Source organism: Rhodococcus sp. NPDC056743 (assembly GCF_042790355.1).
GTDB lineage: Bacteria > Actinomycetota > Actinomycetes > Mycobacteriales > Mycobacteriaceae > Rhodococcus_F.
This window is the reverse complement of the sequence record NZ_JBHTZI010000008.1, coordinates 341,482-433,834: the sequence shown is the minus strand read 5'-3', so window position 1 is coordinate 433,834 and position 92,353 is coordinate 341,482. Positions and strand designations below refer to the sequence as shown.

At 62.1% G+C, this 92,353-nt stretch carries 91 protein-coding genes, 2 pseudogenes and 1 riboswitch (1 of these 94 cut by a window edge); of the genes and pseudogenes, 64 read left to right on the top strand and 29 right to left on the bottom strand.

Translation table 11 applies throughout. From position 1 onward, the window contains the following. The coding region (locus ACFRFQ_RS20770) for a thioesterase domain-containing protein (protein ID WP_378661567.1) at positions 1 to 1,680 on the top strand (1,680 nt) is incomplete at its 5' end. Here the strand turns inward: ACFRFQ_RS20770 and ACFRFQ_RS20765 are convergent. Both ACFRFQ_RS20765 and ACFRFQ_RS20760 read right to left on the bottom strand, forming a co-directional pair. Beyond that, a complete protein-coding gene (locus ACFRFQ_RS20765; protein ID WP_378661566.1) occupies positions 1,564 to 1,890 on the bottom strand; it encodes a DMT family transporter in 327 nt (108 codons plus the stop codon). The genes ACFRFQ_RS20770 and ACFRFQ_RS20765 overlap by 117 nt on opposite strands. Then, positions 1,887 to 2,237 (bottom strand): DMT family transporter, encoded by a 351-nt coding sequence (locus ACFRFQ_RS20760; RefSeq protein WP_378661564.1) that lies wholly within the window; start codon positions 2,235 to 2,237, stop codon positions 1,887 to 1,889. The genes ACFRFQ_RS20765 and ACFRFQ_RS20760 overlap by 4 nt, the downstream gene beginning before the upstream one ends. Positions 2,238 to 2,331: 94 nt before the next feature. Between ACFRFQ_RS20760 and ACFRFQ_RS20755 the strand changes: the two genes are divergently transcribed. Genes ACFRFQ_RS20755 through ACFRFQ_RS20740 form a run of 4 tightly spaced genes read left to right on the top strand, consistent with a single transcriptional unit; the run spans position 2,332 to position 5,272 of the window. Continuing rightward, positions 2,332 to 2,487, top strand: coding sequence for a transglutaminase domain-containing protein (locus ACFRFQ_RS20755; protein WP_378661561.1), 156 nt, complete (start codon positions 2,332 to 2,334; stop codon positions 2,485 to 2,487). A gap of 45 nt (positions 2,488 to 2,532) precedes the next feature. Continuing rightward, positions 2,533 to 2,859: a hypothetical protein gene (locus ACFRFQ_RS20750; protein WP_378661558.1), complete on the top strand. Its 327-nt coding sequence runs from the start codon at positions 2,533 to 2,535 to the stop codon at positions 2,857 to 2,859. 29 nt (positions 2,860 to 2,888) lie between these two features. Beyond that, entirely contained in the window at positions 2,889 to 3,746 is an 858-nt protein-coding gene (map, locus tag ACFRFQ_RS20745; RefSeq protein ID WP_033234952.1) for a type I methionyl aminopeptidase, read from the top strand. Positions 3,747 to 3,748: 2 nt separating this feature from the next. Further along, positions 3,749 to 5,272, top strand: coding sequence for a cobyric acid synthase (locus ACFRFQ_RS20740; RefSeq protein ID WP_378661620.1), 1,524 nt, complete (start codon positions 3,749 to 3,751; stop codon positions 5,270 to 5,272). 4 nt (positions 5,273 to 5,276) lie between these two features. Here ACFRFQ_RS20740 and ACFRFQ_RS20735 read toward each other — a convergent pair whose 3' ends face one another. The 4 genes from ACFRFQ_RS20735 to ACFRFQ_RS20720 all read right to left on the bottom strand — a co-directional run bounded on the left by ACFRFQ_RS20735 (position 5,277) and on the right by ACFRFQ_RS20720 (position 8,134). Then, positions 5,277 to 6,137, bottom strand: coding sequence for a PhzF family phenazine biosynthesis protein (locus ACFRFQ_RS20735; protein WP_378661555.1), 861 nt, complete (start codon positions 6,135 to 6,137; stop codon positions 5,277 to 5,279). Between the two features lie 71 nt (positions 6,138 to 6,208). Further along, on the bottom strand, positions 6,209 to 6,589 hold the full coding sequence (locus tag ACFRFQ_RS20730; RefSeq protein ID WP_378661552.1) for a hypothetical protein: 381 nt from the start codon (positions 6,587 to 6,589) through the stop codon (positions 6,209 to 6,211). A 123-nt stretch (positions 6,590 to 6,712) separates the two neighbouring features. After that, positions 6,713 to 7,132, bottom strand: a complete 420-nt coding sequence (locus ACFRFQ_RS20725) for a hypothetical protein (protein ID WP_378661549.1) — start codon at positions 7,130 to 7,132, stop codon at positions 6,713 to 6,715. Positions 7,133 to 7,330: 198 nt separating this feature from the next. Further along, entirely contained in the window at positions 7,331 to 8,134 is an 804-nt protein-coding gene (locus ACFRFQ_RS20720; RefSeq protein ID WP_378661546.1) for a hypothetical protein, read from the bottom strand. Positions 8,135 to 8,244: 110 nt separating this feature from the next. On the opposite strand from ACFRFQ_RS20720, the gene ACFRFQ_RS20715 reads away from it, so the two are divergent. After that, complete coding sequence (locus tag ACFRFQ_RS20715; RefSeq protein WP_378661543.1) at positions 8,245 to 9,000, top strand: tryptophan-rich sensory protein; 756 nt, start codon at positions 8,245 to 8,247, stop codon at positions 8,998 to 9,000. Positions 9,001 to 9,117: 117 nt separating this feature from the next. Beyond that, a complete protein-coding gene (locus ACFRFQ_RS20710) occupies positions 9,118 to 10,038 on the top strand; it encodes an NAD-dependent epimerase/dehydratase family protein (RefSeq protein ID WP_378661540.1) in 921 nt (306 codons plus the stop codon). 156 nt (positions 10,039 to 10,194) lie between these two features. On the opposite strand, the gene ACFRFQ_RS20705 is transcribed toward ACFRFQ_RS20710, so the two are convergent. Genes ACFRFQ_RS20705 through ACFRFQ_RS20695 form a run of 3 tightly spaced genes read right to left on the bottom strand, consistent with a single transcriptional unit; the run spans position 10,195 to position 12,874 of the window. Then, positions 10,195 to 10,752 (bottom strand): hypothetical protein, encoded by a 558-nt coding sequence (locus ACFRFQ_RS20705; RefSeq protein WP_378661537.1) that lies wholly within the window; start codon positions 10,750 to 10,752, stop codon positions 10,195 to 10,197. After that, positions 10,749 to 11,090: a hypothetical protein gene (locus tag ACFRFQ_RS20700; protein ID WP_378661534.1), complete on the bottom strand. Its 342-nt coding sequence runs from the start codon at positions 11,088 to 11,090 to the stop codon at positions 10,749 to 10,751. Before ACFRFQ_RS20700 ends, ACFRFQ_RS20705 begins: the two co-directional genes overlap by 4 nt. Beyond that, positions 11,087 to 12,874: a TIGR03767 family metallophosphoesterase gene (locus ACFRFQ_RS20695; protein ID WP_378661531.1), complete on the bottom strand. Its 1,788-nt coding sequence runs from the start codon at positions 12,872 to 12,874 to the stop codon at positions 11,087 to 11,089. The genes ACFRFQ_RS20700 and ACFRFQ_RS20695 overlap by 4 nt, the downstream gene beginning before the upstream one ends. 404 nt (positions 12,875 to 13,278) lie before the next feature. Here ACFRFQ_RS20695 and ACFRFQ_RS20690 point away from each other — a divergent pair, with 404 nt between their 5' ends. The 5 genes and pseudogenes from ACFRFQ_RS20690 to ACFRFQ_RS20670 form a co-directional block, all read left to right on the top strand. After that, entirely contained in the window at positions 13,279 to 13,626 is a 348-nt protein-coding gene (locus tag ACFRFQ_RS20690) for a hypothetical protein (protein WP_378661528.1), read from the top strand. A 14-nt stretch (positions 13,627 to 13,640) separates the two neighbouring features. Further along, entirely contained in the window at positions 13,641 to 14,411 is a 771-nt protein-coding gene (locus ACFRFQ_RS20685; protein ID WP_378661525.1) for a glucose 1-dehydrogenase, read from the top strand. A 56-nt stretch (positions 14,412 to 14,467) separates the two neighbouring features. Then, positions 14,468 to 15,475 (top strand): NAD(P)-dependent alcohol dehydrogenase, encoded by a 1,008-nt coding sequence (locus ACFRFQ_RS20680; protein ID WP_378661522.1) that lies wholly within the window; start codon positions 14,468 to 14,470, stop codon positions 15,473 to 15,475. A 1,185-nt stretch (positions 15,476 to 16,660) separates the two neighbouring features. Continuing rightward, positions 16,661 to 17,035 (top strand): hypothetical protein, encoded by a 375-nt coding sequence (locus tag ACFRFQ_RS20675; RefSeq protein ID WP_378661520.1) that lies wholly within the window; start codon positions 16,661 to 16,663, stop codon positions 17,033 to 17,035. A gap of 85 nt (positions 17,036 to 17,120) precedes the next feature. Next, positions 17,121 to 17,291 (top strand): annotated as a pseudogene (locus ACFRFQ_RS20670) (manganese transporter); the annotation flags it as partial. A gap of 12 nt (positions 17,292 to 17,303) precedes the next feature. Here the strand turns inward: ACFRFQ_RS20670 and ACFRFQ_RS20665 are convergent. Next, positions 17,304 to 17,474, bottom strand: a complete 171-nt coding sequence (locus ACFRFQ_RS20665) for a zinc transporter permease (RefSeq protein ID WP_138873741.1) — start codon at positions 17,472 to 17,474, stop codon at positions 17,304 to 17,306. 582 nt (positions 17,475 to 18,056) lie between these two features. Next, complete coding sequence (gene ctaD, locus ACFRFQ_RS20660; protein WP_378661518.1) at positions 18,057 to 19,742, bottom strand: cytochrome c oxidase subunit I; 1,686 nt, start codon at positions 19,740 to 19,742, stop codon at positions 18,057 to 18,059. Positions 19,743 to 19,985: 243 nt separating this feature from the next. Between ctaD and ACFRFQ_RS20655 the strand changes: the two genes are divergently transcribed. From ACFRFQ_RS20655 to katG, 4 genes are all read left to right on the top strand, one after another. Then, entirely contained in the window at positions 19,986 to 20,435 is a 450-nt protein-coding gene (locus tag ACFRFQ_RS20655; RefSeq protein ID WP_378661516.1) for a PPOX class F420-dependent oxidoreductase, read from the top strand. A gap of 20 nt (positions 20,436 to 20,455) precedes the next feature. Further along, positions 20,456 to 21,052: a TetR/AcrR family transcriptional regulator gene (locus tag ACFRFQ_RS20650; protein WP_378661513.1), complete on the top strand. Its 597-nt coding sequence runs from the start codon at positions 20,456 to 20,458 to the stop codon at positions 21,050 to 21,052. A 326-nt stretch (positions 21,053 to 21,378) separates the two neighbouring features. Then, the gene (locus ACFRFQ_RS20645; protein ID WP_378661510.1) at positions 21,379 to 21,822 is read left to right on the top strand and encodes a Fur family transcriptional regulator; all 444 of its coding nucleotides are present in this window, start codon (positions 21,379 to 21,381) and stop codon (positions 21,820 to 21,822) included. Between the two features lie 36 nt (positions 21,823 to 21,858). Next, positions 21,859 to 24,084 carry a catalase/peroxidase HPI gene (gene katG, locus ACFRFQ_RS20640; protein ID WP_378661507.1) on the top strand — a complete coding sequence of 742 codons (2,226 nt, stop codon included), beginning with the start codon at positions 21,859 to 21,861 and terminating at the stop codon, positions 24,082 to 24,084. 73 nt (positions 24,085 to 24,157) lie between these two features. On the opposite strand, the gene ACFRFQ_RS20635 is transcribed toward katG, so the two are convergent. The 7 genes and pseudogenes from ACFRFQ_RS20635 to ACFRFQ_RS20605 form a co-directional block, all read right to left on the bottom strand. Continuing rightward, complete coding sequence (locus tag ACFRFQ_RS20635) at positions 24,158 to 24,841, bottom strand: GAP family protein (RefSeq protein ID WP_378661504.1); 684 nt, start codon at positions 24,839 to 24,841, stop codon at positions 24,158 to 24,160. 164 nt (positions 24,842 to 25,005) lie between these two features. After that, positions 25,006 to 25,191, bottom strand: a complete 186-nt coding sequence (locus tag ACFRFQ_RS20630) for a hypothetical protein (RefSeq protein WP_378661502.1) — start codon at positions 25,189 to 25,191, stop codon at positions 25,006 to 25,008. 55 nt (positions 25,192 to 25,246) lie between these two features. Continuing rightward, a complete protein-coding gene (locus tag ACFRFQ_RS20625) occupies positions 25,247 to 25,867 on the bottom strand; it encodes an LppP/LprE family lipoprotein (protein ID WP_378661617.1) in 621 nt (206 codons plus the stop codon). Between the two features lie 45 nt (positions 25,868 to 25,912). Continuing rightward, positions 25,913 to 26,026 (bottom strand): annotated as a pseudogene (locus ACFRFQ_RS20620) (DUF2510 domain-containing protein); the annotation flags it as partial. 223 nt (positions 26,027 to 26,249) lie between these two features. Next, entirely contained in the window at positions 26,250 to 26,726 is a 477-nt protein-coding gene (locus tag ACFRFQ_RS20615) for a polyketide cyclase (RefSeq protein ID WP_378661499.1), read from the bottom strand. Positions 26,727 to 26,918: 192 nt separating this feature from the next. After that, entirely contained in the window at positions 26,919 to 28,724 is a 1,806-nt protein-coding gene (locus ACFRFQ_RS20610) for an alkyl/aryl-sulfatase (protein WP_378661496.1), read from the bottom strand. Between the two features lie 140 nt (positions 28,725 to 28,864). Further along, positions 28,865 to 29,452 carry a helix-turn-helix domain-containing protein gene (locus ACFRFQ_RS20605; RefSeq protein WP_378661614.1) on the bottom strand — a complete coding sequence of 196 codons (588 nt, stop codon included), beginning with the start codon at positions 29,450 to 29,452 and terminating at the stop codon, positions 28,865 to 28,867. 112 nt (positions 29,453 to 29,564) lie between these two features. On the opposite strand from ACFRFQ_RS20605, the gene ACFRFQ_RS20600 reads away from it, so the two are divergent. From ACFRFQ_RS20600 to ACFRFQ_RS20585, 4 genes are all read left to right on the top strand, one after another. Continuing rightward, complete coding sequence (locus tag ACFRFQ_RS20600) at positions 29,565 to 30,971, top strand: MFS transporter (RefSeq protein ID WP_378661494.1); 1,407 nt, start codon at positions 29,565 to 29,567, stop codon at positions 30,969 to 30,971. Between the two features lie 109 nt (positions 30,972 to 31,080). Continuing rightward, positions 31,081 to 32,988 (top strand): alkyl/aryl-sulfatase, encoded by a 1,908-nt coding sequence (locus ACFRFQ_RS20595; protein WP_378661491.1) that lies wholly within the window; start codon positions 31,081 to 31,083, stop codon positions 32,986 to 32,988. Positions 32,989 to 33,014: 26 nt separating this feature from the next. Then, complete coding sequence (locus ACFRFQ_RS20590; RefSeq protein ID WP_378661488.1) at positions 33,015 to 33,995, top strand: linear amide C-N hydrolase; 981 nt, start codon at positions 33,015 to 33,017, stop codon at positions 33,993 to 33,995. 92 nt (positions 33,996 to 34,087) lie between these two features. After that, a complete protein-coding gene (locus ACFRFQ_RS20585) occupies positions 34,088 to 34,633 on the top strand; it encodes an alpha/beta fold hydrolase (RefSeq protein ID WP_045067266.1) in 546 nt (181 codons plus the stop codon). An 86-nt stretch (positions 34,634 to 34,719) separates the two neighbouring features. Here ACFRFQ_RS20585 and mtr read toward each other — a convergent pair whose 3' ends face one another. Together mtr and ACFRFQ_RS20575 are read right to left on the bottom strand one after the other, a co-directional pair. After that, on the bottom strand, positions 34,720 to 36,096 hold the full coding sequence (gene mtr / locus ACFRFQ_RS20580) for a mycothione reductase (protein WP_378661485.1): 1,377 nt from the start codon (positions 36,094 to 36,096) through the stop codon (positions 34,720 to 34,722). Beyond that, entirely contained in the window at positions 36,093 to 37,124 is a 1,032-nt protein-coding gene (locus tag ACFRFQ_RS20575) for an alpha/beta hydrolase (protein ID WP_378661482.1), read from the bottom strand. Before ACFRFQ_RS20575 ends, mtr begins: the two co-directional genes overlap by 4 nt. 146 nt (positions 37,125 to 37,270) lie before the next feature. Between ACFRFQ_RS20575 and mqo the strand changes: the two genes are divergently transcribed. The 10 genes from mqo to ACFRFQ_RS20525 all read left to right on the top strand — a co-directional run bounded on the left by mqo (position 37,271) and on the right by ACFRFQ_RS20525 (position 48,659). Next, positions 37,271 to 38,809 carry a malate dehydrogenase (quinone) gene (gene mqo, locus ACFRFQ_RS20570; protein ID WP_138873096.1) on the top strand — a complete coding sequence of 513 codons (1,539 nt, stop codon included), beginning with the start codon at positions 37,271 to 37,273 and terminating at the stop codon, positions 38,807 to 38,809. Between the two features lie 11 nt (positions 38,810 to 38,820). Next, positions 38,821 to 39,297 (top strand): GNAT family N-acetyltransferase, encoded by a 477-nt coding sequence (locus tag ACFRFQ_RS20565; RefSeq protein ID WP_138873097.1) that lies wholly within the window; start codon positions 38,821 to 38,823, stop codon positions 39,295 to 39,297. Between the two features lie 49 nt (positions 39,298 to 39,346). Then, a riboswitch (adenosylcobalamin (AdoCbl) riboswitch) is annotated at positions 39,347 to 39,493 on the top strand. A gap of 36 nt (positions 39,494 to 39,529) precedes the next feature. Then, entirely contained in the window at positions 39,530 to 41,458 is a 1,929-nt protein-coding gene (locus tag ACFRFQ_RS20560; protein WP_378661611.1) for a magnesium chelatase subunit D family protein, read from the top strand. A 23-nt stretch (positions 41,459 to 41,481) separates the two neighbouring features. Next, a complete protein-coding gene (gene cobO / locus ACFRFQ_RS20555) occupies positions 41,482 to 42,096 on the top strand; it encodes a cob(I)yrinic acid a,c-diamide adenosyltransferase (protein WP_033234930.1) in 615 nt (204 codons plus the stop codon). Then, complete coding sequence (locus tag ACFRFQ_RS20550) at positions 42,090 to 43,466, top strand: cobyrinate a,c-diamide synthase (protein ID WP_378661478.1); 1,377 nt, start codon at positions 42,090 to 42,092, stop codon at positions 43,464 to 43,466. The genes cobO and ACFRFQ_RS20550 overlap by 7 nt, the downstream gene beginning before the upstream one ends. Next, on the top strand, positions 43,459 to 43,863 hold the full coding sequence (locus ACFRFQ_RS20545) for a cobalamin biosynthesis protein (RefSeq protein WP_378661475.1): 405 nt from the start codon (positions 43,459 to 43,461) through the stop codon (positions 43,861 to 43,863). Before ACFRFQ_RS20550 ends, ACFRFQ_RS20545 begins: the two co-directional genes overlap by 8 nt. After that, positions 43,860 to 45,086 (top strand): uroporphyrinogen-III C-methyltransferase, encoded by a 1,227-nt coding sequence (gene cobA, locus ACFRFQ_RS20540; RefSeq protein ID WP_378661472.1) that lies wholly within the window; start codon positions 43,860 to 43,862, stop codon positions 45,084 to 45,086. Before ACFRFQ_RS20545 ends, cobA begins: the two co-directional genes overlap by 4 nt. Positions 45,087 to 45,097: 11 nt before the next feature. Then, positions 45,098 to 46,609 carry an MFS transporter gene (locus tag ACFRFQ_RS20535; RefSeq protein ID WP_138873101.1) on the top strand — a complete coding sequence of 504 codons (1,512 nt, stop codon included), beginning with the start codon at positions 45,098 to 45,100 and terminating at the stop codon, positions 46,607 to 46,609. A 77-nt stretch (positions 46,610 to 46,686) separates the two neighbouring features. Then, a complete protein-coding gene (locus ACFRFQ_RS20530) occupies positions 46,687 to 47,115 on the top strand; it encodes a CBS domain-containing protein (protein ID WP_138873102.1) in 429 nt (142 codons plus the stop codon). A gap of 35 nt (positions 47,116 to 47,150) precedes the next feature. After that, the gene (locus ACFRFQ_RS20525; RefSeq protein ID WP_378661468.1) at positions 47,151 to 48,659 is read left to right on the top strand and encodes a YdiU family protein; all 1,509 of its coding nucleotides are present in this window, start codon (positions 47,151 to 47,153) and stop codon (positions 48,657 to 48,659) included. 12 nt (positions 48,660 to 48,671) lie between these two features. Here ACFRFQ_RS20525 and yaaA read toward each other — a convergent pair whose 3' ends face one another. After that, complete coding sequence (gene yaaA / locus ACFRFQ_RS20520) at positions 48,672 to 49,415, bottom strand: peroxide stress protein YaaA (protein ID WP_033234924.1); 744 nt, start codon at positions 49,413 to 49,415, stop codon at positions 48,672 to 48,674. 55 nt (positions 49,416 to 49,470) lie between these two features. Between yaaA and ACFRFQ_RS20515 the strand changes: the two genes are divergently transcribed. The 5 genes from ACFRFQ_RS20515 (at position 49,471) to ACFRFQ_RS20495 (ending at position 55,213) form a co-directional block, all read left to right on the top strand. Next, positions 49,471 to 51,216, top strand: a complete 1,746-nt coding sequence (locus ACFRFQ_RS20515) for a proline--tRNA ligase (RefSeq protein WP_378661465.1) — start codon at positions 49,471 to 49,473, stop codon at positions 51,214 to 51,216. A 78-nt stretch (positions 51,217 to 51,294) separates the two neighbouring features. Then, a complete protein-coding gene (locus ACFRFQ_RS20510) occupies positions 51,295 to 51,966 on the top strand; it encodes an O-methyltransferase (RefSeq protein ID WP_138873105.1) in 672 nt (223 codons plus the stop codon). Positions 51,967 to 51,988: 22 nt separating this feature from the next. Beyond that, a complete protein-coding gene (locus ACFRFQ_RS20505) occupies positions 51,989 to 52,648 on the top strand; it encodes a rhomboid-like protein (protein ID WP_378661608.1) in 660 nt (219 codons plus the stop codon). Between the two features lie 58 nt (positions 52,649 to 52,706). Next, complete coding sequence (locus tag ACFRFQ_RS20500) at positions 52,707 to 54,437, top strand: acyl-CoA dehydrogenase family protein (protein WP_378661461.1); 1,731 nt, start codon at positions 52,707 to 52,709, stop codon at positions 54,435 to 54,437. Next, positions 54,434 to 55,213, top strand: a complete 780-nt coding sequence (locus ACFRFQ_RS20495; protein WP_378661458.1) for a nuclear transport factor 2 family protein — start codon at positions 54,434 to 54,436, stop codon at positions 55,211 to 55,213. Before ACFRFQ_RS20500 ends, ACFRFQ_RS20495 begins: the two co-directional genes overlap by 4 nt. A 52-nt stretch (positions 55,214 to 55,265) precedes the next feature. On the opposite strand, the gene ACFRFQ_RS20490 is transcribed toward ACFRFQ_RS20495, so the two are convergent. Together ACFRFQ_RS20490 and ACFRFQ_RS20485 are read right to left on the bottom strand one after the other, a co-directional pair. Then, positions 55,266 to 55,691 carry a pyridoxamine 5'-phosphate oxidase family protein gene (locus ACFRFQ_RS20490; RefSeq protein WP_138873109.1) on the bottom strand — a complete coding sequence of 142 codons (426 nt, stop codon included), beginning with the start codon at positions 55,689 to 55,691 and terminating at the stop codon, positions 55,266 to 55,268. Between the two features lie 50 nt (positions 55,692 to 55,741). Then, positions 55,742 to 57,142 (bottom strand): PLP-dependent aminotransferase family protein, encoded by a 1,401-nt coding sequence (locus ACFRFQ_RS20485; protein WP_378661455.1) that lies wholly within the window; start codon positions 57,140 to 57,142, stop codon positions 55,742 to 55,744. Here ACFRFQ_RS20485 and ACFRFQ_RS20480 point away from each other — a divergent pair. Then, a complete protein-coding gene (locus ACFRFQ_RS20480) occupies positions 57,141 to 58,154 on the top strand; it encodes a DMT family transporter (RefSeq protein ID WP_378661452.1) in 1,014 nt (337 codons plus the stop codon). The genes ACFRFQ_RS20485 and ACFRFQ_RS20480 overlap by 2 nt on opposite strands. On the opposite strand, the gene ACFRFQ_RS20475 is transcribed toward ACFRFQ_RS20480, so the two are convergent. The 3 genes from ACFRFQ_RS20475 to ACFRFQ_RS20465 all read right to left on the bottom strand — a co-directional run bounded on the left by ACFRFQ_RS20475 (position 58,116) and on the right by ACFRFQ_RS20465 (position 60,178). Beyond that, a complete protein-coding gene (locus ACFRFQ_RS20475; RefSeq protein WP_378661449.1) occupies positions 58,116 to 58,946 on the bottom strand; it encodes an SDR family NAD(P)-dependent oxidoreductase in 831 nt (276 codons plus the stop codon). The genes ACFRFQ_RS20480 and ACFRFQ_RS20475 overlap by 39 nt on opposite strands. Then, positions 58,943 to 59,455: a nuclear transport factor 2 family protein gene (locus ACFRFQ_RS20470; protein WP_378661446.1), complete on the bottom strand. Its 513-nt coding sequence runs from the start codon at positions 59,453 to 59,455 to the stop codon at positions 58,943 to 58,945. Before ACFRFQ_RS20470 ends, ACFRFQ_RS20475 begins: the two co-directional genes overlap by 4 nt. Positions 59,456 to 59,548: 93 nt before the next feature. Continuing rightward, positions 59,549 to 60,178, bottom strand: a complete 630-nt coding sequence (locus ACFRFQ_RS20465; RefSeq protein WP_378661443.1) for a TetR/AcrR family transcriptional regulator — start codon at positions 60,176 to 60,178, stop codon at positions 59,549 to 59,551. 70 nt (positions 60,179 to 60,248) lie between these two features. On the opposite strand from ACFRFQ_RS20465, the gene ACFRFQ_RS20460 reads away from it, so the two are divergent. Further along, positions 60,249 to 61,661 (top strand): DHA2 family efflux MFS transporter permease subunit, encoded by a 1,413-nt coding sequence (locus ACFRFQ_RS20460; protein WP_378661440.1) that lies wholly within the window; start codon positions 60,249 to 60,251, stop codon positions 61,659 to 61,661. 51 nt (positions 61,662 to 61,712) lie between these two features. Here the strand turns inward: ACFRFQ_RS20460 and ACFRFQ_RS20455 are convergent, their stop codons facing one another. Both ACFRFQ_RS20455 and ACFRFQ_RS20450 read right to left on the bottom strand, forming a co-directional pair. Next, entirely contained in the window at positions 61,713 to 62,150 is a 438-nt protein-coding gene (locus tag ACFRFQ_RS20455) for a ferritin-like domain-containing protein (protein ID WP_378661605.1), read from the bottom strand. A gap of 5 nt (positions 62,151 to 62,155) precedes the next feature. Next, positions 62,156 to 62,659 carry a hypothetical protein gene (locus tag ACFRFQ_RS20450; RefSeq protein ID WP_378661437.1) on the bottom strand — a complete coding sequence of 168 codons (504 nt, stop codon included), beginning with the start codon at positions 62,657 to 62,659 and terminating at the stop codon, positions 62,156 to 62,158. Positions 62,660 to 62,942: 283 nt separating this feature from the next. Between ACFRFQ_RS20450 and rimP the strand changes: the two genes are divergently transcribed. From rimP to truB, 11 genes are all read left to right on the top strand, one after another. Beyond that, positions 62,943 to 63,548, top strand: a complete 606-nt coding sequence (gene rimP / locus ACFRFQ_RS20445; RefSeq protein WP_378661434.1) for a ribosome maturation factor RimP — start codon at positions 62,943 to 62,945, stop codon at positions 63,546 to 63,548. Beyond that, on the top strand, positions 63,545 to 64,576 hold the full coding sequence (nusA, locus tag ACFRFQ_RS20440) for a transcription termination factor NusA (RefSeq protein WP_033234910.1): 1,032 nt from the start codon (positions 63,545 to 63,547) through the stop codon (positions 64,574 to 64,576). The genes rimP and nusA overlap by 4 nt, the downstream gene beginning before the upstream one ends. Positions 64,577 to 64,620: 44 nt before the next feature. After that, positions 64,621 to 64,971 (top strand): YlxR family protein, encoded by a 351-nt coding sequence (locus tag ACFRFQ_RS20435; RefSeq protein ID WP_045067292.1) that lies wholly within the window; start codon positions 64,621 to 64,623, stop codon positions 64,969 to 64,971. Between the two features lie 108 nt (positions 64,972 to 65,079). Beyond that, positions 65,080 to 68,085: a translation initiation factor IF-2 gene (gene infB, locus ACFRFQ_RS20430; RefSeq protein WP_378661429.1), complete on the top strand. Its 3,006-nt coding sequence runs from the start codon at positions 65,080 to 65,082 to the stop codon at positions 68,083 to 68,085. Positions 68,086 to 68,225: 140 nt separating this feature from the next. Continuing rightward, positions 68,226 to 68,516, top strand: a complete 291-nt coding sequence (locus ACFRFQ_RS20425) for a DUF503 domain-containing protein (RefSeq protein WP_138873119.1) — start codon at positions 68,226 to 68,228, stop codon at positions 68,514 to 68,516. A gap of 149 nt (positions 68,517 to 68,665) precedes the next feature. Next, a complete protein-coding gene (gene rbfA, locus ACFRFQ_RS20420) occupies positions 68,666 to 69,151 on the top strand; it encodes a 30S ribosome-binding factor RbfA (RefSeq protein ID WP_378661426.1) in 486 nt (161 codons plus the stop codon). Positions 69,152 to 69,163: 12 nt separating this feature from the next. After that, positions 69,164 to 70,168 (top strand): bifunctional oligoribonuclease/PAP phosphatase NrnA, encoded by a 1,005-nt coding sequence (locus ACFRFQ_RS20415; protein ID WP_378661424.1) that lies wholly within the window; start codon positions 69,164 to 69,166, stop codon positions 70,166 to 70,168. 10 nt (positions 70,169 to 70,178) lie between these two features. After that, positions 70,179 to 71,597, top strand: a complete 1,419-nt coding sequence (locus ACFRFQ_RS20410) for an MATE family efflux transporter (protein ID WP_378661421.1) — start codon at positions 70,179 to 70,181, stop codon at positions 71,595 to 71,597. Continuing rightward, positions 71,582 to 72,505, top strand: coding sequence for a metallophosphoesterase family protein (locus tag ACFRFQ_RS20405; RefSeq protein ID WP_378661419.1), 924 nt, complete (start codon positions 71,582 to 71,584; stop codon positions 72,503 to 72,505). Before ACFRFQ_RS20410 ends, ACFRFQ_RS20405 begins: the two co-directional genes overlap by 16 nt. 13 nt (positions 72,506 to 72,518) lie before the next feature. Further along, positions 72,519 to 73,178, top strand: a complete 660-nt coding sequence (locus ACFRFQ_RS20400) for a 4'-phosphopantetheinyl transferase (RefSeq protein WP_378661416.1) — start codon at positions 72,519 to 72,521, stop codon at positions 73,176 to 73,178. Between the two features lie 24 nt (positions 73,179 to 73,202). Then, a complete protein-coding gene (gene truB, locus ACFRFQ_RS20395) occupies positions 73,203 to 74,129 on the top strand; it encodes a tRNA pseudouridine(55) synthase TruB (protein WP_378661413.1) in 927 nt (308 codons plus the stop codon). A gap of 35 nt (positions 74,130 to 74,164) precedes the next feature. On the opposite strand, the gene ACFRFQ_RS20390 is transcribed toward truB, so the two are convergent. Further along, positions 74,165 to 74,926: a metal-dependent transcriptional regulator gene (locus ACFRFQ_RS20390; protein ID WP_138873126.1), complete on the bottom strand. Its 762-nt coding sequence runs from the start codon at positions 74,924 to 74,926 to the stop codon at positions 74,165 to 74,167. Between the two features lie 140 nt (positions 74,927 to 75,066). On the opposite strand from ACFRFQ_RS20390, the gene ACFRFQ_RS20385 reads away from it, so the two are divergent. From ACFRFQ_RS20385 to ACFRFQ_RS20310, 16 genes are all read left to right on the top strand, one after another. Continuing rightward, a complete protein-coding gene (locus tag ACFRFQ_RS20385) occupies positions 75,067 to 76,047 on the top strand; it encodes a bifunctional riboflavin kinase/FAD synthetase (RefSeq protein ID WP_378661411.1) in 981 nt (326 codons plus the stop codon). Between the two features lie 158 nt (positions 76,048 to 76,205). Further along, entirely contained in the window at positions 76,206 to 76,475 is a 270-nt protein-coding gene (gene rpsO, locus ACFRFQ_RS20380; protein WP_033234901.1) for a 30S ribosomal protein S15, read from the top strand. 454 nt (positions 76,476 to 76,929) lie between these two features. Further along, positions 76,930 to 79,200: a polyribonucleotide nucleotidyltransferase gene (locus ACFRFQ_RS20375; RefSeq protein WP_033234900.1), complete on the top strand. Its 2,271-nt coding sequence runs from the start codon at positions 76,930 to 76,932 to the stop codon at positions 79,198 to 79,200. Positions 79,201 to 79,327: 127 nt separating this feature from the next. Next, on the top strand, positions 79,328 to 80,731 hold the full coding sequence (locus tag ACFRFQ_RS20370) for a pitrilysin family protein (RefSeq protein WP_260684022.1): 1,404 nt from the start codon (positions 79,328 to 79,330) through the stop codon (positions 80,729 to 80,731). 29 nt (positions 80,732 to 80,760) lie between these two features. Further along, the gene (locus ACFRFQ_RS20365) at positions 80,761 to 81,867 is read left to right on the top strand and encodes an alcohol dehydrogenase catalytic domain-containing protein (protein WP_378661407.1); all 1,107 of its coding nucleotides are present in this window, start codon (positions 80,761 to 80,763) and stop codon (positions 81,865 to 81,867) included. 187 nt (positions 81,868 to 82,054) lie between these two features. Continuing rightward, entirely contained in the window at positions 82,055 to 83,755 is a 1,701-nt protein-coding gene (locus ACFRFQ_RS20360; RefSeq protein ID WP_378661405.1) for a cutinase family protein, read from the top strand. 183 nt (positions 83,756 to 83,938) lie between these two features. After that, positions 83,939 to 84,268, top strand: coding sequence for a hydrogenase maturation nickel metallochaperone HypA (gene hypA, locus ACFRFQ_RS20355; protein WP_378661402.1), 330 nt, complete (start codon positions 83,939 to 83,941; stop codon positions 84,266 to 84,268). Positions 84,269 to 84,270: 2 nt separating this feature from the next. After that, positions 84,271 to 85,062, top strand: a complete 792-nt coding sequence (gene hypB / locus ACFRFQ_RS20350) for a hydrogenase nickel incorporation protein HypB (protein ID WP_378661400.1) — start codon at positions 84,271 to 84,273, stop codon at positions 85,060 to 85,062. A gap of 164 nt (positions 85,063 to 85,226) precedes the next feature. Next, complete coding sequence (locus ACFRFQ_RS20345; protein ID WP_138873132.1) at positions 85,227 to 86,300, top strand: hydrogenase expression protein HypE; 1,074 nt, start codon at positions 85,227 to 85,229, stop codon at positions 86,298 to 86,300. 52 nt (positions 86,301 to 86,352) lie between these two features. Continuing rightward, positions 86,353 to 88,146: a nickel-dependent hydrogenase large subunit gene (locus ACFRFQ_RS20340; protein WP_378661396.1), complete on the top strand. Its 1,794-nt coding sequence runs from the start codon at positions 86,353 to 86,355 to the stop codon at positions 88,144 to 88,146. Positions 88,147 to 88,149: 3 nt separating this feature from the next. Then, positions 88,150 to 89,106, top strand: a complete 957-nt coding sequence (locus ACFRFQ_RS20335; protein ID WP_378661394.1) for a NifU family protein — start codon at positions 88,150 to 88,152, stop codon at positions 89,104 to 89,106. Between the two features lie 14 nt (positions 89,107 to 89,120). Then, positions 89,121 to 89,726 carry a DUF5947 family protein gene (locus ACFRFQ_RS20330; protein WP_378661602.1) on the top strand — a complete coding sequence of 202 codons (606 nt, stop codon included), beginning with the start codon at positions 89,121 to 89,123 and terminating at the stop codon, positions 89,724 to 89,726. After that, the gene (locus ACFRFQ_RS20325; RefSeq protein ID WP_378661391.1) at positions 89,723 to 90,361 is read left to right on the top strand and encodes a DUF6084 family protein; all 639 of its coding nucleotides are present in this window, start codon (positions 89,723 to 89,725) and stop codon (positions 90,359 to 90,361) included. The genes ACFRFQ_RS20330 and ACFRFQ_RS20325 overlap by 4 nt, the downstream gene beginning before the upstream one ends. Beyond that, positions 90,358 to 91,776, top strand: coding sequence for a hypothetical protein (locus tag ACFRFQ_RS20320; RefSeq protein WP_378661388.1), 1,419 nt, complete (start codon positions 90,358 to 90,360; stop codon positions 91,774 to 91,776). Before ACFRFQ_RS20325 ends, ACFRFQ_RS20320 begins: the two co-directional genes overlap by 4 nt. Continuing rightward, the gene (locus ACFRFQ_RS20315; protein WP_378661385.1) at positions 91,773 to 91,892 is read left to right on the top strand and encodes a DUF6893 family small protein; all 120 of its coding nucleotides are present in this window, start codon (positions 91,773 to 91,775) and stop codon (positions 91,890 to 91,892) included. Before ACFRFQ_RS20320 ends, ACFRFQ_RS20315 begins: the two co-directional genes overlap by 4 nt. A 6-nt stretch (positions 91,893 to 91,898) precedes the next feature. Continuing rightward, positions 91,899 to 92,353, top strand: the 5' portion of a protein-coding gene (locus ACFRFQ_RS20310; protein WP_378661382.1) for a hydrogenase maturation protease. 64 nt of this gene lie beyond the right edge of the window; the window shows 455 of its 519 coding nt (coding positions 1-455); the start codon lies at positions 91,899 to 91,901; its stop codon lies beyond the right edge, outside the window.

The following is a 92,353-nucleotide window of genomic DNA, read 5'->3' as shown; positions in this document are numbered from 1 at the left end:
GTGGTGGGGGAGTTGTATCTCTCGGGTGGGGGTTTGGCGTGGGGGTATGTGAATCGGGTGGGGTTGACGGCGTCGCGGTTTGTGGCTGATCCGTTCGGGGGTTCTGGGCGGCGGATGTATCGGACGGGGGATGTGGTTCGGTGGCGGCGGCTTGCGGATGAAAGTTTGTCGTTGGAGTTTGTGGGTCGTGGGGATTTGCAGGTGAAGGTGCGTGGGGTTCGGGTGGAGTTGGGGGAGGTGGAGTCGGCGTTGTCGGGGTGTGTGGGGGTGGCTCGGGCTGCGGTTGTGGTGCGGGGGGATCGGTTGGTGGGGTTTGTGGTGGCGGAGTCTGGTGTGGTTCTGGATGTTTCGGTGGTTGTTGCTTCGGTGGCAGAGCGGGTGCCGTCGCAGATGGTGCCGGCTGTGGTGGTGGTGGTTGACGGGTTGCCGGTGACGCCGAATGGGAAGTTGGACCGCGACGCCTTACCCACCCCCAACTTCGATACCCAGCGCGCAGAATATCGGCCCCCTCAGGAGGGCGCGGAATCCGCCGTCGCCGCGGCGTTTGAAGGTGCACTCGGTGTATCGCGAGTGGGTGCCGACGACAATTTCTTTGCGCTCGGGGGTGATTCGTTGACTGCCACCACAGTGGCCGCGAGATTGCACGAATCGATTGAGACCGAAGTGCCGGTTCACTGGATTTTCACCGACTCGACTCCCGCGACTTTGGCGCACAGAATTTCGACGTGCCCAGCGGAGACGAACGACGCGGTGGGGGTTCTGCTTCCCCTGCGGGCCACGGGAAATCGTGATCCACTGTTCTGTGTCCACCCAGCGATCGGGCTGGCGTGGTGTTTCAGCGGCTTGGTGCAGTACGTGGACAGTGACCGCCCGATCTACGGAATCCAATCGCCCGCCCTGACAGATTCATCCGTACATTTCGATTCGCTTGACGATCTTGCGGCCCGCTACGTTCGAGAGATTCGATCGGTACAGCCACACGGGCCTTACCATCTGCTCGGATACTCGGTGGGAGGCCAGATTGCACATGCAATGGCGGCCCAGCTTCGTCGTGACGGTGACGACGTTGCAACGCTCGCGATGATGGACAGTCGTCTGATGTCCGAGCGTCTGATGTCCGAGGCCGATGCCCCGATGCCGTCCGTCTCACGACTCGTCACCGAGTTCGCCGAGGTGGATCTATCCGACGAGCCCACGGAGGAACCCACGTTCGATCAGGTTGCGGAGTTGTTGCGCCGCAAGGGCGGATTCTTTGCGATGCTGACGGCAGACCATCTCGAGACTTTGTATCGGCAGTACAACAATCTTGTCGATGATGCTGTGGCGCACCATCCGTCAAACCTCGATGTGTCGGATCTTCTCTACTTCAGCACCACGCTGGAATCCAGCGAAGCCGATAGAAACGGAAAACCCGAAAACTCGACGGGAGCTGCGGACTGGACGGACTACATCAGGGGCGACATTCACGAGTACATGATCCCCACGACGCATGAGCAGATGACGGGCCCTCCCGGTCTGGCGGTCATCGGTCCGATCCTGAATCGCTACCTGGCCTGGGGTGAACTAGTGACCGGCGCCGAGTTCGATGAGGACAACACCGCCGGCAATCAGCGCAATACCCAGCATCATGAGCTTCGTCAGGGCCTCGCGAAACAGGATTCGAGACGCGAGGGCAGTTAACGCCACCCCACAGGCCGTCCAGATTCCGTACGCCACTCCGAGGGCAAGGCCGGCGTCGAGTGCGAGTGTCAGGAGCGCGAAAGAAGCCAAATAGCCCGCACCCACCACGACAAACCACTTCTTGTTGCTTCCATTTTGCGATGCCATACGCAGCGCTAGGGTGGCGGAGACTTCGGAAAGGATCGCCGAGATCAGAAATATCCAGGTCACGCGGGGTCACCCGATTCGCTGGTGGCTGCTGCTTGCGAGCCGAGTTCGACACACAAAACTCCACCGATGACCAAGGCAATGCCCAGTCCCATCGTCGCGGTCAGGGGATCGCCGAAGAGAATCGTCGCGAGTATTGCCGTCAGGACAACTCCAGTTGCTCCCCAGATCCCGTATGCAACACCAAGTCCCATACCTTCGCGGAGAACGAAGGACAGCGCGGTGAAGGCCGCTAGGTATCCCACGACGACTACGACGTACCAGGCAGGGTGATCGAGAGCGGCGCGCAAAGAGAGTGTGGCGGAGACCTCGGTTACGATTGCGGCAATCAGTAGTAGCCATTTCTTCACGAGCGATGATTCTGTCAGAGCTGGTCGGTGGCATTCGCGAGGGCGGTGCACTACACAGGGGCGGTAGCCGCTGCTCCGACGGTGAGGCTGTGCTGTGTACGGACTCGACGACACGCAACCGGCTTCAACTACTCTCCGGCGCGGACGCGGATCGTGCAGCCAACGACTTGCGGTGCTGGAGGCGCTGGCCCGCAGACGCGGGATTGCGACGCGGGTGGAGGGGTTGATTTTGCGCGGCGAGTTCTGGTAGCCGCGTTTCCCGCGGTTGCGTGCACTGATTCCCGTACAGGTTCTGTTGGCATGGCCGGAGTTCCTTGTCGACGGCCGATGGTCCACGCTGTCTGAGGCTCTGGTCGGGCCGTCTACTACTGCTACTACTGCGCAGATCGCGCCGTTCACCAACTCTGGAACCGAGACGCTCTTCGACGCCGTCGCTCGGGCACCGATCACGTGGACAGGGGCGATGACGTGCGATTGTCTGGACTTGTCCGAGTTCGTCGAGCTGAGTCTGGGAACTTTCGATTCTCGCGACGCGCTTTTCGAGGATTTCGGCCAGACGATGTGTTGGCCGACCAGAACGGTCGTCGATCCGCTGTTCCGGAACTGGAGTGCGTCAGGCTAGCGCCACGATCGGGGGCTAGGCTGTTCGGCATGTCTGTGCGTACACCGTTGGTCCCCGGAACCGTCTCACCCGTCCTTGCCGTGCCCTCGAAGATCGAGCGGCCCGAGTACGCGTGGAAGCCGACAGCCAAGGAAGGCAACGAGCCTTGGGTCCAGACGCCGGAGACCATTGAAGCGATGCGCGTCGCAAGCAAGATCGCCGCTCGGGCGTTGCAGGAAGCGGGCAAGGCTGTTGCTCCCGGTGTCACGACTGACGAGCTGGATCGCATTGCTCACGAGTACATGATCGATCACGGCGCATACCCGTCGACGTTGGGTTACAAGAGCTTTCCCAAGTCCTGCTGCACCTCCCTCAACGAGGTGATCTGCCATGGAATCCCCGATTCCACGGTCATCCAGGACGGTGACATCGTCAATATCGACGTCACCGCCTACATCGGTGGGGTGCACGGCGACACCAACGCCACCTTCCTCGCCGGTGATGTCTCCGAGGAGCATCGGCTTCTCGTCGAGCGCACCCACGAAGCCACGATGCGGGCGATCAAGGCCGTCAAGCCGGGCCGCGCGCTCAACGTGATCGGTCGTGTCATCGAGTCTTATGCCCACCGATTCGGCTACGGCGTCGTGCGTGATTTCACGGGCCACGGCATCGGCGAGACGTTCCACAACGGCCTCGTGATCCTGCACTACGACGAGCCCGGTGTCGAAACGATCATCGAACCCGGAATGGTCTTCACTATCGAACCGATGATCAACCTCGGTGGCATCGATTACGAAATCTGGGAAGACGACTGGACCGTTGTCACCAAGGACCGTAAGTGGACCGCTCAGTTCGAGCACACCTTGGTTGTCACCGACACCGGTGCCGAGATCCTGACTCTGCCTTGACCCTGCGTGGTGCCCTGCTCGTAGCGGGTACGACCTCCGACGCGGGCAAAAGTGTCCTCGTCGCCGGGTTGTGCCGGATGCTGGCACGTCGCGGTGTACGCGTCGCGCCCTTCAAGGCGCAGAACATGTCCAACAACTCCGTCGTCACCCTTGACGGTGGGGAGATCGGCCGCGCTCAGGCACTTCAAGCCCGCGCCTGCGGGTTGGAACCGAGTGTGCGTTTCAACCCGGTCCTGCTCAAGCCGGGAAGTGATCGGACCTCGCAACTGGTCGTTCGCGGCAAGGCGATGACAACAGTCGGTGCGCGGGACTACATGCAGCACCGTGCGTGGTTGCGCGGCGTCGTCGCCGAGGATCTGGCGTCGCTGCGAGACGATTTCGATGTCGTGATTTGTGAGGGTGCCGGTTCGCCGGCCGAAATCAATTTGCGGGCAACGGATCTCGCAAACATGGGGTTGGCGGAAGCCGCTTCTATTCCGGTGATCGTGGTCGGTGACATCGACCGTGGTGGCGTGCTGGCTCATCTGTTCGGAACGGTCGCGGTTCTCTCGCCGAGTGATCAGGCCTTGATCGCCGGCTTTGTGATCAACAAATTCCGTGGTGACGTCGGATTGCTCGAGCCAGGCCTCGAGCAACTCCGCGAACTGACCGGACGCCGGACTTTGGGGGTCATCCCGTTTGCCGACGATCTGTGGCTCGACGCCGAGGACTCGCTGGGAGTCACCGGTAACGCACCGGTGGGTCGCCCCGGACAGCCCGTCGGTTCGGCGTGGTTGACGGTGGCGGCAGTTCGGCTACCGCGCATTTCGAACTCGACGGACGTCGAAGCCCTCGCTTGCGAACCGGGTGTTGCGGTTTCGTGGGTCTCCGACCCGGCACGGATTCGCGACGCGGACCTCGTGGTGATTCCGGGCAGCAAGTCCACGGTGAGTGATCTCGAGTGGTTGCGCAGCACTGGCCTGGCTGACGAGATCATCGCCCGGGCGGGTCGTGGGCAGGCCGTCCTGGGAATCTGCGGTGGCTATCAGATGCTGGGTAAGTCCATCGTCGACGATGTCGAATCAGGATCGGGCACTGTTCCGGGACTCGGATTGCTCGATCTCGACATCGAATTCGCGTCGGACAAGGTTCTGGCTCAGGTCGACGGTCACTGCGACGGTATTCCTGTGTCCGGGTACGAGATTCATCACGGCCGGGTGGCGCGCAACAATGATCTCCCGTTGCTGAGAGCTGCGGACGGTTCGCCGGAGGGAAGTGTTCGAGGTTCCGTTCGCGGCACCCATTGGCATGGACTTCTGGAGAGTGACGCGTATCGACGCACCTTGCTGACGGACATTGCCGGTGCTGGATTTGTGGTGGCGCCCGATACATCCGTGGCTGCTGTCCGTGAACAGCAACTCGACCTCCTGGCAGACCTCGTCGAGAAATTCCTCGATCAGGATGCGCTCGAGGAACTGATCGGTGGGGGAGTCCCGACTGGATTGCCCGTCATCACCTCGCTCGTGGGTGGGGCCGGCACTCCCTGAATTCCTACGCGGTGATGGGGACAGCCGTTCCCGTCACGGCGATGCCTCCGTGCGTCGGAATATCGACGAGTAGAAGGCTCGGACGGCCGACATGTCTGCCCTGGTGGATCGTTATGCGCCGGGGAGTGTTGGCGGGATCAAGTGCCCGGAGGTATCCGCCGGTGGAAGCCGCCGCCGATCCTGTTGCCGGATCTTCGGTGATGGTGCCCGCGGGAAAGAGGTTTCGGGCTTCGAAAGTGTTGGCGTCCACTTGATGTAGGAAGGTCACCGTCCCTGCCCAGCCTTGTGCGTCCATGAGTGCGCGCATTGCCGCGGGTTCGAAGGTGAACTGGTTGAAGGTCGACTTGTCTCCGAGTACCACAATGGGGTGGGTGTTGCCGGCATAAGCCAGTTGCGGCGGAAAGTTGGTATCGATTGCCGAGGAGTCGACGCCCACGAGTCCGAGTAGCGCCGTGAGCACAGCGTGGTCGATGGGTGAGATTGAAGGTTCCACACTGGTGAAGGTTGCGAGAATGCCGGATCTGTCGGTTCGGGTCGTGATCGATACCGGTCCGACTGATGTTTCGAACGTGAAGGTTCCGGCGCCGTCACGTTCGGTGAGCGCCACCGCAGTGGCAATGGTGGCGTGGCCGCAGAACGGAATCTCCGCAATGGGGGAGAAATATCGAATAACGTTGCGCTGCTTGTTGTCCGCTGATCCTGGCTCGGTGACAAAAGCTGTCTCCGCGTATCCGATGTCGGTGGCGATGGCTTGCAACTCCGCGTCGCTGATACCGCGGGCATCGAGCAACACTCCTGCGGGGTTGCCGCCGGTGGGATCGGAACTGAATGCGGTGTAGCGACGGATATCGGGTGTGATGGCCATGGATCCATCGTCCCTGGTGGACGTGACAGTACAAAAGGGCCGGAAGGTCGGAACTGGACTTCGCGGTTCGCTCAGCCCGCATAGCGGCCGCTGTAGGCGCACAGCACACCCCAGGCGGCAGCGAATCCAGCGACCTTGAGCCTCGTTGCGGCGCCCGGAAGCGTCAAGCCGAAGACAGTGGCATCGCCGAAATCGGCTGCTGCTCGAAGCGCGACAGCGCCACGACGCGCCGGCCCGTACGGTGCCGTGGCCAGCAGAAGTCCACTGGCGACATCGCGTGCTCCGACTGCCCGAATCACGGTCGCGACTTCCGGTGCGACGCTGCCGTCAGCCCGGGTGAGTTTGCACGGTTTCGCAAGAATTCGGGGTGAGAGGACGACGGCAGAGCTGTACACGGCGGTCAGGACACCCAGGGCTTGAGGGAGTAGGCGCGCAGTGGGGATTGTCGTCATGATGTGCGGGTACCCCAGAATCTGTTGCCCGACACCCGACGTGCCGGCCGCCTGACAGACAGGTGTGCTGGTTGATGCGCAGCATTTGTAGCCAGAAGTGAACTCCCGCAGCCGTTCCCGACGCTAACGGTGCGTGGCATCGAGTGTCATGTCCAGCGTAACGGTGACAGTCCAGATCTCGGTGGGGCCTGTCACTGCGGACGGACACTGCTCGAGAGCAACACCGTCGACCAGATTCTGCAGAACGAACCAGCTGAAGGACGTGATGCTGGTATCGACCATTGCCGACGTGGTCCCCGTGAGGATCACCGACAGATTTCTCGTATCGACTCCGACGGTGCACGTGAGAGTGCTGCAGGCGACGGTGAGGTGCAGGAGTGTGCTCGCTGCTTCATCGACGGCAAGAACGAGATCCGCCGCGGCATCGGGAGCTAGATCGTGGTGCGCGCACCGCGACTGTACAAGTGCTCGCAGTGTATGGAGCTGATCAGCGGTGGCGGTCACGGACAGTGACGGGGAAGAGAAAGACTCGTCGACAACCATGCGTGCTCCTAGGATGCGGTTGTGAGTGTCAGGTCAGGAAGCAACGGCGGCGGACCGTCCTGATGACTACCAGTGCGCGCATCAAAGGTGCTCGTTCGAGTGGCCTCCAGCCGAAACGATTCGGCAGGTGCAGGCCAGATGCCGTCTGAAATGCATTCGTAGCCGGATCGACCGCGGATGGGTGGGATTGGAAAAATGTCAGGTATCGAATTCGGTAGCGAGATCCCTGGCGTGCTCCAGCTCAGCCGCCGCGATCCGGGCGGCTTCCTCGGCAGTGCGTCGAGCGGACTCGGCAAACCGGCACTCCTGTTCGGCTCTTGACAGTGCCTCGCGGAGTTCGGACACTTTCTGCGTCGCCTGGCTCGCCATCTCCGTCGCCGCTTCCAGTTCCGAAATAGCGTGATGTGCAGCGGTTTCGGCGTCACTGATGCGAGTCTCTGCCTCTGTTCGTGCGGCCGTAGTCGGCTGTACTTTCGGCTCGGTGTCGGAAGGTGGGGGTGCTGCGGGCTCGGCTACCGACGCGAGCGTTGCGGGACCGAAGCCGCTGTACGAGACTGAACCGAGCATCCGGCCGCGTCGTAGATCGGCGCCGATGTCGGGTTCGGCCAGCGCCGCCGATAGTGACTGACCGATCTCGCGCAACACGGTCTCCGGTAGTGGGCGACCGCGGTCTTGTGCCGCGGACGCGACGCGGTCGGTCAGCGCCGAAAGTGCGGCCGCTCGCCGGGTTGCGAGAGACCGCAACTCGTCGCCGTGCAGCGCCTGCTGCGCCGCACGCAGCGCGGCCCCGAGTTCGAGCAGACGATTGACGCTGTCGGGTTCGACGCGAACAAGCAGGTTGAGTGCCCATCCCGTTGTAGTCGGCTTACGCAACGCGCCGAGATTCTTCGCCAGCGTCGTATCGCCCAACTCTTTGGCGCGCGCGACTGCGGCGCGTCGCGCGGCGATGAATTCGGACGGGCCGACCGCGTACAGTTCGTCTGCTGTGCGCTCGAAGTCCACACATCATTGTGGCACCGAGATCGCCATGGCACCGAGTTGCCGTGGCACCGAGATCGCCGACGCGAATCGTGTACGGACTTACGGGGCATACATCAGGTATGGGTCGGGGTATGAAGTTCGTCGTCGTTGTCAGCGCCGTGGTCGCGATCGTCGGATCGTTCATCGGTTCGGGAGCCTGGATTGGCACGCCCATCGCGGAGGCAGCGGGAGGCGCACTGAGTGCTACGTCAACACTGGTCGCGCCTGCCAGGACTGCATTCTCGATCTGGTCAGTCGTCTACGGCGGATTTCTCGCGTACGCGATCTGGCAGTTCCTACCAGGCAGGACCGTGCGTCATGAGCCCTTGCGTCCTGCTATAGCCGTGTCGATGCTCCTCAATGCAGCGTGGATTCTGTCTGTGCAAGTCGGATTGTTGTGGTTGAGCGTCGTGATTATCGCGTGTTTGCTGGCCGTCCTTGCGAGAGTGTTCGTTCTACTTCAGCGACAGCGCCCGGAGAATTGGATCGACGCGGTAATCACGGACGGCACGATGGGGCTGTATCTCGGCTGGGTATGCGTCGCGACCATCGCCAACATCACTGCCTGGCTCGTCGACCTGGGTATCACTAGCGCTGCAACGGCGTGGGCGGTCGTCGTTCTCGCCGTCGCTGCCGCGGTCGGAGTCGGCCTGGCCACCGGTTCGCGCGGCGCGATTGCGCCGTCGATCGGCATTGTGTGGGGACTGGCGTGGGTGGCGCAGGGCCGACTAGGCGGCGAAGTGCCGAACACGGTGGTCGGCGTTTCGGCAGTGGTCGCAGCCATGATGGTCGGTGTCTTTACCGCAGGCGTCAGGCTCGACCTGACGGGCGCGCACCGGGCGAACTGAATTTTTGATCCCGGTCGGTGAGAGAAGTGATTCTCAAATGGTCCGGTTTACCTAGATTGATGAATCGAAGTAATTCTCTACCTAGAAGTAATTCTCTACATAAAGAAGAGGCATTCTGTGAAGATCCTGATCGTTGGCGGAACTGGCATGATCGGTGCCCACACGGCACTTCACCTTCGTGAGATGGGAAACGACGTAACCGTCGCGGCACGCAATCCGCTCGCCGATGACTCACCTGTGCGAGATTTCCCCGTCCTGCTCGGTGACTACACGGAACAAACATTCACGGCAGATCAACTGGCCCCGTTCGACGCCATCGTCTTTGCTGCCGGGCAGGATGTCCGACACATGGGTCGCGGCGTCGACGAGGCCGAGTTCTGGGAGAAGACGCAGTCCGGTGGGGTGCCCCGGTTCGCGGCGCTGGCAAAGGAGGCCGGTGTCGCCCGGTTCGTCCAGGTGGGAAGCTACTACCACCATCTGCGTCCCGAGATGGCAGAGACGATGCCGTACATCGCTGCGCGTAAGGCCGCAGACGAGGGAGCGCGGGCGCTGGCCGACGAGACCTTCAATGTCTCGACGCTGAACCCGCCTTCCATTCTCGGTGTCATCAGCGGAGGCTCTGCCAAGCGTTACCGCAAGATGTTCTCGTGGGCCGGCGGTAACGAGGCGCAGATTCCTGACTTCGCTCCGGCTGGTGGCACGAACTTCATGTCGGTGCGGTCGCTTGCAGAAGCGATCTGGGGCGCGCTGCAACACGCGGAATCCGGCAAGGCATATCTGATCGGCGACCAGAATCTCACGTACCAGCAGTACTTTCAGTTGCTTGTCGCTGCTGCCGGCGGCGATCGGGTCATCGACGAGCGTAACGAGGAGCACCCGATCCTTCCGGACAGTTTCATCGTCCAGGGACGCGGCAACGTCATCGCCTACGAGCCCGCTGTCGAGGACACTGCACTGCTCGGATACACCCAGAACGACTGTGCACGTGCACTGACGGAGATGTACCAGACGGTGAAGGAATCTGTTGCCACACACTGACGCTCCGATGCCCCGGTAATCGAGCATCATGAGGCTCCGGCCCACTGTCCTTCGCTGATCGTGTTCTGGTGTGTCCGGAGATGATCGGGGCAGTGGGCCGGTTGGTCGTCTCGCCTGCTTCTGTTTGTAATGGTCGAGTGGTGACGGTCGAATGGGTCAGGACAGGTGCGCACGTCGGTGAAGGGACGCCCAGTACGTCGCCAGAATCGCTGCACTGGTTCCGAAGACGAGCCACGTGACTCCAGCGGCGACAACTCCCGTGACGAAGAACCCGAGAACCAATCCCACGACCACATTCACGATGATCAACACAGTAGCCCCGGCCAATCCGAGGAAGGTCCGAATCGGAGCGAACGTGACAGTTCGGGTGACTGCCCTCAACGGTCCGGCGGCGACCGCCGACAACACCGGCAGGGAAATCAAGGCAACGAGTAGCGGCAGAATCGGATTCAGTATGCCCGCGACGATTCCACAGAGCACGGCGACAGTCACCGCTAGCAACAACCGCGGAGAGAACCGGGCGTCCGTGTGCGCAGCGAAGTCCATAGTCAGCCAGAGCACGAGGATCAACGCCGACGCCGAAGCCAGTACTCGGACTGAGAACCACCACGACATTGTCGGGATCGGATCGCCGAGAACCAACAGAGCTTGAATCACCGCGCCCACCACGATGATCGGCGCGTAGGTGAGAAGACCACGGGTCAGGCTCTTCACGATGCACCGACCGTTCCGTTGCGATCGAGGACGGTTTGCACGTCTCCCGAGTAGAGGGTGTCGGTGCCGACAACCAACTCGAACGTGCTCTCGTCCTCGGATGTCGATGTAGCCGTAATGGTCTCGCTGGTCATGGTTTCACCGGTGCATCGCAGGTCGAGACCTTCGCCGGAACATACCGGTGCCACGAGGATATCGATGTCTTTCTCGAGGAGCACTTCGTTGGTCGCGTAGCGCAGGTCGGCGATTCCAGCCCCACCCACCGGAGCGAGGGCGTCGATCTGGGAGCATCCGCCGAGTGCCGACATCAGAGCGAGTCCCGCGACGAGCCGCCTCACCGTGGTGACCGTTGCTGGTAGGAGAGCAGGCGGGCATGCTCGTCGAGGTGCTGTTGTTCGAGTGATGCGTCGGTGATGATTTCCATGTCGAATGGTGTGGGCAGGAGGAGTTCGGTGTTGCGGTCCAAGGCAGATCCTCTTCTCATCAAAGGGTTCTCAGCCCAGTCGTTGGCTGCCAGTTCGCGGCTCTGCGACGCAAGATCGAGGTAGCCCCCGGAGGTGCCGGGAGTGATCGGAGACGCGTGGTCGAGAACGGTGGTGAACAGCGACAACGTTCCGTCGCGATTGTCGACGATCTCGACGGTTTGCTGTTGCTGCGGGAAATCGATGCACGACGCGGTGGTGATCTCCCAGAATCCATGGTTGTCGCCTCGGTGCGCCAGGATCTGGTTTTGATGGGTGTGCCCGTTCAACCAGCCGATCACTACCGGATACTTCAACAGTAGATCAACGAATTCCTCAGCCCCGTAAAGCTTCTTGTTCATCCCGGGACGCTGAGCGCGATTCTCCAGGGTCAGGCTGTTGTGGTGCGTGAGGATCAGGACGAGCTTCTTCTGTGCCTGAGCCAGTTCCAATTGTTCTCGGAGCCAGTCGAACTGATCCTCGGGAACTGCGCCGTCGGCACCGGCGACCGCATTGCAGGTGTCGAGTCCGAATGCCCGAACATGTGGCGTCATATCCGTAGACCACCAGGTTTCGCCAGAATCCAGATTGTGCTGGGTGAATCCGTGTCCGATCGGGCCTGGCGCGTCGGTCGTATTGAAGTGTTCGGCCATGAACTCACGCTGCTCGAAGAGGTAGCGCTGCGGATCCGCGGTGACACGTCGGAAGCCTGGCCGATTTCCGGCTTGAACGCCTAGCGCATCAATCATCCGTTGCAGTGGACTCGCCGTCGCGGCATAACCGGCGAGCGCGGACGTCGCGGTCGCTTGTAGCGTGTACGACTTCTCGGATCCGACAGCAAGCGACCGTAGTTGTGAGGACACGTCGAACGTGCCGAGGAGAAGCGTGTCGTGGTTGCCGTACACCGCGTACCAGGGAACCGGCAGACCTACTGATTCGACGGGCTCGGCGATCGAGTCGCTCAACAGTCGGGGCAGCGTCGGAAATCCGTACTCTCCGAACGAGCCTCCCGACGGGTCATCCGGTCGATATGCCCAGTGCGCGTCCGGCCAGGCCTGGACGCCTTCGAATGTTGTCGGTGATCCGCTGTTGGGCGTCACCGGAACACCGTCGAGAACATCGATGTACCAACGTAGTTCGAGGTGTGAATGCATGTCTGCACTGTCGCCGGTAACCGTTGCCGCACCGAGTGGCGCACCGGTGACCGGGCTGATGGTGTTGTCGGCGAACGACTTGACCATCGCAGCGGTCACGTGGACGGTCAGCGGATCCTGCGGGTGGAATGCAGAACCCCACGCCGCATGATCTTGGATGATCATCGGTTCGATGCGCGCCGGTGACTGCGCGTCGATGACGTGCATATCCGACAGGTGGCCGAGGTACAGAATCGACCGCCGGGCTTGCGCCCTGGCCGCGGCCGGCGCTCTGCGCAGAATGTCCAAGCGCGGCAGATGCTCCTCACCGGGGCCTGCTCTCAACGTCCGATACGAATGCGCGTCTCCCGCAGCGCGAAGAATCGTTCCGGTCAGCGTCGAAGGCACAGCTTCGGTCGGGGTCTGTGCAAACGCCACGCGGCTCCCCAGTAGAGCAGGAGCGACTCCCCACAGAGCGGCCAACGCGGCCGTCCGACTCACGAACTGACGACGAGACAATCCGGGCATTGCGCTCCTCGATCTTGGCTAGCGGAAGAATATAACCACGTGTCGACGACAGGCCGGACATGATCCGTATCGACGGGTTGGAATTGTACGGACTCCGGACAAATCCGACAGACCGTCGGAGGGTTCGCCGCGGGATCGGTGTTCGGTGTCCCAGCGCCCTGTGCTCATGGATGTATTTGGCGGCGGTTGCAACCTTTGTGCTGAGCGGACAAATGTCCGGCCTAACTCTGACCTCAGGGCATATGGCGTGGGTCACAATTGCTCTCTAATGTTGTCGCTCGAGCGGTGATCCGATCGCAGCCTGGGGTGTATCAGCCTTCTAACGAGTGCTCGGTACATGTCGCCGGTGAATGCACTTGTTGCCCAAGCAGTCCGAAATCTAGTTGAACAGGAAACCTCACACCATGAGCACAGCGATTCTCGTCGCGCACGTACATCCCGCTGATCTTTCTTCCGAGGCAGAGTTCAATCGCTGGTACGACGAAGTGCATATTCCGCAGGTCGTCGAACGGGTGCCGGGGGTTGTCTCCGCCTCCCGGTTTGTCCTCGCGGATACGCAGTTGCTGCCCGAGGATGCATTGCCCGCCCGCCGCTACCTGAGCATTTATCAACTCGACACGGAGGACCTCGCGGGCACCGCTCAGACGTTGGGGAGTGCCTTGGGTGACGGAACTCTCGACATGTCCGAGGCTATCGCGACCACCGGAGACACTGGGCCTGAATTGCTCTTCTACGTCCCGACCGAGAACTGAAGGAATCTGTCTACATGTCCGATCTACTCGAGAACAAAGTTGCGATAGTCACCGGAGCCGGCGCTGGAATCGGCGCGGCCATCGCCCGAGCCTTCGGGGCGGAAGGTGCTCGCGTCGTAGTCTCCGACGTCAACGGTGACGCAGCACAGGCCGTGGCCGACTCGATCGAGGGCGCCATCGCGGTTACCGCGGACGTCACCGACGAACAGCAGGTGAAGGATCTTGTCGCTCAAGCGGTGGACGAGTTCGGCGGACTGAACGTCGTAGTACCCAACGCCGGCATCGCCACCACGACTCCACTGATCGAGACCTCGTTCGAGGACTGGCGGAAAGTCATGTCGGTCAACCTCGACGGAGTATTTTTGACCATTCGTCATTCGTTGCCCGCGCTCGTTGCGTCAGGTGGCGGCTCGATCGTCAACATCTCTTCGATCTCGTCGACGACCGGTTCGCCGCTGATCGGCAGTTATGCAGCGGCCAAGGCTGCGGTCCGCAACCTCACCGAAACCCTGTCGGCTGAACTTCGCTTCCACGGTGTGAGGGCAAACGCTCTGCTCCCCGGATTCATCGACACCGACCTGGTCAAGAGTCACCAGCTGGATTTCGAGAATGCGCTCGGCCTCGAATCCGGAGGCTTCGACGACCTGATGGTCACGAAGCAGACGCGTTACGGGCGCACCGAGGAAGTGGCCGCCGCAGCAGTGTTCTTCGCGAGTGATCAGTCGTCGTGGTGCAACGGCAGCAGCCTGGTTCTCGACGGAGGGTTTACCGCGTCGCTCCTGTGAACTGCCGTAATTCCTGTTCGTCACCAGACCTCACTATCCATGCGAGGATCCACACCATGACCAACCGTGCCGTGTACGTGCTGCCACCTGGTGGACTGGGCAACCTCGAATCGAGGGTGGTCGACACCCCAGTGCCGGGTGTGGGTGAGGTGACGATCGCGATCCACGCGAATTCTCTCAATCATCACGACTACCTCGTGGCGACCGGCGAAATACCGACCGACGGCCCTCGTATCCTGTTGTCCGATGCGGCTGGTGAGGTTGTCACAGTCGGAGACGGCGTAACGCAGTTCGGTGTCGGGGATCGAATCATGAGTACCTATTTGCCGCATTGGCACGGTGGCGCACCGGATTTCGACGGTTTCGGAAACTCGCCCGGTGACGGCGTCGACGGGTTCGCCCGCGCCGCCGCAACGGTGTCGGCGTCGGCAGTAACAGCGATGCCGCGAAACTACACCTATGCGGAGGCGGCTACGTTGCCTACCGCCGGCCTGTCCGCGTGGCGTGCGCTATTCGGCGCTGTTCCGATCACTCCGGGTTCGTCGGTGCTGATCCCCGGAACCAGCACGGTCGCGTTGTTCGCAGTCCAGTTGGCGAAAGCCGTTGGAGCTCAAGTGATCGCAACATCGTCGTCCCCCGACAAGATGGCCCGATTGCGCGATCTCGGTGTCGATCACGTCATCAACTACCGTGAGCACCCAAGTTGGGGCGAGGAGGTGATGCGGCTCAGCGGTGGGATCGATCTCGTCCTCGACGTCGGCGGGCCGTCGACGCTCGGTCAATCTCTGGCCGCTGCCCGGCCGGGTGGGCGGATTTGCGCGCTGGGCATCATGAACGGCGCCTCGGCGTCGACAGACCTGACTTCGCTACTGACCAAACAGGTCACAATCGAAGGCGTCCTGGTGGGTAGTCGTGCCCATCAGGAGGACATGGTTGCCGGCTTGGAGAACCTCACGTTGCGTCCCGTCATCGATTCGACCTTCAGCCTCGATCGTCTCGCCGACGCATTCGAGCAACAGAAGTCTGGGCAGGCTTACGGGAAAATCGTCATCACCAACCGATGACGCTTGCCGGCAAGGGTCCGTGGTCTTCGTCTCTGCCCTGGCGTGCAATGACGTTGACCCGCGGCGACCTTTGCTTGAATCGCCACGGCCTCAAAGACAGTCGCGGTGAGGCCTCGATGACCTTGTCGGATTGGCGGTTCGTCGACTGTCGTCAACCGGCGCGCACACCTCCACTACGCGGTGAACGAGGTTGGTGAGGAAAAGTGTTGGTAGGTAACGTGTTTTACGAGTATTACTGTTGTCATTGCCGAGATCGACCGAGGTCTGGCTACTCTGGCTTATCGCGGGTCCGTGGCTTACCGCGACTGCTTCGGGTTGGTGTATCGATGCGACTCGATGAAGCCGAGCGAGTTGTGGCGGGAACGGTTCGATCTGCTCTCGATGTTGGAACTCTGTCGGCTTCATCTTGAGAGTTGTTGTTGTGGATGCGGATCGTCCGTTCGTCGAGCACTCCTCGGAGCCACAGGTCGAGGCTGTCTGCGGCACTGTTTTCCCCGCCGAGTGAAGTGGCCAACTTCGAAGTCAGGTGAAGACTCGGCATCTGAGGTCCGGTAAGTGCTCTGTATACGGCCTGGTGCGAGTATCCGATCCGATCGGCCAACCGAGTAGTCGGGAGGTCTCCGTTCGCCTTCACCAGATCCTGCATGTATGTGAAAAAGTCGTGACGAGGACCGGGTGGCACGTCGGGTTGCTTCAAGGATCTCTTCGACATGTCTCTCCTATCCGAGTGCGGCGTCCGGTCGCGCGTCATCGACGTCGAATGGGCTGTGGTTCGCGATCGCACCGCCTAGAGGAACCTGTCCCTGCCACCGGCATCTTGTGCTGGTTGACGGGATGCGGGGGTGTCCCGGTGATGATTCCGCCGACGAGTCGACTAGCGAGAGGTTTTCCATGGCCGGTATTCGGAGCAGAGACCGCTGTGGCTTGGTTAGATTGGAAGGTCGTGACGAAAAGCACTGACTGCTGCGCGGTCGGCAGTGATAACAGTTCGGCGAGGGTCTTGTGCGCGTTCGTTCCAGGCCAAGCGTGGTCTGTCCGACAGAGCCTGAAGTACACGGGTATCAGGCGAGTGACGGGAAGGCGATATCGAACTTTAGATCATCGAACTATCTGTTACGGAAAGTTTTCGTGATATCTACCTTTGGTGGCTGAATCGGAATCCCCTGCGCCCCAAGCTAAAGTGAAATGACTGAGCTTGGGAAGAAGATCGCCGTCAGTGTGGCTTCGCTCGTTGTCATCATCGTGTCGAGCGCAACATGTGGGGAGCCTCCGGGTCGGATAACTGCGACGACACCCACCGCCACAGTTGTCGAGCCGGAGATTCAAGCGGCACTTGACAATCTCCATCCTGGCTGCCGAGAGGTCGATGCCGAGCTGCAATCGGCAACAGCCCATGCGCTGAAACTGCTACAGCGAAATGGAATTGATGATGAAACTCAATTGACGTTGTTGCAACACCTCAGGCAGTCGACGCCTGCGGACTTCGGATCTCTCGACGTGAGTTGTGCTCAGCAACTTGGCACCCTTGTAGCGCTTCGGATGCTGCGGGAAGGCAAATAGCGGTGGCCGCTAATTTCATCCAGGCAGAACAGTCGGGCCGTAGTGGGCGATTCTGGGCGTGTTTCCCCGACCCACCATGCCCCGCGCAATGATTGTCGCCGCTGCAGCCATCACGCTGATTCCCGGTGCGCCGAGTGGCTTGATCACGACCGCCGTGCAAGCGCTTGCGGGACTGCTTCTTCCGAGTGCGAGGGTGTTCCTGCTGTTGCACTGCAACGACAGGCATGTGCTCCGACCGTGGGTCAATCCTCGATGGGGTGGGTCTGACTTAGCTGTCGTCGTGTTCGTCGTAGTGACCCTCGTGCTCGGCATGTCGGTGTCCGTCGTGGAGGTAGTCCACATGATCACCGTGCTGGACGGCCTCATGACCACAGTCGGGGCCGTGCACGTGCGGGTGATCGGCCGAATCATGTTGGCGGTGTTCTTCGGAAGTTGTCATTTCGCGCCTTTCTTCTTCGGTGCCTCGCTATGGATGGCGACGCCGGTGGATTGGGCGGGCCGTACTCGACGTCGATCGAGATTGCCGTTCATCTCAACCGTAGTAGCGATTCCGGTACTGAGCCAGGGCTGGGCGGTGCGCACGTGTAAGTGCGAAGGTAAGGAGGCGATGCGGATCCGCGGTGGCAGATCCTGGCTAGCGCAATTGACACTCTAGGATCGGACCGAGCGGGCTAGGAGTTTCCCCTATTCAGCGTCCTCGAGGCTCTGATCGGTAGCGATCAACGGAACCTGCAACGAATGGAGTCGCAATGTTCGGACGAGGGCGGAAAGAACGGGAGAACGCCGAAGCGACCACCGTGCTCGTCAGGATCAAGAAGGTCTCGAGTGCAAGAAGGTCTCGAGTGACAGACTCACGCCGACAAGGGAATGGGCAGCCGATGTCCGCCGTGCGGACGCGCTTCGATGTGAAGAACGACCCGCAACTGAGTGTGAAAGGCCAAGAGAAGCTCAAATCCGATGCCTTCGAGGCCACGCTGAGACAACCGCCGACGCCGTAGCTCCCGATTAGCAGATGAAATCCTTACTCGCGGTTGATGTGGGCCTCGGTGCGCATGCGCTCGACCATGTGGGGGTAGTGCAGTTCGAAGGCGGGGCGTTCGGATCGAATTCGGGGTAACTCGGTGAAATTGTGCCTCGGTGGGGGACACGTTGTGGCCCACTCGAGAGAGTTTCCGAACCCCCACGGATCGTCAACGGTGACGACTTCGCCGTATCGGTAGCTCTTGAAGACGTTCCACACGAACGGCAACGTTGATGCACCCAAGACGAACGCGAAAATCGTGGATATGGAATTCAGCATTGTGAACCCGTCGGACGGTAAGTAGTCGGCGTATCGGCGAGGCATACCTTCGGCGCCGAGCCAGTGCTGAACAAGGAATGTGCCGTGGAATCCGACGAACGTGGTCCAGAAATGCCACACCCCGAGGCGTTCGTCCAGCATCCTGCCGGTCATCTTCGGGAACCAGAAATAGATGCCCGCAAATGTCGCGAACACGATCGTGCCGAACAGAACGTAATGGAAGTGCGCAACGACGAAGTAGCTGTCCGTGACGTGGAAGTCGAGTGGGGGGCTCGCGAGGATGATGCCCGTCAATCCGCCGAACAGAAACGTCACCAGGAAGCCGATGGAGAACAGCATGGGTGACTCGAAGGTCAACTGTCCCTTCCACATTGTGCCGATCCAGTTGAAGAATTTGACTCCGGTGGGCACCGCGATCAAGAAGGTCATGAAGGAGAAGAAGGGCAACAATACGACGCCGGTAGCGAACATGTGGTGCGCCCACACTGCAATGGAGAGTGCCGCAATGGCGAGTGTGGCGTAGACCAGTCCGTTGTAACCGAAGATCGGTTTGCGGCTGAAGACCGGCAATATCTCCGTAATGATGCCGAAGAAGGGGAGCGCCACGATATAGACCTCAGGGTGCCCGAAGAACCAGAACAGATGCTGCCACAGGATTGCGCCGCCGTGGCTCGGGTCGTAGATGTGCGCGCCGAGATTTCGATCGGCAAGGAGCGCCATCAAGGCCGCTGTGAGGATCGGGAAGGCGATCAGGATCAGAATCGACGTGATGAAGATGTTCCAGGTAAAGATCGGCATGCGAAACATCGTCATTCCCGGCGCGCGCAGGCAGATCACGGTGGTGATCATGTTGACGGCTCCGAGAATGGTTCCGACTCCGGCCAAAGCCAGTCCGGTAATCCAGAGGTTGGCTCCGGCGCCGGGTGAGAACGTGTCGGTGGACAACGGCGCGTACCCGGTCCACCCGAAATCGGCCGCGCCTCCGGGGGTGACGAACCCACTGATCGTGATGAGCGCACCGAACAGATAGAGCCAGTAACTGAGAGCGTTCAAACGGGGAAACGCAACGTCAGGCGCTCCGATCTGCAGCGGCAGGATGTAGTTCGCGAAGCCGAAGACGATTGGTGTCGCATACAGCAGAAGCATGATGGTGCCGTGCAGAGTGAACAGTTGGTTGTATTGCTCGTTGGACAAGAACTGCATTCCTGGAACAGCTAGCTCCGCACGCATCATCAACGCCATCACGCCGCCGATCATGAAGTAGGCGAACGACGTGAACAGATACATCAATCCGAGTTTCTTCGGATCTGTGGTTGTCAGCGTGTCGAGAAGTGCCTGGCCCTTCCGGAGCCGGCGTGGGGGATACGGTCGTCGGCCTACCAGGGGGCGGACAGGTGTTGCAGTCATCAGGGTTCTCCCATCGCACGTATGTAAGCGCGACTGCATGAGTTGTTACCCGTACTTGTAACCAGCGAAACAGCGCCGGTTGAAGGGGTGGGCTCATTCTGATGGCGGGGAACTGCCCCTGGACGACGCCTTGTTTGATTCGGATTTCGAAAGCCGTTGGACCGCAGCGACGTCCGAAGCAATGGAAATGGCACGAGATCCGAATGGCGGAACAATATTCATTCCTGTGTCGTTAACCGGGCTATGAGCGACGATACGAAAGTCCGGGACACACTCTTCGAGCTTGTTGCCAATGGGAAACAGGGTGTTTTGGTAACCATCAAACGCGACGGCAGGCCGCAGCTGTCCAACATCATCTACCGCTGGGACTCCGAGTCGCGAACGGCATCGATCTCGATTACGGCGGACCGGGTCAAGAGTAAGAATGCCGCGCGGGACCCCCGGGTGTCGTTGCACGTGAGTGCTCCCGATTTCTGGAGTTATGCAGTGATTGAAGGTAGCGCGGAGTTGACTCCACCCGCCGCAGACCCGCATGACGAGGTAGTCGATGCGCTGGTGGATCTCTATCGAGACATCAGCGGCAAGGAGCATCCAGACTGGGAAGACTATCGGCAAGCAATGGTGGCTGAGCGGCGCCAAATTCTGAGCGTGCAAGCGGATCACGTGTACGGCATGTCGGGGATTGTCGAATAGTTACGAACTATCATGTAATAGTGAATTCGGAAACTCCCGCACGTGCCGGCCGGCCCCGTGACCTGGGTAAGGACCAAGCTGTGCTCGTTGCAGCACGCCGTCTCCTCGCGGAAGTTGGCTACCAGCAGACGACGATTGCTGCTATCGCCCGGTTGGCCGAAGTGAATTCGCCGGCTATCTACCGCCGGTGGCCGACCCGTGAAGCGTTGATCGAAGAAGCTGTGCACGGGACGGGAGGTCATCCGCTGCCCGAGGCGTCCGGCGACCTCCGAACCGACCTTGCGACGTGGGTGCGAATCTTCCTGGTTCGAGCCGCGCGGCCTGCAGCCAGGGCCGGTGTCCCCGGGTTGCTCGCGGACTCTCAGAGTGAAGAAGCCCGGCAGCGGTTGCTCGCCATCGGCGCTCCGGTTCGCAAGGCCTTTCAAGAGATGTTGGACGACGCTGCGGCTCGGGGTGAAATCCCGGTCGAGGTGGACGCGATGTTCTTGTTCGACCTACTTTCCGGCACCACCACGATGCGTGGTCTCACGCGCGGAACCGAGGACGAGGATCACTTCGTCGAATCGCTTGCAGGTTCTCTGTACGTGCTTGCTGTCCATGCAGGTGGCGCTGCCTGAAAGCCGCCTGAAAACGGTGTCGACCTCCCTCCGACATGTCGGTACCGGTCGGAACATCCATCCGCAGTGAGGGGTTCACCGCGGGAGGCACCGGGAGTTCGGCCAGGTGCCAAATCTCCCTACGGCCAACGAGTGAAACGGGATCCGCTCTCGCGTCTGCGAATCGTCGAGGTGTCCGAGATCGGTAGTGCACGATAACGGTCACCGAGACATTTGTGGCAACAATTCGGGATCATTTTGCGCTCGAATCGCTTCATTTCGCGTCAATTCCAACTATTTTCGCGAAAGTCTTGGATCAGTCCAGTTATCCGCGTCATAGTAGTGGGGTGTCCTCGACGCCGGACTTTCCAGCACAACTGCGTGACGCAGCGCTCCGTGTGACCCGACCACGGGTTGCGGTGCTCGAAGTTCTGCATGCGCGTCCCCACGCCGGTACGGACGTAATTTTTGATGCTGTTCGGACGGTTCTACCGGGAGTGTCTCGGCAAGCTGTGTACGACGTACTGCATGCGCTGACAGCAGTGGGGATCGTGCGGCGGATTCAGCCTTCCGGTTCAGTTGCTCTCTACGAGTTGAGGGTTGGTGACAACCATCATCACGTCGTGTGTCGATCGTGCCGGACGGTATCGGACGTCGACTGCGCAGTCGGCGAGGCGCCTTGTCTGACGCCGCCGGATTACGACGGCTTCGAGTTCGTCGAAGTCGAAGTTGTCTTCTGGGGGATGTGCCCCGATTGTGCGACACAACAGAGTTCGCGATCACGCCCGTGATCGGAGTCGGATCTATTTGCTCATGGAGGGATTAACGTGTCCGATAGTTGCCCGATGGCCCCTGAAGGAAAGTCACAGGGGGGAAGCGAAAGTGAAAATCCCGCAATCTCGTCTCCGACGCCCACGGCGCATCGCCCGATGACGAACCAGGACTGGTGGCCGAACCAGCCGAATCTTTCGGTGTTGCGCGTTCACTCGCCTAAATCCAACCCGCTGGGCACGGACTTCGACTACGCGGCAGAGTTCGCAAAACTCGACGTCGACGCGCTCAAGCGAGATGTCATCGACTTGATGACGACCTCACAGGATTGGTGGCCCGCCGACTACGGGCATTACGGCGGCTTGTTCATCCGGATGAGCTGGCACGCCGCTGGTACCTACCGCATCGCAGACGGTCGCGGTGGCGGAGGCCAAGGCGCACAACGATTTGCGCCGCTGAACAGTTGGCCCGACAATGCGAGCCTGGACAAGGCGCGCCGCTTGTTGTGGCCGGTCAAACAGAAGTACGGCAAGCAGATCTCGTGGGCGGATCTCTTGGTATTCGCGGGCAACTGCGCCCTGGATTCCATGGGGTTCAAGACCTTCGGCTTCGGCTTCGGTCGCGAGGACATCTGGGAGCCGGAGGAGATGTACTGGGGTCCGGAGGACACGTGGCTCGGCGACGAGCGCTACAGCGGTGATCGCCAGCTGTCCGGTCCACTTGGTGCCGTGCAGATGGGCCTGATCTACGTGAACCCGGAGGGACCGAACGGCCAACCCGATCCGGTGGCTGCTGCCCACGACATCCGCGAGACGTTTGCTCGTATGGCGATGAACGACGTCGAGACCGCGGCGCTGATCGCGGGTGGCCACACCTTCGGAAAGACTCACGGAGCCGGCCCGGCCGACTTGGTCGGTCCCGAGCCGGAAGGTGCTCCGATCGAGCAGCAGGGCTTGGGCTGGAAGAGTTCCTTCGGAACGGGGGTGGGAAAGGACGCGATCACCAGCGGTCTCGAAGTCGTGTGGACGAATACGCCGACGGAGTGGGACAACTCGTTCTTGGAAATTCTCTACGGCTACGAATGGGAACTGACCAAGAGTCCCGCCGATGCGTGGCAGTGGACGCCCAAGGACGGCGCCGGCGCCGGCACGATTCCCGACCCGTTCGACGATTCGGTGAAACGCTCCCCGACCATGCTGACCACGGACCTTTCGCTGCGGCTCGACCCCGCATACGAGAAGATCACCCGTCGTTGGCTCGATCACCCGGATGAATTTGCCGAGGAGTTCGCCAAGGCCTGGTACAAGCTGCTGCACCGCGACATGGGACCGGTGACCCGCTATCTGGGCCCGTGGATTCCGGAACCGCAGTTGTGGCAGGATCCTGTTCCCGAGGCCGCCACCCCGTTGATCGGTGAAGCCGAGATCGCAGCGCTCAAGGGCAAGGTTCTCGATTCCGGACTGTCGATCTCGCAGCTGGTGTCCACAGCCTGGGCGTCTGCGGCGAGCTTCCGTGGTACCGATATGCGAGGCGGCGCCAATGGAGCCCGAATTCGTCTTGCACCGCAAAAGGATTGGGAGGTGAACAACCCAGCTGATTTGTCGACGGTTCTGAACACTCTCGAGCAGATCCAGCAGGACTTCAATTCTCAGTCCGGCGGAGCGAAGGTCTCGCTTGCCGATCTGATCGTTCTGGCCGGAACTGCGGCGATCGAAAAGGCTGCCAAGGACGCTGGACACGACGTGTCGGTCTCGTTCACACCCGGACGAGCGGACGCATCGCAGGACCAGACCGATGTGGAATCGTTTGCCGTACTCGAACCCCGGGCAGACGGCTTCCGGAATTACCTCCGGCCGGGCGAGAAGGTTCCTGCCGAGACACTCCTGGTCGACCGGGCGTACATGTTGACCCTGACTCCGCCGGAAATGACGGTTCTCGTCGGCGGTCTCCGCGGGCTCAATGCGAACTTCGGGCAGACGGCCCACGGCGTGTTCACCGACCGGCCACAGACGTTGACCAACGATTTCTTCGTCAACCTTCTCGACATGGGCACGGAGTGGAAGCCCTCCACATCGTCCGAGAACGTCTACGAAGGTCGAGATCGCGGCACCGGTGCGGTCAAGTACACCGCCACAGCGGTCGATCTTGTCTTCGGATCGAACTCGGAATTGCGGGCTCTTGCAGAGGTATACGCGAGCGCGGACGCGCAACAGAAGTTCGCGGATGACTTCGCGAGAGCCTGGACCAAGGTGATGGAGCTCGATCGGTTCGATCTCGACTGATCCCTGCGTAGTCGACCACGTCGCGTGGCCCGCCCGGCAGATTGTTGCCGAGCGGGCCATCGGCGTCTCCGGGCTACCAAAGATCGTTGTAGTGGATCAGCGCGTCAACGACCAGTATCAAACCTATGGTCACAAAGAGGACCCGCACAGAAGCGGGACCGTAGCGGGCGAGCACTCGAACGATCCGCCGGTATGCGCGCCGGGCTCTGACTGTTCGCCTCAGAGACAGGCCCAGGATGAGAAGCGGCGGTAGAAGCGCGAGCACGCAATAGATCACGACAATCAACGGCCACGCTGTCAGCGGGGGATCGTGAGCCGAGAGCATCGCCAATGCGGCAAGGTAAGGAATCGCCGTCGGTGCTTGGACAAGGCCTATTGCCAGTCCGATGAAGCCGAGTATCCACGGGCGGCGACGGATCGGTTCTGCCCATCGCGTCGAGGTCGTCGACGTGGTTGCGGGCATACATGCGAGGGCAATCAGCACCAAGCCGAGCACCATCCCGCCCCAATATCGAACGGCGGGTGTCAGTTCGAAGTCGACAAGTTCGGCTATGAAGTTGATTCCGATGACGGTGCAGATGCCGAAAGCTGTTGTTGCTGCGAAAACACCGCCGAGGAAACTCAACCCACCGGGTAATGGGGAACGTCTTTTCAGTCGGCTGTCATAGATCACTGCGGTTGTGATTCCGACTAGCAGGACGTCGAGTGAATCGAGGAATGCCAGACCTGCGAGTGCTGAAAGAAGTAGTGGCTGCATGACGCGGTCAGCCTACCGATGAAGCAGGTTTCGATGGAGCCAGTACCGACCCCAACATAGCCCGATATACCTGTGCTAGTGGAAGGCTGCGGCAAGGCCTCGTTTGCTCGAGAGGAATTCGGTGTACCGATGGATCCACGCGATGCCTTGTCGTAGTCGCAGATTCAGTCTCGACGCCTCACCGCGTACCACATTCCACCTGCAAGTGTCGCCAGACCTGCGACGGCGACGAGGAGGCCGATTACGGTCGAAATCTGCGCCCACACCAGCGATAGACCGCCGACGACGCAAAGTGCGCCGGCTCCGATCCAGACGCCTGGGCCGGGTGTGGGCTCATGTTCGTAATTCATGATGACTGCCTAATTCGGGGTGACGATGAATGAGTAGTGGCGACGCTTCACCAACTTACGGCGGCGGCGAGTCCAGCATCTGGACTGCTTGGCCGTCCCATTGGAATCGGACGGATGTTGTCACTCCGTCATCGCAGGCTGTGCAGCTTTGCCCGGTCCGATACGTGAGCACCACCATGTCTTCTGTGGATGCTGGGTAGTCGATGCTGGTGAAGCCGCGAGCATCCAATGTTCCTGTCCCCAAATACTCTCCGCGATGGAACATCAATGCTTGCATGGGTGAGCTCCCGGTTGCTCCCTCGATCGTCACGAGGATGGTGGAGAGGTCTGCGCAGGGATCGAAGTTGCTGCCGATGGAGCGCGGTGACCAGCTTCGGTTGGTGGTCGACTCGTCAGGAAGTTGAGACAGAGCCTCTGTCAATGCTTCCGATTCAGTAGGACCGCACGCGTTATCGACAGGTTCGGTTGAGCTGGATGCAATCGAACTCGGGGTAGCTGTGCTGCGTGGGGCAAGCGGAACCACCGCTGTCGACGATGTCGGCACGCTGGTTGCGGCCGAAGTCGACGTGGTTGCCATCCATTGGTCTTCATCACTCGTCGAACGATTGACGTAGATCGCGGCTCCTGCGACTGCGAGCACCGCCACACCAGTGGCTGCGGCGGCGATCGCCTTCACCGGAGCCTTCCGTTTCCTCGGACTTGGTGGATCTGAGGCGGGTGAAATGGGTTGTGTTGCGTCAGTCCATTTCTGCCCGTCCCAGTAGCGCAACACGCCAGCGGCTTCGTCTGCATACCAACCAGCTGGGGTACTGTGTGGGCCGCCTGGATTTGTCATGAAGGAAGAGTAACCGGGCGATCATCGGGTCCGTGGAGGGTTTGAATTCGCCGATATCGGAAAGGCCGGCGTGTCTCCTCGCTCCATCACTGCGAGATCTTTGACGGACAGCTGAATTGCCCAATCGCAGTACTGTCCGTGCCGTTCTGCGCATCAGGGCGATCACGATAATGGAAGCCGGAACGTAACATTCACTCTTGGCCGCCACGATGAACGTGGTCAGTCAGCGGGGATATCCTCGGCGTACGGTGCGAGCGAGGATGCCGAGGGTCGATTTCAACGATCCCTCGGCGATGACCGGAAAGATCCCGGACTCACGCCAGGCTGGGGCGATCTCAGACCAGTCGTAATACGAGGTGACGAGGGATCCGCTGTCGGTGGGTTCTATCCGATAGCCGTAGACGTGCCCGATCGGCGGTCGAATTGTTCCCAAGATGGTCCAGGCGATTTCGCGTTCAGGCACCAACGTCTTGATTGTCACTGTCACGTCGTACTCGCCCATCGGAAGGTCACCGAGAGCTTCACGATCCATGTGTACGACAAAACTGTCACCCGCAGCTGTTACGACATCTCCGTCCGCATCCATCAACATTCCTGAACCATCGATGGCGACGTGTCCCTGTGGGTCGCAGAGCACCGCGAAAATCGATGCTGGGTCGGCGCGGATGGTGCGTTGAACTTCAATTCGCTCAGCAGTCATGTATGCGATGCTCCCAGATATCCCGCAATTAAGTGACGACCCGCTGATCTAGGCGGCCGCACGGCCGGCTAGATCAGCGTTGGTGGACGCGACGAAGTCGCAGCAATTGCGTTGTGTGCGAGACCAGTAAGCATTCTTCTCGCACGGCGCAACGAAGGCGGCTTTTACGGGCGAACTCCCTCGAATGCTCGGTCAGGGAGTCACAATTGCAAAGGCTGGATCAGGTTTGTCGAGGAGTCCGAGGAGGCGCTCAAGCGTCGCAGGATCACCGGAATGTTCGACTCCGTCCAGCCCACTCCCGGCAAGTAACCCGAGTAGTTGCGCTTTGGTGAGTGTGAGGGTCAGATCGGCGGTTGCCTTGGTGCGGGGGTTGGGTGTTTGGATCAGTGCTCCGTTGGACAGGGTCATCCGGACCTTCGTGTCGAGGTCGGTGAAAACCCATTCGATGCATAGCTTTTCACCCCCGGCCCGGGGTCCGTTGACGCGAATGGCAAGGGTGTCGAAGAGCTGTTCCACTGTCAGTGCCGCGGCCATACCGGTACCGAGATCGATAGGCGGCGGGGTGATTTCGCCGCGGAGTTCCTTGGCGCCGGTGAGATAGAAGCCGCGCCAGGTCGGATTCTCTGCACCGTAGGCGAGAGTGGTGTAGAGATCCGCGAGAGCGTTTCTTGCTTCGGTGTTGTCGGGTTCGGCAAATACCGCGTGCTTGAGCAGTTCGGCCGCGAACCGGGTGTCACCTGCGTCGCTGTAGCCGCGTGCCTTGTCGAGAACTGCAGGAACACCGCCGATTACGTCGACGTAGCGAGCGGCCAATTGCTCCGGCGGGTGCTGCCAGAGTGAACTGGGATGACCGTCGAACCAGCCCATGTAGCGCTGGTAGATCGCCTTGACGTTATGGCTGACCGATCCGTAGTACCCGCGGATATGCCAGGCATCGTCGAGCGATGGGGGGAGCGTGAACTCCTCGGCGATCTCACCTCCGGTGAGTCCGATGTTGACCATTCGCAAAGTCTGATCGTGCAGATACGCGTACATGTCCCGTTGCTCGGTCAGGAACTGCACGATGTTCTCCGAACCCCACGTGGGCCAATGGTGTGACGCGAACACCACATCGGAATCCGGTGCGAACAATTCGACAGCCTCGTCGAGGTAGTGGGACCAGATGCGTGGATCTCTGACCAATGCGCCTCGAAGCGTGAGGATGTTGTGCAGGTTGTGCGTGGCGTTCTCGGCGACACACAATGCGCGGCTGTCGGGAAAGTGGAAGTTCATCTCGGACGGTGCCTCGGTACCTGGAGTGATCTGGAAGACGATCCGCACTCCGTCGACGGTTTCTTCCTGCCCGGTATGCGTGACGTCGACGGTCGGGGGGATCAGGCCTACCGATCCGCCGGATGTCTGGATACCCAGCCCGAGACTGGCCTGGCCCTCAGGCCCGACACCCAATGTGTTGCCGTATTGGTAGTTCGCGCGACGGTTCATTGCGGTTCCCGCATAGACGTTCTCGGATACCGCATGTTCGAGGAATCCCTCGGGCGCGATGATCGGCACATCGCCGGCACCATCGGGGAGAACTCCCATCACGCCGCCGAAATGATCTGCGTGCGAATGGGTATAGATCAAACCGGTGACCGGCCGATCGCCACGATGTTCGCGGTAGAGTGCAAGACCGGCGGCGGCGCACTCGGCGGAGATCATCGGGTCGATCACGATGACACCGTTGTCGCTCTCGACGAGGGTCATGTTGGAAATATCGAATCCGCGGATCTGATAGATCCCGTCCGTGACCTCGAAGAGTCCGTTCTTGACACAGAGCTGAGCCTGACGGAACAGGCTCGGATGAACCGTTTCCGGGCACGGCTCGTCGAGATAGCTGTAGCCGGACAGGTCGAAAATGATCCGTCCGTCGGCGTTCTTGATGGTGAGCGGTTCGAGCGTGGCGATGAAGCCCCGCTCGGCATTGTCGAAATCCGTGCGATCGGAATAATCCAGCGCCATATCGGTTTCAGCTCCCTCGGAAAAGTCAACGACTCGGTCGTCCCATCGTGGAAGCCCGCACGGCTCGGCGCATCATCCGTGTCGGGTGAACTCGGTGGCTTCTCGGGGAGATCGGCCCGCACTCACCTCCGTCCGACGTGCTAGTTCTGCGCCGCAATCGGTTTCGCATGGGTGCGCACATGCGCCTTTTCGCCTTGCGGGCCGAACAGATGCAGGATCTCCACCACGTAGTCATCGGCAGGCCCGAACCAATGGGGCTCGGCAGTGTCGAACTCCGCGACTTCACCGGGGCGCAGGACAACCTCGTTCGCACCCAGAATGAGACGCAGATTCCCGGCGAGCACGTAGAGCCACTCGTACCCGGCGTGGGTGACGAGTTTCGGTGGACGCGGTCCGATCACCTGCTTGAACACCTGTACGCGCCCGGGATAGCGCGTCAGCGGAACGACAGCACTACCGTTCTTGCGTCGGCTCGGGGTGAGGTGGACCCGGGGATCGCCGGTGGCGGGAGCGCCGACGAGTTGGTCCAGCGCGACCCGATGAGCTCGGGCGAGCGGCAACAGCAGATCGAGGGTGGGACGACGCTTACCCGCCTCGAGGCGTGAGAGTGCGCTGACGGAGATACCGGTGGCCTCGGACAGCTCCTCGAGCGTCAATCCGCGATCGCGTCGAAGCGTGCGCAGCCTTGGCCCGATATCGGTGATCAACTGCTCGAATTCAGCATCCATGTCGCCCATCTTTGCAGTTTCTGCAAGTTTTCTATCGAGTTCGGACGCCGGCGGGCGACGATCCTTCCGACAGCCGAGCACGGCTGAGCACTTCGAGAGATGGAGTCCGACCATGAAACCTTCGAGCGGAATCGACGAACCGCACGTCATCGGACTTGATGCCGGGCGGCGATGGGGAGTCCTGGCGATCTGCTGCACGAGCCTGTTCGTCGTCGGTTTGGACACGACCATCGTCAACGTGGCTCTTCCGACGATCGGGGAGGGATTTAGCGTCGGAACCCGCGGTCTCGAATGGGTCGTCAACGCGTACACCCTCGTTCTGGCGAGTTTGCTGATCTCGTCGGGAGCGGTGGCCGACCGATTCGGCAGGAGACGGGTCTTTCAGATCGGGCTCGTCGTTTTCGGGGTGGCGTCGATTGCCTGCGCACTCGCTCCGTCCGTGGGGGTGCTGATCGCGGCACGGATTGCCCAAGGCGTCGGCGGGTCGATGCTCAGCCCGGTCGCCCTGGCGATCGTGGTCAACGTGATGACCGACCCGAAGGAGCGCGCCAAGGCGATCGGGGTGTGGGCCGCGGTCTTCGGCCTGAGCATGGCGGTGGGGCCGATCGTCGGCGGGGTGCTCATCGAAAGTTTCGGCTGGCGATCGGTTTTCTGGATCAACGTGCCGGTGATCCTGGCCGTGCTGGTCTTGACTGCTGTTTTTGTACCGGAGTCCCGCGCGCAACAGTCGCGACGTCTCGATCTTCCCGGTCAGTTGCTGCTGGTGGTACTGGTCGGCGGTGCGGTTGCCCTACTGATCGAGGGCCCACGCATCGGATGGTTCTCCGCCGCAGCGACGGTGGGATACGTCATCGTCGCGATGGCGCTAGCCGCATTCATCAGAGTCGAATCACGAAGGCGCGAGCCACTGATGGATCTCGCACTGTTTCGCCGCAAACCGTTCTCGTCGGCCGTGATCGGAGCTGTCGTGGTGTTCGTAGCATTGAACGCAACGCTGCTGCTCGGCACGTTCTACCTCCAACACTCCCGCGGTATGAGTCCGGCCCTGGCCGGCGCGATCACTCTTCCGATGGCTGTCGCGGCAACTGTCTGCGCACCGCTGTCCGGAATACTCGTCGGCCGCTTCGGCCCGCGGCGGCCGCTGTTGATCGCCGGTAGCTTCACGACGCTCGGCGGGCTGTGCCTGGTCCCGCTCGACAACAACACGGGCATTCCGATGCTGTTGGTCGCTTACCTGTTCCTCGGTATCGGATTCGGATTCTCGAACGCCCCCATCACCAACACCGCCGTCAACGGACTGCCACGATCGCAGGCCGGGCTTGCCGGTGGAATCACCTCCAGCGCACGCCAATTCGGCGCCGCTCTCGGTGTGGCCCTCGCCGGCGGCATAATCGGCGGAAGTGCGTCGGCAGATGTCGCACAGGCGTCGAGGCCGGGATGGATTCTGGTTGTCGGATGTGGGCTCGCGGTCCTGGTAATCGCCTTGGCGTCTCGGAATTCCGAGGAAATCGAGCGATAACCGCGTCGAGTCGTCGTACGAGCTTCACCCTGCGCGGGTGATTCCAAGTGTGTGCCCACCCGATACAGATGATGGTGTATCTGATCGACGTAGCCGAGCGGGGAGTGCCATGTGCCAGACACCTAAGGACGCAACACCGATCACTGCGACGGTGAATCGTGAGGCCGTCGAGCGGTATGCCATGGATGACCGGCAGGATTTTGCGGACGTGGACCGTGGCTTGATCGCCCCGTTACCGGGCAAGGTGGTCGCCGATGACGGACACACGGTCTTCGATCCCGAGGCAATGGCATACCTCGGTGATGACGTTCCGGCGCCGGAAACAGTCAATCCGAGCCTGTGGCGACAAGGCCAGTTGATGCGCCGCGGCGGGCTCTACCAGATCACGGATCGCCTCTATCAGGTGCGAAACAACGACCTCGCCAACTTGACGGTCGTCGAAGGTGACGAAGGCCTGATCGTCATCGACTGCATGGCCGGGGTCGAATCGGCACGCCAAGGCATGAAGATGATTCGCGAGCACGTCAGCGACAAGCCGGTTGCCGCAATCATTTACACGCACACCCATATCGACCACTACGGCGGCGTCAAAGGGATCGTCGACCTCGACGACGTGACGTCGGGAAAGGTTCCGATCATCGCGCCGGGCACGATCGCGTCGTTCGACAAGTTTGCAATCGGTGAAAATGTGGTCGCGGGAAATGCCATGGCCAGACGGTCCTTCTACGCATTCGGTGGATTGCTGGACCTGAATGCCAAAGGGATGGTCACGTGCGGCATCGGCACCATCAGCACAAAAGGTCCACTGGTCTCGTATATTTCGCCTACGGACAGCATTACCGAGACCGGAACGAAACGTGAGATCGCCGGCCTGGAATTCGAGTTCCTCTATGCCCCCGATACCGAGGCTCCGGAGGAAATGCATATCTGGATTCCGGAACTCGCGGCACTGACGTGTGCCGAGAACGCCAACCACTCGCTCCACAACATTCAGACGTTGCGTGGTGCGCGTACGCGCGATGCTCGGAACTTTGCTCGCTATCTGGACGAGACCCTCGAACGGTGGGGAGACGCAGCGACTGTCCACTACGGTCCGCACACCTGGCCGGTGTGGGGCAACGAGAATCTGGTGCCGTTCATCGAATCTCAAAGGGACACTTACAAGTACATTCACGATCAGGCGCTTCGGCTGGCGAACAAGGGGTACACGCCGCTCGAAGCTGCCGAGGTGATCGAACTGCCGGACGAACTCGGACGCAAGTGGTACAACCGCGGATACCACGGAACTCTGCACCACGACGTGCGCGCCGTGTACACCAAGGAACTGGGAATGTGGGACGGCGATCCGGTGTCGCTGCATCCGCATCCACCGGTGGAGTCAGCCAGGCGGTTCGTCGATCTCCTTGGCGCACAGAAGATTCTGGACGAGGGCAAGCGGGCTTTCGGTGCGGGGGACTACCGCTGGGCTGCTGAGATCCTGCACAAGTTGGTGTTCGCGCAACCGGAGAACACCGAGGCGAAGAATCTCCAGGCCGACGTGTACGAGCAGATGGGGTATCAAGCGGAAGGGCCGCAGTGGCGCGGAATCTACCTCTCGGCAGCCCTGGAATTGCGTGAAGGTTCGCAACCCCCGCCGTACATCACCGCGAGCCAGGACAGTGTCCTCGCGATGCCCATCGACATTCTCTTCGACTTCGTCGCAATACATCTCATCGGAGACAAGGCGGCTGACGTCGATCTCCGCATCGATTTTGTCTTCACCGATCACGACAACGAAACCTGGACGGTCTGGGTCAAGCGTGGCGTGCTCAATGCCAGGCGGGGAGCGGCGCCGAATACGCAGCTGACGGTGACCGGTCCGAAAGCTGCGCTGATCGGTGCACTTCTGCAACCAGGTGCTGCGCCGGAGTTGGCGAGGGCAGGAAAGATCTCGCTGGACGGCGACGATTCGGCCTTGAAGACGCTGGGAGGGTTGATGGATACCTTCGATCCCAGCTTCAATATCGTCACGCCGTAGTCCGAATACGAAGGGATAGCTTTTCGATGTGCACACGATTGGTTTACCTGGGCCCCAACGACACTGTGATCACTGCCCGGTCGATGGATTGGAAAGTCGACCTCGGAACAAACCTCTGGGCATTCCCGCGTGGCATGACCCGTGCGGGATGTGCAGGTCCGAACTCGATTCAATGGACGTCGACGTACGGCAGTGTTGTCGCCACCGCCTACGACATGTGCACGACCGACGGGGTCAACGAGGCGGGACTCTCTGCCAATCTCTTGTGGTTGGTCGAATCCGAGTACCCGGCATACGACGGATCTACCCCCGGATTGTCCATCGCGGCGTGGGCGCAGTACGTGCTGGATCGCTGCGCGACTGTTCAGGAAGCAATCGATGTGTTGGCGACGGAACCCTTCACCATTGTGACCGCAGCTGTTCCCGGCGAAGACCGCCTGGCAACACTGCACATGTCCCTCTCGGACGCGAGCGGTGACAGTGCGATCATCGAGTACATCGGTGGCCGAGCGACAATTCACCACAGTCGTGAGTACCAGGTGATGACCAATTCTCCGGTCTTCGACAAACAGCTCGCCGTCAACGAGTACTGGAAGCAGATCAACGGCACCGTCATGTTGCCCGGTACCAATCGCGCTGCGGATCGCTTCGCCCGCGCCTCGTTCTACGTCGACGCAGTCCCGAAGACAGACGACCCGCGCACCGCGTTGGCCGCGACGTTCAGCGTCATCCGGAACGTGTCTGTGCCCCTGGGTATTTCGACTCCCGACGAGCCGAACATCTCGTCGACCCGGTGGCGCACGGTGGTCGATCACAAGCGCGGACTCTACTTCTTCGAGTCGGCGATGACACCGAACACCTTCTGGGTGAATGTGGCGTCGATCGATCTGAGCGAGGGATCAACGGTCCGCAAGCTCGACCTCGGGCCGAACGAGAGCGTCGTCTACTCGGGTGATTGCTCGGATCAGTTCAAACCGGCCGAAGCATTCACTTTTGCGGGTTTGTAAGGGATGGACACGTCGCCACAACCACGTGCGAGTTGTCGTATTCGGTCCGCTGCACGCCAACGCGCTGATCGGATCGCGTACCGTTTCCTTTCATGGAACTGACTCGAGTAGCGGTGGGCAAGGGGTCGTGCACCGTTCGGATCGACGGACCGGTCAGTAAGCACGCGGTCCTCCTTCTTCCGGGCAAGGGCGACCCCGTCGACGTGTACGACAAAGTGTGTGAACGACTGCACAATTCGGATTTGCGTACGGTGGCCGTCGAATCGATCGAGAATCTCGACGAGAAGACGGCAGTGGTTCTGCTGGACGAGCTGAACATCGCCTGGGTGAACCTGGTGGGGCATCGGGAAGGTGCTGACCTGGCGTGGCTGTTGGCTGCGCGTCAGTTCGGGCGCTTCGCGAGCTTGATTTCGGTGGATCGTGGTCATCCGTCTGCCGCCGATATTGCCGGGGTTCCGCCGGTGGAGGTGCCGACAACCATCGTGGTCGGCAGTGCCGGCCGGGCGATTGCCGATGCCAGCGGACGGTTTGTGTACTCCGACTTCCGGGTGGCTGAAGTGCCAGGAGTCGACGACATCGTGAAGTCGGCTCCGGCCGAACTCGCTACCGAGATCGTGCTCCGTACCAGTCCCTGGTGAACATCTGACATAAGAAGAAGGCGGGCACTCCACAGTGGGAGTGCCCGCCTTCGTGCGTTGACCAGATTCTCAGATGTCGAGCATGACTAGATGTCGAGTCCGAGCAACGCGTTCTCGACTACCTCGGCCAGTGCCGGGTGGATCCAGTACTGTCCGCGGGCCATGTCCTGAGCGGACAACCCGAAACTCATGGCCTGGATGAGTGGCTGGATGACAGTCGGGGCCTGGGTTCCCATGACGTGAGCGCCCAGAAGACGACCGGTGCCGCGCTCCGCGATGACCTTGCACAGACCTTCCTGATCCTCCATCGCCCAGCCGTAGGCGACGTCGCCGTAAGCCTGGACCTTGACAGTGATGTCGAGTCCGGCATCCCGCGCCTGCTTCTCCGTCATTCCGACATCGGCGATCTGCGGATCGGTGAACACTGCAGCCGGGACGAACCGGTGATCGGTGGCTCGCAGCCCCGAAGTGTCGTTCCACGCGTCCTGGAGCAGGTTGTGCTGAACGACGCGCGCTTCGTGGTTGGCCACGTGCTTGAGCTGATAGGGGGAGGAGACGTCGCCGAGCGCGAAGACGCCCTCCGCTGTGGTGCGCTGGTACTCGTCGACGACGACGGAACCGTTGTCGTCGAGTTCGATGCCGGCGTTGTCGAGGTCGAGGAGATCTCCGTTGGGCTTGCGGCCCACGGCGACCAACAGAACGTCACCGGAAACAACTGTGCCGTTTGCCAGTTCGACGGCGACGTTCTCGTCTTCGTTGCGCACGGAGCGCACGGGTGACCCGAGGTGCACGTCCCACTTCTTGACTGCGAGTTCGGTGAAGCGCTCCGAGATCTCGTCGTCGAGGTGACGAAGCAGGCGGCCGCTGCGGCCGATGATCGAGACGCGAGAACCCAACGCGGAGAACACATGTGCAAACTCGGTGGCGATGAACCCGGATCCGAGGATGACCAGGTGCTCGGGGAGTTCCGGCAGACGCATGATGTCTTCGTTGGTGTAGTACTTCACACCGCTCGCGGCGACTTCCGCGGGAATGATCGGGCGTGAACCGGCGGCAATCACAACCTGGTCGGCCGTGATGGTCTCGCCGGTTCCGGTGTCGATGGTCTTCGGGCCGGTGAAGGTGGCGTGGCCGCGGTAGACGGTGGTGTTGGGGCTGTCCTCGCTGCGGTAGCGTTCGCCGCCCGCGGAGATGGGATCGATTCGGCCGAAGACGCGCTTGACGATGTCGGACCAGCGAACGCCGTCCAGGGTGGCGTCGACGCCGAATTTCTCGGCATGCGAGATCGTGTTGGCGACCTCAGCCGCGTAGACGAACATCTTGGTCGGGATGCATCCGACGTTGAGGCACGTGCCGCCGAATATGCCTTCCTCGAGGATGGCGATTTTCTTGCCGTCGAACCGCTCGTCGGGCAACGAATTCCCGGAGCCGCTTCCGATGATGGCAAGGTCGTAATGCGTCACTGCGCGTTCTCCTGTGTGGTGGTGTCTGCGTCTTCGGTCAGGTGGCGTTCGAGCCACTCCAACCACTGATCGAGTTCGGAAAAGGCTGTGGCCAACGGCTTCTGGGTCGAGAGGAAGACGTCGTGGCGCGCGCCGTCGATGGGAACGATGGTAGTCCGGTCACCGAGGCAACCGGCCCATCGTGCGATCTGCTTCACATCCAGGACGGAATCTGCCAGGTCGACGCCGGGGTGATACGCCTTGGCGAACTCCGATTTCTTCGAACGCAGGATCAGTGCGGGGACGCCGATGTCCAGGCCACGGTGCAGTTGCGCGTGCCCACCGCGCACGGCACGCATCCACCCGAACGTGACCGGGCACCCTTCGAGCGGCTTCCAATCGAGGTTGTAGTCCCACTCGCCGTTGGCGGAGACATGGAGACTCGAGCCGTAGGTCGGCAGGCCCGTGCCAGGAATGACGGTCTTCGCGGACACCCGTCCCAACGCGTCGATGGCCGCGGTGCCGACACTGCGAACCACCGACGGACCCTGCAAGTCGAACCACGGGCTGTTGAGCACCAGGCCGGCGATGCCGTGCCCGGAGCTGCCGCCCGGCTTGCGCTGGAGTCGGTCCAGCCACAGGGGAACGATGAGTCCGCCGGTCGAATGCGCCATCAGGAGGAGCTCGCTGCCGTCGGTTTCGGAGTTCACGATGCGCAGGGCCTCGTTGAGCTCGGCGTCGTACAGTGCGAGATCCGACACATAGTGCGCGGTGTGGCCCGGTTTCAGCGAACGCCCGCACTTGCGCAGATCCAGCGCGAAGAAGGCGTAACCCTGCTCGGCAAAGTGCTCGGCAAGATGTTTCTGGAAGAAGTAATCGGTGAACCCATGTACGTACAGAACTGCGCGGTTCGCCCGGACGGCCTCGCCAGGCGGCTGATAGCGGACGAGTGTGGCGTCTACCTCACCCTCACCGTCCGGATCGGTTCCGAGAGGAATGGTCAGCTGCTGATATCCGTCTCCGAGGACGTCTGGAACCCATGTAGTCACAGATCACAATCTAATCGTCGTTTCCGGACGGCGTTGTAGAGCACAATTGGGGGTGGTAAACGGCGCACTTACGCCCAGGTAACCTATTCGGCGTAACACAGCAGGCGGATGCGCGCACGGCTAATGACAAGGAAGTCGATTCTCCAGTGTCGAATCAGAACGCGGTAGAGACGAAGACGGATGTAGTGCTCGTGGGTGCGGGCATCATGAGTGCCACGCTTGGTGCGTTGTTGCGCCAGTTGCAGCCCGACTGGTCGATTTCGACCTTCGAGAGGCTCGACGCCGTCGCAGCCGAGAGCAGCGACCCGTGGAATAACGCGGGAACCGGTCACTCCGCGCTCTGTGAGCTCAATTACACCCCCGAGAACTCGGACGGCACGGTCGACATCAAGAAGGCCGTCAACGTCAACGAGCAGTTCCAGGTGTCCCGTCAGTTCTGGGCACACGCTGTCGAGCAGGGTGTGTTGACGCAGCCCAAGGAATTCATCAACCCCATCGCGCACGTGAGCTTCGTTCACGGCGAGGCCAACGCCAAGTACTTGCGTGCTCGCTACGACGCACTTGCCGGCCACCCGCTCTTCCGCGGCATGGAGTACATCGACGATCCGGCCGAGTTCACCAAGCGCCTGCCGCTGATGGCAAAGGGCCGCGACTTCTCGGATCCCATCGCCCTCAACTGGAGCCAGGACGGCACCGACGTCGACTTCGGAGCGCTCACCAAGCAGCTCGTCGGCTACATCGGCAAGACCGGCGGCAACATGTACTTCGGTCACGAGGTCACCAACCTCACCCAGAACTCCGACAAGACGTGGACCGTGAAGGTCACCAACCGTCGCACCGGTGAAAAGCGCGTCGTGCGTTCACGATTCGTCTTCGTCGGTGCCGGTGGTGGCGCTCTGCATCTGCTGCAGAAGTCGGGTATCAAGGAAGCCAAGGGCTTCGGCGGATTCCCCGTCAGCGGCGCGTTCCTGCGGTGCACCAACCCCGACCTGATCGACCAGCACAGCGCCAAGGTCTACGGCAAAGCCGCCGTCGGCGCTCCTCCCATGTCGGTTCCGCACCTCGACACGCGTGTCATCGGCAACAAGCCGGGCCTGCTGTTCGGACCGTACGCCGGCTGGTCACCGAAGTTCCTCAAGCAGGGTCGCGTCACGGACCTGCCCGGTTCGGTCAAGCCCAACAACATCCTCTCGATGCTCGGCGTCGGCGTCAGCGAACTCGGCCTGGTCAAGTACCTGGTCAGCGAGCTCACCAAGAGTGAAACCGGGCGTATCTGGGATTTGCGTGAATTTGCGCCCAAGGCCGAGACCAAAGACTGGGAGCTCATCACCGCAGGTCAGCGCGTCCAGGTGATTCGCCGGGCCAAGGGCAAGGGCGGCGTCCTCGAATTCGGTACCGCTGTCGTGGCTGCCGAGGACGGATCGATCGCCGGACTGCTCGGTGCCTCTCCCGGCGCGTCGACGGCTGTTCCCGCGATGCTCGACGTCCTCGAGCGCTGCTTCCCGACCGAATTCCAGGGCTGGAAGGGCAAGCTGCGCGAGATGGTTCCGTCCATCGGCGTCAAGCTCACCGACAACGAGGGACTTTTCAACCAGGTCTGGGATTGGTCCTCGAAGGTGCTCGAGCTCGATTCCGCGTCATCAACTGTTTCCCTTCCGGTCGCGGAAACCGCTGCAACTGTGTGATAGTCGCACCCATGACGGCAACAGCAGCATTGAAGCGTTCATGGGCACTCGACCTCGACAACAAGACTTTCTACGAGTTGTTGAAGCTTCGGGTAGAAGTATTTGTCGTCGAGCAGGCCTGCCCGTACCCCGAGTTGGACGGGCGGGACCTGCTGACGGAAACCCGCCATTTCTGGCTGGAGCAGGACGGCGAAGTGGTGTGCACACTCCGCCTCCTCGAAGAGCACGACGACGGCAAGAAGAGCTTCCGCATCGGTCGACTCTGCACGTCCCATGCAGCACGCGGACAGGGTCATACGACGCGATTGCTGCAAGCTGCACTGGCAGAAGTGGGCGAGGCGCCGTGCCGCATCAATGCCCAGACCTATCTGGTCGACATGTACAGCAAGCACGGATTCAAGGCTGACGGCGAAGAGTTTGTCGAGGACGGTATTCCGCACACCCCGATGCGCCGCGGTGGCGGCGAGCCGTTCGTGCTGGCCAGCTGAATCGTTCGATGCGCGACCCAGTCGGCTCACGCAATTGTGGGCCGACTAGGGTTTTTTCGATACCGAATGCTCGCGGGGAAGTCCTGTTCGATTCAGGTGCGGTCCCGCCACTGTAAAGATCTCTCGAGATCTCAGCCAGATTGCCGCGACATTCGGATGAAGCCAAGTTCTCGGCGAGGAAACCGAGAGGTGGAGGGATGTCGACGTGCGGGTAGAAGACGATCAGGCGGCGGTGGCGGGGTTCCCGTTCAGCGCGGTGGTGGGCCAGGACCAACTGCGGTTGGCGTTGTTCCTCTGCGCGGTACACCCCGGAATCGGTGGCGTGCTGGTTCGCGGCGAAAAGGGCACGGCAAAATCGACCGTCGTGCGCGCCTTGACGGCTTTGCTACCGGCCGTCGACGACGCCGGTGCGACACGTCCCGCCAGACTGGTCGAACTGCCCGTCGGGGCAACGGAAGACCGTGTCATCGGCTCGATCGACCTCGAAAAGGTATTGCGCGACGGTGAGCGCGCCTTCCAGCCCGGACTGCTGGCCGCAGCGCATCAGGGTGTTCTGTACGTCGACGAGGTGAACCTTCTCCACGATCATCTGGTGGACGTTCTTCTCGACGCAGCTGCGATGGGTCGAGTGCATGTCGAGCGGGACGGGATTTCGCACTCACATGCCGCGAAGTTCGTCCTCGTCGGAACGATGAATCCCGAAGAGGGAGAACTGCGTCCACAGCTTCTGGATCGTTTTGGTCTTGCGGTGGACGTGTCCGCATCTCGCGACGTGGATGTGCGGATGGAGGTAGTGCGCCGACGCCTCGACTACGAACGCGATCCGCAGGCGTTTGCCGACCGCTACGCCCCCGCCGATCAGGAATTGGCCGCCGAAATCCTTTCTGCGCGTACCCGACTGGATGACGTGGAGCTGAGCAACCGAGAACTGCGACGGATTGCGTCGTTGTGCGCGTCCTTCGACGTCGACGGTATGCGCGCCGATCTTGTTCTCGCCCGTACGGCTACCGCTCATGCTGCGTGGCGTGGTGGGACCGAGGTCACCGAGGAAGACGTACGAGTCGCGGCGGAATTGACTCTGCCACATCGCCGTCGACGCGATCCCTTCGACGAGCCGGGCCTCGATCAGCAGCAACTCGACGACGCGATGGACCGGGCCGACGAGGATGCTCGGGCCGGCGAGCCGGAACCGCCCGAGAATCCTGAGCCCGAATCAGGCAGCGGTGAACCCGAGGGCGGCGAACCCGAAGACGGGGGCCCGGATGACGGGGGCCCGGATGACGGGGGCCCGGATGATGAAGGGCCTCAGGATGATCCGGACGGTCCGGGTGGGGGAGTGCGCGCCACCGATCGGCCGTCCGCCCCGCCGAGCAGCCAGTTCAAGGCCAAACTTCTCGAAGTTCCCGGCGTCGGAGAAGGTGCGCCCGGCCGGCGGTCACGATCCACGTCGTCACGTGGACGCGTCGTGCGGTCGACCACCGATCGCGGGCACGGTCTGCACCTGACGAGCACAGTGTTTGCCGCTGCGGAATCGCAGGTTGCGCGTGGCCGCACGGCGGGCCGTCTGCGATTGGCGCCGGACGATCTGCGCGGCGCCATTCGTGAAGGGCGCGAAGGAAACTTGATCGTGTTCGTGGTGGACGCGTCGGGGTCCATGGCTGCGCGCGACCGACTGTCCGCGGTGACCGGCGCCGTGGTCTCGCTGCTCCGCGACGCCTATCAGCGCCGCGACAAGGTAGCCGTCATCACCGTCCGGGGCCGCGAAGCCGAACTGGTTCTGCCGCCGACGTCATCCGTGGACATCGCGGTTCGCCGGTTGCAATCCATGCGAACCGGTGGCAAATCGCCACTCGCAGAAGGGTTCTTGCGTGCCCGTGAGGTGATTCTGCGCGAACGGCTCCGGGATCCGCAGCGCCGCGCACTCATGGTTGCGTTGACCGACGGCCGTGCCACCGGCGGCAAGGACGCGCTGCACCGCGCGCGTGTCGCCGCGCACCTGCTTGCCGACGCATCGGTTGCCTCGATCGTGGTGGACTGCGAAACCGGGCTTGTCCGTTTGGGATTGGCCGCAGAATTGGCCCGAGAACTACGAGGCGGATGCGTCCGTCTTGCCGAATTGTCAGCGCAGCAGGTCGCGGGTGTCGTCCGCGCCGCAGCCTAACGTTTTCATGTCAGGAGATCACCATGCCTAAAGGCGTTCCCGATACTGTTCCCGACGACGGCTTGACCACACGCCAGCGTCGTAACGCACCGGTGCTTGCCGTCCACACCGGACCGGGCAAGGGCAAGTCCACCGCCGCGTTCGGGATGGCACTTCGCGCCTGGAACCAGGGATTCGACATCGGCGTCTTCCAGTTCGTGAAGAGCGCAAAGTGGAAGGTCGGCGAAGAAGCCGCGTTCCGCGCACTCGGAAACCTGCACGACGAGAGTGGTGTCGGCGGCCCGGTGCAGTGGCACAAGATGGGAGAGGGCTGGTCCTGGACTCGTAAGGCCGGCAGCGAAGAAGATCACGCCGCTGCAGCAGCGGAGGGATGGCAGGAAATCGCCAGACGCCTCGCCGACGAAACGCACCGCTTCTACGTCCTCGACGAGTTCACCTACCCGCTCAAGTGGGGATGGGTCGACGTCGACGAGGTTGTGCAGACCTTGCGCGATCGACCGGGAAATCAGCATGTGGTGATCACCGGGCGTGACGCGCCGCAGGCGTTGATCGACGCAGCCGACCTGGTGACCGAGATGACCAAGATCAAGCACCCGATGGACGCCGGCCGAAAGGGCCAGCGAGGCATCGAATGGTGAGTTCGTCCACGCCGGCCGTAGTTATCGCCGCACCCGCATCGGGTAGCGGAAAGACCACGGTGGCAACGGGACTGATCGGTGCGCTCCGGCGCTCCGGTAGCAGTGTGGCACCGTTCAAGGTGGGCCCGGATTACATCGACCCCGGCTATCACGGACTCGCGGCGGGAAGGCCAGGACGCAATCTCGACACGGTCCTAGTCGGCGAAGAACGCATCGCCCCGCTCTATCAGCACGGCACCGCCGACTGCGATATCGCCGTGGTCGAAGGCGTCATGGGTCTGTTCGACGGCAAGATCGACGAAGCCAACGCGCAAGCATCGGCGGAAGGGTCGACGGCGCAGGTGGCCGCGGTTCTGGGCGCACCGGTCGTCCTGGTGATCGACGCCCGCGGCCACAGCCAGAGCCTGGCCGCTGTGTTGCACGGATTTGCCACCTACGACTCGAGCGTGCGGATCGGCGGCGTCATCCTCAACCGCGTCGGCAGTGCCCGGCACGAGCAGGTTCTGCGCCACGCGTGCGACAAGGTCGGGATACCGGTACTCGGAGTTGTGCCGCGCCTGGCCGAGTTGGAGGTGCCGTCACGTCACCTGGGGTTGATCCCGGCCGCCGAGCACGGCACCTCGGCAGTCGCCGCGGTGGACGCGATGTCGGAGTTGATCGCAACTCACGTCGACCTCAGCTCCGTGCGCGCTCTAGCCACATCGAATGTTGTTGCACCTGCGTGGAATCCGGTGCAGGAAGTGGGGGAGCGTCCCGGCTCGCGGCCTGTGGTGGCGATGGCGGGCGGACCGGCCTTCACTTTCGGCTACGCCGAACATCGTGAGCTTCTCGCCGCCGCCGGCGCGGACGTTCAGGTGTTCGATCCGCTGCGCGACGAATTGCCCTCCGGTACAGCCGCTTTGGTACTTCCCGGCGGATTTCCGGAGGAGCACGCTGTCGACCTGGCGTCGAACACTGCTCTGCTGGCGCAAGTACGAGAATTGGCTGACGGCGGTGCGCCCATCCACGCCGAGTGCGCCGGACTGCTCTACCTCGCCCGCAGCCTCGACGGTCATGCGATGGCCGGAGTTGTCGGCGTCGACGCGGTTTTCGGTAAACGACTCACACTCGGCTATCGCGAAGCGGTGGCGTTGACTGACTCGAGCCTTTTCGAGGCGGGTTCGCGTGTCGCCGGACACGAATTTCACCGCACCTCTCTCGTCAGTGCCGACGCCGACGGATGCGCGAGCGCGTGGGGTTGGCGACCGTGGGACGGCGGCGCAGTGCGCGAGGGATTTGTTCGCGGCGGAGTTCACGCGTCGTATCTCCACACGCATCCGGCCGGCCGGCCGAGTTCGATTGCCACCTTTGTCGAGGCTGCTCGTGCCTGAGGTATATGTCGGCGTCGGGTTCACGACGTCGACCACCACTGCCGAGATCGTCGACGCCGTGCGAGGCGCCGCGCCGCAGAACTCGACCGTCGTTGGTCTTGCTACTTCCGCCCGGAAAGCCTGCGCCCCGGCGCTGATCGATGCCGCGAAGATCCTGGCAGTCCACGTCACGACGTACACCTCGGAAGAGCTTGCAGCCGTGCCCGTGCCGTCACCGTCATCGCGCGTCCAAAAGGCTGTGGGTACCGCCAGCGTTGCCGAGGCGGCAGCGATCCTGGCATCCGGTCATGGACCTCTGGCGGTGGGTAAGACCTCGACCGGTGCGGTGACCGTCGCCGTGGCCAGTAAAGTTCCCCCAGCGAGCACAGAGATCGACGATGAAATGGAGTGCGAGTGAGCGAGCCCACCGCAGACGAGACCAACTACCTGGTCGGACTCAACCTGACCGATCGACGCGTTGTCGTATTCGGCGGCGGGACGGTCGCTCAGCGCCGCCTCGGCCTGCTGGTCGCGTCGGGCGCAGCAGTTCACGTGATCAGTCGTGAGGTCACGCCGGCAGTCGAGGGCATGGCAACGGCGGGGCAGATCACAGTCGAGCTGCGTCCGTACCAGGACGGTGACCTCGAGGGCGCCTGGTACGCCATCGCGTCGACCGACGAGCCGGAGACCAACGCGGCAATCGTCGCGGAGGCCGAGCATCGTCGCATCTTCTGTGTGCGCGCCGACAACGCCAAGTACGGCACCGCCGTCACACCCGCCAGCGCCGAGTACGACGGTATGAGCATCGGCATCCTGGCCGGCGGCGATCATCGTCGTTCGGCAGCCGTCCGTACCGCCGTGGTCGAAGGACTGCAGTCCGGTGTCCTCGCGGATACAGCCGAACCGGCAGCGCCCGGCGTGGCACTGGTCGGCGGTGGCCCCGGCGACCCGGATCTGATCACCGTGCGCGGTCGACGATTGCTGGCCCGCGCCGACGTTGTTGTTGCCGATCGCCTGGCGCCGCCGGAGTTGCTGGCCGAGCTCGGACCCGACGTCGAGGTCATCGACGCCGCGAAGATTCCGTACGGCCGGGCGATGGCACAGGAAGCCATCAACGCCGCGCTGATCGACAACGCGAAGGCCGGAAAGTTTGTCGTGCGGCTCAAGGGCGGCGACCCCTACGTCTTCGGCCGCGGCTACGAAGAACTCGAGGCATGTGCCGCAGCGGGTGTGCCGGTGACGGTAGTGCCCGGAATCACGAGCGCGATTTCCGTGCCGTCGGCGGCCGGTATTCCCGTCACGCACCGCGGCGTCACCCACGAGTTTGTCGTCGTGAGTGGGCACGTTGCTCCCGATCATCCGGATTCGCTGGTCGACTGGTCGGCTTTGGCGAAGCTGCGCGGCACGATCGTGCTGCTCATGGCGGTCGAACGCATTGATCAGTTCGCGGCTGCACTCATCGAAGGTGGGCGCGCCGCGAGCACTCCGGTCACTGTGATCCAGGAAGGCACACTGCGTACGCAACGTGAGGTGCGGGCGGATCTGGCGACAGTTGCTCAGCGCGTCAAGGACGAAGAGATCAAGCCTCCGGCGATCATCGTGATCGGACCGGTGGCGGGCTTTTCCGTCAACGCTGGGTAACGTGAAGTCTTGTGTCTGATTCCCCAAAATCTGAAACCGCTCAGTCCGCGGCCCCAGCGGTCAATGCTCCGGTAGCGACCCGAGTCATCGGACTCGCCATTATCGTCCTGAGCGGTTTGCAGATGATGGTGGTGCTCGACGGCACCGTCGCCAACCTTGCGCTCGCGCCACTGCAAGCTGATCTCGGGCTCAGTGACAGCGGCCGAAACTGGGTGCTGACGTCGTATGCCCTGGCGTTCGGCGGGCTCATGTTGCTCGGTGGCCGACTCGGTGACGCGTACGGCCGCAAGAAGATGTTCATCGCGGGCGTTTCGCTGTTCACCGTCGCGTCGCTGCTGTGCGGTCTGGCGCTCAACGAGGGCATGCTGATCGCGGCGCGGGCGCTGCAAGGAGTTGGTGCGGCCGTCGCATCGCCGACGGCCTTTGCCCTCGTTGCCACGACGTTTGCGGCCGGACCGGCGAGGAATCAGGCCATCGCAATTTTTGCCGCGATGACGGGCGTCGGATCGATCGCCGGACTGATCATCGGTGGTGCGCTCACCGAGGTGTCCTGGCGATTGATCTTCCTCATCAACGTTCCGATCGGAATCGTGCTCGTCGGTATGGCATTTCGAGCATTGCGCGAAACAACGCAGACTCGACTCGCTCTGGATGTGCCCGGCGCGATTCTTGCCACGCTCGGCTGCACCGGAATTGTTTTTGCATTGACCGAAGGCCCGGAAATGGGATGGGGGAGCGTCGCCGTTATCGGTGCGTTGGTTGCCGGACTGATCGCTCTCGGAGCGTTTCTGTTCGTGGAACGCACCGCCCGGAATCCGTTGCTCCCGTTCTCGTTGTTCGCCGACCGGAACCGCGTTGCGACCTTCCTGGCGATCTTCTTCGTCGGTGGCGCGATGTTCAGCATGACTGCGTTTGTTGCGCTCTTCGTGCAGGACATCATGGAGTACTCGCCGCTGCGCGCAGGTTTGGCGTTCATCCCGTTTGCCATCGGTTTGGGCGCGGCAGCAACGGTCGCGTCGAAGCTGGCGGTGCGTGTTCAACCCCGGTGGCTCGTGCTGACCGGTGTGCTGATCATGATCGTCGGACTTCTCTACGGCTCCACCCTCGACTCCAGTTCCACGTACCTTGCCAATCTTTTTGTCCCCGTCATCGGCATCGGATTCGGTATCGGACTGGCGATGGTGCCGCTGCCGCTGTGCGCGATCGCCGGCGTTCCCGAGACGGAGATCGGCCCGTTGACGGCCATCTCCCAAGTTGCGCAGACGCTCGGCGGCCCGCTCGCGCTGTCGGTCATCGGCGCGATGGCGACGTCGAAAACTCTCTCGCTCGGCGGCATTTCGGGTAAGGCAGCCGATATGAATCCGACCCAGTTGATCGCCCTCGGCGAGGGATACACCTTTGCTCTTGTCGGCTGCGCGATCTGCGCGGTTCTCGCCGGCATTGCGGCCGTGTGCATCAGATTCACCCCCGCCCAGGTTGCCCAGGCGCAGGCTGCGGAGAAGGCAGCTCAGGGAATCAGCTGATCAGCCCTGTTTTTGTGCGTCGCGTCTGGATACGATCTAACTGAGGGCCGAGCTTCCCGACGGATCGGAGTGCCGTGATGCGGATCGCGGATATCTTGCGCAACAAGGGCAACAGCATCGTCACCATCAACGCTCATACCACCGTCAACGCGTTGCTGTGCGATCTTGCCCGTCACAACATCGGCGCCATGGTCGTCCTCGACGGTGACGCTGTTGTCGGAATCATCTCCGAGCGCGATGTCGTGCGGCGCTTGCACGAGCGGGGTCCTGAACTGCTGGCGATCGAAGTGTCCGAGGTAATGACAGCGCTGATGTACACGTGCGTGCCGGCTGATTCCGTGGACAGCATTGCCGCGATCATGACCGAGCGCCGCATCCGACACTTACCGGTCATCGAAGACGGCGAGCTGCTCGGGATCGTCAGCATCGGCGACGTGGTCAAGAGCCGGATCGACGAGTTGCAGAGCGAGCGCGATCACCTCGAGTCGTACATCGACCAGGGCTGATCGAGGGGTTGTCTCACGGTGACTACTCTCGTGTGATGGCTGCAATCCAGGATTCCACAGCAGGCGCGGACGCTCCCGTGGCCGGCCTCGAGAGCACTTTCGCTGACGAGCTTGGCGCTTTGACGGTGCCGTGGCAAGGTGCCGCTGCGCCTGATCCGCAGTTGCTCGTCGTGAACGAGCCGCTGGCTGCGTCGTTGCAGTTGGACGTAGAAGCTCTGCGAAGTGTGGACGGGGTTGGCGTCCTGTCCGGGTCGACGGTGCCGGTCGGGGCCACACCGGTGGCGATGGCGTATGCGGGTCATCAGTTCGGTGGATACGCACCGATTCTCGGGGACGGTCGGGCATTGTTGCTCGGTGAACTCCTGACCAGCGACGGTCGGCGAGTAGATCTGCATCTCAAGGGCTCGGGGCGCACGCCGTTCTCGCGGGGCGGTGACGGGTATGCGGTTGTCGGGCCGATGCTGCGCGAATACCTGGTCAGTGAGGCGATGTATGCGCTCGGTATCCCCACTACGCGCGCGCTGTCGGTGGTGGCGACGGGTCGGCCCGTTCGCCGCAGCGGCGCCGAACCCGGCGCCGTGCTCGCACGGGTCGCATCCAGTCACCTTCGAGTGGGGACCTTCGAGTTCGCGGCGAGGCAAGGCGAGATCTTGCAGCCGCTCGCCGACTACGCGATCGCCCGCCACTACCCGGAGTTGACCGAACTGCCCGCAACGGGGGCGATCAATCGCTACCGGAGGTTCTTCGAGGCGGTGGTCGAGGCGCAGGCGTCACTGGTGGCGAGGTGGATGCTCACCGGATTTGTGCACGGGGTGATGAACACCGACAACACGACCATCTCGGGGGAGACCATCGATTACGGTCCCTGCGCCTTCCTCGACGCATTCGATCCGTCGGCAGTGTTCAGCTCGATCGACGGCGGCGGCCGCTATGCGTTCGGCAATCAGCCCACTGCCGCGAAGTGGAATCTGGCGCGCTTCGCGGAAACACTGTTGACGCTGATCGATTCCACACCCGACGATGCGATTTCCGTGGCGTCGGCAATTCTCGACACCTTCGATGAGCACTACGAGGGCCACTATGCGGCCGGTATGGCGGCAAAGCTCGGTTTGGTCCATCCGATCGTCGATCGAGGGCTTGTCGACGATCTGCTGACGTTGTTGGCGGAACACGGTGCCGATTGGACGGGCAGCTTCCGTGCTCTCGCGGACGAACTGCGCGGAAATTCGGCGCCCCTCGACGACCTCGTGCCACGGGAGCACATTGCGCCTTGGTTGCAGCGGTGGCACGGCTCTCTGACGGAACAGGGACGCGAGGCCGTGGAGACCGCGAGCGCGATGGACCGCGTCAACCCGCTCTACATTCCGCGTAATCATCAGCTCGATGCCGCCCTGCGTGCCGCGACTGACGGTGACCTCGTTCCCTTCGAGAAGCTGTTGGAGGTAGTCACGCATCCGTTCGACCGACGCGAGGAGTGGTCCGACTACACCGAGGCGGCCCCGGAGTCTTTCAGTGAAACATTCCAAACCTTCTGTGGCACTTGATCGCGGGAGCTGTCAATCCGTCAGGATGATCAATTCGCGCTCCGACGCGATTTCCACGCGCAGGCCCGCCTTCGACGCCACTCGGGCGACTCCCTTGATGTCGCTCGGTTCGGCGCGTGAGACCACGAGCGCCCGCGCCAGCAGACCCTTGTGGTGTTTGTTGAAGTGACTGACCACCGTGCGGGTTCCGTCGGGCTTCTCGGTGAGGACCGTTGCGATCAGCGCGTCCGGAACGGGTCCGAGGTCTTGGTAGGTTCCGGATCGCAAGTCGATGACAAGTCCGTCGGCCTCGGCGGCCAACGCCTTCGGCAGTTCCGGCTTCCACAGTGAGCGCAGCGTCCCCATCCCGGGCAGCTTGGACCCGCCGGAGAGGCGGTAGGCGGGAATCAGATCACCGGCGCGGACCGCACCGAAGAGAGCGGAACCGATCGCGATCCGATCCAGTGCCTTGGCCTTCTGAGCACGCGTGAACGACTTCGCGTCAAGGGCGTCGAACAGCACGCCGGTGTATCGCTGAAGCGCGGGGCGGGTTGCCGAGACCCACAGTTTGGCGTTGCGTTCCACCTCGTCCGCCTGGGTTGGTCCGAGCCCCAGAGCCTGGCACGAGGCGTCGACGTCGGCGGCCAGATCGACAAGCGTCTGCACCAGCAATTCGCGCGTTTCGGTCAACTGGGGCATCGACAGTTCAGCCAGATCGAGGGGCGCATCCTTGCCGCCGTCGGACTTGGTTTCTGAGGGAGGCAGCAATACAAGCACCCCGATACCGTACCGACGCCCGTCCGAGGTACAGCGCCGACTATCCTTGTACCTCGTGATTACCCGTCTGTCCCACCTGTTCCTGCGTACCCTGCGTGACGATCCCTCGGACGCCGAAGTTGCCAGCCACAAACTGCTGGTTCGCGCCGGCTACGTGCGCCGTATCGCTCCAGGCGTCTACTCGTGGTTGCCGCTGGGATTGCGGGTGCTGCGCGAGGTAGAGCGCGTTGTCCGTGAAGAAATGAATGCCATTGGCGGACAGGAAATCCTGCTGCCTGCTCTGCTGCCGCGCGACCCCTACGAAGCGTCGAACCGTTGGACCGAGTACGGTCCCAACTTGTTCCGTCTCAAGGACCGCAAGGGCAACGACTACATGCTCGGCCCGACCCACGAGGAGCTCTTTGCTCTGACCGTCAAGGGTGAGTACAACTCGTACAAGGACTTCCCGGTCACCCTCTACCAGGTGCAGACCAAGTACCGCGACGAAGAGCGTCCGCGTGCCGGCATTCTGCGCGGCCGCGAGTTCCTCATGAAGGATTCGTACTCCTTCGACCTCACCGACGAGGGACTGACGGCGTCGTACCAGGCGCACCGCGACGCGTACGAGAAGATCTTCACGCGTTTGGGCGTCAAGTACGTCATCGTCTCGGCCACCTCTGGCGCAATGGGCGGCAGTGCATCCGAAGAGTTCCTCGCCGAGAGCGAGATCGGCGAAGACACCTACGTCCGCTGCCTCGAATCCGGCTACGCAGCCAATGTCGAGGCCGTCAAGACGGTCGTTCCCGACGCGATTCCGTTCGACGGCCTGCCCGAGGCCAAGGTCTACGACACCGCGAACACGCCCACCATCGACACCCTGGTGGACTGGGCGAACGGTGCCGACCTGGGTCGCACGATCAGCGCTGCCGACACCCTCAAGAACATCATGGTCAAGACCCGTCTGCCCGGTGGTGAATGGGAACTCCTCGGCATCGGCATCCCCGGCGACCGTGAGGTCGACGAGAAGCGGCTCGAAGCTTCACTCGAGCCTGCCGAGTTCGTCATGATCACGGAGACCGACTTCGCGAACAACCCGTTCCTGGCCAAGGGCTACATCGGACCGAAGGCTCTGCAGGCCAACGGTGTTCGCTACCTCGTCGATCCGCGCGTCGTCGACGGCACCAGCTGGATTACCGGCGCCGACGAAGACGGCAAGCACGTTGTCGGCCTCGTTGCCGGTCGCGATTTCACGCCAGACGGAACCATCGAAGCTGCCGAGGTTCGCGACGGCGACGCGTCCCCGGACGGAGCCGGCACGCTGGTCTCCGCCCGCGGTATCGAAATCGGTCACGTCTTCCAGCTCGGACGCAAGTACACCGACGTGTTCGACGTGAACGTCCTCGCCGAGAACGGCAAGCCGGTTCGCCCGACCATGGGTTCGTACGGCGTCGGCGTCTCGCGCCTCGTTGCCGTCATCGCCGAGCAGCATCACGACGAGAAGGGTCTGCGCTGGCCCGCCGAGGTCTCACCGGCCGACGTCTACCTCGTCATTGCAAACAAGGACGAGACCGCTCGCGAAGGCGCCGAAGGCCTCGCAGCGCAGCTCGACCGCGCCGGACTCGAAGTCATCCTCGACGACCGCAAGGCATCGCCGGGAGTGAAGTTCAAGGACTCCGAGCTGATCGGTGTTCCGTTGATCGTTGTGGTCGGCCGTGGTTGGGCTGACGGCAAGGTCGAAATCCGCGACCGTTTCACCGGCGAAAGCCGCGAAATCGACGCCGATTCGGCAATCGAGGAGATCATCGCCGCAGTTCGCGGCTGATCCGAAAGATGTGCGGGCCGCCGCAGACACCATTCGAGGTGTCTGCGGCGGCCCTTCTTTTCTGCCACAATCGTGGCTATGGAACGCGAACCGGATTGGGCAGAAGTCGACGGTTACCTTGTCTCCACGTTGGTAGGTGAAGATCCGGTCCTCGACGCGGCACTCGCCGCCAATACTGCGGCCGGTTTGCCGCCTATCGACGTAGCGCCGAACCAAGGCAAACTCCTGCATCTTTATGCTCGAATGTGCTTGGCGCGCAACGTTCTCGAAATCGGAACTCTGGGCGGCTACAGCACCATCTGGCTGGCCCGCGCGGTCGGACCGTCCGGCCGCGTCATCAGTCTGGAATTCGAGCCGGCACACGCCGAGGTCGCGCGCGCCAACATCGAACGCGCCGGACTTGCCGATCGGGTCGACATCCGCGTCGGCGCTGCCCTCGACAGCTTGCCGCTGATCGCGAAGGAAGAACTCGGGCCGTTCGACCTGGTGTTCATCGACGCTGACAAGGAAAACAACAGCGAATACGTGCGATGGGCGTTAGCGCTGTCTCACCCGGGCACTGTCATCGTCGTCGACAACGTCGTCCGTGGAGGACACGTCTCGAATCCTGACATCGACGACGAGCGGGTCAAGGCCAGTCGTGCCGTTCTCGAGATGATCGCGGCTGAACCGCGACTCGACGGCACCGCGATCCAGACCGTCGGATCGAAGGGGTGGGACGGGTTCGCCGTTGCAGTAGTCAACGAGTGAGCGCACACTCGAAGCGGTGAGGATGCTGGGGGCAGCGAAGACGGTATGGCTGTGGGTGCGGAGCGCGCCGGGCACGTATATCTGGCTGTTGGCCCTTCTCTTCACCACGTTGTTCCTGCGGCACCTCCCGGACAATGTTCAGGAACACTTTCTCGGCAGACGTTCGACTAACTTGCATCATCTTTCCGAAGATCCGATCCGCGTTCTGTTTTCCAGCGCGTTCTGGCTCGAAGGTGGTGGCTGGCTGGGATATCTCGTTCTGTTCACGATTTTTCATGCCACCGCAGAGCGGTGGCTCGGGACGTGGCGGTGGTTGTGCGTTGTGGTCATCGCTCACGTCGGCGCCACCTACATCAGTGAAGGTGTTCTCTACGAAGGTATTCGGCACGGATATGTTGCGCAGTCGGCCGTCAACACCCTCGATGTCGGTGTCAGCTACGGGTTGGCTGGTGTTGTCGGCGTTCTGGTCTATCTGATTGCCAAGCCGTGGCGATACGTCTACATCACGGGGGCGCTGGTTTTCTATGCTGTGCCCTTGATCTTTGCCACCACGTTCACGGCGGTCGGGCATATGTCCGCACTGCTGCTCGGTGTGGCGTGTTATCCGCTGACGCGTGCTCGGGCCGGGGTGTGGAATCCCGCGGATCTATGGCAGTCGCGCAGAACCGCACCGGCTTCGTGAACCCTTCCCAACCTAAGTTACTCGCTGGTAGGTTTACGGTATCGACGAAAGGTATGACGTGTCTGACACCGACGGATTGCTGTTCAACCCCCACACCGAAGATTTTGCCCGATTCGATCCCGAGACCCGCAGGCTGCTGCTGGCAACAGTCGAGTGGTTCGAAAACCGCGGCAAGAAGCAGCTCCTGCAGGACGACCTCGACGCTGTCTGGGTGTCGGACTTCCTCGACTTCGTCAAGAAGGAGAAGTTGTTCTCGACATTCCAGACTCCGGCTGCTTTTGCCGACGGCGACGAGAACCGTCGCTGGGACGGTTCCCGCAACGCCGCACTGAGTGAAATCTTCGGCTTTTACGGACTGGCGTACTGGTACGCGTGGCAGGTCACGATTCTCGGACTCGGACCGATCTGGATGAGCGAGAACGAGGCCGCAAAAAAGCGTGCCGCGCAGGAACTCGCCGACGGTGGAGTCATGGCATTCGGACTCTCCGAGCGTGACCACGGCGCCGACGTCTACTCCACAGGCATGCTCCTGACCCCGGCAGACGGCGATGTTGCCTTCCGGGCCAGCGGCGAGAAGTACTACATCGGCAACGGCAACGTCGCCGGCATGGTGTCGGTATTCGGTCGTCGCACGGACGTCGACGGTCCCGAGGGGTATGTGTTCTTCGTCGCGGACAGCGCGCACCCGAACTACCACCTCGTCGACAATGTCCTCCGAGGTCAGATGTATGTCAGCAACTTCCGGCTGGAGGACTACCCGGTCCGTGAGGAAGACATCCTGCACACCGGTGTCGCGGCGTTCGAGGCAGCGCTCAACACCGTGAACGTCGGAAAGTTCAACCTCTGCACCGGTTCGATCGGGATCAGCGAACACGCGTTTTTCGAGGCAATCACTCACGCGCAGAACCGGATTCTGTACGGAAATCCCGTCACCGATTTCGCTCACGTCCGCGCGGCATTTGTCGACGCGTACTCCCGACTGGTTGCGATGAAGCAGTTCAGTGCGCGGGCCGTCGACTACTTCCGCAGTGCGAGTCTCGACGACCGTCGCTACCTGCTGTTCAACCCCATGACCAAAGCGAAGGTCACCTCCGAAGGCGAGCGCGTTGTCGGACTCTTGCACGACGTGATCGCTGCCAAGGGCTACGAGAAGTCCACGTACTTCCGGGAGGCCGCGCAAGTGATCGGCACATTGCCCAAGCTCGAAGGCACCGTTCACGTCAATGTGGGCTTGATCCTCAAGTTCCTGCCCAACTATCTCTTCAATCCGGCGCAGTTCCCCGAAATCGCCACGCGAGACGACGCCGCCGACGACGAGTTCTTCTGGAATCAGGGACCGACTCGAGGCGCGGCGAAGATCAGATTCCACGAATGGAAGCCGGTGTACGAGAAGCACTCCGGAATTCCGAATGTCGCACGCTTCTACGAGCAGGCTATCGCGTTGACCGAACTGCTGACATCCGCAGCGCCGGATGCGGCGCAACAAAAGGATCTCGACTTCATGCTCAACGTCGGGCATCTGTTCTCGCTCGTCGTGTACGGGCATCTGATCCTCGAGCAGGCCGAGATCACCGGACTCGACACCGACGTCGTGGATCAGATCTTCGACTTCCAGATTCGCGACTTCTCCGGCTATGCGATTGCGCTGCACGGAAAACCGTCGTCGACGCCCGAGCAGCAGGCCTGGGCGCTGGCAGCCGTGCGCAAACCCGTCGTCGACGGTGAGCGCTTCGATCGCGTGTGGCAGCAGGTCAAGGCCTACGACGGCGCCTACGAGATGCGCGCATGAGCGCGTTGGCAACCCGCGATCAGTTGATGGCGGTGGTCGAGGGATCTCCCAAAGCTGTGGGTGCACATGATCGTTCGGCGTGGGTGTCGCTGTTCAGCTCCGAAGGTCAGGTCAATGATCCTGTTGGTTCGCGCCCGCACAACGGGCGGGCATCGATCGAGCGCTTCTACGACACGTTCATTGCTCCGAACACCATCACGTTCCATGTCGAGCGCGACATCGTGTGCGGCCGAACAGTGTGGCGCGATCTCAGTCTCGCTACCGAAATGTCGACCGGCGTAGTACTGAACGTGCCGATGCATCTGCGCTACGACCTGGTCGGCGAGCCGGATTCGTTACAGATCGGAACCCTGTACGCCCATTGGGAATTGGCAACCATGTTGAGTCAGCTTTCCACTGCGGGCGCGGCTGGCGTCAAGGCGGCGGTCAAACTGACGCCGCAGTTGCTCTCCAATCAGGGGATCGGGGGAGCGCTCGGATTCTCACGCGGCATCCTCGGCGTCGGGTCCAAGGGCAAGCTGGCAGCGACACGATTCCTCGACGCCGCGAAAGTCGGTCGGATTCCGCCGGTTCCGGTCGAACTTCCGGCGGGGACGCACCTGTCCACCGCTGACGCCAACGACCTTCTGGTCGGGGTGAGCCGGGGCAAGGTCCTCGCTGCCGGCCGTACCGTCACGGCAAGCGTCGTCGTGTGCGGTGAACCGGCTATCGCACTCTTCGGATTCGAGCCCTTGGGGCATCGGATCAACCGCGTGCGGTTCTTCACCGAGAGCTGAAGCGATTGGCTCGGCGCACTGCGATTGTGCGCCGAGCCTGCGTCGCTGGTCTTTAGAGAGTGCCGAGGTCGGCGGACAACCAGGTGTGCGGATTCATGTAGATCGCGACCTGCTCGCCCAGTTGGGAGCGAGCAAAGTCGAGATATCCGTCAACCTTGTCCGGGGTCAAGTATCGCCGCGACACTTCGACCAGCATCTCGTCGGTCCCTGGCACGATTTTCTCCACGGATCCTTCGACGCTCACGTAGCGGATGGTCGGCTCGAGTTGTTGCGCCATGAGCGAGAAGTGCCCAGCAGACTCAATGAGCTGGGCCTTTTTCGATCCTTTTCCGGTGAGAACCCAGGGACTGCCACCTGGTGAATAGAGATACCAAATCGGGACCGTCAACGGGCCGCGCTCGGAGCTGTTCGCCACCGACAGTGCTGCTACGTGCGGTTCGGCCAGAAACTGTTCACGCTCATTTTCGGAGAGTGCCATCACCCGACACTACAGCGGTATTCGCCAGCCTGGCCAGAGTTGCGGCTTCCTCATCGTGGGACGAGTTGATCGGCCAGGATCCGGGCGGCTTCCTCGAAACGATCCGGATGCGAGCCGCCGAAGTTCAGTCGAATATAGGCGGCGGTAGGTTCGGCTGGAAACCACTCGGCCCCAGGGGAAATCGAGAGGCCTTGCGAAAGGCACCGAGTTGCCAAACCTTCGGGATCGGAACCGTCCGGCATACGCAGCCATAAGTTCAGTCCACCGGCAGGCATATGGGTGAGCGTGAGTTCCGTTGCATGAGTGTCCAATTCGCGAATCAGGCGGTCTCGCCGTTCGCGGAGTAGTTCGCGAACGGTTCGCCGATGAGATATCCACGAAGGTTGGGTGAGGACGTCGACCGCTGCTGCTTGCAGAATTCCGGAGACGTACAGATCGTCGATGGTGCGATCGGTCTCGATTCGCCGTCGCGACGGACCGCGTGCAACAACGGCCGCGACCCGCAGCGCCGGCGACGTGCTCTTGGTGAGCGACCGGACATAGACCACGTGACCGTCGGGGTCGTTCGCAGCCAGGGGAGTGACGTCGGCGTCGATTCCGAAATCGTGTGCCCAATCGTCCTCGATCACAAACACACCGTGATCGCGAACAACCTTCATGATCGACTGCCGCTCTGTATCCGACCACTGCGCTCCGGTGGGGTTGGCAAAATGCGGTTGCGCATAGAACAAGCGCGCCCCGGAGAGTTCGAACGCGGTGGCAAGGTCATCCGGATCCGGCGCGTTGGTCCCGCGGGCGACGGGCACAACGGTCAACCCGGCTTGCTTGGCGGCGGCGATAGCACCCCAATACGTGGGTGACTCCATCACGATGGCATCACCGGGACCTGCCAGCGCCCGGAATGTCGAAGACAACGCGCTCTGTCCGCCCGGTGTGATCAGGACGTCGGAATCACGAACTGTGGTAGCGCCACCGGCAGTGAGCTCGTGGGCAAACCACTCGCGGAGTTCTCCGAGCCCGGCGGCGTGCGGTCGGCGCGCTGCATGAGAGCTCCGCGCAGCCCTCGACAGTGCTCCGCGGATCTGCCGAAGGGGAAGCAGTTCGTCCGCGGGGTAGCCGCTGTGCAGCGAGATCGTGTCTGCCGTGACCGTCAGCATGCTCGATCCGATGGGGTTGGCGTCGACGCGGCTCGGTCCGAGACTCGTTGTCTGCCAAGAATAGTCGGATACCTGAGGTGTGCGTGCGCGAGCAACGAAATTCCCCGAACCTGGCCGAGTCTCGACAAGGCCTTCGCTGACAAGTTGGCGGATTGCGTGCTGGACGGTGACGGGCCCGACGCCGTGAGTTGCTGCCAGCGTCCGGGTGGACGGGAGTTGCATTCCGGCGGACGACGACGTGATCAGTGTGCGCAGGCCGTCGACAACCCGTCGACTACTGCTATCGTGGGACATGAATGACAATAGTAGCGCTATCGCGAAGGAATCGGCACCGCTATCGGGTCTGTGGTGGGGGCTCCTGGGAGTTCTGGCGTTTTCGTTCACAGTTCCACTGACCAGAATCGCCGTCGGCGACCTCGACCCGATCTTCATCGGCGCGGGCCGCGCAGTAGTAGCAGGAGCCTTGGCGGCGATGATTCTGCTGGCAACACGCGCCGCCATCCCCAGCGTTCGGCAGTGGGCACGCATTGCGCTCGTGACCGCCGGAGTGGTCCTCGGATTTCCCTTGTTCACCACCTTCGCCTTGCAGACGTCACCCGCAAGTCATGCTGCCGTCGTGATCGGGCTACTGCCGGCCGTCACGGCCGTGTTTGCCGTCGTTCGCGGTAAGGAGCGGCCGAGCAAGGGATTTTGGTGGGCGAGCGGCGCCGGCGCGATGTCGGTCGCAGTGTTCGTCGCCTTCGCGAACGGCGGGCTCGGATCGTTTCATCTCGCGGACCTTCTGCTTGTCGGGGCAGTGATCTGCGCTGCGCTCGGGTACTCCGAGGGAGCTTTGTTGGCCCGCGAAATCGGTTCGTGGCAGACAATCGCCTGGGCGCTGATTCTCGGACTGCCCGTCACTGCCACCATGAGCGTTGTGTCGATGGTGAATACGCCTGTTCACGCTGACGCCAGTTCGTGGCTTGCGTTTGCCTACCTGGGTGTCATCAGCATGTTCCTCGGCTTCTTCCCCTGGTATCGCGGACTTGCCATGGGGCCGATCTCCACAGTGAGTCAGACGCAGTTGGTTCAACCGGTTCTCAGCATCGCGTGGTCGGCATTGATCCTGGGCGAGGCATTGTCGATGTCCATCGTCGCCGGCGGAATTGTGGTCATCGGTTGTGCGTGGCTTGCGCTCAAGGCGCGCGTAGCGGCGCCGCGTGTTGACAGTGCGCGCGTAGCGGCGCCGCGTGTTGACGGTGCCGCTACGGCGTCGGGTCTTGGCGGCTCAGAAGAGCGGGCCGCCGCCGAATGCAGCACGATGTGAGGCCGGCTGTTTGCCGTTGGCGTCGGTGATTCCGTAGTCGAGCGCAGTCTCTGCTGTGATCAGAGTGTGCCCGTTGCGGGAGTTGACCTCCGGATCGTTGGCTAGTGCCGTGATGACCTGGCCGACGAATTCCGGAGTTTCCGCCTCCGCCAAGGAGAAGCCCTCGAAGCTCTCCATTCCGCTGGCCTCCATCCGCTCGTTGCGAATCAGGCCGAGCCAGAAGGACAATGCGGTGACGCCGGTTCCCTTGAGTTCGACTGCCATGTCCGCGGCCATCTTGTCGAGGCCGGTCTTCGACATCCCGTACAGCACCGAATGCAGGTAGCCGCGGCTGCCGAATGACGAGATATTGCCGATGACACCGCTTCCGCGCGGAACCATCAACTTGGCTGCTTCCACGGACGCGACGTAATGCGCACGCAGACCGATTCCGATCAGCGAGTCCCAGTCGGCGACGGGGCGTTTCCAGAACGGATCCGTGAACCCTGCGTAGCCGGCGGGGTTGGCCCACACGTTGTTGACGAGGAGATCGAGGCGTCCGGACTGCTCGTCGGCAATGCGGGCAAAGAGGTCAACGATCTGCTGATCATCGCCGTGATCACACTGAACGGCGATGCCTCGGCCACCACGCTCGGTGATCTCCGCAGCCGCCGCGTCGAGAGGGCTGTCGGTGCCGACTTCGCCGCGCGCGGTCACGTACACGGTCCAGCCGTCGCTGCCCAGCGCCAATGCGATTCCTTTGCCGACACTGCGACTCGCGCCGGTTACCAGTGCGACTTTTGATTCACTCATCGTTCACTCCCCACCGATCGACTCCCCACCGATCCCTCGGCGAGGACCGCCTCAGCCGGCAAGGGGGTGGTCATCGACCATGTCTCCGTGAAATGGCAGCGGCTCATCTTCCACTCTCCGTCTTCGAGCACATACGCGTCGTCGTATTCGCCCGTCATCAGTTTCTGAGTGCGAGCGACCGTGTCGATCTGGCGGAACTGCAGCGTCCACCGGCCGAGTGCGGAAGTCTCCGAAATTATTTCGATATCCGGGTGAAGTCCGTGGTGCATGTCGAGTACCGCGTAGTTGCCGTCGACTTTGCGGAGGGCGACGGCCGTGAAGATGTCGGCCATCGGGCCCGCGTCGTCGAACGCCCCCAATTGGCCGTAGTCGATGGACGCGCCGCTCTTGATGAAACTGTTGCGGAACGCGACCGGGTCCTTGGCATCACAGGCGCGCCAGTAGTTGTACTTGAGCTTTTTGATCTCTTCGATCTGCTCGAGGGCGTCGATGCGTTGTGCAAGATCCAACGTCGGTCCTTTTCGTCTGGTTTTCCGTGATGTGTCGGAACATGACTCTATGGTGCGCTCCATCACACATGTGACGTAAATCCCAGTGGCCGGTCAGGTTTCCGAGTCGGATGTCGGCGCGGTTGCCGAGAGCGTCGTTGCGGCTGACTCGCTGAAGACGCTGGCGCACAGTTCTCCCAGCGCGGGATCCTCGTCGAGGTGTTCCGGTGCTTTCATCGCGAGCAGGTTGTTGATGAGCATGCCGTTGGCGATGAACATTCGAGCCTGCTCAGGGGTGCAGCCGGTCCGATCGCGCACCAGGCTGTAGATCTTCGACATTGCGAATCGTGACACGGTGGCGATGTCGTCTGTGCTGGTGGCGAATCCGTGCAACATGACGAGTAGAAGGTCGCGGTCCAGGATCAGTTCGCCGTATGCGGAACCGAGTTCGGCCCAGAACTCGGGCTTGTCGGGCTCGGCATCGAGTGTCTCCAGCTTTTCTGTGAAGGTTCGGACGATTTCGTCGAGCGCTCGGGCGAACACTGCGCGGAACAACTCTGCCTTCGTTCCGAACATGCGAACGATGTACGGCTGCGAGACGCCGGCTTCCTTCGCGACGGCATCGGTGCTGGTGCCTGAATATCCGCCGCGGGCGAAGGCCCGGGTGGCTGCTTCAAGGACAAGCGCCCGGCGCTGGGGCGCGCTCATCCTTCGTTTGGGTGAGGCGGAATCTTCGCTCGACATGTTGACAGGTTATCAGTTGATAACTTAGCTTCAAATAAGTAATCAACTGATACCTAAGCGAAGGCGTGCAATGACTGTTTTGGCGAATGCCGGTGCCGCATCCGGTTCGGAAGGGACCCGCAGGCGAGCAGTACCAGTCGCGATAGCGATCGTTGCCGCCTCCCTGCCGATGTTCATGGCGACTCTCGACAATCTTGTGATGACCAGCGCATTGCCGGTGATCGAGAAAGATCTGAATGCGTCCGTGAGTCAGCTGCAATGGTTCATGAACGCGTACACGCTTGCATTTGCGACGCTGATGTTGTCGGCGACGACGCTCGGCGATCGCTGGGGCCGTCGGCGCATGTTCGTGGGTGGGATCGGACTGTTCACGGCAGCATCGATCGCCTCCGCGCTGTCGACGTCGGCGGGGCTGTTGATCGCTGCACGCGCCGTTCAGGGCGTCGGCGCCGCTGCCATCATGCCGCTGTCGCTGACTCTGCTGGTGGCTGCAGTTCCGGAAGCCAAGCGCGCCATGGCAATCGGCGTCTGGGGTGGGGTGTCGGGACTTGGTATCGCGATGGGTCCGGTGGTGGGCGGCGCTGTGGTCGACGGCTTCTCGTGGCAAGGGATCTTCTGGATCAACGTGCCGGTGGCTATCGTCGCTGTACCTCTTGCGCTGTATGCACTACGCGAATCGACCGGGCGAACGCAGCCGTTGGACGTCGCCGGTGTTGCGCTGGCCGGACTCGGCGTGTTCCTCGCAGTCTGGGGCATCGTTCACGGCAACGACGACGGTTGGGGCTCTATCGGTGTTGTCGCATCGTTGGTAGGTGCCGTAATTGCCTTGGGACTGTTCGTTGTTCGCGAACGAACCACGTCGCACCCCGTCATGCCGCTGCGTCTGTTCCGATCGAGAAGCTTCTCGATGGCAAACGTGATCGGCTTGACCTTCTCGATCGGCATCTTCGGTGCGGTGTTCCTGCTCTCGCAGTACCTTCAGATCGCAATGGGATTCACCCCGTTCGAAGCCGGGCTGCGGACGCTTCCGTGGACGGCGGCACCGATGGTCTTCGCGCCGCTCGCCGGCTTCCTCGCCCCGAAAGTGGGACTGCGGCCGCTGCTGCTCACCGGCCTCGGTCTGCAGGCCGGCGCGTTGTTCTGGTTGGCGGCTCGCATCGATCCCGACGCCACGTACGCCTCACTCGTCCCCGCACTTCTCATGGCCGGAATAGGCATGGGGCTGACCTTCGCGCCCAACGCAACCGCGGTACTCGTCGACATGGACGCGCCGGATCACGGGACAGCCAGTTCGACCAACGCAACACTGCGCGAGATCGGCGTTGCTTTGGGAATCGCGGTCCTGACAGCCGTGTTCCTGGCTGCCGGTGGAGCGTTGACGCCGCTCGGTTACAGCGAAGCGCTCACGCCCGCCCTACGCGTCGGGGGTTGTTTTGTCCTCGTCGCAGTAGTCGCGGCGTGGTTCGTACCGAGTCGGAAGTAAGTCTGCTGTGCGCCCTTGTTAACCGCCCGCGGTTAATAAAGGCGCACAGCACTATTCGCCGGGAAACGCCGACGTTGCCGGACTTGTCCCGAGCGCGAGATTCCATCCAGCCCCGCGGATCGACGCATCGGTGAGTGCCTCGACCCCGAAAGTACGGAGGTCGTCGGAATCGGCCTGCTCGATCAACGCGCGGTAGGCAGTTGCGGTGTCGGCTTCGATCTGTGCCGCCAACTGCGCCGCCGTGATGGCATCGGTGACCGGGAACGGGATGTCGTAGCCGGCGGCCGCTATCGGGGGAGTGAGGCCCGCGTCGACGGCAATGTCGGACAAAGCGTCCCGGCGAGCCCGGTGGGTTGCCATGTGTGTGGCAACCTCGTTGGCGCGAGCCGGATTGGAAAACGCCGCGACGACGCCGTAAGCGAAGATTGCGGCGTTCTCGGATTCGATGGCGTCCAGCACTGCTGAATCGCTGGTTGTCGATGTGCGCAGAAAGTTCACGGCAGTAGTACCGCCGCCTGTGTGGCGCACGCCGCGCTGATCGAACCGAGCAGTCCGGCGCGATAGCCCGATGCCGTCCGGGCAAGGTCGGCGGCACTGCGAGCAGATTCCGTGAGCGATGTGCGCACGGAGTCGACCCCGGCGGGTGCTGTGGGCGCAGTCGACGACGCTGACGGCGCTGATGTTGTGCCCGCACCCCCGCCGGCTGCTCGCGCGATCTCGGCATCGAGGGCATCGGCGTGAGCGGTGCGCTCTGCGCTGATCGTCGTGAGCGCGGCAACACGTTCCGGTGCGAGGGCGATCGAATTGGTCGCAGCGGCGGCGTCCGCTCGCGCGCGATCAGCCTGCGAGGTCAGCTGGTCGACTTCGACGGCGGCCTGGGCGGAGCCGTTGTCAGTACACGCTGTGGCCGCGAAGGCGATGGCGCCGATCGATGCCGCACCTGCGATCTTCAGCGCACTCCGGCGGGAGTGGGAGGTGGTGGATAGGGGCGTCAGCACTCGTCCATGGTGCCAGGTAGCGCGCGATTCGTTCGAATCAGGCGAACGTGTTCGAGTGTGATGTGTAACGGTCGGTCTGGTCGCAGGCATCTCGAATGGGCGGTACTCTTGGATGCTTGGCCGGACCGTGTGGTGATTGGTGTCTTTGGCGTGCCCACAACTGGGTACCTGCTACATCGAGACCTAAATCACACGGATCCAAGTCACACAGACCTCAGGCCGCAGAGACTGACAACGCCGAGTCGATGCGAATCGACGACAACTGAAACGAGGAGTTCGCGAGATGCCGGTGCCATCGAAGGACAGGGTTATCGAGCTGGTCTCCGAACTCGTGCAGTCCAAGGGTTACGACGTCGAGGACGTCGTGGTCACGAATGCGGGCAAGCACAGCGCCGTTCGCATCATGGTCGACAGTGATGCCGGTATCGAACTCGATGCCGCGGCCGAGATCAGTCGGCTCGTCTCCGAGTTGTTCGACAGCCTCGAGGAAATCGGGGAAGCGCCGTACACGCTCGAGGTCACGTCGCCCGGGATCGATCGGCCGCTGACGGCCGAGCGACATTGGCGTCGGGCACGCGGGCGCAAGGCGCGCATCGATCTTGCCGACGAGACCGTCGTCGGTCGCATCGGTGCCCTCGGTGAGGAATCGGTGGCGGTGGTCATGAACGGTCGCGGCGGTCTGACTGTGCGCGAGATACCACTGGCGGACGTACAGAAAGCTGTTGTGCAGGTCGAGTTTTCGAAGCCGAGCGAGGCAGAACTCGAACTGGCCGGAGGAATTCCGGAGGGTCGGGCAGTGCATACGGACCTCGATGAGTCCGATGCACAGGTGCTCGATTCCGAAGAAGACGAAGACGACGTAGATAACGAAGAAGGGTTCGACAAGTGAATATCGACATTGCAGCGTTGCGAGCGATCGAAGCCGAAAAAGGCGTCCCGATCGAAACGGTGATCGCCACGATCCAGACCGCGCTGCTGACGGCGTACCGACACACCGAGGGCCACAAGCAGAACGCTCGGATCGACGTCAATCTCAAGACCGGATCGGTGCGGGTCATGGCTCACGACACCGATTCCGACGGAAATATGGTGGGTGCCGAGTGGGACGACACCCCTGAGGGCTTCGGCCGGATCGCGGCCACCACCGCGCGTCAGGTGATCCTGCAGCGTCTGCGTGATGCCGAGCACGAGCGTAGTTTCGGCGAGTACTCGACGCACGAAGGTGAAATCGTCGGCGGTGTGATCCAGCGGGACACCCGCGCGAACTCGCGTGGCATGGTCGTCGTGCGAATCGGTAGCGACGCACACGGCACGGAAGGACTTCTTCCGCCCGCCGAGCAGGTTCCGGGTGAAAGCTACGAGCACGGCGAGCGCATCAAGTGCTACGTCGTCGGTGTCGCCCGCGGCGCCCGCGGTCCGCAGATCACACTGTCGCGCACCCACCCGAACCTGGTTCGCAAGCTGTTCGCACTCGAGGTGCCCGAAATTGCCGACGGCAGTGTCGAGATCATCAATGTCGCCCGCGAGGCGGGCCACCGCTCCAAGATCGCGGTTGCCTCGCGAGTTCACGGTCTCAATGCGAAGGGTGCATGCATCGGCCCCATGGGCCAGCGCGTGCGCAACGTCATGAGCGAACTTGCCGGCGAGAAGATCGACATCATCGACTACGACGAGGACCCCGCGACATTTGTGGGCAACGCACTCTCGCCGTCGAAAGTGGTCTCCGTCACTGTTGTCGACCTCGATGCCCGTGCAGCTCGAGTTATCGTGCCTGATTTCCAGCTCTCGCTGGCCATCGGCAAGGAGGGTCAAAATGCCCGCCTTGCTGCGCGGTTGACCGGTTGGCGTATCGACATCCGGAGCGATGCGGCGCCAGTCGACGACGCGTCGGATCGCTCCGGCGCGTCAAACGGATAACGGTGGAATGCAGTGTTCCAGACGGTTCGACGGTAGAGTAGACGATGGTTCGACGTGAGTCCTCGGATTTTGCGCGCGCGACGCCCGGTTCGCCGGTCAGAACGTGTGTGGGATGCAGGGAACAAGGGTCGGCTGCCGATCTGTTGAGGGTCGTGGTTGGTGGGCAGGGGCCGGAGGGTTCCCTGCTTGTCCCCGACGTATTGCGAAGGCTCCACGGTCGAGGTGCATGGCTGCACCTGGATCCGAGTTGCCTGAGCCTGGCAGAGCGGCGCCGAGCATTCAGCAGAGCACTGCGAGTGTCCGGAAATCTGGACACGTCCGCTGTCGACCAGCTGGTCGACGCAGTTCACACAAAAGCAGTACCTCTCGAGAAGAACAGGCACAAGCACTCATGAGCACACCGTGAAGCACCAACGATGAACGTCCATCGGCTATAACCCGAGGTCGTGTGGGACCCACATCTGTGGGATGCCTCCTGCTCGACCTCATCAGTGAGGAGAGCAGTGGCAGGCAAGGCCCGCGTACACGAGTTGGCTAAAGAGCTCGGTGTTACCAGCAAGGAACTACTCGCAACGCTCAAAGAGCAGGGCGAGTTCGTAAAGTCTGCGTCATCCACAGTGGAGGCGCCCGTCGCACGTCGTCTGCGGGAGTCCTTCCCGTCTGCCGGTGGTGCAGAAACCAAGCCCGCGTCCAGTGACGCAGCGGCAAAGCCCTCAGCAAAGCCGGGCGCACCGTCGCCGTCGGCAGCAAAGCCCGGCGCACCGCGTCCCGGTCAGCGTCCCGGCCCCAAGCCGGCCGCACCCGCTCCCGCGGCACCGGCAGCCCCGGCTGCTGCAGCTCCGGCCCCGGCCGCGGCAGCACCGTCCGCTCCCGCAGCTCCGGCTCCTACGACGCCGGCAGTTCCCACGCCGACGTTCAATGCGCCGGCTGCCCCCAGTAATGCTCCGAAGCCGGCTCGTCCGACTCCGGCTGCTCCCGCGGCACCGGCAGCTCCTGCTGCAGCTGCTCCGGCGGCACCGTCGACCGGCGCAAAGCCCGGTGGACCTCGTCCGATGCCCAAGGCTCCGCGCGTCGGCAACAACCCGTACTCCTCGGCTCCGGCTGAGCGTCCGGCACCTCGTCCGGCTCCGGGCCAGAGTGGTCCTCGTCCGGGCGCTCCGCGTCCCGCGGCGCAGGGTGGATCTCGTCCGGCTCCGGGTCAGGGTGGTCCCCGTCCGGCTCCGGGCCAGGGTGGACCTCGTCCGGCTCCGGGTCAGGGCGGTCCCCGTCCGGCTCCCGGCCAGGGTGGACCTCGTCCGCCCGCAGGTCAGGGCGGACCCCGTCCGAGCCCCGGCTCCATGCCTCCTCGCCCGAACCCGGGTGCAATGCCTGCTCGTTCCGCTCGTCCCGCGCCCGGTGGCGGCGCAGGTCGTCCGGGCCGTCCCGGTGGCGCTCCCGGCGGTCGTCCCGGTGGCGGCGGCGGTGGGTACCGCGGTGGCGGCGCTCCCGGCGGCGGCGCAGGTGCCGGTGCAGGTGCTCCCGGTGGAGGAGCTCCCGCAGGTGGTTTCCGCGGTCGTCCCGGTGGCGGTGGCCGTCCCGGTCAGCGCGGCGCAGCAGCAGGTGCATTCGGTCGTCCCGGCGGAGCAGTTCGTCGCGGCCGTAAGTCGAAGCGGGCAAAGCGCGCCGAGTACGAGAGCATGCAGGCTCCCGCAGTCGGTGGCGTCAGGCTGCCTCGCGGCAACGGCGAGACCATCCGTCTCGCTCGCGGCGCATCGCTGTCCGACTTCGCAGACAAGATCGATGCGAACCCCGCAGCACTTGTGCAGGCACTGTTCAATCTCGGCGAGATGGTCACAGCAACGCAGTCGGTCAACGACGAGACGCTGGAGCTTCTCGGCGGTGAGATGAACTACGTCGTTCAGGTCGTCAGCCCTGAGGACGAAGACCGTGAGCTGCTCGAACACTTCGACCTCACCTACGGCGAGGACGCCGGCGGAGAAGAGGACCTCGAGTCCCGTCCGCCTGTGGTCACCGTCATGGGCCACGTCGACCACGGTAAGACCCGTCTGCTCGATGTGATCCGTAAGGCCAACGTCCGTGAGGGCGAAGCCGGCGGCATCACGCAGCACATCGGTGCTTACCAGGTGCTCACCGAGCTCGAGGGCAACGAGCGTCTCGTGACGTTCATCGACACCCCCGGTCACGAGGCCTTCACGGCCATGCGTGCTCGTGGTGCCAAGGCCACCGACCTCGCGATCCTTGTTGTCGCAGCCGACGACGGTGTCATGCCGCAGACGGTGGAAGCGATCAACCACGCCCAGGCGGCCGACGTGCCGATCGTGGTCGCGGTCAACAAGATCGACAAGGAAGGCGCTAACCCGGACAAGATCCGTCAGCAGCTGACCGAGTACGGACTGGTCGCCGAGGAATACGGCGGAGACACCATGTTCGTCGACATCTCGGCGAAGCAGGGTCTGCACATCGATCAGCTTCTCGAAGCTGTGTTGCTGACCGCGGATGCTTCCTTGGATCTGCGTGCAAACCCGGACATGGATGCACAGGGTGTTGCGATCGAGGCTCACCTCGACCGTGGCCGTGGCCCCGTTGCCACAGTGCTCATCCAGCGCGGAACGCTGCGCGTCGGCGATTCCATCGTCGCCGGTGATGCATACGGCCGCGTCCGCCGCATGGTGGACGAGCACGGCGAGGACGTCCACGAAGCACTGCCTTCGCGTCCGGTTCAGGTCATCGGCTTCACGTCCGTCCCCGGTGCAGGCGACAACCTGCTCGTGGTCGACGAGGACCGTATTGCCCGTCAGATCGCTGACCGTCGCAATGCACGTAAGCGCAACGCATTGGCAGCGAAGAGCCGCAAGCGCATCAGCTTGGACGATCTCGATGCAGCTCTGAAGGAACATTCGCAGCTGAACTTGATCCTCAAGGGCGACAACTCGGGAACCGTCGAGGCTCTCGAAGAGGCACTGCTGGCTATCCCGATCGACGACGAGGTGCAGTTGCGCGTCATCGACCGTGGTGTCGGTGGCGTCACGGAGACCAACGTCAACCTGGCAGCGGCTTCCAACGCGATCATCATCGGCTTCAACGTCCGTGCCGAAGGCAAGGCGACCGAGCTGGCGAACCGCGAGGGTGTCGACATCCGGTACTACTCGGTGATCTACCAGGCCATCGACGAGGTCGAGAAGGCTCTCAAGGGTCTGCTCAAGCCGGTGTACGAAGAGGTCGAGCTGGGCAAGGCGGAAATCCGCGCGATGTTCCGCTCGTCCAAGATCGGCAACATTGCCGGTTGCTTGGTCACGTCGGGCAGCATCCGTCGCAACGCCAAGGCACGTCTCATCCGCGACAGCAAGGTCATCGCCGAGACGGTCACCATCTCCTCGCTCAAGCGGGAGAAGGAAGACGCCACCGAGGTTCGCGAAGGCTACGAATGTGGTCTGACCGTCACCTACTCCGATATCAAGATCGGTGACGTTCTGGAGTGCTACGAGCTTCGTGAGAAGCCGCGCGACTAGTAGGTCGCCACGGGCGCTGGGGGCGCTCGTGAGTACGCACTGACATGGACTCTCCTGGACATTGAACTCAATGTCCGGGAGAGTCCATTCGGCTATACCGAGGAAGCGGTCTGGCGGACGAGAAATATGTCTGGGGGAATATGTTCGTAGGTGCATTGGAGTTCGACATTCTTTTCGGAGATGTCCACTCCCTCAAGGAAAAGCGTTCGCTGGTGTCGCCGATTCTGACTGAACTGCGACGTTTCGGTATCAGTGCGGCGGAAGCCGGCGAGCAGGGGCGTCTTCGTCGCGCCTTGGTCGGCGTTGCTGCTGTCAGTTCGTCGATGGATCATCTGCACGACGTGCTCGATCGTTGTGAGCGAGCGGTTGCAGCACGACCGGAAATGCAGCTACTCGCCGTTCGACGACGCATCTTCGGTCCCGAGGACTGATTTGGTCGGTGGGCGGCGATGCACAAGACTGGTGTCGGTAATAATTCTTGTAAATCGAACATTGTGAACGATCGAGTTATCTCGTATCGGATGTGCGTTGAATCGAATGTCCGTGGAATCGAAAGTCCAGGGAGAAGGAGACAGAGATCATGGTGGATCCCGCCCGGGCCCGTAAGCTCGCAAAACGAATCGGCACGATTGTCGCGACTGCAATCGACCACGAGATCAAGGATCCGCGGCTTGCCTTTGTGACCATCACCGACACGAAGGTCACCAACGACCTGCACGATGCGACTGTGTACTACACCGTGATGGGTGAGAAGCTCGATTCCGCACCGGACGTCGAAGCTGCTGCAGCCGGTCTCGAGAAGGCCAAGGGTGTTCTCCGGTCGAAGGTGGGCGCCGGCACCGGTGTCCGTTTCACACCGACGCTGACGTTTGTCGCGGACACCGTCCCTGATACCGCGCGCCATATGGAAGAGCTGTTGGCGCGGGCGCGTGCCGCCGACGGCGAGCTTGCCAAGGCTCGTGAGGGAGCCCAGCCTGCCGGTGACGCAGATCCGTACAAGGAGCCACGAGTAGCGGCAGACGACGAGGATGATGTCGCCGCCTCGGATGCTCGAGACTTCGACTGACTCGCAGCGAGGATGACGATCACCGCACGCGCTGACGGAGATTCTTGCGAGGATCCCTGCCTGGTGGATTTCGCGCGGGCAATCGACGTGCTGGATGCGGCTCGGACGGTAACTGTTCTGTGCCACGTCCAGCCTGACGCGGATACGATCGGAAGCGGTCTGGCGCTGGGGTTGGTGCTCGAGCGTAGGGGAGTTTCGGTCCAGGTCGCGTTCAGTCGGCCGGCGGACCTACCCGAGTCCATGCTCGGATTCCCCGCTCTGCATCTGTTGGTTCCACCGGCCGCCGTGCGTTCCGAGGTGGATGTCCTGGTCACAGTCGACGTGGGTAGCACCGGGCGCCTGGGTGCCCTCGCGGATCGGCTTGCGGGTGCGGCCAGCACCGTCGTCGTGGATCATCATCGATCCAATTCGGAATTCGGTGCGATCAACGTCGTGGACGAATCCGCAGCATCGACGACGGCCCTGCTGGCACGGTTGTTCGATTCGTGGGGCGTCGAGATCGATCGTGACGTAGCGCATTGCCTGTATGCCGGACTGGTGACCGATACCGGGTCCTTCCGGTGGGGCGGGCCGTCGACGCATGTCCTCGCGGCCCGATTACTGGCCACTGGCATCGACGGGGACGCCATCGCTCGGCAACTCCTCGATACTCATCCGTTCGGCTGGTTGCCGATGCTGTCGTCGGTGCTCGGATCGGCGACGTTGGTGCGCAGCGCCGCGGGTGGTCGTGGTCTGGTGTACGCGGTGATCCGACGCGAAGACATCGGAGATTTGCGCTCCGAGGAAATCGAGAGTGTCGTCGACATCGTGCGGACCACAGCGGAAGCCGAAGTTGCCGCGGTTCTGAAGGAGTCGGACACCGGCAGTTGGTCGATATCGTTGCGCGCGAAGACCGATGTCGACGTCTCGGCTGTTGCGGAGAGTCTTGGTGGCGGTGGTCATCGGCTCTCTGCTGGCTACACCTCGACCGATTCGAGTGAGCAGACGGTTGCGGCGTTGATTGCCGCATTAGGGTGAGGGTCCGATCGTGACCGCATCCGACAGCACTGTGCCGAGCGCTGCGACAAAGTCCGGTGCGGATGTCGACGTGACAGGCCGTCGTATCTTCGGGTTGGCGTTGCCCGCGTTAGGTGTACTGGCAGCCGAGCCGCTCTATCTCCTGTTCGACATAGCCGTCGTGGGACGGCTCGGAGCTCTTCCGTTGGCGGGTCTGGCAGTGGGCGGGCTCATTCTGTCGTTGGTGAGCACTCAGTTGACATTCCTGTCGTACGGAACGACGGCTCGTGCCGCTCGACTGCATGGCGCAGGTCGCGATCGCGAGGCGATCGGTGAGGGTGTTCAGGCAACCTGGTTGGCGTTGGCCATCGGGTTGTTGTTGGTGGCAGTGGTGCAGGCGATTGCCGGGCCGCTGACGTCGGCGGTGGCGGGCGGTTCCGATATCGCGGATGCGGCCGAGAGTTGGCTGCGCATCGCGGTGCTGGGTGTGCCGCTCATTCTGGTAGCCCTCGCCGGCAACGGCTGGATGCGAGGCCTGCAAAACACAATCCGTCCGCTGCGCTTCGTTCTTGTGGGACTGGGGATTTCGGCAGTTCTGTGCCCGATCCTGGTTCACGGACTATGGGGTGCGCCGCGCCTCGAGCTCGAAGGTTCGGCAGTTGCGAATCTTGTCGGTCAGAGCATCTCCGGGATCTTGTTCGCGTGGGCGTTGTTCCGTGAACCCGTCTCGGCCAGACCACGTGTGTCGATCATGCGCGCGCAGATGGTCATGGGCCGTGATCTGATTCTGCGCAGCCTCGCATTTCAAGCCTGTTTCGTGTCGGCAGCGGCGGTTGCGTCGCGATTCGGAGCAGCAGTGGTGGGTGCGCATCAAGTGGTTCTGCAGTTGTGGAACCTGGTTGCGCTGCTTCTCGATTCATTGGCGATAGCCGCGCAGACGCTGATCGGGGCCGCATTGGGCGGCGGATTTGCGGCTGCTGCCAAGAAGATGGCGTGGCGGATCACAGTGTGGTCGACCGTCTTCGCAGTGCTGTTGGCCGTGGTGTTTGCCGCCGGGCATTCGGTGATCCCACAACTGTTCACCGCAGACGACGACGTGCTTGCACAGATGTCGATCGCCTGGTGGTTTTTTGTCGCGATCATGCCGGTGGCCGGCATTGTGTTTGCGCTCGACGGAGTTCTCCTCGGCGCCGGTGATGTCGCCTTCATGAGAAATGCCACCATGGCGTGTGCGGTGATCGGATTTCTGCCCGCGATCTGGATGTCGCTGGCCTTCGACTGGGGGTTGGCCGGAATCTGGGCGGGCCTGACGGTGTTTGTCGTACTGCGGATGATTGCGGTGTCGTGGCGTGCGCTTTCGGGCAAGTGGGCTGTGACGGGAACCGAGACAACTGCGCATGCAGTCGAGCGTTCGAGTGAGGAAGCTGAGGGATCGTGGCAGCAAAGCTGATGGCAGTGAGCGACATTCATGTCGGTCACAACGGCAACAAGCCGATGACGGAGGAGCTGTTCCCGGATTCGCCGGACGATTGGTTGATCCTGGCCGGCGACGTATCGGAGAAGACCGACGACATTCGCTGGGCGCTCACGCTCCTGCGCTCTCGCTTCGCGAAGGTCATCTGGATTCCCGGAAACCACGAACTGTGGACGACGGCAAAGGACCCGGTACAGATTCACGGCGCTCCGCGCTACGAGTACCTGGTCAATATGTGCCGCGAGATCGACGTCATCACGCCAGAAGATCCGTTCCCGGTGTGGGAGGGCGAAGACGGTCCGGTGACGCTCGTCCCGATGTTCCTGCTCTACGACTACTCGTTCCTGCCCGTCGGGGCGCGAGACAAGGAACACGGACTCGAGATCGCCCGGGACAAGAACGTCGTCGCCACTGACGAGTTACTGTTGTCGTCGCAGCCGTACGCAACCCGCGACGCGTGGTGCCGTGCCCGCATCGCGTACACGCAGGAGCGTCTGGACGCGTTGCCCGAAGGCACGAAGACCGTGCTGATCAACCACTTTCCGTTGGTTCGTCAACCAACGGACGTGCTCATCTATCCGGAATTTGCGCTGTGGTGCGGTACGACGCTGACCGCGGACTGGCATGTGAAATACAACGCCGTGTGCTCGGTCTACGGGCACCTGCATATTCCGCGGACCACCTACTACGACGGCGTCCGCTTCGAGGAAGTGTCGCTCGGATATCCACGAGAGTGGCGTCGGCGCGGCCTGCCGGAGAAACTGTTGCGGCAGATTCTGCCCGTGCCGGAGTATCCGCCGGGAACGCTCAACAAATGGGGCGGCCACTTCAAGGTGACGCCGGAGCAGGAAGCCGAAGTCGAGCGTATGCGCTCGGGTCGCTAGAAAGGCACGACACGTGATCGAACAGATTCTGCCCGGCGGCATCGCCATTGCCGAGGCGTTCGAGGATCCGCCGGGACTGCTCCCGCATCCCAGCGAAGAGGCGCTGATCGGCCGCGCGGTGGAGAAGCGTCGTCGTGAATTCGTGACGACGCGCAATCTCGCCCGCACCGCGATGGGAAAATTGGGTGTCCCGGCGGCTCCCGTCATGCGCGGGGAGCGGGGAGCGCCGTTATGGCCGAAGGGCGTTGTCGGCAGCCTTGCGCACTGCGACGGATATCGCGGCGCGGTGCTGGCGTACTCGATGCAGGTCCGTTCGCTGGGGATCGACGCCGAACCCCACGGACCTCTGCCGGACGGGGTGCTTCCGGCCGTCAGTATCGAGGACGAGCGAACCTGGCTGGGCGAGCAGGCCGGCGACAGCCCCGTTCACTGGGATCGAATCCTGTTCTGCGCCAAGGAAGCCACGTACAAGGCGTGGTTCCCGCTCACGCAGCGGTGGTTGGGGTTCGAGGACGCACACATCACGTTCGAATCCGAGTCGGATACGTCTGGCACGTTCCGCTCGAAGTTGTTGGTCCCCGGAGAGGCGACGTCCGGCGCGCCGCTCACCGAATTCGACGGCAGGTGGATGGTCTCCGACGGACTGATCCTGACGGCAATTTCGGTGCAGTGAGTTCGGCTGGCAGAATCGCTACACGTGTCAGCTCGCGAAAAGCCTTCCTCCGGACTTGTCGGCGCCGGAATCCTGATCGTCGACAAAGAAGCAGGCGTCACCAGCCACGACGTAGTGGCCCGGTGCCGCAAGTTGTTGAATACGCGCAAGGTCGGGCATGCGGGAACGCTTGATCCGATGGCAACGGGTGTGCTGATTCTCGGCGTGGAGCGGGCCACCAAACTGCTCGGCCTCTTGGCACTGACCACCAAGGCTTATTCGGCGACAATCCGGTTGGGTGCGTCGACCACTACCGACGACGCGGAAGGTGATGTGCTCACCACGGCAGACGCGTCGGCCGTGACGGACGAGGAGATCGCCGCAGTCGTGGCGACGCTGACCGGTGACATCGAGCAGATCCCGGCCAGCGTCAGCGCGATCAAGGTGGACGGTCAGCGGGCTCATGCTTTGGTGCGAGCCGGTGAAACAGTCGAACTCTCCGCGCGGCCGGTGACGGTCTCGACGTTCGAGATTCTTGCCCGGCGCAACATCGAGGGCGGATTTGTCGATCTCGACGTCGACGTGGAGTGCTCGTCCGGAACATACATTCGTTCGCTGGCACGCGATCTCGGGCGGACGTTGGGCGTCGGCGGACATCTGACGTCACTGCGTCGTACGCGCGTCGGACCGTTCACTCTCGAGCATGCACGCACACTCGAGGATCTTGCCGAGGCTCCCGGCGTGAGTCTCGACATCGATCAGGCTGCCCAGACTGCGTTCCCGCATCGGCAGATCACGGCGGCGGAGGCCGAAGCCATCAGTCAGGGGCGTTGGCTCGAACCGATCGGACTCAAAGGCATCTACGCGGCCATCGAGCCCGGCGGCCATACGATTGCTCTGCTGCAGGAAAAGGGAAAGCGTGCCAGTTCGGTGATGGTGGTGCGTCCTGCGACTCTGCGCCAAGACCAGTAGCGCGTCAGGATCAGTAGTACGTCACGGCTGGGCCGTCAGACTAGCCAGATGGCTTGGGCGACAGGGCTTCCCAGATCTATACAGTCTGGGCTGTCGCCCAGGCGCACAGACACCGTGCCGGCAAAATCGCGACGCTCCTCCACGGTGATCTCGACGTCGAGGGTGACACCCACGGAATCGAAGTAGCGAAGCATCTCCGGATCAGAGTCGGAAATGCGCGCAACCCGCCCGCGCTCGCCGTTCGCGAAATCGCTGAGTTGGCGTGCCGGGGGAGTGGGAATCGACCCGTCGGCGGCTGGGATGGGGTCACCGTGCGGATCGCGTTCGGGGAAGCCGAGTTTGGCATCGATGCGCGAGATCATCAGGTCGGAGACGGCGTGCTCGAGAATTTCGGCTTCGTCGTGGACCTCGTCCCAGCCGTAGCCGAGTTCGTGAACGAGATACGTTTCGAGCAGTCGGTGGCGCCGCACCATGGAGACAGCCGCCGCGCGGCCGGTGTCCGTCAATGCGATCGATCCGTATCGGGCGTGATCGACCAGGCCCTGATCGGACAGTTTGCGAATCGCTTCGGACACCGTGGACGCCGAGACGCCCATCTTCTCGGACAGCAGCTTCGTGGAGATGCGTTCGAGTGACCACTCCTGAATGGTCCAGATCACCTTCAGGTAGTCCTGCGCGACCGAGGACAGCGCCAGGGTGTCGATCGATCCGTCCGGGTTGGAATTCGTGTCGCCGGATTCGGCGACACCTTCCGGCGCGGAGTGTGTATCGGAGGGTCCAGTCTTGTGAGCTGCCACGACACTTAGCTTAGGCTACGAATTCGGGAAGTTCCGTACCTGCGACGTCGTGCATGGGCGTCGGCGCCCGGGGTCCGACCGTCGCGTGGTGTCGGGGTCCGACCGAAACTACCGGCGGTGCGCCCCGTAGGCTGCCTTTCGTGCTGAGGTGGCGTGGTCTCGACGAAGTTCCGGCCGATTGGGGTCGTTGTGTACTCACTATCGGTGTGTTCGACGGTGTGCACCGTGGGCATGCCCAATTGATTGCACGGGCAGTAGCCGCGGCGCGCAAGCGTGGGGTTCCCAGTGTGCTCATGACGTTCGATCCGCACCCCATGGAAGTTGTGCGACCGGGGAGTCATCCGGCTCAGTTGACGACGTTGGCGCGTCGTGCGGAGCTGGCCGAGGAGCTGGGTATCGACGTCTTCTGCGTCATGCCGTTCACCGCGGATTTCATGAAGCTGACTCCGGAGCGGTACGTCCACGAAATTCTGGTGGAGCGCTTGCATGTTGCCGAGGTCGTCGTGGGTGACAACTTCACGTTCGGTAAGAAAGCCCTGGGTAACGTCGATCTGCTTCGTGAAATGGGCGATAGATTCGGATTTGCCGTCGACGGTGTCCAGTTGCTCGCCGAGCATGCAGTGACGTTCTCGTCGACCTACATTCGCTCGTGCGTCGACGCCGGCGACATGGCTGCGGCTACCGAGGCGCTCGGCCGGCCGCATCGCGTCGAAGGTGTTGTGGTGCACGGCGACAAGCGTGGCCGTGAACTCGGATTTCCGACGGCGAACGTTGCGCCTCCGGTGTTCTCGGCAATTCCGGCCGACGGCGTCTACGCGGCGTGGTTCAGCGTGCTGGGGGCCGACGAGGAGTTGGGTACGCTCGTACCAGGAAAGCGGTACAAGGCGGCAGTGTCCGTCGGCACCAATCCGACATTCTCCGGTCGCACTCGCACAGTCGAGGCCTTTGTTCTCGACACCGACGCCGACCTGTACGGACAGCATGTCGCCGTCGACCTGGTGGCGAGAATCCGCGGTATGGAGAAATTCGATTCCATCGAGTCGTTGATCGCGGAAATGAATCGCGATGTCGAGCGCGCCCGCGAAATCCTGGACCGTGATTCGCAGCAGAGCGTCGGCTGACGACCGGCAGCAAAAGTGTCGGCTGACACACTTGCCGTCGACCGGTAAATCGATCGCAACGGTCCTGGTAGAATCTCCTCTCGATGCGTGCTGCGGTTTGCGGCGGCCGCGTCCGATCTAGTTCCTTTCACGCAAACGTCATCACAGGAGTGAATCAAGTGGCATTGACCACGGAAGAAAAGAAGGCCGTTCTCGGCGAGTACGGCTTGCACGAGACCGACACGGGATCACCCGAAGCTCAGGTGGCAATGCTCACCAAGCGCATCACCGATCTCACCGAGCACCTCAAGACCCACAAGCATGACCACCACTCGCGTCGTGGACTGCTCTTGATGGTTGGTCGTCGTCGTCGTCTGCTCAAGTACGTGGCAAAGACGGACGTCGCTCGTTACCGTGCGCTCATCGAGCGCCTCGGCCTGCGTCGCTAGATTTTTCTCACGACGCTGATCGAAAGCAACACGGCAGGCTTCGGTTTGCCGAACACTCCGTTAGCCGGCGAAGCCACGCATATACTGGGCTTCGCTGGCTTTCGGCGTTAGCTGCCGCAAGGCAGTTTCCGCTGTCGGCGCACATGCACAGTTGTCTAGACGCAGTTGTCTATGCGCAGTTGTGCAGGGCGCAGTCAGCACACCGTATGCATCAGAGAACGTGGTGTCGGTTGTCGGTAGTGGTTCTCCGGACCGGGCAAATGCCCTGTGGTTCCGGCGAACTTCGATCGACGGCCGCCCCGAACGTCAGTGACGTCCCGAAGCAGAGACCAGTTCGCACGTAGGAACTTCTGCAATTCAAGAGGGGGACGTCCCTCGGTGCGCAGTTTCCACCAGGAGGGTGGGAACGCCCGCGCGGGTACGGCGAAGACGAGAGGGAAGTGAAGATAAAAAGATGACAGAGAATTCCGTAGTAGAGGTCGACGAAGGCGTGTTCGAATCCACCGCCGTGATCGACAACGGGTCCTTCGGTACCCGCACCATCCGTTTCGAGACCGGACGCCTCGCTCAGCAGGCCGCCGGTGCCGTCGTTGCCTACCTGGACGACGAGACCATGCTGCTGTCCGCCACGAGCGCCAGCAAGCACCCCAAGGAGCACTTCGACTTCTTCCCCCTGACGGTGGACGTCGAAGAGCGCATGTACGCGGCGGGCCGCATCCCCGGCTCGTTCTTCCGTCGTGAGGGACGCCCCTCCACGGACGCGATCCTGACCTGCCGCCTCATCGACCGGCCGCTGCGCCCGTCGTTCGTCGACGGTCTCCGTAACGAGATCCAGGTCGTCGTCACGGTCATGAGCCTCAACCCGCAGGATCTGTACGACGTCGTGGCTATCAACGCCGCATCCGCGTCGACGCAGATCGCGGGCCTGCCGTTCTCCGGACCCGTTGGTGGCGTGCGTGTTGCACTCATCGTCTCCGAGGACAACAAGGCCGGCCAGTGGGTTGCATTCCCGACGGTCGATCAGCTCGAGAACGCCGTCTTCGACATGGTCGTCGCCGGCCGCGTCGTGTCCGGCAGCGGTGACAACGCCGACGTCGCGATCATGATGGTCGAGGCCGAGGCCACCGACAACGTCATCGCGAAGATCGCCGACGGCGCTCAGGCTCCCACCGAGACCATCGTCGCCGAAGGCCTCGAGGCTGCCAAGCCGTTCATCGCACGCCTGTGCGCCGCACAGGCAGCACTGGCATCCAAGGCTGCGAAGCCGACGGGTGACTACCCGGTCTTCCCGGCGTACCAGGACGACGTTTTTGCTGCCGTCGAGGCTGCTGCGTCCGAAAAGCTCAATGCCGCACTGACAATCGCCGGCAAGCAGGAACGTGACGACAAGACCGACGAGGTCAAGGTCGAGGTTCTCGAGCAGGTTGCACCGAACTTCGAAGGCCGCGAGAAGGAACTGGGAGCAGCGTTCCGCTCGCTCACCAAGAAGCTGGTTCGCCAGCGCATCCTGCGCGATCAGTTCCGCATCGACGGCCGCGGCGTCACGGACATCCGTTCGCTGTCCGCCGAGGTTGCGATCATCCCGCGCGCACACGGCAGCGCACTGTTCGAGCGCGGCGAGACCCAGATCCTGGGTGTCACCACACTCGACATGGTGAAGATGGCTCAGCAGGTCGACTCGCTCGGCCCCGAGACCAGCAAGCGCTACATGCACCACTACAACTTCCCGCCGTACTCCACCGGTGAGACGGGTCGCGTCGGTTCGCCGAAGCGTCGCGAAATCGGTCACGGTGCTCTCGCTGAGCGCGCTCTCATGCCGGTTCTGCCCAGCGTCGAAGAGTTCCCGTACGCGATTCGCCAGGTCTCCGAGGCTCTGAGCTCGAACGGTTCCACCTCGATGGGCTCGGTGTGTGCTTCCACGCTCGCACTGCTCAATGCCGGTGTGCCGCTGAAGGCTCCGGTTGCCGGTATTGCCATGGGCCTCGTCTCCGACCAGGTCGACGGCGAAACCCGTTACGTGGCACTGACGGACATCCTCGGCGCCGAAGATGCTTTCGGTGACATGGACTTCAAGGTTGCCGGTACCAAGGACTTCGTCACGGCTCTGCAGCTGGACACGAAGCTCGACGGCATCCCGTCCAAGGTCCTCGCCGGCGCACTCGCGCAGGCCAAGGATGCTCGCACCACGATCCTCGAGGTCATGGCCGAGGCCATCGACACCCCGGACGAGATGAGCCCGTTTGCGCCTCGCGTGACGGCCATCAAGGTCCCGGTCGACAAGATCGGCGAGGTCATCGGCCCCAAGGGCAAGATGATCAACTCCATCACCGAGCAGACCGGTGCCAACATCTCCATCGAAGACGACGGCACCGTGTTCGTCGGCGCCACCGATGGACCGTCTGCACAGGCCGCGATCGACATGATCAACGCCATTGCCAACCCGCAGCTCCCCAAGGTCGGCGAGCGGTTCCTGGGCACGGTCGTCAAGACCACCGCCTTCGGTGCCTTCGTTTCGCTCCTGCCGGGTCGCGACGGACTGGTGCACATTTCCAAGCTGGGCAGCGGCAAGCGTATTGCCAAGGTCGAAGACGTGGTCAACGTCGGATCCAAGATCCGTGTCGAGATCGCCGACATCGACGCTCGCGGCAAGATCTCGCTGATCCCCGTGGAAGAGGGCAACGACGACGCTGCCGCTCCGGCTGCTGAAGAGGCTGCTTCCGAGTAGCACTACTTCTCGGTTTGTTCGATGCGGCCCCGCGCGGATTTCCGTGCGGGGCCGCATCTGTACTGTCTGTAGACACATACTTTCCGGACCTGATCATTCTCCGCACCGAGGACTGCTGAACTTTTTCATGGCCAAGACCCCAGGCAAGACCACTGCCAAGACATCCGGCACGACAACTGCCAAGAATGCTGCGAAGAAGACGCGCAGCCGTAGTGCTGCACTCGCGACACCGATCGACGCTCTTCCCGAATCCGGTGTTCAGCGGACAGTTCTGCCTGGCGGACTCCGCGTCGTCACCGAGTTCATTCCGGGTGTGCGCAGTGCGTCTGTCGGCGTCTGGGTGGGTGTCGGATCGCGCGACGAGCAGCCCAGCGTTGCCGGCGCGGCCCATTTCCTCGAGCACCTGCTCTTCAAGTCGACGCCGTCGCGTACGGCGCTCGACATCGCTCAGGTCATGGACGGGGTGGGCGGCGAACTCAACGCCTTCACGTCCAAGGAGCACACCTGCTTCTACGCGCACGTGATCGACGAGGATCTGTCGATGGCGGTTGATCTTGTCGCCGATGTCGTTCTGCGCGGCCGGTGCCGGTCGGCAGATGTCGATGTCGAACGACAGGTCGTCCTCGAAGAGATCGCGATGCGCGACGACGATCCGGAAGATCTCCTCGGTGATGCCTTTCTGACGGCTCTGTTCGGTGATCATCCGGTGGGTCGTCCCATCATCGGTAGCGTGGATTCCATCGAGTCGATGTCCCGCAATCAGTTGCATTCCTTCCATGTGCGTCGGTACACGCCGCAACGGATGGTTCTCGCAGTTGCCGGAAATGTCGATCACAAGCAGGTGGTGACGTTGGCGAAGCGCGCATTTGCCGGTCACCTCGAGCGTGGTGTGAAGCCGGCTCCGCGCCGTGAGGGAACTCTGCGTCTGCGCACGATGCCGGAACTGAGTTTGACGCACCGCGACAGCGAACAGGTTCATCTTGCGCTCGGTGTGCGGGCTTTCGGCCGTCACGAGGGTCATCGGTGGGCGCTGTCGGTGCTCAATACCGCGGTGGGCGGCGGCTTGAGTTCGCGTCTGTTCCAAGAGATTCGGGAACAGCGTGGTTTGGCGTATTCCGTGTACTCCGGGGTGGACACGTTTGCGGACACGGGTGCGTTCTCGGTGTACGCGGGCTGTCAGCCGGAGAACTTGGGCGAAGTCACCACGGTGATCCGCGAGGTTCTCGCTCAGGTGGCGGCCGGTGGCATCACGGACGCGGAAATCGCGCGATCCAAGGGCGCTCTTCGGGGCAGCCTTGTTCTCTCGCTTGAAGATTCAGGTTCGCGGATGAACCGCATCGGCCGTAGTGAATTGAACTACGGCAATCACCGCAGCGTCGCGCAGACTTTGGCGTCCATCGACGCCGTCACCGCGGAAGAAGTTCTCGAGGTGGCGCAGACACTGCTGACAAGGCCGTTTGCCGCCGCAGTCGTGGGTCCGTACAAGCGTGTCCGGGATCTGCCGGCGTCAGTGCGTGGGATTGTTCGATAGTCGATAACCAGCGAAATCAGGGTGCGCAGTTGAAGATTCGCGGAGCAGTTCTCGAAGAAATCGGGCGGAGCCGGCCGTACGCGTCGTCGAGGCCGATTACCGTGTCGGAACTCGAACTTGATGCTCCCGGTCCGGGTGAGATCCTCGTGAGGATCGAGGCGGCCGGACTGTGTCACTCGGATCTCTCCGTCGTGGACGGCAACCGTGTCCGCCCGGTGCCGATGCTGCTGGGGCACGAAGCCGCCGGCCGGATCGAGCACGTCGGTGACGGCGTCGCGGGTCTGCGGGTGGGGGATCGTGTTGTCATGACCTTCCTGCCTCGGTGCGGCGAGTGCGCCGGCTGCGCAACCGACGGCCGGATGCCGTGCACGGTGGGCAGCGCGGCCAACAACGACGGCAGTCTTCTCGGGGGTGCGCACCGGTTGCGGCGCGACGGTGCGAGCGTCAAGCATCACCTGGGAGTGTCCGGATTTGCGACGCACGCGGTCGTGAATGCCAAGTCTGTGGTGGCCGTGGACGACGACGTACCGCCGGATATTGCGGCCGTGCTTGGCTGCGCGGTGCTGACCGGTGGCGGAGCACTACTCAATGCGGCAAAGCCCCGTCCTACCGACACTGTGATGGTTGTCGGTTTGGGTGGCGTCGGTATGGCGGCAATTCTGACTGCCCGAGCGTTGGGTGTCGCGACGGTCATCGGTGTCGACGCGCTCGAGTCGAAGCTGGCCCAGGCCTTGGAACTGGGTGTGACCGAGGTCTTCACGCCGTCTGGATTGTCCGAAAGTGGCGTTCGTGCAGACATAGTCGTGGAAGCGGCCGGTAATGCGCGGGCGTTCGAAACCGCAGTGGCCGCCACGGCTGCGGGTGGCACGACGGTGACGGTGGGACTGCCCGCACCCGACGCGCGCTCGTCGATTTCGCCACTCGGACTGGTCGCGGAAGCTCGGACCGTCATCGGCAGCTATCTCGGATCGGCAGTGCCGGCCCGTGACATCCCGATCTACGCGCAATTGTGGCGCGACGGAAGGCTGCCGGTCGAGAAGCTCATCTCGTCACGAATCGAGTTGGCCGACATCAATTCGGGGATGGACGAACTGGCGGATGGGAAAGCAATCCGACAGGTCATTATTTTCGACTGATAGTGGTCATGAACAGGGCTTTTGCCGATCGATAGCTCGCGCCTTGCTCCCCATTTCGGTACTCGCAGCCCTGGCACATCGTTAACCGATGTAACGCTTCCCCCGAACTGGACGACTACTCGAATGACGTTGCGTGACGCCCCGGGGGTCGGTCGTACGTTTTCCGAAAGTGGATTGGGGAGAAAATATGGCGGTTCGTGGGTTCTTGTCACGACATCGAATACTTGCGGGCGCACTGGCGCCTGCAGCGCTCGGCGTTGCAGCGCTGGTAGCTGTAGCGGTAGCAGTGGACGCACCGCAGTCCAGCACGATCGAGACGCAACTGACGTCGTCGGTCACCGAATGCCACGACATGGTGAGCATCGCAGTTGCCGGTCGGCACGACACACCGGACGCGAACACGGTCAAGATGCTGCTCGGCGCAGACGGAAAGCCGCTTCCCGCCGCACTGTCGGGTGACTACACGAGTGACCGCGTCGATCAGGTGATCAACCCGGCCGGTTCGGTCAACGCGACCAAGCCCGACTCCTATGCGGCTGTCTATATCGCCTACCCGGCGAACATGGCGTCGTACGAGGATGCCGTTGCCGCCGGCGCCGCAAACACGCAGTCCGTCATGAGCGCGATTGCGAAGGAATGCCCCAAGACGCAGTTCTCGATCGTCGGGTACAGCGAGGGTGCTGACGTCGTCCGCCGTGTTGCCATGGACATCGGCAACCAGGAGAACAACGAGTTCGGGGTAGACGCGGACAAGGTTGTCGGCGTGGTCCTGCTCGCGGACGCGGGGCGCCTGGCCGGTGACGGCACATTCATCGGTGCTGCCAATCCGTTCACGAACCCGGATAACTTCGACACGAAGTACCAGACCGGAACGTCGGCGACACCAGGTCAGGGCGTTCTCCCTGGCACGTCGGGCAGCTTCGGCGATTTGAACGGCAAGGTCGCGTCGTTCTGTTCCGACGGTGACTTCACCTGCTCGGCTCCGAGTAATATTTCGCTCCTGCTCTTGGCTGCGAACGTCGGCCGCCAGCTGAACATCGACGACCTCGAATCCCAGGGACTCACCCCGACCACGGGTATCAATGTCGCGGTTGTGTTCGGCCAGATCGTCTTCGAGGCATTCAACGACATTTCATCCAACCCTGATTGGATGCAGAGCGACGAGACCTTCCTCCAGGTGATGCTGAAGGTATCGGATCCGGACTACAAGCCGGGTACCACCACCACGGTTACCACGGTGGCCGACGAAGACACGATCACCGCTGAGAAGGTGTCTCCGCTGGCGTACCTGCCGCAGAAGCTCTTCAAGGAGATCGTCGGACTGATCGCCACCAACCAGAACACGATTCCGGTGATCATGAGCGATCCGTACCAGATGACACTGGGTCCGGACGTCGGACATCACTTCGACTACTGGCGCGACGCCGACGCCGCGAACGGTAAGCCGTTGACCTCTGCGCAGTACGCAGCAGCGTGGCTCACGTATCTCGCGCAGCAGGCCAAGGACGGCAAGCCCGTCGATACGACGGCCAAGCCCACAGCCGTAGAGCTTGCCGCTGCCGTTGACACGTACATGGCTGATGACACCGCAGAAGGCGATGTTGCTGCAGCCGAAGGCACCGAGGGTCAGGCTCCGGCCGGCACCACGGGTTCGACGGATTCCGCAACCGCGCCGGGAACGTCTCCGGTTGCACCTGCCGCAGGAGATGCTTCCGCGACGTCAGGTGCGGTCGCAACGCCGACCGAATCGGTAGTGCCCACCACGGGCGCAGCAGTCTCGAGTGCTCCGACATCGGAGACAGCGACTTCGGATGCGGCGGCCGCTACCACCACTCCGGTGACGTCCACGACGACGACCACAACCAAACCGTCGACTCCGGGCCAGTAACCCTTTCTCGGCAAGCATCAGGCTGCGATCCGCGTGTACGCGCGGATCGCAGCCTTTTTCATGTTTCTATGCCCGGGACTGCCCAGCTCGACTCTGTTGCCCGGTTCTCTACTCTGTTGCCTGGTTGATGTGGCGCCTATCGTGGAATGCACGTTCCCTTCACGTGTGAATTGCGGGTCAGCCGTGCATGAACTGTCAATTGCCCAGAGTGTGGTCGATGCCGTGTGCGAGAAGGCCGGGACGAGACGGGTATGCGGTGTCCGACTCGAAGTGGGACGACTGTGTGCTGTTGTGCCCGATTCGTTGTTGTTCTGCTTCGACGTCGTGACGGCGGGTACTCAGGCCGAAGGCGCGAGTCTGCGCATCGACGAGATTGCGACGAGTGTGCGTTGCCATGAGTGCGGTGAGGTTTTCTCGCCGCCGGACATGATCCTGCTCTGCCCCTGTGGCAGCGCCGACGTCGAGATCCTTGCGGGGCGTGAACTACGGATATTGTCGATGGAAGTGAGCTGATCATGTGCGCAACGTGCGGCTGCGGCGAGGGCGCGGGGGTGCGAATCTCCGGCGAATCGGGGCAGGGTGAGTCGGGGCACGACCACGACCACGACCACGGTCACGACCATGAGCACCCGCACAGTCACGATCATTCGCCCAGCACAACCGTGGTTCTGGAACAGCAAGTGCTGGCGAAGAACGACGACATTGCCACCCGTAATCGCGAGTGGATGCGGCGGCGCGGGATTGCCGCGCTCAATGTCATGAGTTCGCCGGGTGCGGGTAAGACAACGTTGCTGGTTCGCACGATCAACGACTTGCGCGGCCGGTTTCCGATTGCCGTTATCGAGGGGGACCAGGAGACTGCGCTCGATGCCGAGAGAATTCGGTCGACGGGATCTCCTGTTGTCCAAGTGAATACGGGCGCCGGTTGCCATCTGGACGCCGAAATGATCGATCGGGCGATTACCGTGAACCGCCCGATCGACGGTTCGCTTCTCTTGATCGAAAATGTGGGAAATCTAGTGTGTCCCGCGCTTTTTGACCTCGGCGAGGAAGGCAAGGTTGTCCTAATTTCTACGCCGGAAGGCGCTGACAAGCCAATGAAGTATCCGCATATCTTTACCGGTGCGGACCTTGTCATTGTCAACAAGATCGATTTGCTTCCCTATGTGGATTTTGATGTCGAAGAATGTATCCGTCAGGCAAAATCGCTGAATCCTGCTGTGCGCGTTGTGGTTTTGTCGGCGACAACGGGTGAGGGTTTGTCGCAGTGGTATGACTGGATCGATGCTCGCATGGCGCTTTCCTGAGTTGTCGTTGACAACTGATCTGCTCGGGTACTTAATGAAATGAGTGGGTGCCACGTTGCGGGCCGAATATCGGCTCGGGTGGTGTTCGATACCGGCGGCAGGAATCCGGTGGAACCAGACCCGGTGTAGCAAGTGGTGCCGTCGCACACGTGAAAGCGGCTGATATGAATACTCGGAATGCGACTGCGGACACCGCAGCAGCGAAGGCGGAAGAAACTCTCATCCATGTTTTGTGGATCAATGCCGGGCTCAGTTGTGACGGCGATTCGGTGGCGTTGACCGCGGCCACGCAACCAAGCATCGAAGAGATTGCACTCGGTGCGCTGCCCGGCTTGCCACAGGTTGCGGTGCATTGGCCACTGATCGACTTCGAGTGTGGGCCGGAGGGTGGTGCCGACGATTTCCTGGAATGGTTCTGGAAAGCCGATCGGGGTGAACTCGAACCGTTTGTCCTTGTTGTCGAGGGGTCGATCCCGAACGAGAAACTGCACGACGAGGGTTACTGGTGCGGATTCGGCAACAATCGGGAAACGGGTCAACCGGTTACCACCAGTGAGTGGTTGGACAGGTTGGCGCCCAAAGCGACTGCGGTTGTTGCCGTTGGTACCTGCGCGACGTACGGCGGTATTCACGCCATGGCGGGAAATCCGACCGGAGCGATGGGTGTACCGGACTATCTGGGATGGACGTGGAAATCCAAGGCGGGCATCCCGATCGTGTGTGTGCCGGGATGCCCGATCCAGCCGGACAATCTGTCCGAGACACTGACGTACCTGTTGTATATGGCAACCGATCAGGCGCCGATGATTCCGCTCGACGAATCGTTGCGGCCGCAATGGCTGTTCGGTGCGACGGTGCACGAGGGCTGCGATCGCGGTGGCTACTACGAGCAAGGAGAGTTTGCCACCGAATACGGTTCGCCCAAGTGCATCGTGAAACTGGGCTGTTGGGGTCCTGTCGTGAAATGCAATGTGCCCAAGCGTGGTTGGATCAACGGAGTGGGTGGATGCCCCAATGTGGGCGGCATCTGCATTGGGTGCACCATGCCGGGGTTCCCGGACAAATTCATGCCCTTCATGGACGAACCGCCCGGCGGTAAGCTCTCGTCCACCGCTGTGGGTATGTACGGCAGCGTGATTCACAGCCTGCGCCGGATCACCGGTCACACTTTGGACAAGGAACCGCATTGGCGTGAAAGAGGTTCGAAGTTGCTCACCGGCGCCACGCGTACGTGGTGAACAACTCGCGAAACATCGACCTCGCGTTACATCGATACTGGGAGGCATTGACATGACGGCCATCGTTCCCGAACCCACCTCCACCGCAGATCGTGACGGTCTGGTGGAGATGGCGTGGGATCCCATCACCCGCATCGTCGGAAGTCTGGGCATCTACACCAAGATCGACTTCGCGAACCGGGAGGTCGTGGAATGCCACAGCACGTCGTCGATCTTTCGTGGCTATTCACTGTTCATGAAGGGAAAGGACCCGCGCGACGCGCATTTCATCACCAGTCGAATCTGCGGGATTTGCGGCGACAACCACGCGACGTGCTCGTGCTACACCCAGAACATGGCGTATGGGGTTAAGCCGCCACATCTGGGCGAGTGGATCGTCAATCTCGGTGAAGCTGCAGAATACATGTTCGACCACAACATCTTTCAGGAGAATCTTGTTGCGGTCGACTACTGCGAGAAAATGGTGTCGGAGACCAATCCCGGTGTCCTGGCGCAGGCGGAGAACACCCGCTGCCGGCATGAGGATCAGCACGGGTACCGCACCATCGCCGACATCATGCGGACCCTCAATCCGTTCACCGGAGAGTTCTACCGTGAGGCCCTTCAGGTTTCGCGTTCCACCCGTGAGATGTTCTGCCTGATGGAGGGACGTCACGTTCACCCGTCGACGCTCTATCCGGGCGGCGTCGGCACGGTGGCCACCATCGAACTGATGACGGACTACATGACGCGGTTGATGCGGTACGTCGAGTTCATGAAGAAAGTCGTGCCCATGCACGACGATCTGTTCGACTTTTTCTACGAAGCCCTGCCCGGCTACGAGAAGGTAGGTCTGCGTCGAACGCTGCTCGGTTGTTGGGGGTCGTTCCAGGATCCGGAATTCTGCAATTTCGAGTACAAGGACATGACGGAGTGGGGACGCAAGATGTTTGTGACCCCCGGCGTCGTGGTCGACGGCAAACTGGTCACGACCGATCTGGTCGACATCAATCTCGGTATCCGAATCATGCTGGGCTCTTCGTATTACGAGGACTGGAAAGACCAGGAGATGTTCGTCAAGACCGACCCACTCGGAAATACGGTGGATCGGCGTCACCCGTGGAACCAGCACACCAATCCCCATCCTCAGAAGCGTGATTTGGAGGACAAGTACAGCTGGGTGATGTCGCCTCGATGGTTCGACGGAAAGGACAATCTTGCTCTCGACACCGGCGGCGGTGCGCTCGCCCGCATGTGGAGCACGGCGCTGGCAGGGTTGGTCGACATCGGCTACGTCAAGTCAACCGGACGCAGCGTGCAGATCAATCTGCCCAAGACGGCATTGAAGGGTCCGGTCACCCTCGAGTGGAACATCCCCGAACACGGGAGCAACACGCTCGAAAGGAACCGTGCGCGTACCTATTTCCAGGCCTATGCGGCTGCATCCGCGCTACATTTCGCGGAGAAGGCCTTGGTGGAGATTCGTGCCGGCCGAACCAAGACGTGGGAATCGTTCGAAGTTCCGGACGAAGGTATCGGCTGTGGCTTCACCGAAGCCGTCCGCGGAGTTCTCTCCCACCACATGGTGATTCGGGACGGCAAGATTGCGAATTACCACCCGTACCCGCCAACTCCGTGGAACGCGAGCCCACGAGACAGCTATGGCACTCCGGGACCGTACGAGGATGCGGTGCAAGGTCAGCCGATCTTCGAGGAGAACGATCGGGACAATTTCAAGGGTATCGACATCATGCGCACAGTTCGCAGTTTCGACCCGTGTTTGCCGTGTGGTGTACACATGTATCTCGGTGGAGGTAAGACCATCGAGAAACTGCATTCACCGACGCAATCCGTGACGGGGGAGTAGCCCGTGGAGCACGGTGAGAACGAGAGCGGTGCGCCGCCAGGTGACTATTGGCGGGGAGCGGGCGAACGCATCGAAACGCTGTTGCAGGCCAGCGCAGGCGGCGGGCCGGTAGCACGTGATCGTGCCGAGCAATTGGTGCGCGAGGTAGTGCAACTCTACGGCGCAGCTCTCGAACGCACTGTGCAGCTAGCAGACTCCGCGATGGTCGATGCGATGACTCGCGACGATCTGCTCTCGAGTCTTCTGCTTGTACATGGTCTGCATCCGCACGACGTGGAGACCCGCATACGCACCGCACTGGACAGCGTGCGGCCATACCTTGGCTCGCACGGCGGCGACGTCGAATTGATCGAAGTATCCGGTGGTGTGGTGCGATTGCGGTTGCTCGGTAGCTGCAACAGCTGTCCGTCGTCATCCGTCACCCTCGAATCGGCGGTGCAGGACGCCGTGACGGCCGCGGCGCCCGAGACGAGGGGCATCGAGGTCGAGACCCCGACCGAACACGAGCCGAAAGCTGGTGTGATTTCAGCGGAATCGCTGTTCTCGCACATCCACCACGACACCGCCAGTCACTGGATCGGTGTGCCGGAGTTTGCCGAGGTCGGCGAAGGTGATGTGGCAGGTTTTCGTGTCGAAGGCGCAGATCTGTTGGTATGCAGGCTCGGCGACACGTTGTACGCCTACCGCGATCACTGCCCCGTCTGTGATCGGTCGATGGCGGGGGCGGTGCTGGAGCGTCTGATGGGACGGCCCGCGAGCAGTGGGGTGGTGTTGACCTGTCCTACCTGCGGAGCTCACTACGACGTTCGCACTGCGGGCGCGCGTGTCGGTGTTGATGCTGGGGCGGAGCACCTTGCTCCCCTGCCGCTCTTGTCTCGTGACGGGATCCTGTCGGTGGCGGTGCCGGGGAGTGCTGCGCCGGGCAATTCAGCAACAGACGTTCGGGTATCGGTGATGTAGTGGCAAAATCCACTGTGGGAGAGGTTCTCACGAGAATAGCGTCGGCGCGATCGGTGCCAACCGGCCCGCGCTGCGAGATGTGCGCAGTCGATATCGGCGACGACCATCAGCACGTCGTGGATGTCTCGGTGCGCAGCCTGATGTGCGTCTGTCGACCGTGTTACCTGCTATTTGCCCCCGTAGACGCTGATCTGCGATACAAGGCAGTTCCGGATCGATACGAGGAACTCGACGATTTCGAACTGGGCCCGGGCCGATGGGAATCGCTGGAGATTCCGGTGAATCTGGCGTTCTTCTTCCGCAATTCCCTGTTGGACAAGTTCATTGCGTTTTATCCGGGTCCGGCGGGGGCGACGGAATCCGAACTGCCCATCGACGCTTTCGAGGCGGTGCTGCGGGAGAATCCGCGATCGAGCACCATGCGAGCCGACGTCGAAGCCTTGATCGTTCACGTTGTTCCGGGCGAGCAGGTTCCCCGATGTTTCATCGTGCCGATCGACGCCTGCTACGAGTTGGTAGGGCGATTGCGGAAGGTGTGGCGCGGTTTCGACGGCGGCCAGGATGCACACGCCGAGATCGCGGAGTTCTTTCGCACAGTCGGGGAACGGGGTGCGCGATGACCGCACTGGAGTTTTCCGTCGTGGACATCGTGGTCGACCCGTATGCGGTGACCCCCAATCTCGTAGTGAAACTGAAGATCTCGGAGTCGACCGGAACACCCGTCCGGGCGCTGGCCGTTCGTGCGCAGGTTCGGATCGAACCTCATCGACGTCCGTACTCCGCCGCGGAAGAAGAAGCCCTCCTCGATTTGTTCGGTCGGCGTGAACGGTGGTCGAGCACACTGCGAACCTTCCTGTGGATGGAATGCTCGACGGTGGTCCAGGGGTTCTCCGGAGTCACCGTCGCCGACCTGCCTATGCCGTGTACGTACGACGTAGCGGTGACCGCCTCCAAGTACATGCATGCCCTGCAGGACGGCACGGTGCCGGTAGTCGTGCTGCTGAGCGGCACCGTCTTCACCGACGGCAGTCGCGGATTCTCGGTCGAGCAAATTCCGTGGGACAGATCGGCGTCGTACGACATGCCGGTGGACACGTGGAAGCGCATGATCGAGACGCATTACCCGGGTTCGGGTTGGGTACGCCTCGATCATGACACCATTGCCGAACTCACCCGATTCAAAGCCGCACACGGCTACACGAACCTGGAATCCACGGTCGGCGCGCTCCTGGCGGGAAGCGAGGTGCCGCAATGACACACACGGGCGTCGACCATGACGTTCGGGCCGTAGCCGACGCCATCCTGTACGAGGGCTACTTGCTCTACCCGTACCGGGCGAACTCGGGAAAGAACCAGTCGCGCTGGCAGTTCGGTGTGCTCGGTCCACCGGGCGCAGCAGAGTTGGGTGTCGGTGAGGAATCAGGGATGTCGGCGCAAGTCGTCGTGGCCGCAGATGCCGGCGACCTACGTGTGACATTGCGGTTTCTCCACCTACAGCGCAGGACAGTTCAACGGCGTGTTGATCCGGATCGCTGGGAGTCGGTGCACCATGTGACTTCCGGTGACCAAGAATGGATTACGTGGGACGAAGCAAGTGAATGTGAGATCGAGTCGGGTCCACACCGTCTCGCGAATCTGGGCGAGATGCGAAGCCTGGCGTTCGAGGTTCCCGCCTTTTCCGAGATCGAACCGATCCTGGATGCGGAGGGCGCATCTATCGGTCGGATTGTGCGCACGCGGGCCGCGCTGTCGGGTGTTGTTGATCTTCAGGCTGCGCAGGGTAGACCGGAGCAGGTTGTACTGTCGATAGAGGTTCGAAACACCACCGAGATCGTGACCGTCGACAAACAATCGGCGCCGGCGTATTCGATGCTCGGGGCGCATGTGATCGCGGCGTGCGACACACCGTCGTTCATCTCGCTTTTCAGCGTGAACGATTTCGGTGTGAGCGACGAGAAGGCACACGAATACCCGTTGATTCAGGATCGTTGCTATCCGGTGTTGGCCGGTACCCCGAATCCGGAGTTGCCTGACCGCTCGACCACGGTGCTGGTATCGCCGATCATTCTCTACGACTTTCCCGTGATCGCCGGGCAGAGCGAAGGATCGCTGTTCGATTCCACCGAAATCGACGAGATTCTGACTTTGCGCATTCTGACGATGACAGACGAGGAGAAAGCGCAGGCGCGGGCGACGGATCCGAAAGCAGCCGAAATCATCGATCGTTGTGAGGCCCTGACTCCTGAAGGGTTTGCCGACCTTCACGGAGTGCTTCGTGATCCTCATGCCGGGCCGGGAAACTCGGCACCCATGCTTCCCGAGGTACCCGACGGGGTCGACTGGTGGTCGCCCGAGGCCGATACGACGGTCGCACCGCGAATCGACGGAATCTTGGTGGGCGGGGTGCGGATAGCCGGCGGCAGCACGGTGCGCTTGCATCCGTCGCGGCGCGCCGATGCTCAGGACCTGTTTTTCGACGGCAGGCTCGCGCGCGTTGCCACCATCCACGAGGACGTGGACGGCGACATTCACGTGGGTGTGACGCTCCTCGACGATCCTGCCGCGGACCTGCACAACTGGTACGGCCGCTATCTGTATTTTGCTCCGGACGAGGTGGAACCGGTGCCCGCAGTACAGACACAGAGCTATCGAGAGGAGAACACACTATGAAGAGCATGGGAATGCTGTCGACGGTGTTGCTCGGCGCTACAGCGATCGCTGCTGCGGTCGTGCTGGTGGTGTCGATGCCGGACATCCAACGGTATCTGCGGATGCGAAAGATGTAGTCACACATGCGCGTTCTGGTTGCGGGTGTCGGAAACATCTTTCTCGGCGACGACGGGTTCGGGTCCGCGGTCGTGCGGGCGCTACAACGAGAACAACTGCCGGCGGGAGTGCAGTTGGTGGACTACGGAATTCGAGGCGTGCACCTGGCCTATGACCTTCTGGAATCGTGGGAGGCTCTGGTACTGATCGACGCGCTGCCGCCGAGCGGGAAACCCGGCGCGGTCGAGGTGTACGAGCTGGAGACCGAAACTGATGACGGCGCTGTGTCTTCCGGCGCTGTTAAATCCGGTGCGACAAGTCTCGATGCGCATTCGTTGGATCCGAACTCTGTGTTCGCCAGTCTGCGGGCGCTCGGTGGAACAGCGCCGAGAACGTTTGTTGTCGGTGCACATGTCGAATCGGTGGATGAACGGATTGGGTTGACACCAGTTGTTCAGGATGCGGTGACAGGCGCCGCGTC

Bases quoted from the DNA above. Each gene is read 5' to 3' on its own strand.
- map (WP_033234952.1), top strand. From the start codon at position 2,889: ATGTCTGTGCGTACACCGTTGGTCCCCGGAACCGTCTCACCCGTCCTT.
- ACFRFQ_RS20735 (WP_378661555.1), bottom strand. From the start codon at position 6,137: ATGGCCATCACACCCGATATCCGTCGCTACACCGCATTCAGTTCCGAT.
- ACFRFQ_RS20730 (WP_378661552.1), bottom strand. From the start codon at position 6,589: ATGACGACAATCCCCACTGCGCGCCTACTCCCTCAAGCCCTGGGTGTC.
- ACFRFQ_RS20725 (WP_378661549.1), bottom strand. From the start codon at position 7,132: ATGGTTGTCGACGAGTCTTTCTCTTCCCCGTCACTGTCCGTGACCGCC.
- ACFRFQ_RS20715 (WP_378661543.1), top strand. From the start codon at position 8,245: ATGAAGTTCGTCGTCGTTGTCAGCGCCGTGGTCGCGATCGTCGGATCG.
- ACFRFQ_RS20695 (WP_378661531.1), bottom strand. From the start codon at position 12,874: ATGCCCGGATTGTCTCGTCGTCAGTTCGTGAGTCGGACGGCCGCGTTG.
- ACFRFQ_RS20690 (WP_378661528.1), top strand. From the start codon at position 13,279: ATGAGCACAGCGATTCTCGTCGCGCACGTACATCCCGCTGATCTTTCT.
- ACFRFQ_RS20685 (WP_378661525.1), top strand. From the start codon at position 13,641: ATGTCCGATCTACTCGAGAACAAAGTTGCGATAGTCACCGGAGCCGGC.
- ACFRFQ_RS20680 (WP_378661522.1), top strand. From the start codon at position 14,468: ATGACCAACCGTGCCGTGTACGTGCTGCCACCTGGTGGACTGGGCAAC.
- ACFRFQ_RS20675 (WP_378661520.1), top strand. From the start codon at position 16,661: ATGACTGAGCTTGGGAAGAAGATCGCCGTCAGTGTGGCTTCGCTCGTT.
- ACFRFQ_RS20665 (WP_138873741.1), bottom strand. From the start codon at position 17,474: ATGACAACTTCCGAAGAACACCGCCAACATGATTCGGCCGATCACCCG.
- ctaD (WP_378661518.1), bottom strand. From the start codon at position 19,742: ATGACTGCAACACCTGTCCGCCCCCTGGTAGGCCGACGACCGTATCCC.
- ACFRFQ_RS20655 (WP_378661516.1), top strand. From the start codon at position 19,986: ATGAGCGACGATACGAAAGTCCGGGACACACTCTTCGAGCTTGTTGCC.
- ACFRFQ_RS20635 (WP_378661504.1), bottom strand. From the start codon at position 24,841: ATGCAGCCACTACTTCTTTCAGCACTCGCAGGTCTGGCATTCCTCGAT.
- ACFRFQ_RS20630 (WP_378661502.1), bottom strand. From the start codon at position 25,191: ATGAATTACGAACATGAGCCCACACCCGGCCCAGGCGTCTGGATCGGA.
- ACFRFQ_RS20615 (WP_378661499.1), bottom strand. From the start codon at position 26,726: ATGACTGCTGAGCGAATTGAAGTTCAACGCACCATCCGCGCCGACCCA.
- ACFRFQ_RS20610 (WP_378661496.1), bottom strand. From the start codon at position 28,724: ATGGCGCTGGATTATTCCGATCGCACGGATTTCGACAATGCCGAGCGG.
- ACFRFQ_RS20605 (WP_378661614.1), bottom strand. From the start codon at position 29,452: ATGGATGCTGAATTCGAGCAGTTGATCACCGATATCGGGCCAAGGCTG.
- ACFRFQ_RS20600 (WP_378661494.1), top strand. From the start codon at position 29,565: ATGAAACCTTCGAGCGGAATCGACGAACCGCACGTCATCGGACTTGAT.
- ACFRFQ_RS20595 (WP_378661491.1), top strand. From the start codon at position 31,081: ATGTGCCAGACACCTAAGGACGCAACACCGATCACTGCGACGGTGAAT.
- ACFRFQ_RS20590 (WP_378661488.1), top strand. From the start codon at position 33,015: ATGTGCACACGATTGGTTTACCTGGGCCCCAACGACACTGTGATCACT.
- ACFRFQ_RS20585 (WP_045067266.1), top strand. From the start codon at position 34,088: ATGGAACTGACTCGAGTAGCGGTGGGCAAGGGGTCGTGCACCGTTCGG.
- ACFRFQ_RS20565 (WP_138873097.1), top strand. From the start codon at position 38,821: ATGACGGCAACAGCAGCATTGAAGCGTTCATGGGCACTCGACCTCGAC.
- cobO (WP_033234930.1), top strand. From the start codon at position 41,482: ATGCCTAAAGGCGTTCCCGATACTGTTCCCGACGACGGCTTGACCACA.
- ACFRFQ_RS20550 (WP_378661478.1), top strand. From the start codon at position 42,090: ATGGTGAGTTCGTCCACGCCGGCCGTAGTTATCGCCGCACCCGCATCG.
- ACFRFQ_RS20530 (WP_138873102.1), top strand. From the start codon at position 46,687: ATGCGGATCGCGGATATCTTGCGCAACAAGGGCAACAGCATCGTCACC.
- ACFRFQ_RS20525 (WP_378661468.1), top strand. From the start codon at position 47,151: ATGGCTGCAATCCAGGATTCCACAGCAGGCGCGGACGCTCCCGTGGCC.
- ACFRFQ_RS20510 (WP_138873105.1), top strand. From the start codon at position 51,295: ATGGAACGCGAACCGGATTGGGCAGAAGTCGACGGTTACCTTGTCTCC.
- ACFRFQ_RS20505 (WP_378661608.1), top strand. From the start codon at position 51,989: ATGCTGGGGGCAGCGAAGACGGTATGGCTGTGGGTGCGGAGCGCGCCG.
- ACFRFQ_RS20495 (WP_378661458.1), top strand. From the start codon at position 54,434: ATGAGCGCGTTGGCAACCCGCGATCAGTTGATGGCGGTGGTCGAGGGA.
- ACFRFQ_RS20490 (WP_138873109.1), bottom strand. From the start codon at position 55,691: ATGGCACTCTCCGAAAATGAGCGTGAACAGTTTCTGGCCGAACCGCAC.
- ACFRFQ_RS20480 (WP_378661452.1), top strand. From the start codon at position 57,141: ATGAATGACAATAGTAGCGCTATCGCGAAGGAATCGGCACCGCTATCG.
- ACFRFQ_RS20485 (WP_378661455.1), bottom strand. From the start codon at position 57,142: ATGTCCCACGATAGCAGTAGTCGACGGGTTGTCGACGGCCTGCGCACA.
- ACFRFQ_RS20475 (WP_378661449.1), bottom strand. From the start codon at position 58,946: ATGAGTGAATCAAAAGTCGCACTGGTAACCGGCGCGAGTCGCAGTGTC.
- ACFRFQ_RS20465 (WP_378661443.1), bottom strand. From the start codon at position 60,178: ATGTCGAGCGAAGATTCCGCCTCACCCAAACGAAGGATGAGCGCGCCC.
- ACFRFQ_RS20460 (WP_378661440.1), top strand. From the start codon at position 60,249: ATGACTGTTTTGGCGAATGCCGGTGCCGCATCCGGTTCGGAAGGGACC.
- rimP (WP_378661434.1), top strand. From the start codon at position 62,943: ATGCCGGTGCCATCGAAGGACAGGGTTATCGAGCTGGTCTCCGAACTC.
- ACFRFQ_RS20435 (WP_045067292.1), top strand. From the start codon at position 64,621: ATGGTTCGACGTGAGTCCTCGGATTTTGCGCGCGCGACGCCCGGTTCG.
- ACFRFQ_RS20425 (WP_138873119.1), top strand. From the start codon at position 68,226: ATGTTCGTAGGTGCATTGGAGTTCGACATTCTTTTCGGAGATGTCCAC.
- rbfA (WP_378661426.1), top strand. From the start codon at position 68,666: ATGGTGGATCCCGCCCGGGCCCGTAAGCTCGCAAAACGAATCGGCACG.
- ACFRFQ_RS20415 (WP_378661424.1), top strand. From the start codon at position 69,164: ATGACGATCACCGCACGCGCTGACGGAGATTCTTGCGAGGATCCCTGC.
- ACFRFQ_RS20375 (WP_033234900.1), top strand. From the start codon at position 76,930: ATGACAGAGAATTCCGTAGTAGAGGTCGACGAAGGCGTGTTCGAATCC.
- ACFRFQ_RS20370 (WP_260684022.1), top strand. From the start codon at position 79,328: ATGGCCAAGACCCCAGGCAAGACCACTGCCAAGACATCCGGCACGACA.
- ACFRFQ_RS20360 (WP_378661405.1), top strand. From the start codon at position 82,055: ATGGCGGTTCGTGGGTTCTTGTCACGACATCGAATACTTGCGGGCGCA.
- hypB (WP_378661400.1), top strand. From the start codon at position 84,271: ATGTGCGCAACGTGCGGCTGCGGCGAGGGCGCGGGGGTGCGAATCTCC.
- ACFRFQ_RS20345 (WP_138873132.1), top strand. From the start codon at position 85,227: ATGAATACTCGGAATGCGACTGCGGACACCGCAGCAGCGAAGGCGGAA.
- ACFRFQ_RS20340 (WP_378661396.1), top strand. From the start codon at position 86,353: ATGACGGCCATCGTTCCCGAACCCACCTCCACCGCAGATCGTGACGGT.
- ACFRFQ_RS20325 (WP_378661391.1), top strand. From the start codon at position 89,723: ATGACCGCACTGGAGTTTTCCGTCGTGGACATCGTGGTCGACCCGTAT.
- ACFRFQ_RS20320 (WP_378661388.1), top strand. From the start codon at position 90,358: ATGACACACACGGGCGTCGACCATGACGTTCGGGCCGTAGCCGACGCC.
- ACFRFQ_RS20315 (WP_378661385.1), top strand. From the start codon at position 91,773: ATGAAGAGCATGGGAATGCTGTCGACGGTGTTGCTCGGCGCTACAGCG.